Consider the following 115,343-nt stretch of genomic DNA (forward strand, 5'->3'; position numbering starts at 1 on the left):
CGACATCGCCGCTGAACTGGGAGAGCTGATGAGCGACGTCTCTGACGACAATGATACGAACGACCTGATCGGTGAGGGAGAGGAGCGATAAATGACGACGGAATTCGACGTTAACAACTTCGACGCCCTGCGTATCTCGCTCGCTTCCGCCGAGGACGTGCGCAGCTGGTCGCGCGGCGAGGTGAAGAAGCCCGAGACCATCAACTACCGCACGCTCAAGCCCGAGAAGGACGGCCTGTTCTGCGAAAAGATTTTCGGCCCCACCAAGGACTGGGAGTGCGCCTGCGGCAAGTACAAGCGTGTGCGCTTCAAGGGCATTGTCTGCGAGCGCTGCGGCGTTGAAGTGACGCGTTCCAAGGTGCGCCGCGAGCGCATGGGTCACATCGAGTTGGCCGCGCCCGTGTCCCACATTTGGTACTTCAAGGGCTCGCCGAGCCGCCTGGGCTACCTGCTTGACATTCCGCCGAAAGAGCTGGAGAAGGTGCTGTACTTCGCCAGCTCCATCGTGACCTCGGTGGACAAAGAGGCCCGCGAGGAAGACGCGGAGGAGCTGCGTGACGAGCTGGCCGCCGACCTTGAGGAGCTGGACGCCGAGCGCGACCGCCTCATCGAGGCCACGCGCAAGCTGTCCACCGGCTACGTGCCCGAGGACGACGACTTCGTCGACGACGTGGACGAGGACGAGCGTCTGTCCCCTGAAGAGGTCGAAGAGGAAATCGCCGACATCTACGAGGAATTCAACGAGCGCAAGGCACTTCGCCAGGAGGCCTTCGACGCCTTCATGAAGATTGAGCCGAAGCAGCTCGTGCCTGATGAGGCGCTGTATCGCGAGATGCGCCTGAACTACCGTGACTACTTCACGGGTGGCATGGGCGCCGAAAGCGTGCGCGATCTGTTGGAGGCCATGGACCTGGGTGCCGTGGCTGACGAGCTGCGCGAGACCATCGCCAACGGCAAGGGTCAGAAGCGCGCCAAGGCCATCAAGCGCCTGAAGGTGGTTGACGCGTTCCTGAAGTCTGACAACCGCCCGACGGACATGATCCTGGACGTGATCCCGGTCATCCCGCCCGATCTGCGCCCCATGGTGCAGCTCGACGGCGGCCGCTTCGCCACGTCTGACTTGAACGACTTGTACCGCCGCGTGATCAACCGCAACAACCGCTTGAAGCGCCTGCTCGACCTCGGTGCTCCCGAGATCATCGTGAACAACGAGAAGCGCATGCTGCAGGAGGCCGTGGACTCCCTGTTCGACAACGGCCGCCGCGGCCGTCCCGTCACGGGTCCGGGCAACCGTCCGCTGAAGTCGCTCTCTGACATGCTGAAAGGCAAGCAGGGCCGCTTCCGCCAGAACCTGCTGGGGAAGCGCGTGGACTACTCCGGCCGTTCGGTTATCGTTGTGGGCCCGCAGCTGAAGCTGCACCAGTGCGGCCTGCCGAGCCAGATGGCGCTGGAGCTGTTCAAGCCCTTCGTCATGAAGCGCCTGGTGGAGCTTGAGTACGCCGCCAACATCAAGGCCGCAAAGCGCGCCGTCGATCGTGGCGCCAGCTACGTGTGGGACGTGCTGGAAGAGGTCATTACCGAACATCCGGTGCTGCTGAACCGCGCACCTACGCTGCACCGCCTGGGCATTCAGGCCTTCGAGCCGGTGCTGGTTGAAGGTAAGGCCATCAAGCTGCATCCGCTGGTCTGCACCGCCTTCAACGCCGACTTCGACGGCGACCAGATGGCTGTGCACGTGCCGCTGGGTGCCGAGGCGCAGGCGGAAGCCCGCGTGCTCATGCTGTCGTCCAACAACATCAAGTCGCCGGCCCACGGCCGTCCGCTCACCGTGCCCACGCAGGACATGATTATCGGCCTGTACTACCTCACCGCAGCCCGCGAGGGCTTCGAGGGCGAAGGCCGCGCGTTCATCGACTTTGCGGACGCCATGAACGCCTACGACGCGCGTGCCGAGCTTGACCTCCAGGCCAAGATTTGGGTGCGCCTGTCCAAGGACACCCAGGTGGCCACGGCGTACAACACGTTCGAAGAGCACAAGGCGGGCGAGCGCATCGAGACCACCATCGGCCGCATCACGTTCAACAACGTGCTGCCCGCAGACTACCCGTACCTGAACTATGAAATGAACAAGAAGGAGATCAGCCGCCTGGTGGAGGACGTGTGCAACCGCTACGAACTCTCCAAGGTGCCTGCCATCCTCGACGGCTTGAAGGACGCGGGCTTCCACTACGCCACACGCGCTGGCGTTACCGTGTCGGTGTACGACGCCACCGTGCCGCCGAACAAGGGTGAGATTCTGGCGAAGGCCGACGCAAAGGTTGCGGCCATCGACGAGGACTACGAGATGGGCCTCATGAGCCAGGAAGAGCGCCACAAGCAGGTCGTTGACATCTGGAACGACGCCAACGAAGAGGTCGGCGACGCCATGGCCGAGAACTTCGACAAGTTCAACCCCATCTACATGATGGCGTTCTCCGGTGCTCGAGGCAACATCAAGCAGATTCGCCAGTTGGCGGGTATGCGTGGCCTGATGTCCGACCCGAAGGGTGAAATTATCGACCGTCCGATTAAGGCGAACTTCCGCGAGGGCCTGTCGGTGTTGGAGTACTTCATCTCTACGCACGGCGCTCGTAAGGGTCTTGCCGACACGGCGCTGCGTACCGCCGACTCGGGTTATCTGACCCGCCGTCTGGTGGACGTGGCCCAGGACGTTATCATTCGCGAGATCGACTGCGGTACCGTGGACGGCGTGCCCTACCCGCTGCACAACGAGAAGTGCGAGCTGGACGAGAACCTCATCGGTCGTTGCGTGCTGAACGATGTGAAGGGCACGGACGGCACCGTGGTGTTGGCCGGTGGCTCCTACATCGAGCGCATGGATCAGCTGGCGGCCATGGAGGCGGCCGGTATTGAGGAGCTGGTCATCCGCACGGTTATGACCTGCCATGCCGAAAACGGTGTGTGCCAGAAGTGCTACGGTTGGGACTTGGCCACGTCGCGTCCCGTCAACATTGGCACGGCAGTGGGTATTATCGCTGCTCAGTCCATTGGCGAGCCGGGCACGCAGCTTACCATGCGTACGTTCCACACCGGCGGCGTCGCGGGTGAGGACATCACGCACGGTCTTCCCCGTGTCCAAGAGCTGTTCGAGGCGCGCAAGCCGAAGGGTCTCGCCGTGCTGGCGGAGATCTCCGGTACGCTGCAAATCGCCGGCGACAAGCAGTCGAAGACCATCACCATCCACGACCAGCAGGGCAACTTCCGCGAGTATGTGGTGAGTGCCCGCGCTCAGATGCTGCCGGGTGTGGTGGATGGCTGCGAGGTGCACGTGGGCCAGCAGCTGACGAAGGGTTCTGTGAACCCGCACGACCTGCTGCGCCTTACCGACCCGAACACGACGCTGCGCTACATTGTGAGCCAGGTCCAGGGCGTGTACGTGAGCCAGGGCGTGGATATTAACGACAAGCACATTGAGGTTATCGCGCGCCAGATGCTGCGCAAGGTGGCCGTGACGGATGCCGGCGATTCCGACTACCTGCCGGGCCGCCAGGTGAACCGCTTCGAATTCGAAGATGCCGCCAACGCGCTCATCGCCGAGGGCAAAGAGCCGCCGATTGGCCAGCCTTTGCTGCTGGGTATTACGAAGGCGTCGCTCGCAACGGATTCGTTCCTGTCGGCCGCTTCGTTCCAGGAGACCACCAAGGTGCTCACCGACGCCGCCATCGAGGGCAAGATCGACCACTTGGCCGGCCTCAAGGAGAACGTTATCATCGGCAAGCCTATCCCGGCGGGCACGGGCCTTCCGCGCTACCGCGAGGTGGGGCTTACCTACAAGGGTCGTCCGGTGGCTGGCGTGCAGGGCGATTCGCTGCCCGACTTCGCGCCGGATGCGCTGCGCGACATCGAGGAGCTGCTGCCGCAGCCGCAGGATTGGTCGCTCGACGGCGATGGCTACCTCAACATGGGTACGAACTACGGCAGCTACTACAGTGGCCTGTCGCTGGGTCATCGCGGCCCGCAGCTGTCCGACGAGGACGCGCGCCTGTACATCTACGATGATCTGGGCGTGTCGCAGCGTTGGGCGAACAAGTTCTCCGAGGCGGGCATCGAAACGGTGGCCGACCTCGTGGGTCACACCGAGGAGGACCTGCTGCGCATTGAGGGCATTGGTGTGAAGGCCATCGAAGAGCTGAAGGAAGGCTTGGCCGAGCGCGGGCTGTCGCACGTGATTGAGGACGACCTTGCGGCTACGAGCGACGACATGTCGCAGCTGCTTGACATGGTGTTCTCGCCTGATGACACCATCCTTATCGGCGGCGATGAGCCCCCCACCTTCAACACCGAGGGTGAGGACATGCTGGGCGAGGCCCTGCCGCCCCGCTCCTACCAGCGCAACCTGGAAGAGCTGGACGCGCTGCTGGGCTCCGTAGGCTCACTCGGCTTCGGCCTGACCACCAAGGAATCCGAAGAAGCCTCAAACGATATCGACGAATAGCCTGTTGGAGGGGCGCGCTTTCTTGGGCGCGCCCCTTTTGTTGTTGGGCGTTGTGTGGCGGAGGTGGTGCGGCAGCGCCCAGTCGCTCGGACAGTCCTGAGCTCGCACGAACAGCCCACTGGGCTGTTCGGCTCGTGCGGCGACGCGAAGCTAGTCCCTTTAGGGAAACTCGCTTGGTGGGCACCGCCGCACCACCTCCTTCACACGATGTCCGTTGTTGAGGGGGAGCGCGCTCTGGCGCGCGGCTCCGTGGGACTCTTGGTTGAGGATGTTGCTGCGGCTTTGACTGGGATGGTGGTCAGGCGCGCGCCTCGCTCGGGAGTATTCAACCTGTGCGAGGGAGGGCTGCTGTACGTCTCGCTCGGGTGGGCAGCGCTACGGGCTTTTCTTCCTTTGATATGTTGCCTCCTATGTTGTATTTACCTTTCCTCACACCAAGAACTCGTTCGAGGGCCTTTCGTCTCGCACGGCCAGTAGGCACTTGGCAGCTATGATTGATCTGGGACTTTTGCGTAAAGTCGAACGAGGTCCTGCGACGCGCTATGAGCCTTGTCTCTAACTTATCTCGCCATTTTTGCCATCAAGATGACGAGATGGGTGATAATGCTTATATATCTCGCCACTTATCGTGCCATAGTGGCGAGATATATGGCGAGAAGGTGCGCAAGTGATTTTGAAGAAGCTAAAAAACGGAGCGCGTGACAGCAAGCGATATACTTAACGAGTTCTTTTGTTGGAAGGTTGTCTACATGATGAGCAAGGTTTATATCTCAGACGGCGAAACGGCTCCCTCTTCGCAGATTGGGGCTTCTTTGGAGGCTTTAGCTTCTACTATTGCTGCTCGGCGTGGGGCGGGGGAGGGGAGTTATACCTATCGGTTGCTCACTGACTCGCCTGATGTGGTGTTGAAGAAGGTTATGGAAGAGTCTGGCGAGGTGGCGCTGGCGGCTAAGGATGTGGAGTCGTGGGCGACCTCGTCGCTTGCTTCGGCGCTTGCGTTTGAGGTGGGCAGGGGCAACGACGCCGACGAAGGTTCGCTGAATGTGGAGTTGCCGGCAGAGTATTTCGAAGCGGTGGATCATCTACGCTATGAGGCTGCTGATGTGGTATATCACTTGCTGGTGGTGCTTGAGCGCTACGGCATTTCGCTCGACGAATTCGCCGCTGAACTCAACACGAGAATGACCGAGGAAGAACGCCCCACAGGTGGCGTTCGACTGTATGATGAGTACGTTAAAAGGGGTAAATAATGGCGCGTTTGTTTGGAACCGATGGCGTGCGAGGTGTGGCGAACACGCAGTTGACGTGCGATTTGGCGTTTAAGCTGGGGCAGGCGGCCGTGGCGTTTCAGGGGCGGACGATCCTGGTGGGCAAGGATACGCGCCTGTCGGGCGACATGCTGGAGTCGGCCGTGGCGGCGGGCATCATGTCCATGGGCGGCACGGCGCTGCTTGCGGGCATCATTCCCACGCCAGCCATTGCGCTGCTCGTGCGCGAGCTTGCCTGTGACGGCGGTATTGTTATCTCGGCGTCGCACAATCCGCCGGAGTACAACGGCATCAAGCTGTTCGACGCGCAGGGCTTCAAGCTACCCGATGCAGTGGAGGACGAGATTGAGGCCTTCGTCGCGGCTGGTGGAGCGTCTGGCGACGATCTGCCGGCGGGGGATGCTGTAGGTGTGGCGCTGCCGGTGGAAGACGCGAGCGAACTCTACATCGCGCATGCCGTGGCCACTGTGGCCGACGAAGGCATCGACTTCACGGGCCTAAAGGTGGCGCTTGACGTGGGTCATGGGGCCTCGTGTCTCACAAGCCCGGAGGCGCTGCGTCGCTTGGGCGCCGACGTCACGGTTATCAACGAGGAATTCGACGGTACTGACATCAACGTGCAGTGCGGCTCCACGCACCTTGAACCGCTGCGTCAGCAGGTGGCGGAGATTGGCGCTGACGTGGGTATTGCGCACGACGGCGACGCCGATCGCGTCATGCTGGTGGATGCCGCAGGCAACGAGATTGACGGCGACGTGGTGGAAGCCGTGTGCGCCATCGACCTCAAAGAGCGCGGCCTTCTGACCGGCAATACCGCCGTGTCCACGGTCATGTGCAACCTGGGGCTCACGCACGCCATGCGCGATGCGGGTATCGACCTCATCCAGACGAAGGTGGGCGACCGCTACGTGCTGGAGGCCATGCGCGAGGGTGGATTCATCGTAGGTGGCGAACAGTCCGGCCACATGATCTTCCTGGAGCACAACTCCACCGGAGATGGCCTAGTCACCGCGTTGCAGTTCTTGGCCGCGTGCAAGCGCGCCGGCAAGTCGGTTCAGGAGGCCACGTTGGTTATGACGCGCTTTCCGCAAACGCTCATCAACGTGAAGGTGGCCGACAAGCACGCCCTCGAAGGTAACGCCGCCGTGGCCGAAGCCGTGGCAACTGCCGAGGCTGAGTTGGGCGAAAATGGCCGCGTGCTCATCCGCCCGAGCGGCACCGAGCCCGTCGTGCGCGTCATGGTAGAAGCCGCCAGCGCCGACGAAGCCAACCGCCACGCCACCGCCATAGCCAAGGTCGTCGAACGCGAGGTGTAGCTTCTCCCCGTACGCGAAAAGTCTGACGCGCTATGCGCTGCCAAACACTCCAAAAGCCCTCGTCATCCCACCTATGATGACGAGGGCTTTACATATGCAATAAACCTAACTGCACTCTCGCGCTCAAAAGTGTGACGCGCTTCGCGCTACTGATGACGCCAGGATGTTATGTCCTCCCTACCACCATGACGAGGGCATGTTCTCCCATGGTTAACGTGCTTGTTTGGTAACCTGCGTAGGGATGCTCTCCAGAGCATCCGCTCCGTCGTAGGCGGAGAACTCCTGTTGACCTGCGCTTTCGCTCAAAAGGTCACGCGCAACCCCTCCCTCATTCATGCACATTCACCAGCGAATACAACTGTACGCGGTTGTTTACGCGCATCTTTTTGTACGCGTTGTAGATGTGCTTCTTCAGCGTGCCCATGGAGATGCACAGTGTGTCGGCTATCTCGCGGTCGTCAACATCTGAGGCTATCATCAGCACAATTTCGCGCTCGCGGCCGGTCAGGCCGAAGCCGTCAATCGCCTTTTCCTGTTGGGCGGTTCGCAGCGAGCGTTGCGGGTCTTCCAAAGCCAGCAGCGTTCCCAGTTTCAGGGCAATGTGCGGCGCCAGCGTCGTTTGAATGAACACATCCTTCGAGCTAAACTCTCCGGCTTCCTTCGAGTTGAACAGCGAAATGTTCCCCACCATGCGCGCGTTGTGTACCAGGTAGGATCGCAGCGCGTAGTGGATGCCCTGCTTCGCGTAAATCTCGCGATAGAGCCTGGTCTGAACCCGGTACTCCTCGGGCAAGAGGTCGCCGTCCCGGAACGTTTCCGTCTGGCATGGAATGTTGGTGCCGGTGAAGATGGGGTCTGAGTTGTAATCGCCGTTCAGGAATTCGTCGAAGAACAGCGCTTCCATGCCTACCGCGTAGGGGCGCCCGTAGTGTGGAATGGTTCCGCCGCTCTCTTCCGCCACAAAGATGGTGCCTTGCGTACAGGGAATCAGCAGGCACAGGCACTCCAGCGCTTCCTTTTCCAGCAGCTCAACGCTTTCGACGGAATTGATGCGCAACACCGCATCCAGCATGAAACGCCAGTCCCGCTCGAACACCTTTTCCTCCATGGATGCCCCTCCCTTTGTGCGCGGAAATCCAAGCGCGCCAGCGCGTCTTGGCCGTGTCCGGCAGGGCTTCCCCATGTCCCCGCACCCTTCACCGGACCTCGCACCTACCGCTTGCGCGGTATACCCCGAAGATGCGCCCGGTGTCTGGCTGTGTGGTGCGCTTAGCATACGCTTTCAGGTTGTCCCACGTCAAACGCGCCCATGCGGGAGAACGCCCCGCGCGCCGCCTTGCGCACGCGCCCAGCGCGCCCCAACCACGCCTCAACACGTCTTCCCTAAAAACGGTAGGCAACGCGCATATAAATGCACCCAACGCTCCATTGTTTTCGGTAGTTCACTCTCTCTAGACTAGCGGCAAGGTGTTACCCAACACGGGAGCCCAACACGGGACCGAGAGCAAAGGAGCATCCACCATGGTAAAGATCGCAACCGTTTGCATGGCCGCCGACCCGCGGGATAAGGTGGTGAACCGCAACAACATGATTGCCTACATTGAGAAGGCCGCCGAGCAGGGCGTCGACCTCATCGTGTTCCCGGAATCGATTCTTACCGGCGTAGGCACGGTGGGCATGCAGCAGTTCAATAGCGAAGACAAGCTGGCTATTCAGAAGATGGCGGAACTGGTGCCTGAGGGCGAGTCCACGCAAATCTTTGTTGAGTTGGCGAAGAAGTACGACATGTACATTTGCTGGGGTATGGCCGAGCGCAACCCGGAACGCTTCGATGCCACACACAACGTGTCGGTGCTGGTGGGCCCCGAAGGCTACCTGGGTAAATACCGCAAGGTGCACCTACCTCTGTGCGAGCGCTTGTATCACTATCCCGGCTTCGGCGACTATCCGGTGTTCGACACGCGCATCGGCAAAATTGGCTTGGAAATTTGCTACGACAAGTGCTTCCCCGAGGTGTCGCGCACGCTGGCGCTGAAGGGCGCGCAGATCATCCTTGGTCCCATCTGCTGGCCGAATATGACCGGCTCGTTGGATGACCCCGATCACCTGGTGCATGTCACGTTCAGTCATGCGCGCGCCATGGAGAACATGATCTTCTACGTCGATGCTAACCACTGCGGCCCGCACATGGGTGGGCACAGCCAAATTGTTGGCCCGAATCCGGGACAGCTGCTGGCCACGACGGGCTTCGACGAGGGTATGGCCGTGGCTGAGGTGGACATTGAGGGGGAGATGAATCGAGCGCGCATTTTCTCGATGGGTGGCTCTGACTTGCTGCGCGACCGTAAGGCGGGCACGTACGGCGAAGTGACGAAGTTCAACGAGTTTAACCCCGTATGGGGCGGCCGGGTCGGCGAAGAGTAAGGACGCACGCGCGGTAGGGGCGTGGTGCGAACGCGGATGGTGAAGGCGCAGGCCCTCTCGCCACGGCAGGATGTCGGAGGTGCGGGAGGGATTGCGAAGGGAAAGCGAGGTTGTGATGGCGTGGACGGCAAGCGGAACGGCGAAGGTGATTGGGTCCCTCGCGGCGTTTTTCGCGGGAGCGTCGTTCGGATTGGGAGGCGCGGCCAGCCAGATTGTGGGGGCGCAGGGCTTCTCCATCATGCACATCACCGCCATTCAGTACGTGTGCGCGGCGGTGATTCTGGGCGTGTTGGTGCTGGTGAAGTACCGCCCGCATATGAACGCGAAGGAAGTGGCCAGCCTGTGCGGCGTCGGTGCGCTGAGCGTGCTTTCCAACCTATCGTATTACCTGGCCATTGACCTGTTGAGCGTGGGCCAGGCGGTGGCTATCCAGTTCCAGTACGTGTGGATTGTGGTGGCCATTCAAAGCGTTGTGGAGCGGAAGCGGCCGAGCGCGTGGATTATTGCCGCTACCGTGCTGGTGCTGTTTGGCACGCTGTTTGGAAGCGGGCTGGTGGATGAGGTGATGACGGGCGCGGGGTCGCTGTCCTTCGACCCGCTGGGCATTGTGTTTGCGGTGCTGTGCGCGTGCTGCTATGCCGGGTTCATTTACCTGAACGGCCGCGTGGCGACGGAGCACCAGCCGGTGACGCGCACGTTTTTCATGATGGTGGCGGGTTCGGTGATTATGGCGTTTGTGGCGCCGGACTTTTATACTGGCGGGTGCGATGTGGTGGGGCTGCTGCCGGGCGGCATCGTGATGGGTCTGGTTATGGGTGTGATTCCGTGCGTAGGCCTGGCGATGGCGACGAAGCGTCTGCCGGGAGGCATCGTGGCCATTTTGTCGGCCTCCGAGCTACCGGTGGCCGTGCTGGCAGGCTGTCTACTCCTGGGCGAGCAAGCGACACCGCTGACGATTTTCGGCGTAGTAGTGATTTGCGTGAGCATAGTACTGTCCCAAATGGAGGAACTAAAAGCCACACGAGCAGGAGCAGTCGGGGATGCGAGCGGGGGAGCGCTAGCCGATGCAGCAACGTCCCCAAAAGCGTGACACCTTGCCGCGGGAAAAAGTGTGACGCACAAGCCACCGTCTGCGCCCCTAAAAGCGTGACGCACAAGCCACCGACTGCGCCCCTAAAAGTGTGACGCGCTTCGCGCTACTGAATACGCCAAGAGATGACCGCTTTCCCTACCACTACAACGAGGGCTCTTTCATATACGATAAATCTAACTAAAAAGGTAACCTTCGTAGGGGTGCTTCATGAAACTCCCTCTCCGCCGAAGGTGGAGAATCCGAGCATGATCTGCATTTTCGCGCTTCGAGCGAATGGCGCTCTGGAGAACGCCGCTACGGAGATTATCTCTACTGTCAATCAATGCCTACAGGCCAGTCTGCCCGCGTCATAAAGTTGGGGTAGGTGGTGGGACATTGGCTTATTAGACACCGCGTAAGCGCGTCACTCTAGTGGAGCCATGTAGGCTGGGGGGGGGGGTGGGGTGGGTTCTTGGCGCTTCTGAACACTGTCTTCTTCGCGCCCGAAGGGCGCATGCTAAAGCATGTAGGAGCGCAGTGCACGAAAATGTCCTTCCGCGCGATGCGTGAAAGGACATTTGAGCAGCGGAGCGGCGCGCCAAGAACCCTCCCAAACCCCCCAGCCGGACAGGTTGAATCCTCTCATCAATTTTTCTCGCCTATCAGTGGCTTTAGTCTAGTATATGATCATGTCTAGTATTATACTGAGGCGCAGAACGAGAAAAAGGAGGGCTTTATGAGCATATCGCGTCGTTCATTTTGTGCACTTTCTGGGGTTGCGGCGGCCACGGCTTGTTTGGGGCTGGTGGGGTGCGGCGACGGAAAGGCACCTCAGGCTGAACCAGCCAACCAGGATAACCAAACTGCGCCAGATGCCATCGCCGCAGACTTCCGTGAGCAAGGCAAAGGCCAGCACTTGGTGGTTGGCCGTCGCGGCAAGCTGTTCAAGATTGCACCGTCCGTCATTGCCGACAAGCTGGGCTACTTCGCGGAAGAGGGGTGCGATGTCGAGTTCCAGCAGGTAGAACTCGCGGAAGCGTTCGCCTCGCTGGCTACGGGCAACCTGGATGTCATGCTGATGGGCGTGGTGCAAACCTGCGAGTACATCGCAAAGGGCACGCCGATGTACATGTTTGGCGGCACGGTGCTCAACGGCACGGAGATTCTTGCCACGGACGCTTTCGACACGCCGCTCAACGCGCCCGAAGATTTCAAGGGCCTGCGCATTGGTTTCCAGCGGTCGGAAACGGGTCAGATCCACTTCCGCGCGTGGCTCAAGCAAGCGGGCCTCGACATTGAAGGCGGCGACGTCACGTTCATTCCGCTTGACAATGAGCAGGCAAACGTGGAGGCCACGCTCAAGGGCGAGGTTGACTTGTGCCTGGTCAACAACGCGTTCGGCTATATCAACAGCGAGCGCGGCATCAAGGTGGTGGGCGCGGTGCCCAACTTCACGGGCGATTACCCCTGCTGCCGCCAGAATGCCTCCGAGAAGGCGTACAAGCAAAAGTTCCGCTCGCTTGTGGATTTCGAAATTGCTATTCTGCGCGGTTACCAGGTGTTCAAGAACGATCCGGATACGGCAATTCCCCTGATGGTGGAATACTCCGAACAGAGCGAGGATTACGTGCGCGCCGCCCTGTACGGCTCCGACACCTACGAGGCGGTCATGAACCTGTCGCCCGACCCGTGCCGCAACGCGGTCATCGATTTCTACGAGTCGCTGAAAACGGTGGGCACCATCGACACGGCCGCTCCGCCCGTGGACGACTTCGTGGTCACCGACGTGTACCGCGCGGCGCTCGACACGCTGATGGAGCGCGAACCCAACGAACAGGTTTGGAAAGACCTCGACGCACTCTACCGCCAGAACGACGAATAGGTATCATAGGGAATGCCCGCCAGATGCGGGCATTCCTGCAAGTTGGCGAGAGGGCGAGGTGGCATGGGGGCGATACGCATCGAGTACGTCTCGTTTTCGTACGACGATGCCCTGGGGGCGCGACCTGCGGAAACGGCGGAGCTCACTCTGGACGATATCAGCTTGGAAATTCCCGACGGGCAGTTTTTGTGCCTGATTGGGCATTCCGGCAGCGGCAAAACCACGCTGTTGCGGCTGCTTGCGGGCCTGAACCGGCCGCGCGAGGGGCGCATTCTCATCGATGGTGTGCCTGTGAAGGGGCCGGGACTCGATCGCGCGGTGGTGTTTCAGAACTACGCGCTGTTCCCCTGGATGACCGCGCGCGGAAACGTGGAGTTCGGCATTCAGCAGGCGAACAAGGAGTTCGGGCGCGGTTTGTCGAAAGCGCAGGTGAAAGAGCTTGCTACGGAGTATCTTCAGCGGGTGGACATGCTGGAGGCCGCAACAAAGTACCCGTATCAGCTGTCGGGCGGCATGCGCCAGCGCGTGGCCATTGCCCGAGCGCTGGCCATCGACGCCGACATTTTGCTGTTCGACGAGCCCTTCGGCGCGCTGGACGTGAAGACGCGCTGCTCGCTGCAAAAGCTTATCGACCGCTTGTGGCGCTCCGGCGAGCACCGCAAAACGGTGGTGTTTGTGACCCACGACATTGACGAGGCCATTCTGCTGTCCGACCGCGTGGTGTTCATGCGGCGCGGCGAGCTGGTGGCCGACCGCAGGGTGGACGTGGCGCGTCCGCGCTCGTCGGCCATACTGGTGAACGATGAGCGGGCCCGCACGCTCAAGGAGGAACTGACGGAACTCTTCTACCTGGATGGCCCCGAGGAAGAGCCGCCCGCCGAGCTGGATGCGCTGCCGCGCGGGGAAGTGGTGCTGCCATGAAGGGCCTCGTGAACAAGCAGTTTGTTGCCGCCCACGCGTTGCTTGCGGTGCTGGTGCTGGTTGTGGTGGCCCTGCCCAACCAGAAAATGGTGGACGTCACCTATTACCCGCTGCTGGTGGCCCTGGCCGTGATGGAAGTGCTGTATTTGGTGGTGTTGCTGAACAAGCGCCGCCGTGGCATTCGCACGAAGGGGCCCACTGACATCATTATGCTGGTATGGGCGCTCATGTTGGCGTGGGAGCTGGCCTCCACGAAGTTTGCGCTCACGCCGAACGTTTTGGTGCCCACGCCCGAAGAGGTGTTTAACGTCTTCGCCACCAGCTACAATACGCTGCTGGCGAACGTGGTGTCCTCCACCACGTTGTTGCTGGCGGGGTACTTCGCGGGCATGGCGCTGGGTGTGGTGTTGGGTATTGTGTGCGGCTGGATTCCCCGGCTGCGCGAGATGTTCTTCCCCATCGCGAACGTGATGGCGCCCATTCCGCCTACGGTGTTCGCGCCGTATTTGGTGGTGCTCATGCCCACGTTTCGTGCGGCGTCGGTGTGCATCATTTTGCTGGGCGTGTTCTGGCCGCAGTTTCTCAACATGGTGTTGCGCGTGTCGTCGCTCGACCCGCAGTTGCTGGACAACGCCCGCGCGCTCGGCGTGCGGAACCTTACCATGATCACGCGCATTATCTTCCCGTATGTGCTGCCGGGCGTGCTGCAAAGCCTGCGCGTGTCGCTGACCACGGCGTTTCTCATGCTGACGTTTGCCGAGATGATAGGCGCGACGGCGGGCATCGGTTTCTATATTACAAACTCGAACATTTACGCCAACTACGCGGCGGTGATCGCGGGCATCATTGTGTGCGGCATCGTGGTGACCATCCTGAGCATGCTGACGGCCTGGATACAACGCCGCTTCACCACCTGGCGGTAGGGAAGCGTTCGGCTGCGGGTTGCGAGGTGTGGGTACGCGGGCGCAGGCTCCGGGTTGCTGCGCGGGAGCTCGCACCCTGCGGGTTACTGCGCGGAATAGGCCGGGTAGAACTGCGACGGGCCCTCGTGCACCTTCCAGTCGGTGTCAAAGTAGATCTCGCGTACCTGGTCAACCGACAGGCCTCGCGTGGTTTCGGTTTCCGTGTCGCGGGGCGACGTGCCGCGTTCGGCCCACATGATGTTGGCACCGGCCTGGCCGCACAGCTGGCTGGGTTCGTGCGTGCAGTTGCCCCGGATGTTCGGGCCCGTGGCAAGTGCCGTTGCTCCGGCATAGGTGGCCAAGCGCCCGTAGCTGATGTTGCCGAACTCTTCGAACAGCGTGCCGGGTACGGTGTTGCGTCGCATGGCGCCGCTGAAGCCCACCTCGAAGTCGCGCGCCAACAGGATGAGATCGGCGATCTCTTCGGGCGTGTGTTCAGGGCCGATGGGGTCAATGCAGTTGCCCAGTACCAGGCCCGCGCTCTTGGCGGCTTCCATGGTTTTGAGGCGGGTTTCCACCTTGCAGCGCGTGTGCACGCCCTCGCCGAGGCGCACCACGTGGTACACGCCCGCGATACCGATGCGCACCAGTTCACGCGCGTAATCTTCGTCGAAGTCGGGCACGTTTGCGATCAGCGGCACGTTCGTCTTGAGCGCGGCGCGCACGGCCTGCGCCGTTTCGAGGAACGTTTCTTCGCCGTAGTGCACGGTGGTTACCAGGTAAAGCGCGTTCGCGCCAGCCGCCTCAATGGCGAGCGCCTCTTCGATAACCTTTTCCAGCGGAATAACTTCATGGGTGCGGAAGATCTTGTTCGACGCTGCGAACGAGCAGAACTTGCAGTCGTTCGGGCACGGCGCCGCATCAAGGCCAATGTGCGCGTGAATTTCAGCCTCGCCGCCGCAGAGCTGCGAGGTAAACGCGCGTCCGGCCTGCTGAATGGCAAAGGCCTCGGGCGAGAGGTTTTTCACCGATAAAAGGGTCATGATCTCCTGCTTGTTCAGCAAGTTGCCGTCGAGTGCCTTGTTGATGATGTGGATGATTTCGGTATCCATATGCTTCGCGTCCCCTCGCTTGTGTTTGCGGGCGGCGCTCTCCGGTGGGGGAGGTGCCGCTAACAGCCGTTGTTCTTTGCCACTACTAGACGATATCCATTATAGCGCTCTTCGGGTGTCCACGAAGGCGTTATGCCGGGTTGTGTGACATCTTGGCTGACATGTGGCAACAAGGTATCCACGCTCATTGCGGGAGCGCTGCCGAAATGAGATCGTGTCTCTCGCGGTGAGGAGCACGGCCACGAAGGCCCGGCCGGTCGACCGCCTTGTCATCGGACCGCGCTCCCGCCGCACCACATCGTCATGATAGCCAAGGTTGTTCCCATTGTGGTGTTCATCCTGTTCGCGATAGTGTTGTTCAACATGGGCGTGTCTACGGCCGACTTCTGGGGCCAGGTGGCGAACAACGCGGCGGCCCTGGCGGGCGCGGGTGCGAATGCAGTTGAGATCGGCGGCGTGGGCGAGCAGATAGTGAATCCAGCCAATGAAAGTCGTTTTTATGACTTTTGTTACAACTCCTCAGCTTTCGCTTGCGAATATATCCCGTCCTGCGCGGGCGCTGTCTAGCGGACGAACTTGCTCAGTACGCGCACGAGCAGGCTGGGCTTGTGTGGCTGGGGCCGCGTGGCCACGGTGGCGCGCGCCAAGGTGGTGGTCGGTTGCGGGCGCATCGGGGCGGAGGGGCGGCTGGGCGTGGAAGTCGGTGCGGGCTGCGTCCCCTCCACGCTCGCACCCTGTGGGGCTGCCGCCGTTGTCGTAGGCACCGCCACCGCGCTCGGCACGGCCGCCTCCGCCGTAGCAACGGCCATCTGAGCAGCGGTTTCGCTTGCCTTCGCCGCTGCTACCGCCACGGCAGCCTGTGCCCTGATCTCCTGAGCAGCCCGTTCGCTTGCATCCATCTCGTTGGTGGCCAGCAGCTGTTCCTCGCGGCGACGGTTCGCTGAGCGTGCCGCCTCTTCCTCGGCGGCCACCAGACGGCGCTCCTGGGCCCGCCGGATGAAGAACTCCTGCGAGTCGAACAGTATGGTGTCGCCCGCGTCGTCCTTTTCTGCAAACATGCCAAGTGGCGTGTAGCTCTTGTCGGGCAAGAGTTCACGCAGTTTTGCCGTGTCGCTCAGGCTCACGTCCAGGTAACCGAGAATCTGTTCGCGCAGGTCATCATTTAGAACGGGCCAGGCTATCTCGATGCGCTTGTCCATGTTGCGCGTCATGAGGTCGGCGCTCGACAGGTACAGCTTCATGCTGTCGCGCGGCCCGAACCCGTAAATGCGGCTGTGCTCCAGCAGCCGGCCGACGATGGACACCACGCGCACGTTTTCGGTCCAGCCTGGCAGCCCTGGCACAATGCACGAGATGCCGCGCACAAATAGCGTCACGGGCACGCCGGCCTGCGACGCTTCTACAATCTTTTCGATGACATCCTTGTCGGTGACGGAGTTCGTTTTGAAGAACAGCCCGCACGGCTCGCCGGCGCGTGCGTGCGCAATCTGCGTGTCGATGCCCGCCAGAATCATGGGCTTGATCTGCAGCGGAGCCACCCACATGATGTCGTAGTTGTCCGAGGTGTTCTCCAACCCCATGTTGCGGAAGAATTCCACGGCGTCGCGCCCAAAGGTGGCATCGGTGGTGATGAACGACAGGTCGGTGTAGAGTTTCGCCGTCTTCTCGTTGTAGTTGCCGGTGCCCAGCTGCGTGATGTGTTGCAGCCCGTGTTCGGTTTGGCGTGTGATGCAGCAGATTTTCGAGTGTACCTTGAAGTCGCGGAAGCCGTAAATTACCTTGCATCCGGCCTGTTCAAAACGCTGCGACCACTCGATGTTGTTGCTTTCGTCGAAGCGGGCTCGCAACTCGAACAGCGCCGTGACTTCCTTGCCGTTTTCAGCTGCAGCGATGAGGGCCTCGGCAAGGTGTGACTGGCTGGCCAGGCGATACAGCGTAATCTTGATGGAGATGACGCTGGGGTCGTTCGCCGCTTCGCGCAGCAGTTGCACGAACGGATCCATGCTTTCGTAGGGGTAGGAGAGTAGCGTTTCGCGTTCCGTGACCTGCTCGATGACGGAGCGGTTGCGGTCGAGGCACGCTGGCCACTGCGGCGAGAACGGCGGGTTCGTGAGCGCCGCGCGGTCCTTTTCCGGCAGGCGCGATGCCAGCCCAAATGTGAAGCTCAAGTCGAGCGGCACCGCCGTGGCGTACATCTGGTGGGGTTTCAGGCTAAGGCGCGCGAGCAGCAGTTTCTCCAGCGTGGCCGATAGCGGGCGTTCGCTTTCCAGCCGCACGGGAGCCAGGCGCGAGCGCTTCTTCAGGATGCGCTTCATGTGCTCGCGGTAGTCCTCGTCGGCTTCGTCCGAGCCCTCGGTGGCGTCGAGGTCGGCGTTGCGCGTGACGCACACCACGTTCGTATGCTTCACGGCGTACATGCTGAAAATTTCGGCCGCCACCATTTCAATGGCGTGTTCCAGCAGGATAAACGGGAAGCCGGTGCCTGGCAGCTCAATCACGCGGTCGCACTGACGGGGCATCGGCACCAGGCCGAGCGTCACCCCTTCGGCGCCGAGGTTCTTCGCCTTCTTCGCTTCCTTGACGGCGGCTTTGTCTGGCTTATCAGCCTTTTCGGCCTTCGCGTCCTTGTCCGCCTTCGCCGGTTTCGCGTCCTTTTTCTTGGGGCCGAGGTCCTCGTTTAGGCGCACGACCACATACAAAGCGCCGTTTTCCAGGTGGGGGAAGGGGTGGCGCGAGTTGATGATCTGCGGCGAGAGGAACGGCATGACGTTGTCGTGCACGTAGGTTGACAGGAAGGCGCGCTGCTCGTCGTCCAGTTCGTCGGGGCGCAGGTGGCGCACGCCGCGCTCGCCCAGCAGGCGGCGCACTTCCTCGTAGGTGCGCTCCTGGATGGGGTAGAGCTCGCGGCAGCGCGCGTAGATGGCGTCGAGCTGTTCGGAGGGCGTCATGCCGGATTTCGAGTCCACGATGTGCTTCTTCACCAGGGACAAGTCGGTCAGGCTGCCCACGCGCACCATGAAGAATTCCTGTAAGTTGCTCCAGAAGATGGAGATGAAGTTCAGGCGCTCAAGCAGCGGCACCGTTTCGTCGGCGCCTTGGTCGAGCACGCGCTCGTTGAACGTGAGCCACGAAAGTTCGCGATTCTGCAGGTAGGGGGCTGCTTTGGTGGGCGCTTGCGCCGCAGGTGTTGGTGCAGCCTGCGTCGTCTCGGTGGCCATGGGTTCTGTCTGGGCGTTCATAGCTCCCCCTTCGTCCGGGTTCTTTCGCGCGTTGTGTGATTAACGCCTGCGTGCTGCCCTGTAGTGTGCGCCGCTGGCCGGTGGTAGTGCGGGCGGGCGGCGGGCGGTGGCCAGGGCGTGAACGCTTTGTTAGCCGAGCATGCGTTCCACCAGGTACCCTTCGCGCACGCCGTACTTGCATATATCCAGCCGTTCGGCACCGAGGTGCTCCATAAGGGTGGCGAGGATGAGACACCCCGGCACCAGCGTGTGGATGCGCTCGGCCGACGCTTTCAGCGCGCAGTGCGCGAACGGGTTGGGATCGGTGCGGCACCATTCCAGTATCGCACGAATTTCGGCCGCCGTCATGGATTTAGGCCGGGTGAGCATGCCTTCGGCCTGTGCGCGCATCTTTGCGGCGGCGCGCACGCTGCCGCCGATGCCGTAGAGCACGGGCGCGCGGTAGGCTTCGGGGTTGGGTAGCGCGGTTAGGAGGTCGCAGGCGGCTGTGGCGATGGCGTCCATTTCGTCCGGCGTGGGTAGGATGGCGCTCACGTGCGCGGCGTAAGCCGAAAGCGACCCCAAGGGAAGGCTTATGTTCTGGAATTCGTGGCCGTTGAGCGCCCGCGTGAGTTCGGTGGAGCCGCCGCCGATGTCCACGAGCGTGCCGTCTTTAAGCGTGCGGTCAAGCGAGGCGCCCACAAACCCCAGGTGCGCCTCGTCGCGCGCCGAGAGCAAGGTGAGGGGCAGCCCCGAGGCTTCCTCGATGGCGGCTACTACGTCGGTGCAGTTCGACGCGTTGCGCACCACCGCCGTGGCGAACACATCCACCCGCACGCAGTTAAAGTACCGCGCCCGCTTGGCGTGGCCCTTCAGCACGCTTGCCGCCCGCTGCACGCCCACTTCGGTAAACGTTCCATCAGGCGTTACGAACGCCGAGAGCCCCGCCATCACCTTGTCATTGATGAGGCTCTTGAAGTCCTTCCCGGTATAACAAGCGCGCCGATCATCCTTCACCTCATACACCACCAGGCGAATAGTATTCGACCCCAAATCAATAACACCATAATTAGGCATACCTACACCCTTCATCCGGTAGTTTCATTCTAAGCAAACCACCGAATTCCGCAAAGCGTTCCTACCTATCTGGTGTCAAGATTTTACGTTGCCGCTGTGAGTCATACTTATGGTGTCCCAAAAGGGGGATAGGTGTTTATACTGGGGTGGTGGCGGTTGGGTGCGGTGCGAGGAGGACCTTATGACGGTGAATCGGCAGAAGCTTAAGATGTTGTATCTCATGCAGATGCTTGTGGAGGAAACCGACTCTGAGCAGGGGCTCACGATGGGGGATATTCTTGAGCGGCTTGAGGAGCAGGGCATCTCTGCCGAGCGGAAATCCATCTATCGCGACATTGAGGCGCTGCGTGAATTCGGTCTTGACGTGCGCACCTATCAGCGCGCACCGGTAGAGTACGCCGTCGAGAACCGCGATTTTGCTTTCCCTGAGTTGGTGCTTTTGGTTGACGCGGTGCAAAGCTCGCGCTTTTTGACGCAGCGCAAGAGCGACGCGCTGGTGGCGGGCGTGAAGCAGCTGGCGTCGACGCGCCAGCGCGCGCTGCTCGACAAGCGCGTGCACGTGGAAGGCCGTATCAAGATGCAGAACGAGTCGGTGTTTTACAGCGTCGACCGCATCCAGGACGCGCTCGCGCGGAAGCGCAAAATCTCGTTCACTTACTTCAAATACGACGCGGCGAAGAACAAGGTGCCCCAGCATGACGGCAAGCGCTACGTCGAAACGCCGGTGCAGCTGGTGTACGCCGACGGGTATTACTACCTGGTGGCATTCAACGAAAAGCACGACGGGTTCGCCACGTACCGCGTCGATCGCATGGATCGCATTCGCGTGCTTGACGAGGCGGCGGTGCGCAACGAGCGCATTGCCACGTTTGACGCGCAGGAGTTGGAGGCGCGCGCGTTTGGCATGTACCGCGGGGAACAAGTTGCGGTAACGCTGCTGGTGAGCGACGAAGCCATGGGCGCGGTCATCGACCGGTTCGGCCGCGACGTGAAGTCGTCGCCGGCAGGCGAGGGGCAGGCGCACGTGTATGTCACTGTCATGAAGAGCCCGGCGTTTTTCGGTTGGCTTGTGCAGTTTGGCGACCGCGTACGCGTGGAAAAGCCGCAATCGCTTGCGGAGGAATACCGCGACTATCTGGCCGCCATTGTTGCGTCGTATCAAGGGGAGCCGCGTGCCTAGCCCGCACATGGTAGCTCCCAGGTAGCAGGGTTGCCCAAAGCGAGACGGCCACCATCGTCAAGCACGGCTTCTATGCCGGTGAGCAGGCTGTTCTCGTCCATGGTGAACACGAGATCGCTCACCGTGCGGCCGATGGCGTACGAACACGGACGGAAACTTTCCCACCGCAGCGACGGCCCGAACGCGGCCGCAGGCGAGTCGGTGTCTATGCTGCCGAAGAAGAGCGCAAGGTGTGGCGCACGCATGGTAAACACGGCGAGGTCGCACGTTTCAAGCCTGAGTATGGTGGGCGCTCCGGGAAGCCAGGCTCTCGCATCCATGTCCCAAAGCGTGAGCACGTCGGCCACGAAAGACCCCTTGAGGGTGCGTGCCTCGCGCGCATTCTCCGCAATCAGTTCGGCCGCGTCGTCGAACCACCGATGATACAACCGCGCAAACGCCGTAGCCGCATCAACACCCCACGTCATCGCGCATCCCTCACATACAGATCAACATAAGAATAGTAATAGGTAACAAACTGTCGCGCTGGTTCATACATGATGCCTCCCTTGGGTTTGTGGGTGTGGCGAGCATCATACGTAAAAGTTTCTTTGCGCCTGTCCCATCTGTGGGACGTGTGGAAGATTTTCCGCGTGTAGACTTTTCCTCACTTGAAAGCTTGGGGAAAGGTAAAGATATGAGTAAAAAGATAATCTGTCCTGTTCAACTCATTGTATTAGTAGGTAATGCACGTACTTATACGGTTGGTTAGGGGCAGACATGGATGCGAAAGATCGGTCATGTGGGCTTAATGCTCATGTGGAGTGTTATCGCTGTGGTGCTGTCGTTTCTCCGTCCGAGTTGCGTAAAGAGAAGCGACCGCATCGGTGCGCCGAGTGTGGTGCTCGACTTGATGAAGACGGTTTTGATGAGCAGGCCCGCAAGCTGTTGGTTCACAAAGAATACCTCAAAGCTCGCGCATCGCTGTGGGGGCTTTGTGCCGAAGCAGCAATAAGTCCACTCGTGAGCAAAGGGCCGTTATCGCGAGTACACTCTTTAGAGACATACTTGGTTTCACGCGCTCGGCATCGGCGCACATCCCTTTTGGCGAAGGTAGATCGTCTTGAAAAAGAGATACAGGCCCTCGCCTATTCGCGCTATTTCTCGGGGAAATGGTTTTTGGAAGGTAATGTGCCACTCCAACGAGGACAGAATCAAGGTATTACCCCCTTTTACACCTTGCAAAAGGGGTATGAACTTCGACCGCCAGCGAAGAATACGTGCGAAAGAGGGGTTATTGGCGAGTTTGAGGTGATTGAGCGGTTTCGCCGCGAAGCGATCTCCCCACAATCATTTCTGTTCGGATCCCGAATTTTGCATAACCTTTATGTTCCGTGTCTCAACATGGGTCAAGATGATTGTTTTCACGAAGCGGACATCATCGTGGTAACTACGCGGTGTTTGTTTGTGATTGAGGTCAAACACAAAAGAACAAAAGTAAACTGTACATTTCCAAAAACGACCAGAACATATGGAGCAGATGCTGTCGTTGGGAAGGTGGTTTCGGCGGCATTAAGGCAGGCTGACCAGAGCGCCGAAGCCCTCACGGCTTGGTGTAAAGAGTATCCTCCTGAGAACGTGTTGCGTATGGCAGTGTTCGTTAACCCAACTAAATTCACGACAAATGCTTCCTCGTTCAGAAATCGCCGATTTGTCGGGAGTTGTCCTTGCGATTGGAAGAAAACACTCACTGCAATGGAGCAGGAGTTTAGATTGCATGATGAGTGTCTCTCACCGGAAAAGGTTAACGTGCTAGCCGATAGCTTGCAGACTAAGCTCGGCTCAATGAGGGACGTGCGTATGGCGCTGACCGCCCGACGCGAGCGGGAAGGCGCTCGCCCTGTCTTTATCTGTCGAAAGTGCGGAACGCGGCTTGGATGGGATGACTTGCAAGGTGAGGAAGAGGCGGGTGCTTCCTGTATTTGTGGCGCGCCATTGAACGATGCTGCACTCGATGGGTTTGCCCGTCAGATCACCCAGGAGATCAAACATCTTGATCACATTGCTCAAGGGTGTGCGGCTAAAGTGGCTAAAGAGGAGTCGGCGCTCCTCCCCTCACTTCCCTGGCGCCGGCATGTGGAAGCTTTGAGGCGCCATGAGCAGGTGCGGCAGTTACGGAAAGAGGAACAGCATGCACGCGCAAACGCTGCTGAGCTTCAGTGCGGCCTTCGTAGGCTTGCTCAACTTCGCTATTACGGTAGTGCGTGGTTTGCTCGGACGGGTATTACACTGGAACGAGCGGAAGATGAGTACAAGTATCATATTACCCCCTTCTACGGGGAACGAGGAACCTTTCACCTCGACTATCAATGGGGTGATGTGCAGGCGGAAAGCATTGCGGCAGAGTTTCGGGTATTCGAGGTTCTGTGTCAGGCACTTGCTACATCTGGCTCGCCGCTTCGGGGGAGCGTGTTGCTTCCGAATCTGTACCTTCCCCGAGTAGAGCGGGGGTTTCCCGGTACGAACGTGCGAGAGCAGGTTGACTGCGTGCTGCTCACGCCGAGTTGCGCTTTCGTCATTGAGGTCATGCGGAGACCGGCTAACATTCTGGCTGATGCGTTAACACGGACGGTGCTTGCAGATGGTGGCGAAGGGAAGGGTTTGTCGGATGTGCGGTTGCTGGGGTATCCGCTTGTTGCTGTTGCCCGCCATGCCGCGCAGTTTACCCTGGTTGATACGCCATATTCGGTCAACTCCACACACGAGGTGCTTGTGTTTGTTGACCCGTGTTCATTCGAGACAACAGGAGCAGGCTTTGTGGGAAATCTGTACATTGGGTGTGTGCCCCAGGGTGAGCAAGCGCTGGTAGAGGCCCTTGAGAAACGCTCGCGCATGAAGAAGAGCGTTCTGTCTCACGATGCGCTGTTTGCGCTGGGGAAACGGCTTCTTGCGACGTATGGAACGGCTCAAGGTGTAGAGGTGGGTGAGCACGTTAAGAAGATCACCGACGGTGACAGCGGTTTGCGGCTGACGGCTTGAGGGTTGCGTTAGAATGGCGGGGAGAGAAGTCGTTTGGGGCGGAGGAGATGTTGGGCGAGCTATCAATGGCGCGGCGAGCGCGGGATGATGCGAAGGTGGCTGTGATGGCGGAGCGCTTTGCGCGGCGTGTTCGTGCGGTGCCGCCGGGTATGTGCCCGCTCGCGTTTGAACTGGCGCTTTTGCAGGTGGCGGCTGCGCAGACCTGCGGCAAGTGCGTGCCGTGTCGCGACGGATTGCCGCAGTTGGTGACGTTGCTTGAGCACGTGGTGGCCTGCGAAGCCGATGAGACGGACGTTGCCTGTATGCGTGCGCTTGCGGAAATGGTGCGCGACACGTCGGACTGCGCAATTGGATATGAGGCTGCCACCGCACTTCTCGACGGCTTAGAGACGTTCGCGGATGAACATGCAAGCCACGTGACTGAGGGCTGCTGCCAGGAAGGCGTCGGCCAAACCGTGCCCTGTGAGACGCTTTGCCCTGCTCATGTGGATGTGCCTGGCTATATTGCGTGCGTAGCGGCGGGTGATTATGCCGGCGCGGTGAACGTGGTGCGCAAGGACAACCCGTTCCCCACGGCCTGTGCGTTTGTGTGTGAGCACCCGTGCGAGGCGCGTTGTCGCCGCACGCTTATCGATGCGCCGGTGAACATTCGTGGTATCAAGCGCTACGCCGTTGATCAGGCTCCTGCCGACACGGTGGCTCCGCCGCCGCGTAATATGGATACGGCGCGCACGGTGGCTATCATCGGCGGCGGGCCGAGTGGTCTCACCTGCGCATACTTCCTTGCACTTATGGGGCATCGCGTGACGGTGTTTGAGGCGCGCGAGCAGCTGGGCGGCATGTTGCGCTATGGCATTCCCGCTTACCGCTTCCCGCGCGAGCGCCTTGACGAAGACGTGCGCGGCATCATGGAGGCCGGTACCATCACGGTGCGCTGCGGGGTGGAAATTGACGCGCGCGAATTGCGCGACATCGCTGACACCTTCCATGCTGTGTACGTGGCGGTGGGTGCGCAGGCGGGAAAGGCGCTGCGTATCCCGGGCGTGGAGGCCGCGGGGGTTATGTCGGCGGTGGAGCTTTTGGGTGCCATCGGCGACGGCGCATATCCCGACTTCACGGGCAAACGTGTGGTTGTGGTGGGCGGCGGCAACGTGGCCATGGATTGTGCGCGCACTGCCGTGCGTGCCGGGGCTGACGAAGTGTCGGTGGCGTATCGGCGTCGCCGCGAGGATATGACGGCCCTGCCTGCCGAAGTGGAGAGCGCGGTTGCCGAAGGTGTGGAGTTGATTACGCTTGAGGCGCCGGTGCGCATTGAGGTGGACGAAGAAGGGCACTGCGCGGCGCTGGTCACGCAGCCGCAGATGATAGGGGCTGTTCGTGGTGGCCGGCCTGCACCGGTGGCTGCCGACAAGCCTGAGCGACGTATTCCGGCGGATGCGGTGCTGATCGCGGTGGGGCAGGATGTTGGTGCCGGGCCATTCGAAGAATTCGGCATGAAGACTACCTGGGGCCGTTTCGACGCTGACCAGCATTTGCGCGCCGAGGGCTTTGAGCATGTGTTCGTGGGTGGTGACTGTCAGACGGGGCCGTCGACGGTCATTCGCGCTATCGCGGCGGGGAAAGTGGCTGCGCGCAATATTGATGAGTACTTGGGTTATCATCACAAACTGGCTTATGAGGTAGAGGTGCCCGAGGCGCAGCCGAATGATCGCACACCCAAGGGGCGTGTGGAACTGGGAGACCGCCCGGCACGCGAGCGCAGGCGGGATTTCAAGGACGTTGAGGTGGGCATGAGCCGTGAGGAAGTTGAACAGGAGTGTGGGCGCTGCCTGCGCTGCGACCACTTCGGCTGCGGCGTGCTTGAGGGAGGCAGGGAGCAGTATGCCTAACATTATGATAAACGGGGCGGCGCTTGAGGCTGCCGAAGGCGCAACCATTTTGGAAGCGGCGCGCGCGGAAGGCATCCGCATTCCGACGCTTTGTCATTTTGCGGGACGCGAGGCGGTGGCGTCGTGCCGCGTGTGCGTGGTGGAGGTAGAAGGCCTCGACCAGCCGGTGTCCGCGTGTGCGACGTGCGTGCGTGAGGGCATGGTGGTGACCACGGATACGCCGCGTGTTGTGGCGTACCGCAAGATGGCGCTTGAGTTGATTTTGGCTGATCACGGGCTTGATTCCACAAGCTACTGCTTCTCGTGCGTGAAGAATGGTGCCTGTGAGTTGCAGGACCTCTGCCGCGAATACGGTGTGACGGGCTCCCCCTTCGAGGTGACGCACAAGCGCGAACCGGTGCGCGACAGCAACCCCTTCCTTACCTACGACCCGAACCTGTGCATTCGCTGTCAGCGTTGCGTGGGTGCCTGCAACGAGGCCGCGCGCAATCACACGCTTGTTGCCGCGAAGCGCGGCGTGCGTACCACTATTGAGGCACCGTTCGGCGAGGACTGGCGCGCAACAACCTGCGAGAGCTGCGGAAATTGTGCGCAGGCGTGCCCGACCGGCGCGCTCACCGAGAAGCGTCGCACAGCGTATCGCTCGTGGGAAACGGAGCGCGTGCGTACGACGTGTCCGCACTGCGGCGTAGGCTGTCAGTTGGACTTAGTGGTGAAAAACGGTCGCATTGTAGATGCCGAAGCGGCCGACGGCCCATCGAACAACGGCCTACTCTGCGTGAAGGGACGTTCGGCCAGCTTCGATTTCGTCGATGCGCCTGATAGGTTGACGACGCCCCTTGTGCGCAACGCTGCCACAGGTGAGTTGGAGCCCGCTGGTTGGGATGAGGCACTCGATGTGGTGGCGCGCCGGTTCACGGAGCTGCGCGACGAGTACGGTGGAGAATCGCTTGCCGCCTTCGCCTGTTCACGTGCTACTAATGAGGACATTTACCTGTTCCAGAAGATGGCCCGAACGGCGCTTCAAACGAACAATGTAGACTGTTGCGCGCGTGTTTGACACGCCCCCACGGTCGCCGGTCTGGCGACCATGCTTGGGTCCGGCGCGATGACGAACTCCATCGAGGATGTCACCCGCCACGCGGACGTCATTATGCTGGTGGGGTCGAACCCCGAAGAAGCGCACCCGGTCATTGGCATGCAACTGCGTGCCGCGGTCGAACGCGGCTGCCGACTTATTGTGGTTGACCCGCGCGACATTGGGCTGGCGGCGCAGGCTGATATCCACTTGAAGTTGCGCCCGGGCACGAACGTTGCGTTCGCGAACGGCATGGTGAACTATCTCATTCAGAACGAACTGTACGATGAGGGCTTCGTGCGCGAGCGCACTGAGGGTTTCGAGATTCTGGCCGCCACGGTGCGCGACTGCACGCCGTCGTGGGTGGAGGACGTGTGCGGCATCGACCGGCGCGATCTCGTGCAGGCGGCGAAGATGTATGCCGCGGCCGACGCGGCTGCCATTGTGTACTGCCTCGGCGTGACCGAGCACTCCACCGGCACCGATGGCGTTATGGCGCTGTCGAACATTGCAATGATCACCGGCAATTTGGGTAAACCTGGCGGCGGCGTGAATCCGCTACGCGGCCAGAACAACGTGCAGGGCGCGTGTGACATGGGTGCGGGACCGGATGACCTTCCCGGCTACCAGAAGGTGGCCGACCCCGAGACGCTGCGTCGCTTCGAGAAGGCATGGGGTGCTGAGTTGCCGCGGGAGCGCGGGCTTAAGGCGACCGAGTGTTTCCCGGCCATGCAAGAGGGTCGTATCAAAGGCTTGTTCCTGTTCGGCGAAGACCCGGTGCGTACCGACCCGGACACGGGACACGTTATCCGTGCGCTTGAGGCGCTTGAGTTTCTGGTGGTGGACGACCTCTTCCTCACTGAGACGGCGAAGTATGCCGATGTGGTGTTGCCTGGGCGCAGCTATGCCGAGAAGGAGGGCACGTTCACAAACACTGAGCGGCGCGTGCAACGTGTGCGCAAGGCCGTGGATGGGCCGGCAGGCGCGCGCCTCGATACGGAGCTGTTCACCGAGGTCATGAACCGCATGGGGTATGCGCAGCCGCAGCTGAGCGCCGTCGAGGTTATGGAAGAGATTGCCGCGGTCACGCCTTCGTACGGCGGCGTGAGTCATGCGCGGCTCGACGGCGCGGAGGTTGCCGGTCGCGGCCTGCAGTGGCCGTGCCCGACCGAGAGTCATCCTGGCACGCCTATCTTGCACATGGGAGAGTTCGCCCTGGGCCTCGGCGCGTTCTCGACGCCCGAGTATCAGCCTTCGGCGGAGCTGCCCGATGCGGAGTATCCGCTCATGCTGACCACGGGCCGCATTCTCTACCAGTACAACGCGCGTGCGATGACTGGCCGCACCGAGGGGTTGGATGAAATAGCCAACCGTTCATTCATCGAGATCAACGCGCATGACGCGGAAGCGCTTGGCGTTGCCGACGGCGACCGCGTACGCGTCTCGTCGCGCCGCGGCTCCATTGAGTCCACCGCGCGTGTGTCCGACAAGACTAACCCCGGCGAAACCTGGATGCCCTTCCACTTCCAAGACGGCAACAGCAACTGGCTCACCAACCCCGCCCTCGACCGCGTATCGAAAGCCCCCGAATACAAAGTCTGCGCGGTGCGTGTGGAGAAGGCGGAAGGCTAGGGTAGCACTGCACTTCGTTTCCAACGCGTTTCAGCCCGATGGGGCTTTCTTGGAGTTGGGGGGCTTGCGTTGACGGGGCGGGTGATGTTCATGGATGATCGGTGCGACAGAAACTGATCGAGCGGTGAGGAGCGAGACATGGCGAAAACGCGCATCGGCATCTTGGGATATGGCAACTTGGGAAGGGGCGTGGAGCTGTCCTGTCGTCAAAACGACGACATGGAGTTGGTTGCGCTGTTCACGCGGCGCGATCCGGCGAGCGTGAAGCCGCTCACCGAAGGCGTGGCTGTGTACTCCGCCGACGACCTTGCTGCGCATCGGGATGACATTGACGTGCTCGTGATCTGCGGCGGCAGTGCGAATGACTTGCCCGAGCAGACGCCGGCCTGCGCGCGCCTGTTCAACGTCGTGGATTCCTTCGATACCCACGCGAACATCCCCACGCACTTCGCGAATGTTGACGCGGCGGCGCAGGAAGCGGGCACGGTAGCCGTTATTTCCGCCGGCTGGGATCCGGGCATGTTCTCGCTTGCGCGCCTGTATGCGACCAGCATCCTGCCCGAGGGTGCGGATTACACGTTCTGGGGTCGTGGCGTTTCCCAAGGTCACAGCGATGCCATTCGCCGCATCGAGGGTGTGGCGGACGCTCGTCAGTACACGGTGCCGGTGCCTGAAGCGCTTGAGGCTGTGCGTGCCGGCGAAATGCCCGAACTGACGACGCGCCAAAAGCACACACGCGAGTGCTTTGTTGTGGCCAAGGAGGGGGCGGACAAAGCCGCCATCGAGAAGGCCATCGTGGAGATGCCCAACTACTTCGCCGACTACGACACCACGGTCACGTTCATCACACAGGAGGAACTCGATCGTGATCATGCTGGCATCCCGCACGGCGGCTCGGTTATCCGCTCCGGCGCCACCGGCGCGAACGGCGAACACACTCACGTGATTGAGTATTCACTCAAGCTGGATTCAAACCCCGAGTTCACTGGCAGTGTGCTGGTAGCCTGCGCCCGCGCCGCGCACCGCCTGAGCCAGGAAGGCCAGAAGGGTTGCAAAACCCTCTTCGACATCCCGCCCGCCTACCTATCCGCCGCAAGCGCCGAAGACCTCCGCGCGCATCTGCTGTAAGCAAAACCACAATATATGTACGAAAAGATAGCCCTTGCTGAAACGCTCCAGCGAGGGTTATCTTTTATATAATTATTTCACTTATATAACGAGTTGCGTTACACAAGTACGGCGGCTAGGGATATGAGGGTGAAGGCTATGCCGCTTGCGGTGGCTATGGCGCGTTCGCGGGATGAGAGGTGGTAGGGGGATCCTTGGAGGGTTCCGTGGACGCGTATCTTGACGTGGCGGGGACGTTCTTCCTGTGTGAGTAGGCCACCTGGGATAACGCGAACCTCAATAGTGGTGCTCGGGCGGGCGTGGGTGCCGCGGGGTTGTTGCGGCTGGCGAGGGGCTGGAGGGTTTGGTGCGTAGGCTGCGCTGCTCATGGGTATCTCCTTGCGTCGGTTTGTTATGCTGCACAGCATACCGAAATCGCAAGACGCAACTGTCCCACTAATGGGACAAAAGAAAAGCCCGACGGCGGGGGCCGTCGGGCGGTTAGCGAGCTATTCTACAGGCGAAGTACCTGCCAACAGGCGCACTACTCACGCCCCGTCCAGCAGTAGGTGCACACCTGCTCAGGGTCGATGCCGATAGCTTCCAGCATGCCATCGAGCGACTGATAGCCCAGCGAATCGAAGCCCATCTGCTCGCAAATGGTGCGCAGCATGCACTTTCCGCGCTCGGTAGAGCCGTTGGCGTACTCGTCGAGATGCTTCTGGCCCTCGTCGCCTTCCAGTTCCTGCACTACGCGACGCGCGATCAGCTCCATGTCGGAGCGGCTGCTGGAGAAACTCAGATACTTACAGCTAAACATGATGGGTGGGCAGGCCGAGCGCATGTGCACTTCCTCGGCGCCGCACTTGTAAAGGAAGTCCACCGTCTCGCGCAGCTGCGTGCCGCGCACGATGGAATCGTCCACGAACAAAAGTTTCTTGTCCTTGATGAGTTCCGGAATGTGAATTTGCTTCATCTTCGCCACGTGATTGCGTACTTCTTGGTTGCTCGGCATGAACGAGCGCGCCCACGTAGGGGTGTATTTGATGAACGGGCGCGCGAAGGGCGTTTTGCTCTCTGTCGCGTAGCCGATGGCGTGCGGCACGCCCGAATCGGGCACGCCGGCCGCGTAATCCAGCTCGGGCACGCCGCCGTCGGCCGCCTCGTTGCGAGCCATAATGGCGCCGTTGCGATAGCGCATGACCTCGACGTTTACGCCCTCATAGTTCGAGTTCGGGTACCCGTAATACACCCACAAAAACGCGCAGATTTTCATCTTGTCGCCGGCGGGGGAGATGGTGCGGTATTCGTTAGGGTTGACCAGCACAATTTCGCCCGGCCCCAACTCGTATTCGTCGCGGTAACCCAGCTTGTGGTACGCGAACGATTCGAACGAGATGCAGAATCCGTCGTCGCTCTTGCCGATGAGCACCGGCAGGCGGCCCACCTTGTCGCGCGCGGCGATGATCTGGCCGTCTTGGGTGATGATGAGCAGCGTGAGCGAGCCTTCAATGGCATCCTGTGCGTACTTGATGCCCGAGACGAAGTCGTCTTTCTGGTTGATGAGCGCAGCCACCAGTTCGGTAGTGTTCACCTTCCCCGAGCTCATGGCCATGAATTGGCGGCCGCCACTGGCAAAGTTTTCTTCTACCAGCGCTTCGGCGTTGTTGATGGCGCCAACGGTGGTAATGCCGAACGTGCCAAGGTGCGAGCGCACGAGCAAAGGCTGCGGATCGGTGTCGCTGATGCAGCCGATGCCGCTCATGCCGTGGAAGCCGGGCAGATCGTCCTCAAAGCGCGTGCGGAACGGGGTGTTCTCGATGGAGTGAATTTCGCGCTGGAAACCCGACTCCGCGTCATGAAACACCATGCCTGCGCACTTTGTGCCCAGGTGAGAGTGGTAGTCTACGCCGAAGAACACATCAAGCACCACGTCGTGATGCGCTGCCGCCCCAAAGAATCCGCCCATTGATTACCTTTCGTTGCGCCACTTTGCCGTCGGAAGGCTCTAGTATAAAGCTCGCCATGCGGCGGTGCTGGAAAATACTGAATATTTAAACGATCGGCAACAAAAGGAAGACAACAAGACGCCGCCTGCCGCGCGGGAAGGCGGCAGGCGGCGGAAGGTCGCGACTGCAATAAAAGTTTTACGTGCAGGTTGATCGTAGGGCAAGGGCAGAGCCCTTGCCCTACGATCAACCTGCTAGATAAAGGACTTTTGTTGCATCTCTTAGCGCTTCTTCTCCGGAATGAGGAAGATAAACACCAGCGAGCTAAGCAAAAGCAGGAACGGGTAGAACAAAAATGGGATGATCTGGAACGCGGATACAGCGAAGCCGAGTTCGGTTGCGGCTGAGATGGCTACAAGCATTTGCGCGCCGTAGGGCAGGATGCCCTGGAACACGCACGAGAAGGTGTCCAGCAGCGAGGCTGTTTTGCGTTTTGAAATGCCGTAGGTTTTTGCCATGTCAGCCGCGATGGGGTTTGAAATGACGATGGCTACCGTGTTGTTGGCGGTAGCGATGTCCATGGCGCCCACGAGCAGACCCATGCCCAGCTGGCCGCCTTTCTTACTTTTGAACAGGCTCTTAATGCCGTTCAGCAGCGCAACAAACCCGCCGTGTTCGCGGATGAGCGCGCAGATGGCGCTCACTAGCAGCGCCACCATAGTGGTTTCGAACATGCCCGCAGCGCCTGAGCCCATGTTGGCCAGCAGGTCGGTGGCTGCTGTGGCGCCGGTGGCCACCATGATGATGGAACCGGACAGGATGCCCAGCAGCAGCACCACAAATACGTTCACACCCACGATGCCGCCCATGAGTACGATGAGGTAGGGGATGAGCTGGATCAGGTCATACTCGTGCGTGACGGAGTCGCCAAGGTCGGCGCCGAACGACAGCACCAAAATGATGACAAGCGAAACCAGCGCGGCCGGCAGTGCGATTTTGAAGTTCTCACGGAACTTGTCTTTCATCTGACAACCTTGGCCCTGACAGGCCGCGATGGTGGTGTCGGAGATGAACGAGAGGTTATCGCCGAACATGGCGCCGCCCATGACGGAGGCCACGCAGAGCGGCAGATCGAAGCCCGACGCGGCTGACACAGCCACAGCAATAGGCGTGATGAGCGTGATGGTGCCCACCGACGTGCCCATGGAGAGCGACACAAAGCAGCTGACGACGAACAGAACCGCCACGGCAAACTGTACCGGCACGACGGAAAGTAGCAGGTAGGCCACGCTTTCTGCGCTATCGCGACCGACGGTGCCCACAAAGATGCCAGCCACCATGAAGATGAGCACCATGGTAACGATAGTCTTGTCGCCCATGCCGCGCCCCATGATGGTGAGCTTTTCGTCGAAGAGAAGCTTGCGATTCTGCACGCACGCCACGAGCAGCGCAACCAAAAAGATGACGACAACAGGAATGTTATAAAAGCCCATGGGGATACCCATGCCATACTCAAACAAAATGCCCAGCCCCAGGTAAAATACCAGAAACACCCCTATAGGCAGCAGGGCTGACACATTGCCCTTCTTGGCGGGTTCAGCAGTAGTGCGCGCGTTGTTCTCTTCCATGATCTCTTCCCCTTCATTTTTCGCGTGCGCCTATTGTAGCAAGAGAGGACCTGGAGAGGGACCTGAGTATGGCTGAGTTGGGTCGTAATGATTCGACTGAGGTAGGCAAAGCTGTTTGCTTATTCGCTTTCAAGCATTTTCATCAGCTCGGCGCAGAACTTGGTGTAATCTGTATGGCCTTCTATGAGCATGCATCGTTCGAGGTCGGCCATGCTTTCTAAGAACTGGCTTCGATATTTTTTCTTGAAGCGACAAAATATAATTACGTATGCAGAATCCCCGGAACTAAGTTCTTTTCTACGGAATCGAACAGGAATCTGGTTGCGTATGAATATCTGATCAGCGCGATGATTAGGCACGTCGACAAACAGGTATTCGCAGGTATTCGGAAGTTTCGTGGTTAGTTCGAAATTGTTGAACTTTCCATAGTCTTGTTGCATGGCTGTCTCATCCCTTTTGGTGTTGCGCTGTGCTGTTTATGAACTTGCTGGCACTATATACGGTTGAAGTTTGTCGGGTGGGACTATTGTGGGACAGCCGAGCCTTCTTGGGCAATTGCCATTATTTCAACTTGACGGTATGGAGCGGCTTGTAGAGTGCGCCGTCGTGGGTGAGGGTGCTTTTGAAGAGGGTGACGGTGTTGGCGCGTTCGCTGCGGGGGAAGGGAAGCGGCGGAAGGCCTGCTTTAGGGATGCGCGCGCGGCGGGCGAGGGTGATGTGGGGTTTGAACGGCTTGTCGTCGAAGGGGAGGTCGCAGGCGGCGAGTTCGTCGCGCACGCGGGTGGCGAGGTGCATGAGTTCGGGGGTAGGTGTGATGCCAAGCCAGAGCGTTGCGTCGCTTGCGCGGCCAAATTTCCCTAGGCCATCACTGCTGAGCGGGATGGGTGGTATGCCGGAGCAGGCAGCTTCGAGCGCGCTTGTGGTTGAAGCGATGTCAGCTTCCGGCAGTTCGCCCAGGAACGCAAGCGTCAGGTGGTAGGTATCCGGTGCCAGAAAGCGTCCTTCGATGGAAGCCTTCAGCTGGCGCGCCAACCCCGCCGTGTCCGCAACAAAGCGTTCGGTCAGTTCAAGAGCAATAAACGTACGCATGTCGCTTCCTTCCTTGGCGGGGTTGCCTCCTAAGTTCGCTCCCTGTTAGCTTTTAAGCAGCGGGGTGAGGGGGCCGTGGGCGAGGATGGTGAGGGTTCGGGTGGCGCGCGAGACGGTGGTGTAGAGGCGGCGGCGGGACAGCGGGTCGTCGGGGAAGACGCGCGCGGAGGCGTCCGGGATGATGACCTGGTCGAACTCGAGGCCTTTCGCCAGTTTGAGCGTAATGAACACGAGGCCCTCCGTGGGCAGGGTTGCCGTGTCGTCCACGAGTTCGGGTGCGTCGTCACCAAGGAGCTTCTGCAGGCGCTTCGCTTCGTGCTTCCACGGGACGATGAGGGCGGTGAGGCCCTCGTTGGTGCGCGCCTTCGCCACGGTTTCGCGCAGCGCGGCGGTATAGGCGTCTTCGTCGTGGTAGGCGGCGATGGCGGGTGGAGTGTCGGCGCGCTGGATGGACGAGATGTGGGCGCGTTCGGCCTTGTCAAGCAGGCTGGCGAAGATGTCGGTGATCTCGGGCGTTGAGCGGTAGCTCGTCATGAGGCGACATTCTTCCACGGGCCCGTGCGACGCTTCGAACACGGCGCGCACTTCGTCGAACGACACCGTGCCTGGCGTGATGGCCTGGTTCGGATCGCCGAGCAGCAGGAAGTGTGCGCGTCGGAAGTAGCGCGCAAGTACGGCCAGTTGGGCGGCGCTGTAGTCCTGTACCTCGTCGATCATCACGTACTTCGCGTCCGGGTTGCCAAGGCCTGTAAGCGCCATTTTCAGGTAGAGCCATTCAATAGGCGAGAGGCCGTCAATGCCGAGCAGGCGCATGCCGATGCGGTCGATGCGCAGCCACTCGTCGTTCTCGACGGCCTCGAAGGCGGCGGCGTAGCGGTCGTTCAGGAAGCGCAGCGCGAAGGCGCGTTCTTCCTGCTCGTCGGCTGGGGCGATGGCCTCGTGGAAGATGCGCAGCTGTTCGTCCAGGTCGAGGGCCGAAAGTTCGTCGAGCACAGCGTCGGTGGTTGCCATCTGCTTGAGGCGGCTTTCCAGGCGCGCGTGCAGTTCCTCACGCATGAGTGTGATGCGATGTGGGCCGGCGGGGATGCGATGCAGCTTGTCGGCGAGCTTGCGGATGGCGTCTGCCGAGATGAGACGCGTGTCGGCCACGCGGATGTCGCGGAAGTCGTTCGCGTCGAACTCGAAGGTTGCGACAGCTTTGTCAATGCGCGTAAGGGCATCAAGCGGCACGTTCACGTCGCCACTGCCACGGTCGGGCGGTAGGAGGCGGCGCGCGAACTCGTCCCAGGTGAGGCTTTCCGGATTGCGTTCACCCAGGTCAGGCAGCACGCCGGCGATGTAGTGTTGGAACACCGGGTTCGGCGTGATGAGGAATACCTCGCGCGCGTCGAGACTGCCGCGGTTCTGGTAGAACAGGTACGCGATGCGTTGCAGCAGCACGGACGTTTTGCCGCTGCCGGCGATGCCTTGCACGAGCAGCACGGGCACGTCCTCGTGGCGTACGACCAGGTTCTGTTCCTTCTGGATAGTGGCCGTGATGGCCTGCATCTGCGAGGTGCGCTGCTTCGAGAGCGACGCAAGCAAGAGCGAATCTTGGATGGCCACGGTGGTGTCGAAGTAGGCGAGCAGCTGGTCTTCGTGGATGTCGAACTGGCGGCGCAGTTTGAGGTCGACGTTGATGGTGCGCCCGTCGGCGACGTAAGATGTGGGGCCGTTGTCCTGGTTGTAGTACACCTCGGCAACGGGCGAGCGCCAGTCCACGACGAGGCGACGGTAGGACTCATCCGAAATGCCGGCGGTGCCGATGTAGAGCTCTTTGGGCTCCTGATCAGGCTTGAATTGGAGGGCGACTTTCGCGAAGTAGGGCTGCTTGAGTAAAAGTTCAATCTTGGCGAGTGCTTCGGCATCCGCGTCCTGCGCGAGGTTGTACCCGTCGATCACGCGGTTCATGGCCGCGAAGTCGGCGTACGTTTCCATCGCGTCGGCGTAGGTGGCGAAGTTAGGTGCCAGTTCTTCGGACATGGACCGCTTGTCCGCCGCGGCCGCCTCCCGCGTTTTCTCCATCTTGTGCACGAGGGCGCGCCCTAGCTCCTGGAGTTTCGCGTAGGTGGTCGCGAGGTGCTGTTGCTCCTGGTGGAAGACGGGGTCGTCGGATTGATCCGGCGCGGTAGCGTTGGCGTTGTGGCTGTCCTCGGTGTGCAAAAGTTCTCCTTATGCTGTCTGCTTTGTGTTTTGAGCGGTTGGTCTTGCGCGCTGCGCGCTGGCTATCCGCGCTTGGAGCCCTGACGACTGATGCCGCCTTTGTGTCCCGACGCTTTATTTGGCCCGATGCCCGCGCGAAAGGCGTTGACCTTCGGTTGTGGCAGGTGCCCTGAGCGACCTTTGGCAGCGAGGACATGCGACCACTGCTCGCGTTGGGAGCTGTTCTTGTTCGTGCTCATGAGTGTGCCTGCTTGGTGCGGCTAGACCAGCTTGCCCTTGCAGTGGTCGATCATATGCTGGATGAGTTGTGCCGTCCAGCCGGTAAAGTCTTTCTTGCGCGGCTGTAGCGCGCCGTCTACCAGTTCGTCATACGCCACCTTGATGCGGTCGTAACGCGTCACCTTGGAGTCGGCCTCCAGCGACAGGCACCCCTCAGTAGTTTTGAACGCGCCGAGCGCTAACTTGAGCGTCGGGTTGTACATAACGCGCGGCTGCTCGTTGTCGTCGAGGTATGCGACGACGCACTTCGTCACCCCAATCTGGTTTGCCGCAAGACACGCCGCATCCTCAAGCGAGCCAAGCGTGTCCAGCAAGTCCTGCGCCACCTCCGCGTCATCAGCAGTTGCAGGCTCACAAGGCTGCGAAAGAAGCGCCTCGTCTTTTATAAGTTCTTTGATCATAGTTTTCTCCATTCGATCAAACGCCGCGCATCCGCGACCCCACGTCCAAAAACAGTCCCAAGAATTCTATCACGAGGCGCAGACAAGGCCGTACCTCGGGCATGAGAAGTCTTTTGGTTACAAAATAAACGCGCCTACTCTGAAGGTGCGTTCGACGGCAGAAGGTCGTGCGCTACTTCGCTGCTTTCGAAGCGTAGGCTGCAGTCGTCGGTTTTTGGGAAGGCGAGTAGAGGGATGGTGCCGTACCAAACGATATGCTCGTCGATGATAGCAAGCGCTGAGGGACGCTCGTCGCAAACAGTGACCGTGCAGCCGATTTCACGAAGGGCAGCGACCTCTTCTTCGAAGGGGCGCACGTAGTCTGTTTTCGTGGGCTTGCTGACGACAATCGTCACGCTTATGCCGCGCTGCACAGCAGATTCAAGCAGGGGTTTCAGCTGGCTGAGTCGTTTCTTGTTGAGATACGGGGCTGAAAAGAAAAGGGATTTCGAGCCGTTTTCAAGGTCATTTGCAAGCAGCGGCTGGTAGTCGGTCGCATTGACGATGCAGCCAACGGGTTGGCTTGTGTTCTCCGGAATGGCCAGATCATAGCCGAGTTTCTGGTAGGTTCGCAAGCGCTTTTTGTACATGCGGTCGAGCATGGGAACGCTCGCGTCAATGTAGTCGTATACGATAACAGTGCTTTTGCCCTCGTGCTCACGATGGAGACGCCCCGAATACTGCGTGATTACGCCTTCCCATGATGCCGGAGCAGCAAGAATGAGCGTGTCAAGACGCGGCTTGCGCACAAGGTCTTTGAGCTGCTGCGCGTTTTCGACATCGCCCTTTTCGAAGAGCGATTGGAAGGTGGCAATGTCCACGATGCCGCTCGGGACGTTCTTTCCGCCTCCTATCTGGCCAACGAGCGAGCGCTTCTTGCGGCTTTTGCGACCAGTTTTCGTCAGCAGTTCAGGCAGTTCTTCATTAATGGTGAGAAAGGTTTCCAGCCGCTGCTGCCATTGGGTAAGGAGGGCGGTTCCCGGCGCGATGACAAGCGTGCGCATTTTGAGGTGGGCGATGCAGTAGGCGCCGATAACGGTTTTGCCGAAACCTGTGGGCGCGGACAGGATGCCGCACTCGTGCTCAAGGAGTGCGTCGACTGCTGTTTGCTGCAAGGGCCGCAAGGTGCCTTTGAAAGCGACGTCGATGGGTGCTCCAGTGTGGCGGGCATCAGTGATGTGATAGGAAATGCCGTAGTAATCGAGAAGTGCGACAAGCTTGCTTTCGCAACCGCGGGGAAGAGCGAGGTACTGCTCAAACTCCTCGCTGAGGTCGATCACGCGGTGCTTGCCGAATACGCTTTGATGCATTGCTTGTGCACGATAGAACTCAGGATTGCCGAACGCGGCGAGGCGCCTTATCCTGTTGGTGGCTGCGGGAGAGAGGCCGTCTTTTTCGACGAAGAGCATGTTCGCCTTTGTGAGGGAAACGGTCGCGGGGAAATCATCCCTGCTAAGTGATGTCTTAGTGCGCGGCGCCCAGGGTTTTTCGCGATGGGGTTTGTCTTCTGCGAACGCAAGCGGGCCGAGTGGCCCATCCTGAGTCTGCTCGACAACCTGTCGTGCGTGATCGGGTGTGACGGGTTGGATCGCAGAGAGATATTTCCATTGGTCGGAATATGCCTCGAAGTGTTCGTCGACAAAGACGCTGTTTCCCTGTTGTTGCGCGAGGCCTTGGAAGGGAAGCGCGATGAGGTTGCCGAAGCCTCCTGCTGCAACAGTTGTCTGAGCAGGGAAGAGACGGTCGTACGCTTTGAAGCTGAGCTTGCCGGTAGTGGTCATGGCGTGCGTTATAAGCGTGCAGCCAAGATTTCGAGCAAGCGCTGCGTCAAGGGGTTCGGAGAAAAATATCCATGCGTGACCACCATTGCCGGAGCGAGATCGTTCGACGGCCACCCCGATGCCGGTTTCTTCGCACGCGTGTCGATAGGCGGCGATTTCCGCCTTCCAACCGGTCTTGTCGAAGTCGGCGACCAGGACGGACGTTTTGCCTTCCTTGTTGAGCACATAGAGGCCGACAACATCTTTGAGGTCGGCGCGTGCGCCTTTGAAGTGCGCGATGAGTGCGGCATCGTCGAGAGGAGTGAACGCGCGGTGGGCGCAATCGGCACAAGGGGAACGCGGATTGATCTTCTTTGGGCACGTGCCTGGCTTCCATTCGTTTATGCAGGCCGGGGCGTAACCGATGCCGCCGTCTTTCCGACGGTACCCATGAGCGTAGACATCCTCGCGGCCCTTGAAGAGCTTACGGAAGAGCGTGAGCTTGTCCTTGGCTGGGCTGTCCGAGGTGATGATGCCTTGCGCGTGTGCTTGCTGTGCAAACTGGCGACTCCCGTCGAGCCACTCGTCTTCAGTCGCATAGAGGCGAGTCCCCGAGGGGTCGGTGTACACGACAATGGGCTTGCCATCCCCGCCGTGAGCGATGCACTCAACAAACGCCGCCTCGCAACCATGAAGAAGCACGTATTTCGAGTGTTTGCCCAGGAATTCACTCATGCGCTTGGGTCTGGGTATTCCGAGACTTCAGTCGGAATAGACTCGTCGTCCTCTCGTTCATATTCTTTCGGTATGATGAAAGTGGGCCGTGCATCGTTTTTCAGCAGGTCGTTAAGCCGGTATTCTTCCAGAAGCTTTTTTGCGCACGTAACGCCTTCCTCTGTGATGGTGACCGACTTAGCCTTGTTGGAGCACCAAATGAGATCCACATCGCGCAAGGCGTCAATCGCATCCCAATCAGCGCTTTTCCAAGCCTGATAAGAACCAGCGTCGTCCGGCGTTTCTTCATCCTGCTCCGTCCATGAAGTCAGGTAAAACAACACCTACGTAAGTTCCGCAACCAACTCATCATGCGTCATAGCGAATCCCTTTCACTCTCTCGTAATCTCATGTGCAACACTTAAGCTGTGAATGCCTTTTTGAAAAGCCAAGACTTTTTTACGAACCATGCATACGCATCTTCCCAAGTTGAAGGATTGGATACGTCAACTGTTCGGTGGATATAAACAATTCGTGATTTCTTTGGCGCATCGAGTTTATCCCAGAAAACCTCTTCATTTTGAGAAATGATAGATTCTATTTCGGTGCGGTGATTGAGAAAATCTTCATAGCAGTCTGCGGTATCGAACCACTCCTCAATACGTACGCCTTGAACTGTTTTGCGTGTATAAACTTGCAATGAAATGTGGCGATTGGGTGTGTTATGACTGAGCGAGACGGCATCGTTGATAAAACCGCCGACCATTCGCTCGCGCTTTTCGTTGAACAAACCATCGGAAAGCTCTGAGTTGTAGGCGGTCACGGTGAGATTTCCCAAATTATGTAGGAGTTCATCAAATGTTTGCTGAGCGCTATCTATGCCTCCCAACATAGTTATCCACTCTGGATGGGCAAGTGCGTTTTGGGGCATTACGTGCTCAATGGTGTATGTACCGGTAAGGAAATCTATTGGCGTTTTGGCGTGATACGAGTTTTCTAAGCGATTAAGTAGATAGAGCGCCTTCTTAAAGGCATACATGTTTTTATTGCTTAACTCAACCGCAAATTCGCTATCGTCGGGAAACCTTCGTGCAGTGCCGCGCTCCGCCTCAAGAAGTGCAACGAGAGCGTCATAAAGAGAATCATCTTCCTCGAGTGCGTCAAGGTGAGCGATGATCGAGGGGAAAAACTTATTGAGTGAGTTTGTTTGGCAAGCACAGACCGATCGTCGCAGAAGATAACTCTCTAGTAATTCGATGCACCGGTTGCAATCTTTTCCGTCAAGTCTTCCGTCGTCCATTGTTGAATAGAAAAACATGAGGAGCGGATTGACGACACTGATGCCAAGTTTTGCGAGGTTGTCCAGCAAGCGGTGACGACAGGGATTCTGCTCTGATCCTAAGGCGATGCATGCGTAATAACGCGAGAAGGTGAGCATTTCTCCGAGGAGTTCTTCGATCTCGCTGTTGTCGTCGATACTTTCGCTTACGCATATTCTTTTGAAGACAGGGTATACGTCCTTAAGGTTGATTGTTTCGGGCGCATTGCGAACTGTGAGGTAATCTTGTAGGAATTCATCAAAACACTCATCGTAGGTATCGTGACCAAGATTAAGCTCGATTTGTCGCCAGTAGTTTTGATAGAGGCGGTTCTGGTCTTGAACGGGAAGCCCCATAAGTACGAAGTTTCGTACGAGATCGGCAGCTGCAAGGTCTTTACCCGTGGAGTTCATGGACTCAAAAATGAGCTGGGGATTGTCTTCACCCGGGCTCAGAGAGACTGAGATTACTTGCAATTTACGAATGCCTCGCCAGATGAGATTTGGGTCTCCGAATGTGGCGAGCTGAGCTTTGAAGAACTCGTAGTTGTCGATGATGCGACGAGAGCTTTCAGTGCGGGGATGAGAGAGATCGAGAGCCACTTCGATCAGTGAATGAAAGGTTTCATTGTCTTCTTCTGATAAAGTAAGCTTGTAACGTGAGGCGTCTTGGGTTCGTTTATTGTGAAGCAAGAAGTCTTGGCAGATGTCTTCGCTGAAAAACTCAAGTTCCGATCCGTCGGGTGCTATTCCGTCGTGTGCTTTTGCGTAGTCGGCCAAAGCGAGTAAGAGTAGCGATAGTGTAGTCATCCGCTGTTGGCCGTCGATAAGGAGTGCGGTGACATCTCCGTCTCCGCCAATGCCACCGTTTTGAACCCACACAAGCGACCCGGTAAAATGGTGACCGCCGCCAGCTCGTCCAATGCTTACAATGTCATTCCATAGCTGTCGGCAGTGTTCTTCTCCCCAGGCATACATACGCTGGTAAACTGGAATTATGTAACGAATAGATCCTGCCGAAAGCCTGTCAAGAAATACTGCAGCCGAGGGGTCCATATGGTTCCTATCGAATGGGTTTCGGGTTGTTACATTGCAATAGGTATAGTACTAGGAATATCTGAAGGTGGGTAGTAATGCTTATTATCAAGAGAGGGATTCAGGGTGATCAGGAAGGATTGCGGTCTGCCGTTAAGGGAAGTTTGCATAATCAATTTATCAAGCTTCAAGGTGGGTGTCGAAAACAAACGATCTGGTAAAATCATATAAGCTTACTTCGATGCGCATAAGTGTGAAGGGTAGTGTTTCATGCCAACATTGGATTGGATGGGCAAGGATAAAGTTGTCAACCACCACCGCTACGTGCCATTCCGGGTGCTTGAGCGTATTACGGAAAAGGGAACACTTGATAAAGAGGGCTCTGATCATGGGAATATGATTATCCATGGAGATAACCTTGAGGCGCTGAAATCTCTACTCCCTCAATTTGAGGGGAGGGTTGACGTCATCTATATCGATCCGCCTTACAATACTGGCAACGAAGGTTGGGTTTATAACGACAATGTCAATGACCCGCGCATAAGGAAGTGGCTTGGCGAAGTTGTTGGAAAAGAGGGAGAAGATTTCTCCCGACATGACAAGTGGCTTTGCATGATGTACCCCCGGCTTCAACTGCTTCGCCGATTGCTTAGTGATAAAGGAGCAATTTTTATCAGTATTGATGATAATGAGTTTGCCAACCTTAAACTTGTCTGTGACGAAATATTTGGTTCGAGCTGCTTCGTAGCTGATATTTCATGGCAGCGCAACTATTCTACTCGAAATGACTCAAAGGGCATTCCTGCAGAAGTCGAACATATCCTAGTGTATGGAAAGTTGTCTGGTTGGCAGCCAAAAAAACTTCCTCGCACGGTGAAAATGGATGCCAAATACAAGAATCCCGACAACGATGTGATGCCATGGACGAGCGATAATCCATGTGCTCCTGGCGCTGCCACGCATCAGGGAATGGTTTATGCAATACAACATCCATTTACAGGCGAATTATTGTATCCTAGCCAGGGGGCATGCTGGAGATATGAACAAGGTCAGATGCTTGAGTACCTGAGAGGCTGGTGCGAGTACGAACTTAAAGATATTGATGATGCCGAACAGCGTGCTCGAATCTGCGGTGTGTCAACGGCTGATGTACGAACTGGTGTACCGTCAATTGTTCTTTCGAATTCATTGGTTGAATCTAAAAAAGCTGCAGAGGCGGTATATAAGCGGGGCCAGTGGCCGCGTTTCTATTTCACAAAAGGAGGAAAAGGCGGTATTCGTCGTAAGACTTATTTAGAGAATGTAGGCGGGCGTTTACCAACTAATTTTTGGTCTTATGAAGAGTGTGGTCATACTGATGAGGCAAAAAAAGAAATAAAGGCCATCTTTGACGGCGCCACGCCTTTTGACACCCCTAAACCGACAAGACTTGTTGAACGTGTACTTCAGGTTGCAGCAAGCGATGATGCTCTCGTACTTGATTCCTTTGCCGGTTCTGGCACAACTGCTCACGCAGTACTCAACCTGAATAAGCGTGATGGGGGCAATCGTCGGTTTATCCTCGTTGAAACAATGGATTATGCAGACAATATTACTGCCGAGCGCGTGCGGCGGGTTATTGCAGGATATGGAACAGGTGCGAAAGTTGTCGAAGGAACCAATGGGGGTTTCTCCTATTTTGAGCTAGGACTTAATCTTTTCAATGGAAAGGGCCTTAATCCGGCCGTTCCAATAAAAGAGACTATGCGCTATGTGTGGTACACAGAGACGAAGTGTGTTTATATGGATCGCACTGATGAGCACCCATACTTTATGGGCAAAGTAGGCGAGACGGCCTACTATCTCGCTTATGATCCTGCAAGTGAGACAACCCTAGGATATGATCTTTTGAGTGGCCTTCCTGTGCGAGGCAAACCAACAGTCATCTATGCGGATCGTTGTGTTCTTCCCCAAGAGACCCTTGATGCGCTCTCTATTCGGTTTAAACAAATTCCCCGTCAGATAGCCAGGATGTGAAGCATGGAACTTAAGAACTATCAAAAGCGAGTCATCCAGAACCTATGCGGATACTTACGCAAATATTCCGACTGTCTTGACGCCCGGAGGGCTTATGAGAATCATCTTGCCGAGGATGGTCTCGTTGCGGGACAGGGCGGTGTTGCTTCTTATTCTGACGTTTTGCATGGATCGCCAAAAGTATGCATTAAAGTCCCAACGGGCGGAGGTAAAACCTTCATAGCCGCGAATGCGCTCTTCCCCGTTTTTGAAGAGCTTCCAGAAACGCCAGCTGATGTTGTCGTCTGGCTTGTTCCTCGCAAGGAGATTCTACGCCAAACACTTCGTCAGCTTCGTGATTCTGCGAGTGCGTTGCGTATGACGATCGATCGGGACTTTGCACACTGTGTCGAAGTGCTCGATAAGGAGGACGGGCTTCGTGGACGTGGATTCACGCGGACAACCGTCGAGGATCAACTGACAATATTCGTTCTATCTTATGACTCCTTTAAGAATAAGGACGGAAGGCGTGCTTATGCTGAGAATGCTTCACTTTCTCAGTTAACGGAATATCAGAAAGAAACTGGGCAGTATGTGGACGTAGACGGCGCTGATGATACGGCTCTAATTTCGGCGCTAGCTGGTACGAATCCCGTTGTGATTGTTGATGAGTCGCACCATGCTGGTAGCAAGCTCTCTATTGATATGCTTCGTAATCTTAATCCACGTTTTGTATTGGAACTTACAGCCACTCCGGGTAAAGATGCAAATGTTATATCGAGGGTTAAGTCGACGGAGCTGAAAGCTGAAGAGATGGTAAAGCTTCCAGTTATCGTATATCGTCGCCAAGATAAGAAGTCGGTTATCCAGGATGCTTTTCTGTTGCAACAGCAACTCGAGAATATCGCAAAGCACAGCGAAAAGAAAAGTGGTCGTTACATTCGCCCGATCGTATTGTTTCAAGCCGAGCGCAGGGGTGACAATGAAGCTGAAACTTTCGAAAAACTAAAAAGCAGACTTATTGATGCAGGAATTCCTGAAGAGCAGATTGCCGTGCGTACAGGAAGCGTTGACGAACTTGGCGACACGGACTTAATGAGTCGTGCGTGTCCTATACGTTTTGTTATCACGGTTGAGGCGCTTGCTGAAGGGTGGGATTGTCCGTTTGCCTATATTCTTGCCACTGTGGCAAACAAAAGTTCTAAAGTGAGCGTCGAGCAGCTTGTTGGCCGTATCTTGAGGCAGCCATACGCTACTAGGTATCCCGAGCGGAGCCTCAATATCTCCTATGTTCTCACATCGTCAGCTGATTTTAATCAAACGGTAGATCAGGTTATTGAAGGACTCAACGGTGCCGGCTTTTCTAAGCATGACGTCGTTGAGGGAGAGGTTACGGTGCGTCCGATTCTTCGGCCAATTCAGCCTTCTTTGGAGCAAGCATATAGGGCTTTGGATGATGATTTTGAACTTACTTTATCTGAGTTTGATGGTGGGATGGCAGAGCAAATGGGGGGCTTAGCCGTGCCTAAGTCCATTTCGGCTATTGTTGTTAATGCTGAAAACCTCGAACGTGATTTCGAGAGTAAGGTTGTTGAAGAGCAAGCGCATACATCGAATAGTACTACCGGTGTAGGGGGAGAGAAGAATATGTATGCCATTCAAGCGTCTCTTGTGGATAGTGTTAACAGACTTCTACTACCCCAGTTTCGATACCACCAACGTGCAGGACTTTTTTCAGATGAAGAAACTCTCCCATTTGATCGCAAGATGCTTTTGCAAAACTTTAATCTTGCATCGTGTGGAACCGGATGCGTCAATATTGATTCATCGGGTTTTGAGGGCGCTCGAGAAGTTGATATTTACGATGATTCAGGTGAGTTAAGGGTTAAACAGCTTGGTGTTCAACAAAGTGCCGATCTCAGGTCGCTCTTTGCTCGTTACACGCAAACATCCAAGAGATCAGAAATGTGTAACGGGATTATCAATTGTATGTCTATACAATTCCAAAATACCTACGGTGATAAAGGACTGAAAAACTTTGTATCTCGAGTTGTTGATCAAATGGATGACTCACAAGTGGATGCTTATATTGATAACGCTTCGCGGTATGCGAAAGCTATTGTCGAAGCGATATCTCAGCTTTCTGCGAACCATTGTAGAGAGCAATTTGAAAAACAAATCGACTCCGGACTGATTACTTTGGAGTGTTGTTATCAATTCCCTTTGAGAATCTTGCAAACTAACCCGCTTACAATTTATGACCATTCCTTGTATGAGGCGGAGGATGCTAATCTTACGGAAATCGAGCGCAAAATGGCCGAAACCCTTGCTAATTGCGAAACTATTCGCTGGTGGCATCGTGTTGTGGAGAGAAAAGAGGGAGAGTTCTTTATCAATGGATTTATCAACCATTACCCCGATTTTCTTGCAATGACGCAAGGCGGGCTCATTTTAGCCATTGAGACCAAAGGGGAGCAACTTAAGAATGACGATAGCCGAGCTAAACTAGACCTTGGCACTCGTTGGGCTATGATGGCTGGCTCGAACTATCGCTACTTTATGGTTTTTGATCACGATGCAATTGATGCAAGTAGTTCTTATACGCTCGCAGAATTTAAGACGCAGATACTTGGGCTGATGAGATAGATTGATAATTTGCTCGAATCTGATTTCTTTACGGGCTTGTTTACATAGAGCTTTCAAGACAGTTGTTCGGTGCTTTAAATCATTTCAGTTTGGGTGTGCTCTTGGATGTGGGAAATGATTGTGCACGTGTTTGGTGGATGTGCTGTAAACCCTCGTGATGATTTGCTTTCTCGCTACAAGGGTTTACAGAATCTTCTCCGTAGTACTTCTATATACTTTGATGTTGTTAATTGGTCAAAGTCACCCCTTTTTAATGCTCACATATAAGTTAATATTTGTACTCCCTTTTGTTGACTAAGGAGTCGGCAAAAGCCCCTTTATAATAGAAGAGTACTTCCTGCTAAAAGCTTTTAACCTGCGACTGACGGTTTTGCGCGCATTGCCGTCTTCGTCGGTGGAACATAATAGATAAAGAAGTCCACGCCCCTCAAGCTCTTTATTGTTCGTCGCCTTTAATGCGTCAATGAATCTTGAAACTAACTTCTCTTTTTCTTCCTTATCAATAAGAGTTGCCGATCCAGCGAAAAGACACAACTTGGCTAAAATAGCGTCTTCTCGGTCAGGCATCTCTTCATGAAGGAGTTGTTCTATCTGAGGTTTCAAGAAGACACTACAATAGGATTCTGAGGCAATCGACAATAGCACTAGATCAGCGAAAATGGGAGGCATGTCCGGGTCTTCTTTGGATGCATACTCTAAAAAGGAATTCCTAATAGTTTGTTCATAGCTGCTTGATTGTAATAAGCCCTCAATTTTTACTGCTGTTCGCGAATGCCAACACGCTTGCAGAAGTCTTCCACTTCGCATTTTACAAACTAACGCGAATGGCTGATCGTCCTCATAATCAAATATTTGGTTAAGAAATGACAAAATCATGCTCTTCTTCAAGCCAAAAAAATAAAACGCAATATCAGTCCAGAAAGGGTTGAAATATAAATCTAACGCAGTGGATACATTTTCATGGTATTCATTTGGACTAATGTGCAGCTGATATGCTGCAAAGAACTCTAAAAAGGATCTGTGCCTAAAATGAAGAGACCCATCCTTTTCGTCAATGATAACCAGAGAGGATCGTTTAAGTTCATCGAGAAGGCTCTCCCAATTTTCCCAGGGCCAATCAAAATCCGAGAAGTATTTTTCTCCAAAATCATAAAATGCCTTCATTGATATCGAGTCGACATTTTGTTGAACAAAATACTCATATGCCAATTCTGCCAAAAATCTTTTTTTGAGTTCATATTCAAAATAAAACTTCGATTCCTTTTTCTTTGTCATGCTTTCCAAGTACAGTATCTGTATATCGCTCATAAAGTTCAGTCAAAGATGCTGGTACCTCCTGATGTTCTTCAATGATGTCGATAAGTAAGAATATAGCAAGCGGGGTTAACTCAAAGTTGTTACGCATCTGCGATATACCGGTTTTCAGCGATTGGGATAAAGCTTGATCAGAAATAACTCTCTCGCATAATGCCAAAGCTTGACCTGTATTCATGGGTCCGATCTCATAGCATGCCCAATTCACTGTCTCGAAATAATTTCCACGTCGTGACGATATAAGAACAGGGAGATTTTTAGTTAGAGAAAGTTCATTCAAAAGAGGAATTAATTTTGACCTGTCGGGTGGACTTAACTCGTCAAGGCCGTCTATGAAGACTGCATTAATTGACAAGGCTTCGGGTAAGTCACGATAGCGAGTCTCTGCAACTCCTAAACGCATCGATTGTTAGTTTTCTTAAAGTGGAAGATTTTCCGCATCCAGCTTCTCCCACCAAAGCTACCTGTTTTTCCTTTTCTAATACGCGCATAATGTCGGCTGTTTTAATTGCACTAGTCTTTGTAATTGGTTCGAGTCGGTTATTTACGCTAATACTGACTTAGTATTTCCAATATATGAATTTCATCAATGCCATTCGAGGTATAAGGGTGACATAGAGCCATCTCAATCTGACTCTTTATAGTGTCAATTGGGCCATTTGCCTTACCGGTAATATTTCCACATTTAACTATTACTGCGCGAGCGGTAGTACTGATTAAGTCTCTTCGAAGAAGAACTAAATCTTTTCCTAATTCATTAGGTCCATGAGTAATACTTCAAGATTCGAATCCATTGAAGAAAAAAGCACTTTAAGATGCTTGTGAAGAGTTGTTTCCGGTTGATCAGCAATGATGTTTTTTCGCTTATCGAAAGGCAACGATTGGGCTTCAGCAACGAGCCGAGATTGACTAATGGTATTTTTGCCTGGCGATTCCAAACCGTCCATTCATTCCTCTTAGCAATACTACAATTTATCTTACGGGATTGGTTCATGGTTGAGAGCTATTCCCATTCTACAAAAGAAAAGTGGTCTGTTTTTGCAATTCTGCTCTTGGTCTATCCGTGGTTACTTCCTGTTATCGATCGTATCCCGACGGCTCCTTCAAGAGAAAACTCATTTCAAACTCGACCGTTTCGTGCATTATCGTTGCATGAGTTTTTGACTTGAGTTTAGCGATAGACGATTATGTTGCGTGATCTGCCGAAACCTCTTATTTCTGATACGACGGCACTTCTCGTTTGGCCAGGGTTTACCCAAAGATGCATCGAGGAGGGTGTCTCGCTTGCCAGTGCCGACTGTCTAATTGTCATTCTTAAGGAAACTCAAAGGAGTGTTTCTGCTGTTCACGATGCCTTCTTCATTACTCCTGTGCAAACTCGCAATGCTTTTGGGGTTCGACTTGGATTGGACGTTACGGGCTGCCGAGCCTTTAATGGCCGGGATTGGGCGCGCAAGTTCGATAGCGTTTGCGCTCCATGCTACTCGCGCGACTGAAAGGCATTTGCTAAATGCGCGCTACCTGAGCTGTTTGCGGCTCGGTACCCTGAGGGCGATCGTCCGAAGGCTGCCGCGAAGGCGGCGGAGAACTTGCTCGGGTTGCGATATCCCACGGAGAGTGCAATGTCCGATATGCTTTTATCGGTTGCGCCAAGAAGCTGGGCGGCACGTTCCATGCGGCATTGGCGGCGGTATGCCATCGGCGTGATCCCGAACGTCTTCGTGAACTTTTCCTTGAAGGCGGATATGCCCATGCATGACGCCTCCGCCACATCTGCCACTGCGACGTTCTGCTCGAGATTCGATCCGAGAAGCCTCATGCCCCTTTCAAGAGAGTCGATAGTACTTCTTTGCAGATAGTCTTCTGTTCGCGGGGCAAGACGAGGGGTCGCGTTGACAAGAGAGATGAGTTCGAGCGCTTTGAGACGCAGCCGCATCAGCGGTTCCCGTTCGTCGATATCCCAAAACGATTCGAGAAGAGCCTTCATTGAGGGGTCGGGCGCATAGATCTTGCAGCCGCTCGACCCTGTGAGCCGCTGCGCAAGGGCATCGAAGTCGAGGGAGAGGAGGCGGGAGAGAACCTCCGCTCCCTCTGACTGGCTGATTCTGATGGTAAATCCTGTGTACAGCGGCGCGGGAAACCTCATGGAGCGCTTTCTCACCCGCTCGTCATGCACGGCAAGCTCACCGTCTCCGAGGCGGATGCCGTCGTCAAGTTGGAACCGACCGCGCAAGCACCAGTCAATCTGGAGCTCGAGCGGCTCGATGTCGTCCCATGACGCGGTGCCTTGGGGGATGCTGTTGAACGCCAGGGAAACGCCGTTGAAGAGCTCGAACGCATCAATGACGCCCGCCTCGCTGTTGTCCATGCGCAGATGGTATCGAATGGACGCCCCGTCCGCTCTGACGGCGCGCAGCTTGTCGGCGTTTCTCTTTGCGAGTATGTCGAACACTGTCATAGCTTCACTCCTTCTGCCGCGAAGAAGGAGTCTTGCGGATTGGCGGATCCTCTTCTCCTGTATGGTATTTCGACCAGAAGAAGGACGCTAGCCGGCTGATGCCGCTTTCTTCGAGCGGGTAAGTCTCCGTGATTCTCCCCCTGTCCATTACGGCGACGTGCGTGCAGCACGATAGCGCGAACTCCGGATCGTGCGTGATGACGACCTGCGTGATGCCCCGTTCACGCACGCGGCGGATGCCTTCGGCGACCTGTCGCATGTGGAAGAGGTCGAGACCGCTCGTCGGCTCGTCGTAGACGACGAGCGCCCGGTTGGTGGCAAGCGCTTGGGCGATTGCGACGCGCTGGCGTTGCCCGCCCGAAAGCGACAGTGGGTGATCTTCGGCGAACGGATCGAGGTCGAGGTCGCGCAGGATGTCGAGGCCGCGTTGTTGCCGGTCGGGTCCTTCCATGCCGAGCGTCACCTCGTCGAGCACGCTTTCCGAGAAGAGCTGGTGGCTCGCATCCTGCATGACCATGAAGCACGTGCGCCTGCGAGCGCGCTTTCCCAGACGAGTTCCGTCCAAAGTTACGGTTCCGTCGCATCGGTTGAGGCCGCATACGGCTTCGGCGAACGTCGACTTTCCAGCGCCGCATGCGCCGACAAGCGCCGTGATGCTTCCGGCGGGAAGCTCGAGGCTGGCGATCTCGAGGGTTTTCTCGAGGACTCCGTTTTTCCGGAAGCGTGCTGTCAGGTTCTCGAAGCGCACCACGTTTTTTCCGAGCGTTGCCTTTTGCGCATTGGACATCGCTGGGGTGCCACAGCAACCGCTGTTTCGGAAGATGTCGTCGATGCTTCGTGCGCGCAGACCGAGCTGTATGCGCTCGGCGTCGTCGAGCCGCGCGAACTCCTCAGCCGTCCATCGGTGCGCGAGGCGGCCGTTTTCGAGGTAAAGCACGTGATCCACAATTCCTTCGAGGTAGTGGAGCCGGTGCTCCGCCACGAGCACGGCGACCCCTTCGGTCTTCCAGCGCGCGATGGCCGATCGAAGCTGTACGATCGCCTCGAAGTCGAGGTTGGACGACGGTTCGTCCAGCACGATGAGCGCGGGAGACGTAGCCGCGGCGCTTGAACACGCCACGCGCTGCTTCTGACCGCCCGAGAGAGAAAAGAGGCTTTCGTCGATCAGGGGTGTTAGATTGAACTCCTTTGCCGCGGCGTCCACCCGCCGTTCGATGTCGGCAGGCTCGAATCCCAAGTTCTCGCACCCGAAGGCTATTTCTCCTCGGACACCCACGCTGTAGAACTGGGTTTTGGGATTCTGAAAGACGCTGCCGACGAATCGCGCGGTTTCCCAGAGCTGCGCGTGTGCGACATCGAGGCCGCACACGCGCACGGTGCCGGTTTCCGACCCTTCGTAGAAATGCGGGGCGAGGCCGTTCGCGAGCCGCGTGACGGTGGTCTTGCCGCAGCCGGAGCGTCCGCACAGCAGAGCCACCTCGCCCTTCCCGAGCGACAGGGAAATTCCCTCGACGCCCGATCCGGAGCGCCCTCCTGCATAGGAGAACGAAACGTCGTCCATGAAAAGAACGGGAGCCTCGGTCTTCGTTTCTTTTTTCATGCGATCGCCCCCGGGAAAGCAAGGCCCAAAGCGAGGATTGCCGTTGCGGCAAGCGACGCGGCGATAACCGCCGCATCGACCGGCGTGAACCCGATGCTAGCGATGTTCGTCCTCGGCCAGGGCGCGCCGAGACCCCTGGCCAGCGCGGCCGCGGATAAGTCTTCGCCGATGGAGACGGCGCAGCTCATGAGCGGAACCAGACAGTTCTCCGCATAGGCGAACCCGCGGGAGGTCGGGGTGATGTTTCGCATCCGCATGGCGGAGTTGATCGCCCGCGCTTCTTGGCCGAGCGTGGGGAAGAACCTGAACAGCACCGACAGCGGGATGGTAATCCAGTCGGGCATGCGCATGCGCGCCATGGCCGCCATGAACTCGGATACCGTCGTCGTGGCGAACACGAAGTACGCGAGCGCGAGCGTGGGCACGAAGCGGGAGACCACCGTCGCCGTTGCCACGATGACCGTGCTCGCCATGCCTTCAAGCGCGGGCGCGGCGAACGCAGCGAGCGCGTAGGTCCCAAGATACGCCGCGAGCATGAGCCCCGCTGCGCGTGTGCGCCCCGATATCGCGAGCAAACCGAAGGGGAACAGCAGCATCGCCGTGCGCACGGCGAACATCGCGCCCCCGTTTCCTCCGAGCAGGAGCACCGTCGAGACTGCGAACAGCATCACCATCTTCGTGCGCGGGTCGAGCCGCACTGTCCGCTCTCCCGCATTTGACCGAAGCAGCTCCATCGTCCAAGACCCTCTCGTGACGTTTCTACGCGATGCCTGCGCGCTTGAAGTGCTTCTTTAGGACGGCGCGTCCTATGAAGCCGCCGATGATTCCTGCGACGAAGCATGCTACGAGCAGGATCGGATAGAGCTCCGGTTGCAGGTAGGTCATGAGTTCGTTCACGTAGGCGTCGCCGTATTGAGCGCGCACGGTGGGCAGGTACGTGTCGGCGGTGAGGAGGAAGGGGAGGAAGTTGCCGATGATCCAGCAACTGAATATGCCGTGAGACAGGATGGCGCGCGATGCCGACGCATAGCCGCCTGATTTCCAGACGAGGTCGGCGATAAGCCCGAAAACGAGACCCGTCGCGATGGAGAAGTATCCCATACCGGTGATGAACATGATGATGCCGATGAGCAGGCCGAGTATCGTGATCATTCCGAACTTGCGGGCGCGCGTGAGGAAAAGCATGTACGGGATGCCCGCGACGAGCGGAACGATTCCGCAAATCGCCGCCATGAGGATGGGGATGAACCCCAGGCACGCCACGGCAAACACGACGACGAAGTAGATCGCCGTGAAGATGCCTATGTTGATGAGATCTTTTCCTACGAGTCTCCCTCCCGTTTTCGACGTGGAAGCGGATGCGTTCCCAGTGATTTTCATGTGCGAATCCTTTCCCGTGCGGCTCTTCGGCCGCCGCATCTTCTATGAAGTTAGCCATATGCAACAACAATCCATTTTGGCGAATACGCACAGAGCTGCAACTCCGAATAGCCGCGCGTGCTCTAAAAGGCCGCACGTCCTGTAGGGCGGGAGGGTTCGATTCGCGGGCGTTCGGGACGGCGCCGCCACTGCGTGGGGGAACAGCCGAACGTTCGGCGAAATGCCTCGTCGAACGCCGAGGTGCGCGCGTATCCCACCGCGCGCGCTATGCGCGCCACGTCCGCCTCCCCGGAGCCGAGCAGGCTGCAGGCGGCTCCCATACGCTCCGCCCGAAGGCGCTCTGCCACGCCCATCCCTCGCACGTTCCTGAAAGCGTCGTAGAGACGCGAGCGGCTCACGAAAAGCTCGTCTGCGATCGCCTTTACGGTGAGCCCCTCGGAAAACCGCGCCGAGATGATCTCCTCTGCCCGCTCCACGATCGCGCGGTCCGTCCGCCCCGCTTCGTCTTCGACCCAAGTGCGGGAACGGGCCAAGAGGGCGGTTGCCGTTTCGAGCGCTTTCGCGTGAAAATACGGCGCCGCTCCGGGCCGCGACGCCCGTTCGGGGGTGAACGACCTGAGAATGGAGAGCATCTCGGCGGGAGGGCCCGCAGGATCAAGTGCGCGCATCGTGTCCTCCGTGTTTCCGAAATCGTCGGGGAATCTCTTTTTCAAACCCTCAAAGTAACCGGGCGTGTAGGTGAGGCTCGTCGACTCGTAAAGGGCTCCCGCCTGCATCAGGCAGCGCGTGGTTCCTCCCGCCTGGGAGAACGAGACGACGTTCTCGCGCTCCGCGACCGCTTGGGCGGGCGCATTCGGCAGCGAGCGAAGCGTCGCCGACGATCCCGAGAAGACGCAGAAGAAGTCCGTCGGGCGCTCCTCGAGGATGAGCGGTTTCTTCAGGCGAATCGAATGCATACTGACGAGGCACTCCTCGCCGAGCGCCGCCGTCCAGAGAAACCCTTCGCCGAGCGATTCCGGAAGCGTTGCGTACAGACCGCAGCGAACGGATTCCATCCTGAGGGACAGTTGCTCTATCTGCGGTTCCACGAACGTCCGCAAATGCTGCGGGATAGCTGCTCGTAGTGCGCTCATACTCGATCTCCTGCGGTTTCGCGATTGTCCGAATTCGTTTCGAGAACGTCTCCGTTTCCAGGACGTGAAAACGGAGAACCCATGCGTGATGATATGTTAACTGCAACTAACTATCAAGTGCGTCGAAGACGACGGTTTCATCGGGGAGGCGCACGGGATCAAGATCGGAGGTTTCGTATGGACAAAAAGGAGGAGCCATCCCGCAGACGCAGCGCCGTGTCGCGGCTGCTCGATTTCGCCGGGCCGCGCAAAGCACTCACCTACCTGGGTTGCACGCTTTCCGCGATCTCCATGGTCGTGGGGTTCGGGCCCTACGTGTGCATCTGGCTGGTGGCGCGCGACCTTATCGCCGTGGCTCCCAACTGGAGCACGGCTACGAGTATCGCGGTGTACGGATGGTGGGCGCTCGGGCTTTCCGTCGCGTCTATCCTGCTGTACTTCGCAGGACTCATGTGCACGCATCTGGCGGCGTTTCGCTGCGCGGCGAACATGCGCAAGAGGGCGACCGAGCATCTGATGCACACGAGCCTGGGGTATTTCGACACGCATGCGAGTGGTGCGCTGCGGCGCGTGGTTGATGGCTGCGCGGCGGAGACAGAGGGAATGCTTGCCCACAAGCTGCCCGATACCGCTGGTTCGGTGGCGATGATCGTGGGCATGCTGGTACTGTTTTTCGTGTTCGACTGGCGGCTGGGTCTTGCATGCCTGGTGCCGGTGATCCTTTCGCTCATTTGCATGTTCTACATGATGGGCGGGCGCGGTATGGAATTCATGACGAAGTACATGGAATCTCTCGTCAAGATGAACAAGACGGGCACCGAGTACGTACGCGGCATCCCCGTGGTGAAGGTGTTCCAGCAGACGGTGCACTCATTCAAGGCGTTCCATGATGCCATTGAGGAGTTCACCCGTCTTGCGCAGGACTATGCGGTGAGATGGTGTCGCACGCCGCAGTCATTATCGCTGACCATCATCAACGGTGTGGCGCTGTTCTTGGTGCCGGTGGCCATTCTTCTGGCGCCGGGTGAAGGCGATTTTGGCGCGTTTCTGGCCAACTTCGCGTTCTACGCCATCTTTTCGGCGGTCATCCCCACTGCCATGACGCGCGTGATGTTCATGTCGGATGCGCTGCAGTCGGCCACCGATGCGGTGAACCGCGTGGAAGAGGTGCTGGCGGCTCCGATGATAAAGGCACCCGCCGCGCCGAAGGAGCCGGTCGATAACTCCATCGTGTTCGACGACGTTAGCTTCACTTACGAAGGAGTCAACGAGCGCGCGCTGTCCCATGTGAGCTTCAGCGTGCCGGCGGGGTCGACCGTGGCGCTGGTGGGGCCGTCCGGCGGAGGCAAAACCACGGCGACCAGCCTGGTGCCTCGTTTTTGGGACGTATGCGCGGGGCGCGTGCTGGTGGGCGGCGTGGATGTGCGGAGCATGGACCCGCACAGACTGATGGAGCACGTTGCGTTCGTGTTCCAGGCAAACCACCTGTTCAAGCAGAGCGTGCTTGAGAACGTGCGCGCGGCGCGGCCCGATGCTACGCGCGAAGAGGTCGCCCGCGCGCTTTCCGCCGCCCAATGCGACGACATTATAGAGAAGCTGCCTGACGGCGTAGATACCGTATACGGCGCGGCGGGCGCTCATTTCTCCGGCGGCGAGGTGCAGCGGCTCATGCTGGCGCGAGCCATTATGAAAGATGCGCCCATTGTGGTGCTGGACGAGGCCACGGCCTTCGCCGATCCGGAAAACGAGGCCAAGATACAAAAGGCTTTCTCCGAGCTGGCGAGTGGGCGCAGTGGCGAGAAGCGCACCGTGTTGATGGTGGCGCACCGACTTTCCACCGTACGCAAGGCCGACAAGATCGTGGTGCTGGATGCCGGACGTGTGGCGGAACAGGGGACCCACGACGAGCTGCTGGCGGCGGGTGGCCTGTACGCACGTATGTGGGCGGACTACGAGCGCGCTGTCAGCTGGAAAATCACGTCCGAGGAGGTGGCGTAGATGTCTATCAAAGAGAAATACGGCCTCACCGACGAGGGCGTGCGCAATGTCAAGCTGGGTGCCGCGTGGACGGCGATATCGAACATCGCGGTGTTTGCGGGCGTGGGAATCCTATTCCTCGCGATGGGGGCGTTTGTCGACCATGTGATAGGAGGCGCGCCGCTGCCCGATCTTCTGCCGTATCTGGCGGGGCTTGTCGTGTTCATAGTGGTGCTGTTCGTCACCGAGTACTTCGCCTACTACTACCAGTACGGCGTCATCTACAACGAGAGCGGCCGGCAGCGCATCGGGCTGGCTGAGCGTCTACGGAAGCTCCCGCTGTCGTTTTTCGGGCGGCGCGATCTGGCCGACCTCACCGAGACCATCATGGGTGACGTGAAAACCATCGAGCATGCCTACAGCCATGTGCTGCCCGAGCTGTACGGCGCCTACATCATGCTGGGCGTGGCGGCGGCGGGGTTGCTGGTGTTCGACTGGCGACTGGCCATCGCGGCGCTGTGGAGCGCGCCGGTAGCGCTGGGGCTGCTGTTCGGCGCGCGGGGCATCCTGGCGCCGCTCGTGCGCGAGACGCGTATGAGGAACATTGTCGTGTCCGACGACATCCAGGAAGCACTTGAATGCGTGCGCGAAGTGCGCGCCACCAACCAGGAGGAACGCTATCTTGAACATATCCGCGCCGACGTGGACGCTGCCGAAAAGCAGACCATCAAAGGCGAGCTTATGATGGGCGTCTTTGTAAACGGCGCGCAGATCGTGCTGCGCCTGGGGCTTGCCACCACAATCTTGGCGGGCGCTGCGTTCGTGCTCGACGGCACCTGCAGCTTCATGACGCTGTTCTGCTTCTTGCTGGTGGTGTCTCGCATCTACGCGCCGTTCGACCAGTGTCTCATGCTCATCGCCGAGCTGTTCGCGGCCAAAACAGCGAGCGCTCGTATGAAGAGTTTCTTCGAGGAACCCCTGGCTCAAGGAGGCAACGATTACGCACCGCAGGGTCACGACGTCGTGTTCGACGACGTGTCGTTTTCCTATGACGGCGGCGATCGGGTTCTCTCGCACGTGCAATTCACGGCGCGCGAGGGCGAGGTCACTGCTCTCGTAGGACCTAGCGGAAGCGGCAAGTCGACGTGCGCGAAGCTCGTGTGCCGCTTCTGGGACGCAACGTCCGGCCGCGTGACCGTAGGCGGCGTAGACGTGGCGACGGTCGACCCCGAGGTACTGCTGGGGGACTTTTCCATGGTGTTCCAGGACGTCGTGCTGTTCGACGACACCGTAATGGGCAATATTCGCCTGGGCAGACGCGGCGCATCCGACGAGGAAGTGCTCGCCGCGGCGCGGGCTGCCAACTGCGATGAGTTCGTCTCCCGCATGCCACAGGGCTACGCCACGATGATCGGCGAGAACGGGGCGCGCCTTTCCGGCGGCGAGCGCCAGCGGATCTCAATTGCGCGGGCGTTGCTCAAGGGCGCGCCTATCGTATTGCTCGACGAGGCGACCGCGTCGCTTGACGTGGAGAACGAGACGGAGGTGCAGCAGGCACTCTCGAGGCTGCTCGCCGGTAAGACTGTCATCGTGATCGCCCATCGCATGCGCACGGTGGCGAACGCCGACAAGGTGGTGGTGCTCGACTCCGGACGTGTTGTCGAGCAGGGCACCCCGATCGGGCTTATGGAGCGGGACGGCCTGTTCGCCCGCATGGTCCGTCTTCAGCAGGAAAGCGCCCAATGGGCCCTATAGGGAATCGTCGTGGTTCTGACGAGGGTTCTGCCCGTCTCCGCATCCGTGATTCCTCCGAGGACTACCTCGAGGCTATCCTCATCATCCACGCCGAGCGCGGGCACTGCCGAAACGTCGACATCGCGGAGCATATGGGCGTCACCAAGCCGAGCGTGACCAAGGCGCTCGTCAACCTGGCGCAAAAGGGCCTTGTTGACGTCGTCGACCGCGACGCGAGGCTCACTTCCGAAGGGCGCCGCCTCGCCGAGGAGACGCTCGCCAAGCACCGTTTCTTCAAGCGGCTGCTCTGCGACGCCGGGGTGGATGCGGAAGTCGCGTCAGAGGAGGCGTGCCGCATGGAGCACTGCATATCCGACCCTTCCTTCCGTCGCCTTGCGGACCATCTTGCGGACCTGCGGGAGCAGGGCAAGAACGGGTGACCGGTCGGGCGTCCGCGAGCCCAGGCAAAACTTATTGAATTCGGCGGCGCACGCAGCCAGTACGGCTGGCGGCATGCGCCGCTTTCGCCCGCCCGGCGGCCCTCGTGCGGGCGACGACACGATACCGAGCGGCGACGATGGCAACGGGCATCGCGCCATCGCCGCCGGACCCCGCGACTCTGAGATGCAGCGTCTGCCGCTCCGAAAGGAGCAGACGCATGACAGCCGAATCAGCGGGATACCCGTTCGCTAAGGTCCCCGTGCCGATCCAGGACACCTACTCGGTGGCGGAGATTGCGATACTACTGCGCGTGAGCAGGAACGCGGTCTACGAATGGAGCCTCCTCGAGGACGACCCCCTGCCGCTCAGGAGGATGATGGGAAGGAGAAGAGGGCGCTTCGCGTTCAGGGACGAGCTTTTCGAGTGGAGCAAGCGGCACGCGGAGTGAGCTTCGATGTCACAAATCTCCAATCGGAGCTGAAAGCGCTCTTCTCGTTTCGTGGTCGGGCTCTAACGTTGATTCCTGGACTGCGACAGCATGCAATCTTGTTCCTCCGAAACGTCTCCGTAGTTGCGCCTAGTTTAGTTTGGCTTAGCCTGCTTTTCCTCCGATTCTGACCGTTGCGGAATCGATCTCGATGAGAAGCCCTGAGTCGAGTTAGATTCACTCACGGTTGTTGAGCGCATACCGTCTGCATTGCCCTAGTGCAAGCACGCATCGAAAGCGAACCAAGCCCTCTGATACTGGTCTGCGCTATCTAACTTCGGAAGAACGGTAGCATCGGACGCGGTCTTGCCCGGGGTATGTCAGAAAGTGGTTAAAGTCTCCGTTGATGCCAAATGAGGGGAGCCGCCCGGGGCTGCGAACTCAAAGCTTGGTGTGGCCGCCATGGGCCTACCATTCTTTCTTGCTCCATCGAAATCCATCGGCGCCGAGATTGTGCTTAGCTCGTCAGTGCATTGTCTGTCCGAGAACCGAACGGGAGTCGAATCCGCCGCGAACATAGGACTTTCGGCTTTGCTCCTCGCTGTGGTGGATACTAACAGCTGACCTCATCACTGCTTTTATCGCTGCTGTCCATCTCTTCTGATTTCTGCTCTTCCAGAAGCTTGTTTATGCCATCCCTGATTCCCTCTAGCAAGGATACGAATTCGTCAAAGACCTTTTGCTTTACCTTGCCAGCATCCTGGACGTCAATTTCGTATTTGCTTCCAGGTTCGAAATCGAGAAGTTCGAACAGCGTCTTTGCGTTGGTCGAATTGTCCTTAATGACCACCTGCTTTCCCTCGCTATTGCTAAGAACGATTTCCTCCTGCTGGTTGCCTTCGACAGTGATTTTAATTTCGCGTGCCATACGCTTTCAACCTCCTTGCCAGAGCCTGCCGTCCGCCGTCCATGTTTTCCGCGATCCATTCAAGAGCTTCGCAGCCTTCGTCCTCAAGGCATCCAGACTTAAGCGAAAGCGAAAAGCGTCTTTTGTCGTCGCGCGAACCGGATGCGATGATCACGTTGTCTGCGTCTAGGTTGACGACGAGAAGAGGATTGTGGGTGACGAGTATAACTTGCGCCTTGTCCCTCAGTCCCTGGATTGCTGCAGATAGCTCTTTGGAAATCTTTAGGTTAGAGATGTTGTCTTCGGGCTGGTCGATGAGCAGCACATCCGCCTGGGTCACATTTTGATCGAGCAAGACTTCGTAATATATCAGCGCCTTTTCGCCGAAAGTGTTGCCGATAACTCGTTCTGAGGTGTTCTGGCGTTTAACCTCCTGCTCTGTTTTGCAAAGAGAATCCAGAAAAGACTCGAGGTTCTTTTTGACCGTTTCGTCGATCTTGTCGACCTGCCTAGTTCCCCTGACGGCGTTGCACAAGGATTCCTCTGCATCGATTGTTTCGATAGAGGCTTTGTCGAACCCGTCGTTGAACAGGGATTTGTAGAATTCCTCTTCGACCTCTTCGGCTGTTTTGGTCACGTATGGGGCGTAAGACCTGAAGACATATCCGCCAGCACGTTTATCCACGTAGCCGATACCCTGGTCGTAGTATTTCGACAGAGAAGGGAAGGAAGGGTACTCTTTTTTGATGTCCAGAGACGCCTGCGCTTGCTGAATGACTTTCGAGATGACCGCTTGCTTCAACGTGCTATAGCTTTCGGCTTGTCGATCGAGATTCGTAGAGGTCCTATTCGTGCTAGCCTTGTACTGTGTAATCGAGGTGAGGATGACGTTCTCGACGGAGCTGAACAGTCTTTCGGAGTCCAGTCTTTTCTCGACAGAAGACAAGGCATCATTTAATGAAGCCAGCGCCTCATTCAGACTCTTCAGTTCGTCAGGGGTGTATATGAGTTCGTTGTCTTCGATTTCGGTTTTTAGCTGCGTGATAATTGACCTCAATGCCGCAAAGCGATTTTCGAGTTGCGAGTAGTCTCTTGCCGCGAAGCCTTCGGTCGACACGGATACAAAGAACGTCTTGCGTAGGTATTCCTCCTTCACGGTCAAGGCGCTGCTCGCGGCTTCGCCAAGCGTTTGCTTTGCTCCTATGCGCCTGCGCACCCATTCCATTACTCGATTTGTGAACGTTGTAATTTGCGATCTGAAGTCTTGGCAGTTGACTTCAGAAAAAAGAGAGCGTCCATCAGGGTACAGGTCTTTATTGTTGTTGTAGTCGTTAAATAGCTCGCCTTGGAATACCGCCTTGCTCCTATTTGGCAGGGCGGGTATCTCGATTCGGTTATTCCTTTTTGCTGCTTTAACATGGCTCTCCGAATCGTTTCCTGAAATAAGTTTAAGAAGTGTTGATTTGCCTGATCCGTTTTCACCAATGATGACGTTCACCCCGGGGCTAAGTTGCGTATCAACGCCATTTACGCTTACTTTTTCCAAGAATGGATAAGAGACGCTGTCGATTCTTCCAAATCTGGTTTCGGGCGAAGTGATTGCGAGCAGCAAACCCCTAAACGAGGGAAGGGCCCTGATGGTGGTGAAGACCGGAGCGCCTTGTCTGACGTTCTTGGAGTCATGGTTGGGGTATACGGCCCATTCGTGACAGTCGATGCCGATAAGCAAGCCGATGGAGTTGCAGAACTCGCTCATGTCGACCAGATTGTTTTTTACAATGCCTTCCACATTAGGGCTCTGAATCTCAATTGCACTAATATAGCCAATTTCCAAATAGTCCAAAAAATCCGAGCAGGCATCGCTGAAAGAATTGGCGCCGCCCTTTTGCTTGGGGTCAAGGCTCTTCCTTTGATATGCAACCAAAATGACAGGAAGTTTAATTTCCTTAAGAATGGATTCAAAGTCATTTTTCGAATACTTGTGGTCTTTGTTCTCGGGAGCATGCCTGCTCATGACAAGTTCGATGGTCTCGTAGTCTTCTTTTGCCTTGCAGTCAAAATAGGCGAGGATGTGACACGGCTTTGCCGTATCAAGCAAAACATCAAATTCGATTCCGGCAATGATGCCTTTAACTGACGGGTATGATCCTAGCCGAATAAGCTTCTCGGCTTCTATATAAAGCTTTGAATCGAACGTATTGTGGTCGGTGAAGGAAATAAGATTGATCCCCTCCGTCTCTAATTTATTGAAGAGCACGGGCAGGTTTCCAATGGTCGACTGGTCAACCACCCCGACACTTTCTTTGTATTTGCTGGCAATCGAGTGGATATGCAAATCGATTTTTATGTTCTCATTCAGCATTGTGCAGCTCCAATCAAGCCAGGTCGAAGCGATGATCAGGCAAGTCTTTCGATGAAGCCTTTATTTTCTCTCAAAGCGATCTTGTCAATCATCGGTATATATCAAGCATAGCCGATTCATGGGAAACGAATCGGGCATCATGCCGATTATTCAACAGTTTGGATTAATAATTCTATCGTGGAGAGCTGACGACGTAAGACTCTATCCTTCTCATTACGGGACATAGATTGTGGTCTTAGCAGTGAATAAGCGCGAACCTCCTTGGCATCTTATGGGACAATCGACGCCGCTGCCTCTGATAGGAGGTTTGAGCTTGTTCCGCTTTGATAGCATACACGGTTCAAGATTCCTTGTCCTTACGTATCCCTCTCTCGAACCAAGGAATGCCCAGCATATCCTGCGCTGACGATGAGGCTGAGGCAATTGAACGTGCTTCTCGGGTGTGAGTTGGATTTCCATTTAGGCGGGATGCTCGCACGCCAAGGTACCCATGCCGATTCAGGACACGTACTCAGCGGCGGAGATGGCGATACTCCTGCGCGTAAGCAGGAGCGCGGTCTACGAATGGAGTCTCTTCAAGTGGAGTAAGCACCACGCGACTTGGTTAATCGTAGCTAAAGCAAAGGCTTTAGTGTATTTGGCTTTGCCGAGCAAAGGATGGCTTTCGTCCAGGTCGACTAGATGGTTTTAGAAATACTTCTATCCGCTAAGTCGAGGCTGCTCCATTAAGGTCCATCAGGTGTAAGAGTTGACACCATCTAACTTTGATGGCAAACTTTCCGCTGTGAAAGATATCTAAGTTATTTTTAAAGGGAGGTGGCTAGTGGGCAATGGCAACTACCAAGAGACGCACGAGCGCATCTTGAAAAGCGGTCTTGCGGCGTTTTTGGAAGAGGGATTCGAGAAGGCGAACCTGCGCAGGATTTGCAAAACAGCCGGTGTGACAACCGGGGCGTTCTACAAGCACTTCGAGGACAAAGAGGCGCTCTTCTCCGAACTGGTCGAGCCTCTGGCAAGCATGATTCGCGAAGCTTACGCCCAAGGTGAGCAGCGAGGCTTCGCCGGGTACGACGAAGGGGAGCCAGTGACTCCGGAGCAGGTGCGCGCCGCCCTCGAGACTAAAGCGGCAGGGACGCTCGCCACCACGGCGATGCTGTACTCCCATCGCGATATCTACGAGCTCCTTGTGTTCCGCTCTTACGGCACTCCGTACGAGCATTTTCTGGATTGGCTCGTCGACGAGGAAGATAGAACGACCCTCCGTGCTCTTGAGCTAATCCACGGCGCAGAAAAGGCTCGAACCGTTATCTCGAAAGAGTCTCTCCATATCGTCAACCACGCGTTCTACAGCGCCCTTTCCGAGAACATCGTCCATGCGAAGAGCCTTGAGGAACTTAACGCGACGACAAAGGTTATTTCAACGTTCTTCAATTCAGGCTGGGAGAAATATCGCATGCCCTGATGGCCCTTTCTTTTTTTGCCATCAAAGATAACTAAGTCATTTTCAATCGAACTCCTCTTCAGGATCGAAGAGGAGTTCGGGCTCAGGCCCGTCGGCGATGACAAGCTCGCCATCGCGCCCGGTGCAGAGAAGGCGCCGAAGCTCGCCGCCGCCATCAAGGCCTGGGAATCCCAGGTGGATGCGCTCGACCGCGGCGAGATAACCCCCGAGGAATACGAGTCCTGGAAGATGGGGATTGGTGGAAACCCGAGCCCTTCCGCATGAATGCGTCTCTGGTAAACACCAAACTTCTATGGACGTGATGGCTCCGGATGGATTTCGCTTGCCATTCGGGGCAATTGCCGTCTTTATACCCGATTCGAAACGAATGAACGCGAGGGGTCCGATTGACAATGCAACTGTCGTATCTCGTTCAAGGCGAGAAAACTAAGGAGAATATGATCGGGAAGGACCTGCCGAAAGGAACTGCCCTCGATTCGGTAGAGAAGTACGACGCCAAAGGGGGTTAGCTCTACTTCGTCACATTCTCTGCAGAGCCCGACACGCTTTCGAGTGCGAGGGCTTTGTCTCGTCTCAGAGATTCTCTGCCTGCCAAAAAGCACGTGCGAATTTTACGAGACGATGCCTCTTCTAGATTTGCGAAGGCTCTGTATCCCAAGTTGGCAGACTATGAGCGTGCTCTTCGGCGGGTGCTCACCCTCTCGATGTGCGCCGAACATGACAATTTCGAAGACAAGCTGGTAAAGAACCTAGAGGAGGCGACTCTCAGCGAGCTCGGTTTGAGGCTATTTTATAGCGACGCCTTCAAAGAAGAGGTTTCCAGGCTAGTGAACCAGAAGGGTCCCATCTCCAAATCCGATGTTTTGGAAAGGATAGAGGGGATTGAAGAGCGAACCGTCTGGACTGACCTGTTCGACGGCAGAGAGTTGAAAGGCGTGTGGGAGAATTTCAGGGCAATAAACAAGATAAGAAACAAAGTCATGCACCACAGGACGATCTTGGCCAAGGAGTATGACGAGGCGAAGGAGTTGCTGGCTGAATCGACTGACGAGCTCGAAGCCTACGCCAACCATATACACGAAGACCCCAGCTATCCGAAACGCCATTCCGCCAATGCCCTTAGCGCTGCGCGCCTCTTGGGGGGCAACTATGCGTCGGAGATTGCCGGTGCCCAGGTCTTCCTGGATAAAATCGCTCCTCTTCTATCTTCGCAGAGTTTTGCGGATTATTACGCTCTATCCGATTCGGCATCTGCCGCAGCTAAAGCCCTCTCGCAATCAGTCGCCACGATTGACCCGTCCAGGCTTTCCGCGGTCTCGAGCCTAGCCGAAACACTAAGCGAAAGCATCACGAAGATCCAAGGCCCAGCCCTACAGGCAGCGATTAGCCAATTGGCGCAGAATACCATTCCGTCCGGTTTGACGACGAGCCTGCCTGCTTCAGCTGCTTTAGCTCGCGAGCAATCCAATCCTCTCGAAGATGATGACGAGGAGAAAGGCCAAGGCGAATCGCATGATAGAGACTCTTCCGAAAGCGAAGAAAGCTCAGGAGAGGAACGAAAGGAAGGGTTTGATTAGCGCATAGATCTTGCGGCTGCGACCCTGCAGCGCATACGCTGTCTGCGCTATGGTTTTGCGAAACCGCTGAGGGCCGTTTCGGGTCGCAAGCCTCCTGCTGCTACTCGAGAGGAGTGGTTGCGAAACCAGCTCGTTTTCGTGAGTTTGCGAGAATGACGCTTCCAGGCTCTCCACCAGGGGCATCTGCCATTCTCGAGTTTCGTTTTTCCAGGTGAGTTTCGTTTGAGTTTCGCCGATTTTCGACGGCACCTGCAAGCGTCCCGCCATCATTGCCTTTCATCGGCTTGCAGGTTCTTCGGTTCGCGTCGGTTCTCTTCGGTTCCGTTCAAGTCGTTTCAGGCTTGTTTGACCCATGCCCGTTTGCCATGGGGTGGCATCCGATCATGCGTCTACCTGCGGAAACGGGAAGGCTCCTCGTTTTTCTCGAAGAGCCTTTTGAGTTTTTACCCGATTGCGAAACCATGTGGCTTGCAGGTGCGGCGGTTCCGAAACGTCCCCATCGGTTGCCATCGGAACCGTACGAAACCGTATGAAAAACAAGAACAAATGTTCTATTACTATTCCCACTCGGCAAATTCAGATATATGGGAGCGTATTTAGGGTGATTTTGCAGGCAAAACATTCGCAAATATATTAATGTTTTGCCTGCTTATTTGAGGCAGTACGCTTTCTTAGTATCAAAATAGTATCACAAAAACCGAGAAATTGCAAGGGTTTCAGGCCATAAACGGCCACAATCAAAACTTCCCTCAATTTGATGTAAGTTTCTGTCGAAATGGGTCTCAAATCGAGACCCATTTCGACCACCGCCTGGGAGCGTAAACGCTCCCAGGCAATAGGGGATTGATTTCCGCCCCGGCGGAAATCAATCCCACCATGGGACGCAATTCGACCTAAAATCAAAGGAGGCGGGCAAGCACTTCTGGTGCTTGCCCGCCTTGATAACCGCAGAGCAAGGCCGGGCGGGGCGGTCAATGGCGGCGCACTTGTGCGCCGTTCATCTCGACCATTGACAGCCCCGACTGGATTTGCTATCCATCTAAAGAAGTGCGTTGTGTTCTATTCGATTTCTTAGATTATCAATTTTTTCTTTGATAGACTGGATTATCTCCAAAAATGCTTTGTCTGATTTTCCTGTCGGATCGTCAAGCCCCCAATCCTCCCGGTGCTTGCAGGGTAGATAGGGGCAGGCCACATTGCACCCCATTGTTATTACAATGTCTACGGGCGGAAGTTCGTTCAGCAATTTGCTATATTGCGTCTGCTCCATGTCAATGCCATAGAGTTGTTTTATCAGCCGAACTGCGTCCTGGTTGATCTGCGGCACAGTCTCCGTGCCAGCGGAGTAACTTTCAAATACATCGGAGGCCAGATACTTTCCGAGTGCCTCGGCGATTTGGCTCCGGCAGGAATTGTGGACGCAGATAAACGCCACCTTGGGTTTTTGACCCATACGTCATCCCCTGACCTTTTGAATGAGGGCTTTTACCTCATCTTTTTTCAAAACCTTACCATAGGACATGACCTTGCCATCTACCACAAGGGCAGGGGTGGTCATCACGCCATAGGCGGCGATCTGCGAGAAGTCCGTTACATGGTCTATGGTCGTGTCCATATTCAGTTCCGCAAGCGCCGCTTTGGTGGCATCTTCCAACGCATGACACTTCGCGCAGCCAGCCCCCAGCACTTTGATCCCAGCAGTTGTTTTTGCGGCCTCTGCCTGGGCCATCTTTTCGGGTGTGCAGCCGCTCCCACAGCAGCAACTTTTTTCCTCTTTCTTCTTGTTAAACAGTCCCATAGCGAATTACCTCCTTAGATTAAATCAAAATGAATTGAAACGCATTGAACAGGTAGCCAACAATGATAATGCCAATCGTACAAATGCCAATAAAGAGTGCCAGTAGTTTGGGTTTCACAGCCTTGCGGAGCATGATAAGGGACGGCAGGGACAAGGTAGTAACAGCCATCATAAAGGAAAGAACGGTACCCAGTTGTGCCCCCTTAGAAAGTAGTGCCTCTGCAACAGGAATGGTGCCGAAAATATCTGCGTACATGGGGATACCAACGATTGTAGCGAGAATCACACCAAAAGGATTGTTGCTGCCAAGTACGGTTTCAATCCAACTTTCCGGTATCCAGTTGTGGATTAGCGCACCGATCCCGACACCAACCAGAATATAGGGGAACACTTTCTTGAAGGTGCCCAGCATTTGTTCCTTTGCGTAGGTGAGCCTTTCCCGGATCGTCAGGTCAGGAGACCCAATGTCGACGCTGCCAGCCGAAAGCACAAAACTTTCAACGTACTTTTCCATATGCAGTTTCTCAATCATGGTGCCGCCGACAACTGCGATAACAAGCCCAAGGATCACATAGACGATCGCCACTTTTGCACCGAAAATGCTCATTAACAAGACAAGACTTCCTAAATCGACCATCGGTGATGAAATCAAAAAGGAGAACGTCACACCCAAGGGAAGTCCCGCACTGGTAAAACCGATGAACAGCGGGATAGATGAACAGGAGCAAAAGGGGGTCACTGTTCCCAGCAGAGCGGAGATGATGTTCGCCCAGATCCCATGAAAACGACCTAAAATGCGCTTACTTCGCTCGGGTGGAAAATAACTTTGAATATAGGAGATTGCAAAAATCAATACGCAGAGCAGCACCGTGATTTTCAAGACATCGTAGATAAAAAACTGGACGCTGCCGCCAATGCGCCCATTTACATCCAAGCCCAGTGCCGACAGCCCAATGCCGAGAAGTTCGTTCAGCCATTTCATGCCAAGCATCTGATCTTGAATAAAGTCCCATACGCCCATACAAAAACCTCACTTTCCATTTCATGGACAACATATCAAAACTTTTTGATGTATTGTGCCGAAGGAAACGCCATCTAAATTAGATGGCGTTTCTATCCACAACGGGGACAGGTACTCTCTTGTTCTGCATCTGGAGTTGTCAATTTTTTCAGCAGTTCTATTGCATAGTCCCTACCTGAAGAACTCAGTCGGTAGTGCGTCCATTTGCCCTCTTGACGACTGACGACAATGCCGGAATCGCAGAGGATTTTCATATGGTAAGAGAGGCCGGACTGCGTTAAATCCAACGGCTCTTGCAGGACACAAGCACACTTTTCACCGCTCCTTAACTGTTCCAGGATTGCAAGCCGTTTCGGATCGCAGAGAGCCTTGAATACTTTTGCCTGTTCCTGATACGCTGTCCCCATGTTCTCACCTCGCATCAAATAATTTTGATATGACTAGTATATGCAGCAACGTCTCGTTTGTCAACAGTTCAATCAAAATTTTTTGAAGTCACCGCCCTCCCCGGTCAAGGGAGCGCCGGGGCCGTTTGCGGCCTTTCTCCGCCTGTTCCCTCTGCTTGTCGGCCTCCACAGCCGCCTGCACCTGTTCCGGGCCAAAGACCCGCTTGACACGTGTATAGTCGGCGGATATCTGCCGCAGTTTTTTATTCTCCATCTTCACCTCCATCAAGCGGTCAGACAGGCGGGCGTTGCCCTCCCGCACCCGGTCATAGTCCCCTTGCAGACGGTCAAACTTCCCTTTTAGATCGATGTACTTGCGGAACAGGGAGCGCAGCACCTTGACGATCTTCGCCAGCAGGGGCTTTGCCTTTTTCTCCCGGTAGGACTTGGCGCTCTCCAGTGTCCCGGCCTCCGGCAGAATTTCCTCCGGGTCGGTGGAGAAGTCTGCCGCCAGCCGCTCCATGTCCTTCACCGCCGGGGCCAGTTCTTTCAGCCGCCGCTCCTGGCTCTCCACCTGGCTCTCTTTCTCCGCCTTGACTGTCTCCAGGGCGGCGATCTCTTTCGCCCTCTGCCCCTTCTTGTAGTCCAGCACAGACAGGTGCTTGTCGTGGGTGCCCTTGTCCTCCCACTCTATCCCGTGGCGCTCCATCAGGTTGGAGAGTTGCTCTTTCTCCGAGCGCACCCACTGGCTCCACTCCGTGTCCCCTCTGGTGCCGCCCTTGAAACCCTGGGCCGCCAATGCCTGTTTCAGAGATACCCGTGTGTCCAGCCCCCGCTTGCTCCCGGTAGTGAACGGCACAAAGTCGATGTGCAGATGGGGCGTGGCCTCGTCCATGTGGAGGTGGGCCGAGAACACCCGGAGATTGGGATTGCGCTCTTGAAACGCTTTCATATACTCGTCCAGCACCACCGCCGCCAGCCGCCCTTCGTTGCTGTCGGCGCTCATGTCGTCCTTGTTGCCCACTTGCAGGATAATTTCGTGAAACGGTTTTTCCTGTTTGCCGGAGCGGATTTTTTCATAGTAGTTTTCTATCCGCCTGTCTGCCCTGGTCTGTTTGGCGTTGTAGCGTTCCAGGGCCTCGTCAAAGAGTTCATGGTACACCGCCTTGATATTCTCCTGGCAGTATGTTACATTCAGATGGGAGCGTTCCGGGTCGGTATTCTTAGCGTGAAACTTCCTGCTGTTGTGGTTCACCGACCCATGCCCCACCATGGCGCTAATCGTCCTTTTCAATCAATCCCTCCTTTTCCGCCGCGCCAGCGGCGGGCCTTTGTTACTTTCTGCGAAAGTAACGCAAAAGCACTTTTGACAGCCTATCGGCCATCAAAAGCGCATTTGCGCCCTACGGGGTGGTGTGGGGGCTTTGCCCCCGCCGTCTGCGGACGGCTCCCCCAGCAGGGCCGCCCTTTGAAAAGGGCACCCTGCACCCCGCCTAAACTTTTTCACTCGCCGTGGGGCAGGGAGGAAAGGCCAGCGGCCTTTCCTCCCACCCGGCAAGTGTTTTCCGTGGGGTGAAAGTCAAGGGGTTCGGGTTGTATTGCCTTGCGGCAATCTCCACCCGCAGGTATGCCCCCTTGACTTTCACCCCCGCTCCCCGTGACAGCCGTGACGACCGTGACGGCTTTTTTGATATCGGGGCGGTGGTGCAGAGGTTGTCACGGCTGTCACGGTCGTCACGCCTGGGGAGTTTCCAGCGTCAGCCGAATACTTCTCCCGGCGTGGGTACGGGTGCTTTCGTAGCGGATATGGTACTCATAGGACAGCCGCCACGCCCGAACATTCAACCGCATCGCCAGGGCATTGGCTTTCATATCCACCCCCAAGGCGGCGGTAAGGTCGGTGGCCGTTCCGCTCCACTCTGGCCGCTCCGCCGTCACCAGGGCGGCAACGGCCTCCAAAACCGGGTCAGGCGGTTCCCTATACGGTTCTGTTTCCCGCCGCTCCAACTCCCACGCCAGCCGTTCTTCGTCCCGTTTCAGATAGAGGCGCTGGTCTTGCAGGTCACGCCCGGATATGTCCAGTGTGGCGGCGCTGTCCGTCCTCCGCTCCTTTTGGAGCAGAAAGGCCCCGTCCGCCGCACCCATCAGGCCATTGGTGCCGGAGATCATATCAAACTTGTCGTCGGCCTGCTGCTTGCGGGTATGGTGTACCAGCAGGAGGCAGACCCCCTTTTCATCGGCAAGGTGTTTCAGACTTGTTATCACCTTATAGTCGTCTGCATAACTGTACTTCTCTGCCCCGGCCTCCCGGATTTTTTGCAGGGTGTCGATGATGATAAGCCGGGTGTCCGGGTGTTCCCGGACAAATCTCCTTAGTTGTTCCTCCAGGCCGCTGTTTAACTGCTTGGCATAAATGGAGAGGTGGAGGTCTGCGGCGCTGTCCTCTCCGAACATCCGGTACAATCGTCCCTGCAAGCGGGGATAGTCGTCCTCCAGGGCCATATAGAGGACGGCCCCCTGGCGGACTTCGTACCCCCACAGGGGGAGGCCCTTGCTCACATGATAGGCCAGTTGCGCCATGAGAAAGGACTTGCCGACCTTGGGAGCGCCCACAAAGAGGTACACCCCCGGATAGAGTAGGCCCTCCACCACGGGGGGCTTGCCGGGGTACACCTTTTCGTAGAGTTCGTTCATGGAGAGGGAGGGCAGATAGGCCGGGTCGTTGACCCGGTCTATCTGTCGCAGGATTTCCCTAAAATCCCGTTCTTGGGGCTTGTGTTCGGCCTGTTCCTCTGCTATACTTTGGTTAAGTTTTTGTGAGAGCGACTGTCCCCCGTCTGCGCCAACAGGCGGATATGGGACGGTCGTTTTCTCTTGTGATCTATCCATCTATCAATCCTCCCTCATGCCGTCCATGATGGCGGCGATTAGTTCAATGTTGTCCATCAGTTCTTCGTCCACCCCATCCCCGGCCTCTATCCGTTGCAGTTCGGCCAGCACAGCGGCCAGTTCATTCCGCAGGGCCTTATAGACCCTTGGATTGCCCTGCACCACCACTTCCCGGTACAGGAGCCGCCGGGTGATGTAGTCCTGTTTCGTCAGCCCGGAGAGCCGCACAGCGGTTTCAATTTGTGCGTCCTCCTCCGGGGACACCCGAAACGCCACAGTCTTGTTTCTCCATCGGTTCTTGTTGTCCCTGTTCTTCAGCGACATGATTTAGGCCCCCTTTCGCTCCATGTCCAGCCTGTCCGCCATCTCCGTCTGCCGGGTGGGGAACAGGTGGGCGTAACGGTAAGTAATGTCGATACTCTCATGCCCCACCCGGTCAGCGATTGCCAGGGCCGTAAAGCCCATGTCAATCAGCAGGGAGATGTGGCTATGCCGCAGATCGTGTATTCTGATCCGCTTGACCCCGGCCTCTTTCGCTCCCCTGTCCATCTCACGATGGAGGTAGGATTTTGTTACCGTGAAGATACGGTCAGTCGGTTCTACGGCGTACAGGCTCTTGATGTAGTCCTGCATCTCGTCACAGAGGAAAGCGGGCATTTGAATGACCCGGTTGCTCTTGGGCGTCTTGGGGTCGGTGATAACATCCCGGCCCTTGATACGCTGGTATGACTTGGAGATAGTGACCGTCTGTTTCTCAAAGTCGAAGTCCGCCGGGGTGAGGGCCAGCAACTCCCCCTCCCGCACACCGCACCAGTAGAGCATTTCAAAGGCGTAGTAGGAGAGAGGCTTGTCCATCATGGCCTCCGCAAATTTCAGATATTCCGCCTTTGTCCAGAACAGCATTTCCCGGCTCTTTGGCTTGCCCATGTTCCCCACCTGGGCGGCGGGGTTGACTTTCAGATTGTAGTGCCGCACCGCATGATTGAACACGGCGCTCAACTGGTTATGGAGCGTTTTCAGATACACCGGGGAATAGGGCTTGCCGTTCTTGTCCTTATAGCCCAGCATTTCATTCTGCCACGCTATGACCTCTTTAGAGTGAATGTCGCACATCTTCCGCTTGCCGAAGTAGGGCACCAACTTCTTGTAGAGGATATGTTCTTTCGTGCCCCAGGTGTTTTCCTTGATACGGCCCTTCATGTCCGCCACATAGACGGCCACGAAGTTCTCAAAGGTCATTTCCAGATCGGCGGTCTGCTGTTGCAGGAATGTCCGCTCCCACTCCAGCGCCTCCCGCTTGGTGGGAAAGCCCCGTTTCATCTTCTTGACCTTTTTGCCCGTCCAGTCCTCGTAGTAAAAGGACGCATACCATGTGCCCTTCTCCTTGTCTTTGTACGCTGGCATTGTGTTTCCTCCTTACTGCTCGTCCCGCAGTCCGTAGAATTTTTCCTCGAAGTAGCGCCTGCTCACCCGTCCGGGAATGGTGATAAAGCCTTTCTGTTTCAGTTCCTCGTTCATCTCCCGCACCAGTTTGTAGGCGTAGGGCTTGGAGATACCCAGTTCCCTGGCTACTTCCTCTGCCTTTACAAACAGTTCCTTGCTCATGTGGTTCACCTCCTTATTTCTGTTTCGCAAATATGTTAATGTTACTATCCTCATTATACATTAACACAAGTGTTAATGTCAAGAATTTATTTCGCATTTTTGTTAAACTTTATCTTGCATATTTCGCTTTTTTGCGCTATACTATTGGCAAAGGCGGTGGGATATTATGACAGTCGGAGATAAGATAAAGAAAATCCGCACCTTTCGAGGCATGACACAAAAGGAATTGGGGCTTGCCGTCGGTTTTGAGGAAAAGGGAGCGGACAACCGTATCGCGCAGTATGAAACGAATTACCGTGTCCCCAAGCGGGAATTGCTGGACAAGATTGCCGAGGCGTTGCGGGTAGACCGCCAGAATTTCTACACCATCGCCCCCGGCTCCGCCGAGGACTTCATGCGGACATTCTTCTGGCTCGACGAGGACAGCCCCGGCTCTATCCGTCTGTTCCAACTTGTCCGCAATCCGGGCAGGGCGGGGGCCGCTGATGATACCGCTGTACGGTACAACGACGGCGACGACTGGCCCGCACACCCTCCCGTGGGTATGTACTTCCAGTACGGCCTTGTGGACGAGTTCATGCGGGAATGGCTTTTGCGCCAGCAGGAGTTACACGCTGGGGAGATCACCAGGGACGAATACTTTGAATGGAAATTGAATTGGCCGAGGACTTGCGACGATTGCGGAAAATGTGAACCGAGCATTCCGTGGCGCAAAAATGAATAAGACAAGCAAAACCGCCCTGCTGAATTTGTCGTTCAGCAGGGCGGTTTTGCTTGTCCTTTTGGGATTATTCTCTTGAGAGTACCGGGCGGACACGAATAGTATCAATCCAGTATCAAGAGCCACAGCGACGGGCAAAAAAGCCTGTATTCATGCGGGTTTGCGCCGTTTCGAGCGTCATTCCCACTCGATCGTTGCGGCTTCAATATGCATGGTGTCTCATCTCTCCTCGTGCCGTCTCGTCCGCCTGTTGTCCCATAATCCGAATCACTTTGTAATCACTGGAGTGATTACAAATCTGCCAAATCCAGCCCCCGCGACAGCTTTTCGCAACGACTCCCTGGCGACTACTTCCCGAAACACGAATAGGGATGATGGCAGGTGGTTTACAATGGCCTGATATCCAAGTCGGACGAGCCTACTCCCATGGCGTTATGACCACCTTGAGGCAGTCATCCTCGCGCGCTTCGAACGCGCGATAGGCTTCCAGGATGTCGTTGAGCGGGTAGCGCTTCGAGATGAGGCAGCTTGTGTCGATCTTGCCGGATTCGATGAGGGCCATCACCTCGTCCAAACCGCTCGCGTCGACGCCCCCGGTCTTGAAGACGAGGTTCTTGCCGTACATGCGGGGGAGCGGCAGCGCCTGATCATGCTCGTACATCGCCGAGATGACGACGACGGCGTTGGGGCGCGCGATGCGCCAAGCCATCTCGAACGTGGCGTCGCCGCCCGCGGCTTCGATGACGGAGTCCGCGCCGCGTCCCTCGGTGAGGTCCTGCACGGCGCGCTCGATCTCGTCGAGCGGGGCGCTGCCGTCGATGATACGGTCGGCAAGTCCGAGTCGCTTGGCCAGCTCGGCGCGATGGGGGTCGCATTCGATGGCGATGATGCTCCCGGGGTTCGCAAGCCGCGCGCACATCATGGTGGTGAGGCCGACCGGCCCCGCGCCGATGACGGCGACCGACGAGCCCTCTTCGATCTCGGCGAGGCGCGCGCCCCACCATCCGGTGGCGAGGATGTCGCCCAGGAACAGGGCGTCCTCGTCGGAGACGGAGTCGGGGATGCGCGTGAACGCGTTGTCCGCGAAGGGGACGCGCACGAACTCCGCCTGGCATCCGTCGATGCGGCAGCCGAGCTCCCAGCCTCCCTGCTCGCAGTTGTTGACCCAACCGCGCTGGCAGAAGAAACACGTGCCGCAGAACGTCTCGCAGTTCACCGCCACACGGTCGCCGGGCTTGAAGCGGGTGACGTCGGCGCTGACCTCCTCGACCACGCCCACGAACTCGTGCCCCAGCACCGTGTCGGGCACCGCGTGCGGCACCGCGCCGCGCATGATATGCAGGTCGCTCGTGCAGATGGTCGAGCGCGTCACGCGCACGATGGCGTCGGTGGGAAGCTGCAGCGTGGGTTGCGGGCGCTCCTGCAGCGCGATGTTGCCGTTGCCGTCGTGCACCAGTGCTTTCATGGGGGTCCTTTCGCGCGGGGGTTTCGTCCATGGTAGCACGGGGGAGCGCGGGGTGGGTTTCCGCAACGGGGCTCAGCCGATGCGTTGATCCTGCGGTTTGCGGGCGACGATCGCGAAGTTGAGCGGGATCTTCGGCATGCCCTCGGGCGTCGTCCAGCCTTGTTCCGTCTCTACGAGGAAGGGGAGCGCCTTCCACTCGGCATAAGGGCTTTCGCGGAGCGCCTCGATGGAGAGTCCGGCTGCGAGCAGGCTGTCGACGATCTCTTGGAAGTCGTGGCGCCAGTTGTGGTTCGCCGTGTGGGCGATCTTGCCCGCCGACCCTTCGACGTAGCTCTCGTCGCTTTCGTAGTCGATGCTGCCCGTGCCGCTGAGGTAGTCCTCGGTGATGGTGAGCGATTCGTAGCCGAGCGCGTCGAGGAGCGGGTGGTCGTCGCGCAGGAGGGACATGCCGCCCGGAACAAGCATCTCGGCGATCGAGTGCGCCCAATCGCCCAGGTCGGGAAGCCAGGTGATCGCGCCCGTTCCCGTCACCACGACGTCGAAGGTCCGTTCGATGACGTGCGAGGCGAACCGCGCGTCGCCCTCCACGAAGGTCGCGTTGGCGCCGGCACGCTGCGCGATGCGCCGTGCGTGCGCAAGCGAGGTGGGGGAGAAGTCGAGCCCCCATGCCTCGCGTGCGCCGAGGCGCAACCACGAGATCGTGTCGGTGCCGATGTGGCACTGCAGGTGGAGGACGGAAAGCCCGGCGAGGCTTGCCTGCGGGAGGTGGGGCAAGAGCGCCTCGAAGTCGCGCCGCGCGACGCCGGAGACGTAGCTCGGATCGGAGACGAGCCTTTCGACCTCGTAAAACGCCGATTCCGCGTGAACGGCGGCGCGGTCGTCCCAGTTGTCGCGGTTCTCCGCGAGCTTGCGGTCGAGCACGTTGTCGGCTGCTATTGCGCTGTCGGTTGCAGCGGCGTGCGTGCTTGCATCGGTGGTGGTATGGGCGAAGTTCATGGCGGGAGACGAGAACACTTTGCTGATGGTCTGCAGGCGCGCGTCGAAGCACTCGTCGCACGGCAGGCCTTCCTGATCTCCGAGGATGCCGACGATGCCGGATGCCATGAACGAAGCGACCGCCCGCACGTCCTCCCGCGCGAGGTCGAGGCCGAACTTGCTCGCCCACGTCTCCGCGAGAGCCCGTTTGAAACGTTCGGTGAGGCGGGTCGATCCGTTCGGTCCCGTCAACAGGCAGACGCGCTCCGCGGCGCTTCTTTGATTGCCATCAAGGTGGAATGACGTGCCGCTTTTCGAAAGGAACTTTTCGGCGAGGTCGGCGATGCCGGTGGGGACGGCAGCATCGACCGCCTGCTCGGCGAGATCTTCGATCGAGTCGAAATAGTAGTAGAAGGTTGCGCGGTTGCATTCTGCTTGGCGTGCGATCGATGCGGCGGTCACCTCGCGGTACGGCATACGGGAGAGCTGATCCCAGAACGCCTCGATCATGCGTGCCTCGGCGCCTCTCTCTTCCGAATCCTTGCGGGGGCGTGCCATGGCAGCATCCTTTCTCTGCTCATTGAGCCATCGGGCGGTTGGAACCGTGACCCGCGACTGTTGGAAACCCGACGTTTCCGCGCGAATCGCTGGTTTTATTCCCCGTCTGACTTTGGGATAATCTGATTATACAACGCATGTTGGGTTTATGGGGAAGCGAAGGAGGCCGTCATGGGGAGCGAAAGCGTCATCGTCCTCGATAGCGTGACGAAGGTGCTCGGGAAGAAACCGCGCATCGATGGCCTTTCGTTCGACTGCGAGCCGGGGAGGGTCTACGGGCTTTTGGGGCCGAACGGCGCGGGCAAGACAACCCTGATGAACCTCATCACCGGGCTCTACCGTCCCACGTCGGGCACGGTGCGCGTGCTGGGGCTCGACCCGGTGCGCGATGCGCGGAAGGTGCGCCGCGAGATCGGGCTCGTGCCGCAGGAGACATCGCTGTACCCGGAGCTCTCGGCGTTGGAGAACCTGCGGTTCCACGCCGCGCTCTACCTGGACGACCAGCGCATGGCGGAGCGACGCATCGATGAGGTGCTCGAGCTCGTCGATCTTGCCGATCGGGCGAAAGACGCCGTGGGTTCCTATTCGGGCGGCATGAAACGGCGCCTCGCGCTCGGGCGTGCGATGCTCGCCGACCCGCGCATCCTGCTGCTTGACGAGCCGACGCTCGGCGTGGACGTGCAGGGCACGCACCGCATCTGGGATTACGTAAGGCGGTTCAAGGGCGAGGGGCGTACCGTCCTCGTCTCCACCAACGTGATGGCGGAGGCCGATGCGCTCGCCGATGAGATATTGCTGCTCGACCACGGCAGGAAGGTGCGCTTCGGCACGCCGGACGCGCTCAAGGCGGAGGCGGGATCGACCGTGGTGCGGATAACGTCCGTGTCCGGCTCCCGTGTCGACGAGGCGGCTCTGCGCGGGCGCCTGGACGGCTTCTCCTTCGATGGTGAGTCGATCGTAGTCGACGCGCCCGGGGGAGAGGCCGATCTGGCGCGTATCCTCGGTCTCGTCGAGGGTGCGGTCGAGATCGCGGGCGTCGAGCTGCACCGACCGACGCTTGACGACGCCTTCCTCGCGCTCACGGGCAGATCGTTGCGGGATTAGGCTTCCGCCGTTCTCCCGAACGGCGGAACAGGCCGACGCTGCAAAGTGCCTGCGCACAACGCCTTCGCGCGATCTCGCAGGCTCGCGTACGGAGTACGCGTCGCCCGCGAGACCCCGCGAATTCGGCGTACTCATGCGCTTCTCGCTGATCTGGCTAACTATGCAATCGTTACGTTATCGAAGGGGGACGAAGCATGGGAACCTTGAGGATAATCGGCAAGGAGTTGGCGAGCGTCAAGGAGAACATCCCGTTCAACCTGGCGACCGTCGTATCACCGCTGCTTTTCCTGTTCGCGTTCGCCGTGATGGTGTCGGGTGGCATCACCATTCCCGTCGAGACGCAGCCCGCCTCTTCCGAATCGGCGTTTCTCCAGGCGACCGCCGAGTACCGGGCACCGGATGGGACGCCCTATCTCGAGTTGGAGGCCGCGCCTGCCGAAGGCGCTCCCGACGGGCGCAGCGCCGACCGTTACATCGTTGAGGACGAGCCCGCTGTGGGCGAGGAAGGCGCGACCGGGGAGATCGTTCACCTCGTCAACGACGTGAACTCTAACATGACCAAGAACTACGCCAACCGCTTGGCCGGCGCGCTCGTGAACTACGTCGATGCGGGCAGGAGCTCCGGCACCGTCGAGGTGGTCGAGCAGACGCGTTACGAGGAGGATATCCCCTGGGACGAGAGCTTCGCCGTGAGCACGCTCGTGTTCGGTGCGATGCTTGCGGGGCTTCTGTTCGGACAGCTCTCGATGACGAGCGAGTGGGAGAACGCGACGGCGAAGCTGCTCGTGCTCTCGCCGCGCCCTGCCTCGTCGGTCGCTGCGGGCAAAGTCGTCGCAGCGTTTCTCAAGGCGCTCGTTGCGGGCGCGGTGCTTGTCGGGGTGGTGGCGCTGATGTACGGCCGTGCGCTCGCGAGCGCCCCATGGCTTGTGGCGGCGCTCTGCCTGATGTACATCGTGTTCGCGAGCCTCGGGCTCGCCTTGGGCATCACGGTGCGCTCGACCATGACGGCGTTCCTCGTGTCGCTTGTGGCGGCGCTGTGCCTTTGGGTCGCGGGAGGCGGGTTCGGCGACCTGTCGTACTTCGGCGAAGCGGCGCAGGCGGTGGGGGCGGTGAACCCGGCAACCTACGCGCTCGATGCGGTGCGCTACGCGTACTTCGGTGGCGTGGCGGATCCGACGCCGCTTATCGTGCTCGCGGTGGGCGCGGCAGCGACTCTTGCGGCAGTGTGCGCGGTCTACGCGCGATGGACGCGAAGCGAAAGGGCGGCATCATGAACCTCTTCATCCGGGAACTGAGGAAACTGCTTGCGCTCACGAAGGCCGACCCGAAGTCGCTCGCGGCGGGCATCATCGCACCGACCATCATCTTGGTGATCTTCGCGCTCACGTTCGGCAATTTCGTCGCGCTCAAACTCGCGGTCGTGAACGACGACGCTGGCGCGCTCGGTACGGCGTTTGAGGAGACGGTGTTCTCCCAGACCTCCCCGCTGTCGGGCGAGCCCTATTTTGAAGCCATTGAGGCGGACGCCGAAGAGGCGCAGATGCTCTACGAGCAGGGGCGCGTGAACGGCATCCTGACGATCCCCGAGGACTTTTCGGCGCGGCTTGGGTCCGGCGAGCCCGCGCAGGTGCTCTACGCGTTCGACAACTACAACACCGACATGGCGAAGAACCTGCGCCTGTACCTCGACGAGGGCATCTTCGCGTTCTACCAGGAGCACATGCCCGGCATGGAGATCGAGGTTCGGCGCGAGTTTGCCGTGGGCACACAGCTCGACTGGTTCGCCATTATCGCGGTGGGCGTGTTCATGCTGGCGTTCCTCATGGGATCGATGTTCAACTTCCTCTACCTGCTCAACAAGGAGCGGGTGCACGCGACGCTGTCCGAGTACCGCCTCGCGCCGACATCGCTTCTGCCCACGTTCGCGGCGCGCGTCGCGGTGGCGCTGCTTGCCGGGGCGGTCGGAGCGGCGGTGAACGCGCTGCTCATCTGGCTGCTTACGGGTGTGAATCTGGCATGCGGCCTGTTGGCGATCCTGCCTATTCTCTTGGTGTTGGGGATCGCGTTCGTATCGTTCGCGGCGATCGTGTCGCTCACAGTGCGCAAGTTCAGCGGCGCCGCGATGCTGTCGATGGTGACCGCCGTGGTGGCGTGGTTCCTCTCCGGTGCCACGACCTCGGTGAAGTACGCCACGGGTGCCTTGCTCGACGTGGCGCTTGCCTTGCCCTCAAGCTACGGCCTCTCCCAGATTCGCGCAGCCGTGTTCAACGTCGATCAGAGCGTTGGTGGCCTGCTCGCGGTGGATAAGGGGTGGCTCGTGATGGGGGCGTATGCTGTCGTGCTGGCGGTTGCCGCATGGGCGGTCTATCGGAAGCGGCTTGGCGGCGGCGGACGGTAGAAGGATTATCTTTGAAGAACGGATCGCGGCGTTGAATGAATGCCTTTGAGCCTGAGTCCTTCATAGAACTACGGCCTTGTTTTGCGCAAATTGGCGAAAACAAGGCCGTAAAAAAGCCAAAATTGGAGAAAATCAGGCGATGAGGGTTACTCCCACTCAAAAGTTGATTCGTTTGCTGTAATGCACTGTAATTGTTCGCGTTGGTTCGGGTAATCTGCCATTGTTTTATGTGCTTATGATGGTACCGTCAAGAATCTTGCGCACTTTTCCGACAGCCTCATAAGCCCGCCGTCCGGTGCGGCTACCCCTCCAGCAGAGTCACGTCCAGATAGCGCCTCGAGCCCACTCGCTCTCGGCCACGTACTTGAGCCTCGCGGTCACGAGCATGAGGGCGCTCTTCCCGTCGGGGAACGTCCCGACCACGCGCGTGCGCCTGCGGATCTCGCGGTTCAGGCGCTCGATGGCGTTGTTGGTGCGTATGCGCCGCCAGTGCTCGCGCGGGAAGCGCGTGTACGTCAGGGTCTCGGCGTATCCGTCGCGGACGACCTTCGCGGCCTCCTTCAGCCTCATTGAGTCGAGCTCGTCGGCCACCTCGAGGGCCTTGGCCTCGGAGGCCTCGCGCGACTCCATGGCGTGTATGGCCTTGAGCATCGCGGCCGCCTTGGGCCTCTTGGACTTGGGCACCTTCGCCAGCGCGTTGCGGTAGAAATGGACCGTGCAGCGCTGGTAGGCGGCGTTCGGGAAGACCTCGGCGATCGAGCCGACCATGCCGGCGGCCTTGTCGCCGGTGAACATCCTGACCCCGCGCAGCCCGCGCGACTTCAGCCACGAGAGGAACTCCCGCCAGCACTCGGCCGACTCGGTGAAGCCCTCGGCGGCGCCTATCACCTCGCGGTAGCCGTCGTCGTTGACGCCTATCGCCACCATCACCGCCACGTTCTCGTAGCTCCCGCCCCAGCTGCGCTTCAGGTAGATGCCGTCGACGTAGACGTAGGGGTAGGCGCGAACGAGCGGGCGGTTTCGCCACTCCTCGACCGCGGCGAACGCCTTCTCGTTCAGGTTCGAGACGGTCGCCGCCGACACGCTCGACCCCCACAGGATCTCGGAGACGTCCTCGATCCTGCGCGTCGAGACGCCGGCCAGGTACATCTCGATCATCGCCTCCTCGACGCTGGTCTCGCGGCGCCGGTAGCGCTCGATGATCGCCGTGGTGAACCTCATCCCCTTGAGCTTGGGCATGCGCAGCGTGACCTCGCCGGACGTCGTTGCCAGGCTCCTGTCGTAGTGGCCGGCCCGATAGGCCTCGCGCCCCGCGGCGCGCTCGTAGCGCTCCGCGCCGACGAGGTCGCCCGCCTCCTCATCCAGAAGGCCGTTCAGGGTGTCCTCGACCGTCTTTCTCACCAGCTCGCGCAGATCGGACTTCAGGCTCTCCTCGTTCAGTGTTACGATTGGCTCGGGCATGGCTCTCCTCCAATATGCTTCTTGTCTCGACAACTCGAATCATACCGGGGCGGGCCGTGCCCTCCTTCCTATCTGGACGCTATCCTGCTGTCAAAGTGCGCAAAAAATTGTACGTTACCGATGCAGCCATAATATCGGCTTAATATTTATTTATTCTCGTTTCATCCCTGTAATTTCTGATTCCTCTGCATCAAGCTGCGATCGGGGAATCTTCGCTCCCAAGTCTTGAAGCATGTTAGCAAGTACCTCTATTTTCTCAGTAAGGGCTTCGCTCATGTCGCCTGCACGCCTGATGCGCGAAAGTTCCACGTAGACCTTTGCTATTGCATCCTTGAGAGCCTTGAAAGTGCGTGTGCTGGGTTGAACGACGATGGTGGTATCTGTAAGTTTGGACATGATATATTCCTGCTTGGTCATGTTTGCCGTTTTGGCAAGCAAGTTCACCAGATCGTTCTCCTCGGGTGTGACCCTGAAAGCGATGGTCATGTTCCTCTTTCGTCTCTCGTTGGGGCAGGGCATCAGAAAACATCTCCCTTCGACACTTCTAGCGCGTTCGCCATTTCTTCTTGCACGTTAGGGAAGAGGTGTGCGTATCGGAACGTGATGTCCGTTGCCTCGTGGCCTAACCTCTCGGCAATCGCGAGGGCCGAGAATCCCATGTCGATGAGCAGGCTTACATGGCTATGCCTTAAATCATGGATTCTGATTCGTTTCACACCGGTCTGGGCGCACCCTCGCTTCATCTCATGGGCGAGGTAGTGCTTGGTCGTCTTGAACATGCGTTCGTCTTTCTCGATGTTCGGGATGCCCTCCAGGTACTCTTCGACCTCCTCTTTGAGGAATTCGGGAATCTTTATCGTCCGCACTGACTTGGGGGTCTTAGGATCGGTTATGACATCCCTGCCGTGCAGGCGCTGGTACGAGGAGTCGATGCGCATCTCTAGTCGCGATAAATCAAACGAGCTCGGTGTGAGTGCGAGCAGCTCTCCTTCGCGCACGCCCGTCCAATATAGAATCTCGAACATGATGTAAGACATTGGCTTTTCCAGCATCGCCTCGGAGAATCTGAGGTACTCGTCCTTCGTCCAGAACAGCATCTCTCCGGCTTCCTTCGCTCCGATCTTCATAGTCTTGATTGCCGGGTTGGGGTAGAGGCCGTAGTATCTGGCCGCGTGGTTGAAGATCGCGGTCACCTGATTGTTGATGGTGCGCAGGTAGGTGGGAGAGTACGCCTCGCCGTTCGCGCGCTTTGCATCCATGAGCCTGTTCTGCCAATGGATGATGTCGATGCTGCGGATGTCTTCCATCCTCATGCGACCGAAGAACGGCTCTATCTTCGTCCGGATAATGTGTCTCTTAGTCGCCCACGTTGTCTCGCGGATGCGGGGCTTCATGTCGTCCTCGTAGATAGTAAGGAAATCCGAGAACTTCATGGCCATCGACTGCCCGCGCGTCGCCTTGTAATCGTTCTCCCAGTCCTCTGCCTCGGACTTGCTCGCGAAACCTCGCTTGAACTTGTGGACGTCTCGTCCTTCCTTGTCCTTGCAGCGGAACTGCACGGTGAACGTGCCGTTTGGCATTCTCCTAACGGACATCGGTGACCTCACCTTCTTTGCTTCTATCGCCGAAGTACACAGCTTCGAAATACTCGTTGCTCACGCGGCCGGGGATCACCTTGCAACCGCGATGTGCCATTTCTTCGTTGAGCTCCCGGATAACGGTGTAGGCAGTCGTCCGAGAAACCCCGAGACGGTCCGCCACCTCTTTGGCGGTGAGCATCCTTCGCAATGCTTCCATTCTGTCCTCCTAAACAGTTCAAAAACGAACGGTATAAGAAGATACTATACGTTCAATAACGAACGGTCAATACGTACCGTTCGTTTTCGTGCTATTCTTTCCAGATAAGCTTACAACCCGGCGTTGCAGAAGAGGCGTTCATGAAAACAGGCGAACTGATACGCAGATACCGCAAGATGCGCAAAATGACTCAGGCGGACCTCGCCGAGGCCTGCGGGCTTTCTGATTCCGCCATCAGGAACTACGAGCTGGGCAATAGAAAGCCAAGCGAGGCGCACGTGAAAAGCATCGCCCAGGCCCTGGAAGTAGCTCAGGAGGCGCTTTTGGATGTCGACGTTGACTCGGTCCGCAAGGCCCTCGAATACCTTTTCAGAATCGACGAGGGGACCGGGTTGAAACCAGCAAGGGGTGCGGAGGGCGATGTCTTCCTGACAGTCGATCGCAACTCCCCGAAGGCGCCCAAGCTATCCACTGCGTTGGAGGCATGGATGCGGCAGCGTGAGCGACTAGATGCTGGGGAAATCTCCCAGGAGGAATACGACGCTTGGAAGGCCAGCTTCGGAATGTCCGATTTGTAATCACCTCGGCATGTTTCGCCTTTTCCGGAAAAGCCTTGTAATCACCCCTCAGATATCTCTATTTGCAAGCCCCTCCGGGAGTAATCGGAGGCCGTTTTCGGCGTCTCAAGCCATCTAAACCGACCTTAGAATGCATCGATCCTCCGATTTTTCGCGAAAAAATATCCCCCTATTTTGACCTGGGATTCTTGTCTTTCAAGTTCTCGAAAGGGCGGGGTGATTACAAAGTGATTACAAATCGTTGTTTCGCGGCGGGAATGCCTGAAAGAATAAAATCAGGTGGTTTGCAAGCGTGCCTTTAGGTGTACATGGTTGAACATGGCTGTCAAGCAGTACCTAACAGCGTCCACCTTTTTGGGATAATTTGAATCATTCGAGCAGATGAAAGGCTAAAAATTTACCCCTAGAAAAGACTATTTTCCAGGGGCAGTAGAGTTGGATTATTCTCGAGATTCGCTGGTGGTTATATTGATTCTTGCGTACCGTGGTGTACTAATGTTCACTGGAATAACTCCAGGTGGATTGCACTTTTTAGGGCTCAGGCCTACTCCCACTCGATCGTTGCAGGTGGTTTGCTGGTTATGTCGTAGGCTACTCGGTTTACTCCGGGGACTTCGGAGACTATGCGACCTGAAATGCGTCCCAGAACTTCGTACGGCAACTTTGCCCAGTCGGCGGTCATGGCATCGCTGCTCTCGACGGCTCGTAGGATGATGGGGTAGCCGTAGGTGCGTTCGTCGCCCATGACGCCCACGCTTTTGATATCCGGCAGCACGGCGAAGTATTGCCAGACGGGGCGCTCGACCTCGGGGCCGCCGGGTGTTGTGCGCACCAGCTCGCCACCGCGTTCGCCGACCGCCTCGTTCACGCCGATGTTGTACGCATCCAGCTCCTCGCGGACGATAGCATCAGCCTCCTTCAGCACGTGCAGCTTGTCGCGGGTCACGGTGCCGATGATGCGAATGGCCAGGCCAGGGCCGGGGAAGGGCTGACGGTGCACGATGTGGTCGGGCAGCCCCAGTGCCGTGCCCAGCGCGCGCACCTCGTCCTTGAAGAAGTGATCCAGCGGCTCAATCAGGTCAAAGTGCACACCCTCAGGAAACGGAATCAGGTTGTGGTGGCTCTTGATGGTGGACGCCTTGCCGCCGGTCTTGCGCGCGCCGCTCTCGATGATGTCGGGGTAAATGGTGCCCTGCGCCAGGAACTTCACGGGACGACCTCCCTCGGCCAGATCCTGCGCCACGGTGAAGAATTCCTCCCAGAACTGCGAGCCAATGATGCGGCGCTTTTCCTCGGGTTCGGTCACGTCAGCAAGCAGCGCAGCGTAGCGGTCCTCGGCATGCACGTGCACGAAATCGACGTCGAACTGCTTCGTGAACACGGCTTCCACTTCCTCGGGCTCATTCTTGCGCAGCAGCCCGTGGTTCACAAACACGCAGGTCAGCTGCTTGCCGATGGCCTTCGCGCACAGCGCAGCCACCACCGACGAATCCACGCCGCCCGACAGGCCCAAAATCACGCGCGCGTCGCCCACCTGCGCGCGAATGGCTTCCACGGCGTCGTCAATGATCGAGTCCATCTTCCACGTGGGCTCCAGCCCACAAATGCCGAACAGGAAGTTTTGCAGCAGCTCGTCGCCGCAGGCCGTGTGGCGCACCTCAGGGTGGAACTGTGTCGCGTACAGCCGGCGCTCGGCGCACTCCATCGACGCCACCGGGCACACGTCAGTCGAGGCCGTTACCACAAAGCCCTCCGGCACCTCGGCCACGGCGTCGCGGTGACTCATCCACACGGTCTGCTCCGTCAGTGTCTCGCCATACAGCGCCGACGCACCCGAATCGCACCGGCGCAGCGTTGCCGCCCCGTACTCGCCGGCTTCCGTGTGGCCAACCGTGCCACCCAGCGTCACGGCCATGATCTGCTGTCCATAGCAAAAGCCCAGTACGGGAATGCCCAACTCGAAAATCTCCGGATCAATCGAGGGTGCATCCTCGGCGTACACGCTTGCCGGGCCACCCGACAAAATGATGGCTGACGGCGCCATAGCGCGTACCTCATCAGCGGAAACATCGCACGGCACAATTTCGGAATACACCTGCAAATCGCGCACGCGGCGCGCAATGAGCTGCCCGTACTGGGCCCCAAAATCGACAACGATAACCAACTGGCTGGCAGGTGCGGTGGTCATAGTGAGTCTCCTTTTCGCGCAACGCGGCGCGTCCCTCTCGCGTTTTCCGCACCCATCTTACCCGAAACCGCCGCAGCGCCAAGTCACGCCACCCAGCCTGCACGCGTTTTGCACGATCGGGCGGCCGAGGTTAGCGAACAGCAGGGCGAACAGCACGCAGAACAGCAGGGTGAACAACACGCAGAACGGCATGCCGAAAAGCACGCAAAAACAAGGTGCACCCTCCGCGACGAAACGCTACAATAAGCGGCTTGCGACTAGTACCCAACCGAACAGAAGCGAACGCCTCCGTGTCCCAACCGAAGCAGCGACAAATCGACCTGGTGAACGAGCCTATTGGCTCTGCGCTTGTGCGCCTTGCGGTGCCCATTATGGCGTCGGCGTTTTTGGCGACGGCGTATAACATCACCGACATGGCGTGGATTGGCCTTCTGGGTGCAAACGCGGTGGCGGCGGTGGGTGTTGCGGGCATGTTCACGTGGCTGGCCTCGGCCATTGTGGTTATGGCGCGCATGGGCGGACAGGTGAATATGGCGCAGGCGCTGGGCAACCGACACCCCGAGCAGGCCGAGACCTTCGCGCGCGGCGCCCTGCAGCTGGCCACTGTGCTCGCGATGGTGTACGCGGCCGTGTGTCTGATCTGCGCCGACGCCCTCGTGTCTATCCTCGTCCCCGACGACCCCAGCGTCGCGCGGGAAGCGGCGCTCTACCTGCGCCTGTGCGGCGGCCTTATCCTGTTCCTCTACATCTCGCAAACGCTCACGGGGTTGCTCACGGCCCAAGGCGACTCCAAAACGCCCTTCAAGGCCAACGCCGCCGGCCTCATCATCAACATGGTGCTCGACCCGCTGCTCATCCTCGGTCTTGGTCCCGTGCCACAACTCGGCGTGCTGGGCGCGGCCATCGCCACGGTGTTTGCGCAGTTCATTGTTGCAACACTCATGATTGTAGGCATTGTGCGCGACAAAGGAGAGGCGAACGTGTTGCGCCGCGTGCGCTTGCGGCAGCCCGCGGGGAGGGCCTGCTTCTCGCGCATTGTGAAAATAGGCTTGCCCGCCGCCATCCAAAGTGCGCTCTATGCCATCATCTCGATGGTGCTCACGCGCATGGTGGCTGCGTGGGGAAGCGGTGCGGTGGCCGTGCAGCGCGTGGGCGGGCAAATTGAATCGCTCACCTGGTGCACCGCCGAAGGTGTGGGCTCGGCGCTCAACGCGTTCACAGCGCAAAACTTCGGCGCGCGTCGCCCGGAGCGCATCCGGCGCGGGTACCGCCTGGCGTTCATCGCCGTGGCGGTGTGGGCGCTTGCTGTGTCTGCGCTGTTCATCGTATTCCCCGAGCCCATTTCATCGGTGTTCTTCCATGAAGCAAGCGTGGTGGATATCTCGTCGTCGTACCTGGTGGTCATCGGTATTGGCGAGGCGTTCATGTGCATTGAACTCATGACCGTGGGCGCGCTCTCAGGTCTCGGCCGCACGAAACTGTGCAGCGCCATCAGCGTTGTCCTTACCGGCTCGCGCATTCCGCTCGCGCTGCTGCTGAGCGCCACGCCGCTTGGCCTTGATGGCGTGTGGTGGGCACTCACGCTTACGTCCATTGTAAAGGGCGTCGTGTTCTGGTTGGTGTTTCGCCACATCGCGCGCCGGCTTCCTGAAGCACCTGCGCCCGCACCTGCAAGCACAGGCGCAGTTGCAGGCTCCAGCACCACTCCCGACGCCGAAAGCGCCCCTACCGCAGCGTAACGCCCTCGGGCAACTCAATGCTTGCCAGGTCGAACTCGTCCTCGTCCTCTTCGGCAACAACGGGCGCTACCTCTTCAACCTTCGGCTTCCCGAACGCCGCGTCGAAGGCATCGAAGCGGGCGCGCGGCACGGCGAATACGAGGTGTCCAATAACTCCCGGATGCGCCTCAATCCACGCCTGGAACAGGCCGATGACCTGCTGCTCGTCATACCCCTCGCGCCCGCAGCCGAATGCTCCACACACCAGGGTCTCGCAGCCGTTGGCAGCCGCAATGCGCAGCAGCGTCTCAATGCGCTTCGCCAGCGCCTGGTCGCATTCACGCTCCGACCGATGGTTTGCCAGCGCGCGTGCGCGGTTCGGCTCGGGCAGGGCGATGACATCCGCCTTGCGAAGGGTGCCCTCATGCGAGAAGGCCACGTCAGGCAGATAAAGGGCGCGGTCGGTGAACAGCTGCCCCCGCTGAAAGCCGCGGTTGGCATCGTGGTAGGTTTCCTTGAGCCCGCACAGGATGGGGTAGAGGTTACTCTCGGCGCACAGCACCTGCTCAGGGCCGAATGCGCCATCCTCGTAGCCGCCGCCAGGTCGTGTGAACGACGCCGGATCCACCACAGCCGTCTTGCCGTGCGCCTCGCGCAACGCCGCAGGAGCAAAAGCCGTGGTGACGGAGGTCTCGGTGGCCTCAAAAGCGGGCTCCGGAAGCGGCAGTTCGCGACCTTCGCCATCTTCATAGACAGTTGCTGCGGCAATGGTGGCCGCCGTGTCGCTCGCAAGCGCCCCCCGCATGAGGGCAAGATGCTTCGCGGCCAGGGCTTTTCGTTCGTCTCTGTCAGGCATGGTTCCTCCTTCGTTCGCTTACGGGTATTGTAACGGAAATGCGGCCGCACGCGACGAATGCGCCCCGTGTGTCCACGCGCTCGTCGTATACTATGCCCATTGAGTCGAAGGGGGAAGCGTGCGCAGGCATCGCGTGAAAGCGTCACTGGTTGGTCTGTTTCTGGCGTTATCGTTGCTCGCGTTGGGATGCACCACCCCCATGGCAGAAGCGCCAGCGCCGCCAGCCCCACCGGCCGCGCAAGCCCCTCCCACCAGCACACCCGCGCCCCAGCCCGACGTGTCCCCAAAGCCTCAGCCCTCCGTCGACCTCGCCTCCATCCCGCCCTATGCCGGCTTGCCGTATGTCGAAATCAACAGCGGCACCCCTTCCTTCTCCGCCGAAGACCTCGCTCGCGCGCCCTTCGAAGAGTACGCGCCCCTCGACAACCTCGGTCGCTGTGGCGCGGCGTTCGCGCTCGTCGGCCCCGAGACAATGCCCACCGAGAAGCGTGGCAGCGTCGGCGCGGTCAAGCCCTCGGGATGGCACCTCGTCAAGTACGACATCGTGGACGGGAAGTACCTCTTCAACCGCTGTCACCTCATTGCCTATCGCCTGACCGGCGAAAACGCCAACGAGCGCAACCTTATCACGGGCACGCGCTACCTCAACACCGAAGGCATGTCGCCGCACGAAACCGCGGTGGCCGACTACGTCGAAGCCACCGGGAACCACGTGCTCATGCGCGTAACGCCCCTGTTCGAGGGCGAGGAACTGGTCGCGCGCGGAGTGCAGCTGGAGGCGCGCTCGGTCGAAGACGGCGGCGCGGGCATCAGTTACAACGTGTACGCCTACAACGTGCAGCCGGGCATCACCATCAATTACGCCACGGGGGAGAGCGCCCTCGACGGCACGGTGGAAGCCGATCGCCCGCTCGACGCCACGCAGTACGCCTACGTCCTCAACACGAGCACCAAGCGCTTTCACCTGCCCGCATGCCCCTCGGTCGACGACATGAACGAGAAAAACAAGCAGGGTTTCAACGGCACCCGCGACGAGGCGCTCGCACAAGGCTACCAACCCTGCGGCCGCTGCAAGCCGTAAGCACGCGGCGCGGACGCCGCGCAGCGTGCGGCGATGTTCCTCCTGTGGTTTCTTGGGGCCGCCAACTCATCCTCGTGTACAATTCCGGCACGCAGTAATCGCATCGATACGCCCAAGGATACGCACGTATGATCATCGAAGCATTAAAAGCTTTCCTCATTGGCATTGTGGAAGGCATCACCGAATGGCTGCCCATTTCATCCACCGGCCACATGATTCTCGTGGACGAATTCGTGAAGCTGCAAGTGTCTGACGACTTCCTCAAGCTCTTCCTCGTGGTAATTCAACTGGGCGCCATCATGGCGGTGCTCATTTTGTACTTCCACAAGCTGAACCCCTTCTCGCCGCGCAAAACGACGGCCGAGAAAAAGGGCACGTGGCGGCTGTGGGGCATGGTGGTTATCGGCTGCATCCCGGCCGCCATTTTTGGGTTTGCGCTGGACGATTGGGTGAACGACCACTTCTATAATAAGGTAACGGTTGCTGCGATGCTCATCGTATACGGCATCGTGTTCATTGTGCTGGAGCGCCGCAACCGCCGCCGTCTGCGCGAGGCTGAGGCCGCCGTCGCCCGCCCGCGCGGTCGCCACGCGCGCCTCGCGGATGGCGACATTGCCGACGAGGCCGAAGCGCACCTGTTCAAAATCACAGACGTGGACGACATCGACTGGAAAACGGCGCTCAAAATCGGCTTCTTCCAGGTGCTCGCCATCATTCCGGGCACGAGTCGCTCCGGCGCCACCATCATCGGCGGCATGCTGACCGGCTGCTCGCGCACAGCGGCGGCCGAGTTCACCTTTTTCCTGGCCATCCCCGTCATGTTTGGCTGGGGCGTGGTGAAGTGCATCAAGTTCATCGCCGCCGGTCTCGCCATGACCACGACCGAGATTGTGGTGCTGGTGGTGGGCATTGTCACAGCGTTTGTCATGTCGGTGGTGGCCATTAAATTCCTCATGGGCTACATCAAGAAAAACGACTTCACCGCCTTCGGCTGGTACCGCATCATCATTGGCGTACTGGTCCTCGCCTACTTCGCCTTCGAATCAATGGGCATGCTGCCGTAGGGGAGCGTCTCCAAACCACGATTCACCCGCGGCTTCTGCGGGAATTTGGGCGGCGCGTCTGATTGGCGCGTCGCTTTTGATATTATGGTGGGCACACGAGGGTCGGATCGTCTGGCGGGCGATTCAGCCATGCTCGTTACCGCATTTTGAGGTATGAGAGGACAAGTCGATGTCTGAGAAAGACAACTCCCTTGCGGAGATTCAAGAACATCGCGCCAAGATCGACGAGATCGACCGGCAAATTGTCGCGCTGCTGAACAAGCGCGCCGGCCATTCGCTGGTTATCCGCGGTCTCAAGCCCGGAGCCCATCTGGGCCTGTACGATGCCAAGCGCGAAGAGGAAATCTTCGCCAAGGTGGGCAGCTATAACGAGGGTCCCCTGTACAACGAGAACCTGCGCGAAATTTACGCCACCATTCTCAAGATCATGAAGGAGACCCCGTCCGTATGAGCGAAGTGACCATAGCACCCATCCCCGACCTGGGCGCACGCTCCGACGAGATCACCATTTTCGCCGGTCCGTGTTCCGTAGAGTCGGTCGAACAGTTCGAAGAAGTGGCGGAATGCGTAGCGGGCCTCGGCCTGAAGTGGATTCGCGGCGGCGCGTTCAAGCCCCGCACGAATCCGCACTCGTTCCAGGGCCTCGGCGAAGAGGCGCTCAAAATCATGCAGGACGCGGGGCGGAAGTACAACCTGCTCACGCTGACGGAGGTCATGGACTCGGCCCACTGTGAGCTGGTTCACTCCTACGTCGACGGCCTGCAAGTGGGAGCCCGCAACTTCCAGAACTTCAGCTTGCTGAAAAAGATTGGACAGGTGACCGCCGAATCGCACAAGATGGTGCTGTACAAGCGCGGCTTCGCGGGCACCATTGCTGAGTGGCTGGCTGCCACCGATTACCTCACCGCCGAGGGCAACGAAAACGTGGTGCTGTGCGAACGCGGCATCCGCACGTTCGAGACGGCCACGCGCTTCACGCTGGACATTGCGGCCATCCCGGTCATCCACAAGCAGTCGCTCTACCCGGTGTGTATCGATGTGTCGCACCCCGCCGGTCAGCGCGATCTGGTGCCGTCGCTCGCCTACGCCGCCGTGGCAGCCGGCGCGGACTCCCTCATGATTGAGGTGCACCCCAACCCGCCCGCGGCTCTATCCGACGGCCCCCAGCAGCTCACCCCCACCCAGTTCGAAAAACTTGTAGGCGAACTGCGCGAGATCGCGGCCGTGTTCGGCAAACGCATCATGTAGAACGCGAAGTTTCCTGCATACGCAAGCTCACCAGCCTTCCGCACGCCACAGCGCGCGGAAGGCTTTTTCATGCTCCCACTCCCACCTCGCCCGCATTCTGCGCACGCGCGATGTGGGAATGCGTTGCACAGCGCGCCCGACGCCAACAAAAGGGGTAGAATACAGGGCCGCACGAAAACGAGAGACTTTGAGACAACACAGAGGGACCACCACATGCCAATCGATATTGAAACGCTGAATGGGCCGCAGCGCGAGGCGGTTGTTACGACTGAGGGGCCGCTGCTGGTGCTTGCGGGCGCGGGCTCGGGCAAGACGCGCGTGCTCACGTACCGCATCGCGAACCTCATCGAGAACCACGGCGTGGCGCCGTGGCAAATTCTCGCCATCACGTTCACGAACAAAGCGGCCGCTGAAATGCGCGAACGTCTGGGGGCGCTCGTGGGCCCACAGAGCCGCGGCATGTGGGTGTCCACCTTCCACAGCATGTGCGTGCGCATTCTGCGCGCCGACGCCGAGCGCCTCGGCTTCACGCGCAACTTCACCATCTACGACACCGACGACCAAAAGCGCCTCTACAAAGAAATCATGGCCGAGCTTGACGTCGATCCGAAGCGCTTTCCGGTAAACGCCCTCATGAACCGCATCTCCACGGCGAAAAACGAACTGGTGGTGCCCGGCGAATTCGAAAAGCAGGCCTCCGACCCGGTGGGGAAGGTGGCTGCGCGCGTGTACACGCGCCTGCAGGAGCGCCTCAAGGCCGCGAACGCGTTCGACTTCGACGACCTGCTGCTCTATTCGTACCTGCTGCTGAAGAACCATCCCGAGGTGCTCGACGCCTATCAGGATCGCTTCCGCTACCTCATGGTGGACGAGTATCAGGACACGAACCACGCCCAGTACGCCATCACGGGCCTGTTGGCCGCGAAGCACCAGAACATCATGGTGGTGGGCGACGACGACCAGTCCATTTACAGCTGGCGCGGCGCCGATCTGCGCAACATCCTGGAATTCGAACAAGACTACCCGAACGCGCACGTGGTGAAGCTGGAGCAGAACTACCGCAGCGTAGGTAACGTGCTGGCCGCCGCGAACGCCGTCATCGCGAACAATCAGCACCGCAAGCAGAAAAAGCTGTTCACGGCCGCCGAGGACGGCGAGAAAATCAAAGTGTTCATGGCCTCCGACGAGCGCGACGAGGGCCGCTGGATTGCTGGCGAGATAGAGAAGCGCCGCGCTGCGGGCCTCTCGTATAACCAGATGGCCGTGTTCTACCGCACGAACGCGCAGAGCCGCATGCTGGAAGATATGCTCTTGCGTGCCGGCGTGCCGTACCGCATCGTCGGCGGCACACGCTTCTTCGACCGCGCCGAGATTCGCGACGTCATGGCCTACCTCACGCTCATCGTGAATCCGGCCGACGACATCGCAGCCAAGCGCGTCATCAACGTGCCGCGCCGCGGCATTGGCAAAACCACCATCGAGCGCATCGAGCAGTTTGGGCGCGAAATGGACATGCCGTTCATGGAAGCCGCTGAGTTGGCCATCGTCGACCCGGAGCTGCGCGCTTCCACGCGCCAGTCGGTCGCCTCGTTCGTAGGCCTGGTGAACGAAGCGCGCACCTACGGCGGTGAACTGCGCAAAGTTATCGAGATGATCATCGACAAAAGTGGCCTCATAAGCGCTTTGCAGGCCGAGAACACCGACGAAGCGCGCGGCCGCATTGAGAACATCCAAGAATTCCTCGGCGTCGTGGACGAGTTCGTCGAAACCCACGACGACGAGGACGCCGATTATGCGGCACCCACTGCGGGCGAAGGCGCTGAGGAAGCCGCGCCCGTGCGCGTGCTCCGGGGCGACTCGCTGGCGGACTTCATCGAGTGGGTGCGGCTGCGTACCGACCTCGATACGGTGGCGGAAGACGGACACGCGGTCACGCTCATGACCGTGCACTCTTCCAAGGGTCTCGAATTCGACTGCGTGTTCGTGGCGGGCATGGAAGAAACGCTGTTCCCGCACATGAACAGCGTGGCCGATGCGGCGGGCATCGAGGAAGAGCGTCGCCTGGCCTACGTGGCCATCACGCGCGCTCGCAAGCGCCTTTACCTCACGTGCGCCTCGCAGCGCCAGATCTTCGGGCAGACGTCGGCGAACCCGGTGTCGCGCTTCATTCAGGAAATTCCCAGCGAGCTGCGCGAGACATCCGGCGTGGGATCGGCCGGGTTCTCGGGCACCGGATGGGAAAAGCGTGGCAGCCGCCGCGGCATCGCAGGCAGTGGCACCGAGGCGGGGGAGGGCCGCGTATTCGGCCGCTCAAGCGCTTCCGGCTCTGCGTCGCGCTCAAGCACACGTACCGGCGAGTCTTACAGCCGCCCCGAGGCAGGCAAGAAGGCGGCTGCAAAGATGACGTTTGCCACCGGCGACACCGTCGACCACAAGACGTTCGGTCGCGGCAAGGTAACAAAGGTGGACGGCGACACCCTGTTCGTCAAGTTCGCCAAGACCGGCCAAACGAAGAAACTCCTAAAGGACTACGCCCCCATCGTAAAGATCAACAGCTAAACAACCTGTTCGGCGCTCCGCAAGTCCAGCGTCCCGCCCGGCTGCTTCTCTGCAGGGCGGGACGCTGTCGTTTCCGACTAATCCTCCCGGGCTTCTTCCACCATGGACAGGAGTTCTTGTTGGTTGTGGATATCCAGCTTGCGGTAGATGTGGCTGATGTGGGTCTTTGCGGTGCTCTTTGAGATGCACAGTTTGTCCTGAATGTAGGCGGCGTTGTGGCCTTTGGCCAGCAGGAACATGACCTCGGTCTCGCGGCGGGACAGCAGGTAGCGGTCGGCGATGGTCTCGCACTGGGACCGGAAACGTCCACTCTTGCGCGACCGCTCAGCATCCGAAAGGTTGGAGTCGGCCGCCATGTCGCGGCGCATCGAAAGTCCCGCGCCCGCCGTCTCGGCAGCAGCCGACGTGCCCGGAGCAACGCGCGCCAGTTCCGCAGCGGAAAGCCCGCCGCCCTCTGCGCTACCGCGCCCAGCGGCCGCGGCCTGTCCGCCTCCACCCATGCCCACGCTCGCGTTCGTACCCCCAGCACTCACGCCCGTGTTCAAGTGATTAACCGGTACGCCGCCATAAAGCGTTCCCGGCGTGGGAACAGGTGTGGGAAGCGTCCCCAGCATATCTTCCACATCGTCAGCATCATACCCGGACGCGTCGTCCGCTCCTTCGCGGCGCGCAGACCAGGCCACCTGCTCGGCGCGGCGGTTGAAGTATGCGATGACACCGGTTTCGCGGTCGCCCGCCGGCACGATGATGCGCTTGATGTCACGCACGCGCGGCAGCAGTGCATAGGCCACCACCATGGCGAACATGATGAGCACCGCGCCACCCGCTTCGCCAAACGGCGTGAGCGAATCCAAGAAGGAGGGGTCCACCACTGAAAGCGACCCCGCTAGCGACCCCAGCGCCAAGCACCCGCGCCCGATGCCGAACACAAAGATGGGGGACAGGCGGAACTTCTGCGCCATCTCACCAAAGAACACCCACATGAGGGCCTCGAAGCACATATAGCCCGTCAGCAGCACCAACGGCGCCACCATGGAGTTCTCCAGCGCCAGCGACGGCAGGAAGAACAGCGTGATGGCAATAAAGGGCACCAGTGGGCGGAACAGAAAGTCCCAGTGGCTGCGTTTGTCGATGGAAAACGTCGTGATAAGCAAGAGTACTGTGGCTGCACCGCCGGCGAACAGCGCTAGAAGCTGGGTGGTCAAGTCAGACGAGGGCAGAATGAACTGCGTCGAAATGGAGCGCAGCGCGCCCAGTGCAAAGCCAAACAGCAGCACCGGCAAAGCCAATCGCACAGAAAACGGCCCCTTCTTTACGGGGAGCGGGGTGAAAATGGGAATGGCATGGCGCACGGCGTAGCTCACCGGCGTTAGGTGCCACAGAAGGGGCAACTCCAAAAGCGGCAGGCACGCGGTCAGCACGCCCGAAAACGGTGCCGGCAGCACATGCAACGCCAGCGAGTAAATGGCTACGGCAATAACAATGGCCACGGCCGTATTGACAACGATGGTCGCTGCACCGTGACGCGAATACGCAACGCCCCAGAACAGCAGCAGTAATCCCGACCCGATGCCGGTCGACACGCCCGCAAACACGGTGGCTATGAGTCCCACCGTCCCCGGTATGGCGGCGGCAAACACCGCAAACGTACCAATGGCGGTCAGCAGCGCCGCGCCCACCAGCACGCGCTTGGCGGTATAAAACTTCAACAGTTTCTGGTCGGTGATGGCCGCAAACAAAAGCGACAACCCAAACACTACGATAGAAATTAGGAACACCAGCGACACATGGGATTCTGCACCGCCCGGAACGAAGGGCGAACCCGGGGCTTGAAAGATGGACGTGGTGCCAAACATGGCACTATAAATCCATGCTTGATGAATGCCGAAGCCCAGCGATAGCGTGCTTAACTCTCCCTGTGTCCCCATTCCTCGATTGTCGTCTACCGTGATGCTGATACGCGGAAAGGTGACAGCCATTAAGTACAACCTCGCATTCCCCTGTCGATGCGAACTTCAAAAGTGGTTGCTCGGGTTGTATGCCAGTGCGCCGGTATGAGGCGCGTCTGCACAGCCGCGAGCAACGTGCCCATCATATACGTTTATTGCCCGGGGTTCAAACCCTCAAACTAGGTGGGTTCTATCACTTCATCAGGTATTTTTCATTTCAGGCTTCAAAAATCAACCTCTGGGGACGATGAGGAAAACCCCGCCTTTCGTCCCGTTTTGCCGCCCGTATGCCTATTTCTTGCCCTGATCGCTCCCGAAGTTGCTCTACGCGCGATGCGCGCGGTAGAGACGCGCGCGGCCTCCTTCCAAAGGCGTAGTGCCCCCTCTGCACCCCGCGACACACGCGTGGGCGAGGAAACGCCGTCGAGGTAAATCGGCCTCAGAAGTCGATGCCTCACCCCTAAAGCGTCCCTGGGAGACGATTCAGGTTGTTGGAAGAATCGGTAATCTTCAACCCGTCTGTTTCTTATGCGGTGCGAATTCAGGCGTAGAGGGTTCCAATGCATGAGAAATAACACGGCAACGGATAAGAATCGTGGAAGGAGGAATCGCGCAGTCGTTTCTTCTGGTGATGCGCGGGTCTTGAAAGCAGGTTGCGAAAGCCGTTGAGGGACGGCGGTCGAAACTACGGAAGCGTCAGTTGCCCTACCACTACTGGAGCGTCCGTAATTTACCTGTAGACACGTTGCTCTTCCAGTCTTGCTACTGCGCCCAGGGGATAAGCGTATGCACGTGATTAGTCACAAGTCCTCGTTCGTAAGCGAGGCGTCTAATCAACCTAGTAACTCTCTAAGGAGGGACTGATGGATAAAAAAGAGTTCACGGTCTCAGAAGTCATCGACTCCATCGGGATCAGCTCGCACACGTGGATCGTCTTTGCAATCCTCGCGTTTGCTATGATCTTCGACGGCTATGACTTCATGATCGTCAATTCGACGAACTTGTATGTGGCCCACACGTTCTGGCCGAACGACCCGAACCCGGGTGCACTTATGGGCTCGCTCACCACGTGGGGTCTGCTCGGCATGGTGCTCGGTGGCGCCGTCGGCGGCATCCTGTCCGACAAACTGGGCCGCAAGAAGACCCTCATCATGGCTGTTATGTTCTACGGCCTGTTCACGTTGCCGCAGGCGTTCGCGAATGACCTCGTGTTCTTCGCGGCCTTCCGCCTGATCGCCGGCTTCGGCGTGGGCTCCTGCATCCCCATCGTGACGACGGTGTTCTCCGAAAGCATGCCCTCCAAGCAGCGCGGCGTGTTCGTGACGTTCGGCATGGCCTTCATGGTTGTGGGCTGGGTGCTCGCAGGCCTTATCGCGAACCCCATCTGCAATGCAACCACGCCGCTGTTGGGCGACTTCACGAACCAGGTCACCTACACGCTGCTCGAAGGCGGTACCGCAACGATGTACGCCAACTGGCGTCTGTGCTACCTCATTGGTGCACTGCCTCTGGCATATGGCGTGCTGCTCATCTTCGTGATGCATGAGACGCCGCACTGGTACGCCAACTCCGGTCGTAAGAAGGAGGCGTGCGAGCGCCTGACCCAGATCGAGCAGGCTACGCGTCACACGACGCACGAGTACGACCCCAACCTGCTCATCGTTCCGCCGAAGCCTGCCAAGACCGGCCCGGCCGTGCTGTTCTCCAGCAAGTTCATCGTGGCCACCTGCGCCATCTGGGCTGCATACTTCGTGGGTCAGTTCTGCGTGTACGGCATGAACGCCTGGATTCCTACGTGGTTCGTGGGTCTGGGTTACTCGCAGGCCGACTCCGTGGCTCTTCAGACGTGGAACAACGTGGCGGCTATCGCCTCGAACATCGCCGTGGGCTTCGTGTCCGACAAGGTGGGCCGCAAGCGCAACCTGGCGTTCTCGTGGCTGTTCTGCATCGTGGCCATCATCCTGTGCTCCATCTTTGTGGCTCCGAACAATATGGCCATCTGCATCGTCCTCATGCTGCTCTTCGGCTTCGCGCTGAACTACGCCATCACGGCTGTCCAGCCCCTCATGCCCGAAAGCTATCCTACCGCTATCCGCAACACCGGTACGTCTTGGTGTCAGGCGTTCGCCCGCTTCGGCGGCTCCGCCTCCTCCATCGTACTCGGCGGTATTGCTGGCATGGCATTCTTCCAGACTGCTACCGGCGCCACCAACTGGTCGACCGTCGTACTCGTCCTCATCGTTCCGTTCGCGCTGGGCTTCATCTGCACGGTGCTGTTCGTGAAGGAAACGGCTGGCAAGACCATGGATCAGCTGGCTGCGGAAGAAGAGCGTCGCGGCGCTTCCGAGAGCGACGGCAATACGCGCTTCATCATCATGCTGGTGATCGTCGCCATCCTGGCGGTCCTCTGCATCGTGTGCCCGCTCGTGGTGCCCAATTGGTCGAAGCAGTCCTACGCGCTGCCGCTCATGGCCATCGGTCTGCTGCTCCCGTTCGCTTACTTCTTTATCTTTGGTGGCAAGCAGGTCGCTATCAACAAGAAGGCAGAGGCTGCAATGGACGACGACAAAGTGAAGGCGTAAGCTTCTCACCGATAAGTCTCACAACAAGCTTCTAGCGACAAAGAGCCGGAACCCCAGGGTTCCGGCTCTTTTTAGTACCTACAGCACTCCCGCTTCACAAAAGTGTGACGCGCTTCGCGCTGGCTAGTATGCCAGAAGTTTTCTCGTGTCCCTAACCTTACGACGCGGGCTGACTGACTGGCAGGCGTTAACTTACAAGAGGCGTAACCCCCGTAGGGATGCTCTCCAGAGCATCCGTTCGCGCGAAGCGCGAAAACGCAGGTCATGGTTGTATTCTCCGCCTGCGGCGGAGCGGATGCTCTGGAGAGCATCCCTACGGGGGTAGCCAAACAAGTATGGTTAACTAAAGAAGAACATGCCCTCGTCATGGCGATAGGGATGCGCATAACATCTTGGCGTAATCAGTAGCGCGATAGCGCGTCACACTTTATTGCAGCCATGCGCCTTCTACCAGCCGCGTTCTTTCTTCAGTTCCTCGTACGTGATGCCCTTCTCGGGCTTCAGCCATTGCGCTACCTTTTGCAGGCGCGTGGCGTTAGGGTTGCGCAGACCTTCGCTTTTGCCCTTGAACTCTTCCTTAATGGCCATGGACACCACCGACATGGCGGCAATGCGCAGATCAACCACGTTTTTCACCATGATCTCATAGCAGGGGCCCTTGTCGCGGAAGTCGGTCAGGCGCACGCGCCCTCCCTTTTGCCCCGTTTCCTCGTTCACAAACTCAAAGGGCGCCTGCTCCAGCGAGCCAAAGACATCCCATTTCATGCCTTCCACGTAGTATTGCTCAAACAGCCTGATGGTGTGGAAGGCATACTCGTAGCGCTCAAGGCGCAAATAGTAGGCCAGCGTCTTGCTGTCGGGCTTGATGTGGCCGTTTTCGCCCCCCAAACGCCCGAACATGGCCACCTTGTCGCTCTCGGCCGACCAGGCACCCTTGAAAGAGAGGGCGTGGGAGCCGTCCTCGTACCACAGATCGAAGTCCTCGCGGCGCTTGAGCGCGTCTGCGGGCATGTACAACTTATTGTTCTTCAACGGGTTCTCCTTGCCAGCTCTCGGTGCCGTTTCCTTGCTTGAAAGTATAGCCCATCTGACGCGCCCGACTTGCCTCCGCAGGGTTGAAGATGCGCTGAGTTTTGCCTCGCCCACTCTTACAAAGCGCGCGCGATACCCTTCCGCAAAGCTGTCTCAAAAACTGGCATTTATCAGGCATTATACAAACCAACAACCTCGCAGTTTGACGAAAATCAACCCATGAGGCCGATAGGATGATCGCCAAAAACGTCCTTGTGATTCGATGCCGCGCCCGCCCGAGCACCTATGCTGAACCCCGTCAGAATCCTTCGGATGCACCGCACGGTCGCAACCGGGGGAGGGAGGGCAAAGTGAGGTCATCGGCGTCTCGCGGAACTTTTCAAAGTTCCCGAAGCGCATGACATAAGTAGAGGGGGTCGGAAACGTTGGCGCCATCGCGCGCTTCCGCGGCCGACCGAAACATCGAAACGGAGGATCCCCTATGTGTTTCAGACCTGCTGACGCGTCCGCCGGCTCCGGCATGAACAAGTGCCCCGAGTGTGGCAAGACCATCCAGATGATGGGCGGCGTCACCCTGAAGAACTGCCCGTTCTGCAAGTGCGACTTCACGCCGTACATCGACGGCACGAAGCCGCTGCCGAACGCAGCTCCCGGCGCTCCTGCGGCTCCTGCCGCTCCTGGTGCTCCTGCTGCACCGAAGGCGCCCGGCGCGCCCAAGCCTCCTACCGCATAGAACGGTTCTGAAACGCGCGGCGCCTGCAAGGGGACGGGCGCCTCAAGCGGAAGGAGGTGGTCCCCGGCTCGAGGTATCACGCGAGAACGAGCGCCGATTACCAAGTAAGGCGCAGAGATGTTTCTACCAAACACGAGTGAATGTGTAGAAAGAAGGAGAACATGGCATACGGCAAGCAATGGCAAACCGTCATGGAAGACGGGACTGTCGTCACCCGCAGCAACACCTGGTCCCCTCCGGGAAGCCACCCGGTTGGATACGGCGTTAAGGTTGTGACGAAGGATGGCGAGCTCATCCGCATCGAGGGCGACGACGACAACCCGATTACCACCGGTCGTGTCAATGCGATGAACCTTGCGCTGCGTGAGTACACCTACGCGCCGGAGCGCATCATCTACCCGATGAAGCGCGCCCCCGAGGATCGCGGCAAGGATAAGTGGGAGCGCACGACGTGGGACGAGGCGCTGGACACGATTTGCGAGAAAGTCCGCTATTTCCAGAACACCTACGGCCCCGAGTCCATCGTTTGCTTCGGTGGCACCGGCCGTGAGGCTTGCATCTTCTACTACGCGCTGACGTTCTCCGTTCTGCAGTCGCCCAACTGCTGCTACACGCAGTCCGGTTGGTCCTGCTACGGTCCGCGCTGCTCCATCGCCGACTACGTGCTGGGCGCTGGCTATCCCGAGCTTGACTACGCTGGTCACCTGCCGGGTAGCTACCAGGATCCGCGCTACACGCTGCCGAAGTGGATTGTGGTCTGGGGCAAAGAGCCTCTGCCCTCCAACGGCGACGGCTTTTTCGGCCACTGCCTCGTCGACCTGATGAAGCTTGGCACGAAGATCATTTCCATCGACCCCCGTATCACCTGGGTCGGCGCGCACAACGGCAACATCAACCTGCAGGTTCGCCCGCAGACTGACACTGCCCTTGCCCTCGGCATCATGAACCTCATGTTCGAGAACGAGGAATACGACAAGGAATTCGCCGAGAAGTGGATCTACGGTCTCGACGAGATGAAGGCCCGCGCTGCTGAGTACCCGGTCGAGAAGGTCGCTGAGATCACGACCGTGTCCGTTGAGGACATCAAGCGCGTTGCGCACATCATTGGCACCGAGCGCCCGATCGGTTGGGCATGGGGCCTCGCCTTCGACCAGAACAAGAACGGCGTGCAGCTGTCCCAGGCGTTCATCGTGCTGGCTGCTCTCGCTGGCTCGATCGACCGTCCCGGCGGCCTGACCCTTGGTCCTCCGTCTGCTCTGCTCGGCAAGTGGCGTATGGAGCAGCGTGGCGCTATGGACGACGAAGTGTGGTCCAAGCGTATCGGTGCTGCGGCCTGGCCGGGTCTGTCCACGGGTATGGCGACGACGCAGCCCGATGAGACCCTGAACACCATGGAGACGGACGAGCCCTACGCTCTGAAGATGGGTTGGTTCAACAGCTCCAACTTCCTGACCCCGACGTGCTCCGCGCAGCCGAAGCGTTGGCACAAGGCTCTGCAGAAGCTCGAGTTCGTGGTTGTGCAGGACCTGACCATGACCCCGACGGCCATGGCTGTGGGCGACTACTTCCTGCCGATGGCCACCTGGGCCGAGCACAACGGCATCGTGCTCACCCACTACGGCCGCAACACCGTGTTCATGGGCCCCATGAACAAGGCTCTGCAGGTCGGCGAGTGCAAGTCCGACGTGGAAATCTGCCTCATGTTCGGTCAGCGCCTCAACCCGTCCTGGTGGCCGTGGTACAAGCCGGCTGACGGCAAGTCCCTCGACCTCGACGCCCTGGCTGTTGCTGTTGAGGACTTCTACAGCGACCAGCTCAAGGAGCTCGGTATGGACTGGAAGACCTTCCAGGAAGAAGGCCTCTACCAGCCCGGCGCTCACGGCTTCGAGTACGAGAAGTACGAGAAGGGTCTGCTCCGCTTCGACGGCGAGCCCGGCTTCAACACCATCACGGGCCAGATCGAAGCCTACTCGATTCTGTACGAATCCTGGGGCGAGGATCCGCTGCCGTACTACGAGGAGCCGAACTACAGCCCCATCAGCAAGCCTGATTTCGCTGCTCAGTACCCGCTGATCTCCACCTCTGGTTCGCGTCGCTACAGCTCGTTCCACTCTGAGCATCGTCACGTGCCGTCGCTGCGCCAGATCGATCCGTGGCCGTGGGTCCAGATCAACCCGGAGACCGCTGCTGAGTACGGCATCACCGACGGCGATTGGTGCGAGGTGTACAACATGTTCGGTGAGGCTCGCTTCAAGGCCGAGATCACCCCGGTCATGAAGCCTGGCATCCTGAACTGCGCTCATGGTTGGTGGTTCCCCGAGCAGGACGGCGAAGAGCCCAACCTGTTCGGCGTGTGGAAGTCCAACTTCAACAGCCTGGTGCCGCACTTCAACGTTGGCAAGCTGGGCTTTGGCGCCCCGTACAAGGGTGTTATGTGCAACGTCCGCCGCGTCCGTAGCCTTGACCAAGACTAACTCGAAAGGAAGTGGCGTAAATGGCTGATCAGAAATACGCTCTGCTCGTTGACTACACGTACTTCTCCGGCAACCATGCCGCCGAGATCGCCTGCAAGGAAGAGCTGGGTCTGCCCATCGACCAGTTCGGCATCAAGGAGGTCGAGGTCGGCCCCTTCAAGAAGGGCGAAGGCAACGACGGCGACGCGTGGGAGTGGTTCTACATTCCCTGCCCGACGTCCATCTTCTCCGATCACTGGGGAACGAACGGCGACAAGGCCGGTCAGCGTCCGCTGGCTGTGCAGGTTGAAGAGTCTGCTTCCATGTACTACGGTACGCTGGAAGAGATGCAGGCCAAGATGGCTGAATTCGACCGCCCGATGGTTTTGTTCCAGCTGTAAGGTAATGCTATGATGGCTGCGGTCACCGACCCACACGGTCGATGACCGCAGTACCGTGACGACGATTTGACAAGGAGGGCATCATGACACACGATGAGTTCATGGATCTCGATGCTCAGACGGCGGCTGATAAGCTGAACGCTCTCATCGACGAGGGCAAGAGCAAGGATGAGGCCGAGGCCGCGTTCGAGCTCACCAAGCCGGACCTTCTGAAGCTCAACGTCTTTTTCGTGAAGGGTAAGTATATCGCTCGCGCTTGGGGCGGTTACACCTCCACGAAGGCCACCGGCAACGAGGGTGCTGGCGAATTGGGTCTCGGCGGCAGCTTTAAGGACATCAAGCCGGTGAGCTAAGCTTACACTCTAAGCTTTGTGCAGAGGCAAATAAGAGGACTCGCTTTACGATGTAAGTGGGTCCTCTTTTGGAATAGTGAGCACTACTGTGCCTGGAATGCTTTCGTGGCGAAAAGCCTTACGGGCACCGTATTGGGAGCTAGGGAAATTAGTAGTGGACACCGAACCGCACAAGGAGACGAATGCTAATGGGAGCTGAGGAAGCCATCAAGGCTGAGATCGAAGAATTGGGCCGTTTGAACCCGCAGCAGGAAGACATCCTGTATAACATTTCCCTCAAGCAGGACGAACTGGGCCGCGAGTCCACGAACCTGCTGCTGGAGAAAGTGAAGGATAGTCCCCTCTACCAGCCGATGATTGACCGCGAACTGCTGACCTACGAGGTGTTCAACCACGGCAGCAAGCACGAAATTGCCAGCCTCTATGTCACGCTGAAGGGCCTGCGCTACTGCATCATGTTCGCCGACGAACTTTCACAGCGCCGCAAGCTGAACCCCGCTGGTGCACCTTGGCAGCAGACCGCCTAGCCCAGCTGGACGTCTGCTTCGGAGGGTTTACTCCCGTGGCGCTGAGCGATGGAACTGCGTCGCGTGATCAGGTGCAGGAAGCGCAGCGGCGGGCGCAGGCGCGGCGCACCTCGCTTGAACGCGCGGCTGTCGTGGAGGCGGCGCGCGCAAGTGAGGTGCGTCTTTGGGACGATGGCGCGCAGGCGACGTGGCACTACGTGGTGCTTGACGACGCCGAGGTGCGCATCGAGTGCTGCGTGGCGCGCTGCGGCTGTGTGCATATTCCCGCTGAGATTGAGGGCAAGCCGGTGGTGGCGCTGGCTGCCGAGGCTTGCGCACGCCTGCCAGGGGTTGAAAAGATTGTTTGCCCCGATTCCCTTATGTCGGTGGGCCTGTGCGCTTTTCGGGATAACCGCGCGCTGCGCTCGGTGGTGCTTCCGGCGGAGTTGGCCTCATTTGATTCTGACTGGTTCCGGGGAAGCCCGGCCGTTACTCATCTGGTGCTTCCGGGGCGCCTTGCCCGATTGGACGCGCGTATATTCGACTTGCCACAGCTCTCGGTGCTGGTGGTGGGTGCGGAAACGGCGGAGGTTGAGCCGGGCGCGTTTGCGAAGAGCGCGCTCACGGCTATCGAAGTAGACGCGGCGAACCCCTTTTTGACCACCGACGGCATTGCCCTGTATCGCCGCGAAGGTGGCGTACTGCTGGCGCTTGCCGTGCCGGTGGAGGAATACGCCATCCATCCGGGGTGCACGGCGGTTGCGGAAAAGGGCTTGAGCACGTGCGCACGGGTGCGCCGTATCGAGGTGCCCGAGGGCCTAAAGGAACTGGGAAGCTTCGCCCTTGCGCGCACGGGTATTCGCTCGTTTGAGGCCCCGGCCTCGCTCAAACGCATCGGGGAGAAGGCGTTTTTCAACTGCGCCGACCTTGAGGAGGTGCGCCTGCGCGAGGGCCTGGTTTCGGTGGGGGCCAACGCGTTTACCGGCACGCGTCTGTGCGAACTGCGCCTGCCTGCTTCTGTTGAGGAACTGGGAAACCCGCTGGCGGCAAAGACGGGGCTCACGTTTGCAGGCCCGGACGCGACGTGCACGCTTGCGGCGGGCTCGCGCCATTTGATCTTGGACGCGGCGGGTGGGTTGTACCGCGTGCTTGACCAGGGCGTGTGCCTCGTGCGCATGATGGATCCTGAGGCGCGCAGCTACGAGGTGCGGCCGGACACGGTGGCGGTGGGCGACGAGGCGTTTGCGAACCACGCGTGCATCGCGGATGTGGTGCTTCCCGAGGGTGTGGAAGAGCTGGGTCGCGCGGCGTTTAAGGCGTGCCGCCATTTGGTGCGCGTGAACATCCCCAGCAGCATGCGGCGCATCGGTGACGAGGCGTTTCTTGACACGAATCTGACGAGCATGCGCATACCGGCGGCGCTTGAGCACCTTGGGCACAACGCGCTGGTCACGCAGGGCGCGCACCACGGCGACGGGGAACCGTCGCTTGTTGACGTGCGCGTTGATGCGGGGAACGTCCGGTTCTACACTGCACCCGGCCTACTGCTGGAGCGCAAGGACGAGGGGCACGCGCGGGTGGTGCTGTGCATGGGCGGCGTGGACGTGGTGCGCATTCCGGCTGAGGTGGATGAGATTGCCCCCTACGCGCTGAACGACGTGCGCGGGATTCGCGAGCTGTATCTGTCGGACCGCATTACGAAGGTGGGCATGCGCGGGTTGGGTATTGATGGCCTGGCAGAACTCATTCATGTTGACCTGGAGAGGCCGATTGAGGGCCACACGAGCTTCGACCTTCGTTTCCCGGTGACTGATCGCGGCGCGCAGCAGATGATGCTGGCGCTGTCGGTGCCTGACCGCGTGGATGTGGCGGCGCTGTTCGAGCACTATGACAACGCCATCATCAATGCGAGCAGTTTTGACCCGAGACATGAGCGGGGGCTTGACCCCTACGAGCAGCTGGTGCGCCTGGTGGCGCGGCTGCAAGACCCGGTGTTTATGACGGCCGTGAATCGCAGTATGAGCGAGAAGGTGCTGCGGGAAGGCGTGGCCGACTTTTGTGTGGCCGCCGCCCGCCACGACGACCGGCGCGTGGTAGACGCGTTGCTTGACCTGGGATTTCTGAATGCCGATAACCTGAATGCGGTCATCGACCGCGTGGGTGCGCTCAAAGATGCCGCCATGACGGCGTATCTGCTTGAGGCGAAGCGTGTGCGCTTCCAGTGCGCCGCGCTCGATTTCGAGTTGTAGGGGGTGCGCTGATGACTGAAGCTGCTCCGCCGGATGCCAAGCTTGCGCGCCGTGCCCAAGAGGATCGCCTTGCTGCCGACATTGTTGATGAGTGCCGCGTGCAGCTCATGTTGAAGTTCCGCTTCTTGGATGCGGCGCTTTGGCGTATGGAGGTGCGGCCGCTGCGCGCGGGCGCGCGCTACCCGCTGGCGACCGATGCCACGCAGGTGGTGTGCGACCCGCCACGCGTGATTGCGCGGTTCCAGGAGTCGTTCGAGGAATCGGTGCGCGACTATCTGCACCTGGTGCTGCACTGCATCTTTCGGCATCCGTTCGACCGCGATCACAGCAATCGTGAGGCGTGGGATTTGACATGCGATATTGTGACGGAGGGGGCGGCGCTCGACTTGTGCGGTGAGCGCTTTGCGAGCGCGGATGATGCTGCGCGGCGCGAGGTGTTGGGGACGATAGCCATGCTGGTGGGCAACCTGCGGCCTAATAAGGTATATGGCCTGGTAAAGGGCCTCGTGCAGACACCCGATGGCCAGCAGTACCGCGGGTTGGGGCGCAGTACGCTCAGTGAGTGGCATGCGCTGTTTGAGCGCGACGACCACGGCGCGTGGCCGTCCCACAACGCGGGAAAAAGTGACGAGGTTGATCAGAACGCCTCCGAGGACGTGACGGAGGACGACGAAAACCCCGAGGCGCAGGCCGACCCCCTGCGTACCGATTCGTCCGACACGGCGGCGGCGGACGCCCAAGGCAGTGAGGCGGATGAGTCTCAGTCCGAAGATGAAACGGCAGCCGAGGAAGAGGCGGATGGTGTCGCGGGTGAGCCCGACGAAGGTGCTGATGAGGCCACTGACGCAGACACCGACACCGAGCGCCAGGAGCGTGAGTGGGAAGACCTCGCGAAGCAGATTGAGATGAACCTGGAAACCTTCTCCCAAGAGTGGGGGAAGGAAGCCGCGAGCCTGGTAGCGAATCTCGCCTTTGCCAATCGCCCACTGTGTAGCTACACCGACTTCCTGCGGCGGTTCATGACGCTCTCCGAAGAGATGCGCCTCAACATGGACGAGTTCGACTACGTGTATTACACGTTTGGCCTGGACTTATACGGCGATATGCCGCTCGTCGAGCCGCTTGAGTACAAGGAAACCGAGCGCGTGCGCGACTTCGTCATTGTGATTGATACCTCGGAGTCAGTGCGCGGAGACCTCGTGAAACGGTTTGTGGGTCACACGTTCGACATCCTCAAAAGTTCCGAGGACTTTGCGAGCGAGGTGAACATTCACCTGATCCAGTGCGACGCGAAGGTGCAATCCGACACGGTGATCACCTTGCTGGCGGACGTTGACAAGCTGACGGAGGGCCTTCAGATACGCGGCTTTGGTGGCACGGATTTCCGCCCCGCGTTCGACTACGTGGATATGCTGCGCAAACGCGGCGAGCTGGCCAACATGAAAGGCCTCATCTACTTTACCGACGGCCTGGGCACCTTCCCGGAGAAGCCGCCCGCCTTTGAGGCGGCGTTCGTGTTCCTGGACGAAGAGGGCGTGAAGCATCCGCCGGTGCCACCGTGGGCCTGCAAGATACTGATTGACGAAGCTGGCATCGGCCGGCTGCGGACGGGGTCGCGCGCCAGCGAGCGGCCGTTGAAAGGGGATCGTGCGCTATGAACATTGCATCGGCGAAGCAGCAGATAAAAGATGCCGTGGAGGCGTATTTGGAGCGGGACGACGCGGGTTTGCCCCTCATTGCGCCCGTGAACCAGCGCCCGCTGTTCTTGCTGGGTGCGCCCGGCATTGGCAAGACGGCCATCATGGAGCAGGTGGCCCGTGAGCTGGGCATTGGCATTGTGTCGTACTCGATGACGCACCACACCCGCCAAAGCGCCCTCGGTCTGCCGCGCATCGTTTCGCGCGAATTCGAAGGGTTCGCATACGAGGCCTCCGAGTACACGATGTCGGAGATTGTGGCTGCGCTCTACGACTACATGGAGCGCACGGGGCTGCGCCAGGGCATTCTGTTTTTGGACGAAATCAACTGTGTGTCCGAGACGCTGTACCCGTCCATGTTGCAGTTTCTCCAGTTCAAGACCTTCGGCAAGCATCGGGTGCCCGACGGCTGGGTGGTGGTGTGTGCCGGCAATCCGCCGGAATATAACCGCTCGGTGCACGAGTTCGACATTGTGACGCTTGACCGTCTGCGCGAAATTGACGTGGAACCCGACTACGCTTCCTGGAAAAGTTACGCGACGGAGTGCGGGCTGCACCCGGCCGTCACCACGTTTTTGGAGACGAAGCGCGAGTGCTTTTATAAGGTAGAGGCGAAGCCCGGCGGCGGTAAGGCGTTCGTGACGGCGCGCGGTTGGGAGGACTTGGCGCACATCATTGCCGTGCACGAGGAACGGGGCAAGCCGGTGAATCGGGAACTGGTGGCCCAGTTTGTGCGCGACGACGAAATTGCCGACCAGTTTGCCGTGTACTATGCGCTGTTCGAGAAGTATCGTTCGGACTATCAAGTGGATGCCATTCTCGCCGGTGAGGTGGGCGAGGCGGTGAAGAACCGCGCGCGGCAGGCGCCGTTTGACGAGCGCATTGCGCTGGTGAGTTTGGTGCTGGATGTGCTCGCGCGGGAGTGCGCGCAGGTGCTCGACCGCGAAGCGGTGGTGCTGGCCGTGCGCGATGAGTTGCGCGCGTGCAAGGCTGACCTTGTGGGTGGCGCGTCGGTGCAGGACGTGCTGGTTCCACGCATTGCCGAGCGTGAGGCGGCTCTCGCGCGCAAGGTGGCTTCGGGTACGGCGGCTGAATCGGTCGTGCGCACGGAGCGGCTGGTGGTGGCGCTGCTGAAAGAGTTCGCGTCTGCGTGCACGCTTGCGCGTACCGAGGCGGGTGCGGCGGCGTTCGACACCATTCAGCAGGCGTACAAGACTGAGGTGGCAGGGCTTGAGCCGGCGGCCGCGGCAGCCAGCGCAAAGATGGACAACGCCTTCACCTTTGTTGACGAGTGTTTTGGCGACCGCGAGATGCTGGTGTTCATGGCCGAGCTGGCCACGCGCCGCCCGACCACCCAGTTTGTCGCGCACTACGGCAACGAGTCGTACTACGCGCACAACCAGGAGTTACAGGTGGACTCGGCGCGCATGGGGCTGGCCGAGCGCGCCAGCATGCTGGAAGATTTGAACGAGAACATCAAGCTGGCCGAGGGCCGCACGAGTGAGGCGCGGGCCGCCGTAGGGCTGTCGGTGGGCATGCGCGCGACGGCCGAGCGCGCGAACGGGGCTGACGAAACGGCCCTACGCGAGCACTACCAGGGCAAACAGTTCGAATACGGCTTCACCAGTGTGTGCAAGATGCTGCTGCCGGTGTCTGAGCTCAAGGGTAAGACGGTGCTCGACGTATGTTGTCGGCGCGGCCGCGGCGTGTACAAGCTGGGTGCCATGGTGGGCAATGACGGCACGGCCTGGGGCATCGACTGGAACGCCGCCTACATTGAAGAGGCGAAAGACGGGATGGAGCGTGCGTGGCGCGAGAGCGGGCTTGCGCGCAACAACATGGAGTTTCGCGTGGCCTGCCCCGAGGACCTCATTGCCGCCGGTATTGGCTCGGGTACCATGGATGTAGTGTACGTGAACAACGTCATCACGCTGTTCTACGACCAGGAACGTGCCCTTGCGGAATGCGCACGTGTGCTGAAGCCAGGCGGGCTGCTCATCCTGGAGACTATTTTCGCCGATCAACCGCGCAATGAAGACGTGGTCACGCGTGCCCGAGCGCTCGGCAACAGTATCCAAGCCGCCCGCACCAAGGAAGAAAACTACGCCTGGCTGACTGCCGCCGGTTTTGACGAACCATCGGTCGAAGATGAATATGAGGTAGAGGCAAGCCGCGGCTACAAAGCCGACCATGCGGTAGCCATCGTAGAAGGCGACGAGGACGTGCACTACCGCGCCGTATCCCTCTACATCCGCAAGCCGCAGCAGGGAGGAAGGGCGTGAGCCACCCCGTTGTCATACATAGTGCGCAAATGTGTTCTACAACCGGTGAGCAGGGGCTTTCGGGGAGCGATTGCACCCGCTGTACAGGCAGTTTGTTTTTTATACTCGTAAGCGATAGTGAAACCAGATAATCGCTTGGAGGCTTGCCTATGCAGACACAACGACACTCACTCATTGAGATACTGGGAACACCCGACGTTCGCTTCGTGGTTCCCGCGTACCAGCGCCGCTATTCGTGGGGGCTTCGCCAGTGCCGGGAGCTGTGGCTTGATGTGCAGCGCGCCGCGCGGGCGCAGGCGCCGCACTTTGTAGGCACGTTGCTGTATGCGCGGGAAGCGAGCGACACGGACGGCCTGGAGCGACGCTCCATCATCGACGGTCAGCAGCGGCTGACCACGCTCACGCTTCTTATGGTGGCGCTCGTGCGTTACCTGGAAGCGCGGGGGAGCGCGCTTGCTGATGGGGATGCGCATGCGCTGCGCGACTGCTACTTGCGCGTGGGTGCGGGGAAGCGGGCGGCAGGCAAACTAGTGTTGTCGCGCAACGACCGCGACACCCTGTTTGCGGTTGTTGCGGGCGCGGCGCTGCCGGAGAATCCCGCGGAAAACATCATGCAGAACCTGGCGTTTTTTCAGGAGCAGATGGAGGCCGAGGGCTTTGACGCCACCTATGCGTGGAGTGGTGTGAAGCAGCTCTTCGTCATTGGGGCTGAGACAGGTGGGGCTGACAACGCCCAGCTCATCTTCGAAAGCTTGAACTCGAAGGGCGTGCCGCTGACCACGGCCGACCTCGTGCGGAACTATCTACTGCTTGCGGAAAGCCACGAAGAACAGGCGCGACTCTACGACGAATACTGGGGCCCCATTGAGGGCATGTTCCAGCCCGACCCCGGCTCGTTGCGGTTGGACAATGCCATTCAGGGATGGCTCAGCGTGCGCTTCCGCAAGGTGCGCGCCAAAGGGCCTGATGAGGTGTACAGCGTATTCAAGCAGTACGTGGAGGATGAGTTTGATGGCACAACGGAGGGGCTTTTGCGCGAGTTGCGCAACTTCTGCCTCGTGTGGGCCGAGAACTACCGCTATCACGCCGTGAAGAAGTACAAGTCGGCCTTCAGCTGGGCAACGAATGGGGCCGCAACGTTGGTGTCGGGTCGTCCGCTGAAGAAAAGCGACGACGAAGCCTATGCCGAGAAGGTCCGCGCGGATCTTCAGGCTGTCGACGAGTCACTGTGAGGTGAGAAGCTATGATTATTAAACAACAGATGCTTCTCGATTTTTTGGGGACACCTGACGTGCAGTTGATTATTCCCGTGTATCAGCGTGTGTATGCGTGGGGCGCGCGCCAGTGTGACGGCTTATTTGATGACATCATGCGCGCCGGGCGCGCTGAGCGCACGCACTTTGTGGGCACCGTGTTGTACGTGCCCGAGCTCGGGGCTGCTGGCGTGGGAACGCGCTTTGATGTGATTGACGGGCAGCAGCGCCTGGCCACGCTCACGCTGTTGCTTGCGGCGTTGCGCGACTACGTGCGTGATGCGGGGTATGCGCTTGAGGGTGTTGATGCTGCAGGCATTGACCAGCGCTTTCTTCATGTCGATGGGGTGGAAGGCGTGGGCAAGCTGGTGTTGTCGCGTGCCGATCGCGCCACGTTGGAGGCAGTTATTGCGGGTGCGGAACTTCCCGGCGAAGATGACGTGTCGGCGAATGTGGTGGCGAACTACGAGCACTTCCGCGCACGGATGCGCGAGGGCTTTGCGGCTGATGAGGCGCAGGTGCTCTGGCGTGGCATGCAGCAGCTGCTGGTGATAACCGCCGAGCTTGATGGCGAGGATCGCCCGCAGGTGGTGTTCGAGAGCCTGAACTCCAAGGGCATGCCGCTGACCACGGCCGACCTCGTGCGCAATCTTATGCTGGTGAGCGTGGGTTACGACGAGCAAACGCGCCTCTACGAGCGCTACTGGGCACCCATCGAGCGGCTGTTCGGCGACGACCCGGGTGGCGTGCGGTTGAACGCCGCGCTGCACGGATGGCTCGCGGTGACGGCGCCGCGGCTGCATGTGGGTAGCGCTGATGAGGTGTACGGCGCCTTCAAAACCTACTTGGAGGACCTGCACACGGGCACGCTTGAAGAGTTGCTGATTGGCTTGAAGGGCTTTTGCGAGACCTTCGCCGCCAAGTCGCAGGACTCCGGTGCGGCGCGCGCCACGGCGCATGCGACATGGGGAAACGGCAAGGTGGAAGGCATCATCTCAGAAAGGAAGCTCTTCGGCGACTAGGGGCGGAAGAGGGAGAAGATAGATGACGACGAACGGAGCAGGAATGGGTAACGAGGCAGTGGAGCGAGCGCTGGCGGAGTACGCGGCGGTGGGGGAGCGCTACGTGCGGGAACTTGAGCGCAAGGGGCTTGTGTTCGCCGAGGCGAATGCGGGGGCGTCACGCTGCGCTGAGTTGCGGGCCGAGTTGGCGGCGCGCGGCGTTCAGGTGCGCAACGCCGGGGCCAGCCTGAGTGTGGGGCACCTGTCGCCGGCGTGCGTGGAGTGCACGGGCAACCGCGGGTCGGAGACGTTTTCCACCACGTTCAAGTGCCACCGCGATTGCTACTTCTGCTTCAACCACAACCAGCCCGACTACGAGAAGTTCTTCCGCGAGGGTTGCCCCTGGGAGGAAACGCTGGCGCGCTCGGCGGCTGAAAACGAGTCGCTTGCCTGTGTGGGCTTGACCGGCGGCGAGCCGCTGCTTGACCTGGAGAACGCCCTGCGGCTGCTGAAGCGCACGGATGAGGTGTGGCCCGACGCGCACACGCGCCTGTACACCTCGGGTGATTTGCTTACCGAAGAGAGCGCCACGCTGTTGCAGGCGGCGGGCCTCGACGAAATCCGCTTCAGCGTGAAGGACGATGACGCCCCTGATCAGCAGGATCGCGTGATTGCCGCGCTGCGCCTCGCGAAGCGCTTCATTCCCTCTGTCATGGTGGAGATGCCCGTCATCCCGGGCGCGAAGGAGCACATGCAAGACCTCTTCCGCCGCTTTCAAGAGGTGGGCATCGACGGCATTAACCTGCTGGAGTTCTGCTTCCCGTTTTGTAACTGGGACGAATTCGCGCGCCGCGGTTTCGTGCTGAAGAACCCGCCGTTTGAGGTGATGTATGACTACGGCTACTCGGGCGGATTGGCGGTGGACGGCAGCGAGGAACTTATTCTGGAGCTGATGCAGTGGGCGCTCGACGAAGGGCTCACGTTTGGCATGCACTACTGCTCGCTTGAGAACAAGCACCGCAGCGAGATTCGCCAGAAAAACGAGCCGGCCGCCCATGCGCACCCGTGCCTTACGTTTGATGAGAGCGACTTCTTCCTGAAAACGGCGAAGGTGTTCGGGCCGGACATTCCGGTGGCGCGTCCCGTGCTTGAGGCGGCGGGCTGCACCGACTTCATGGAGGATACTGACGAAGATTCGCTCGCCTTTCCGCTGCGCTTCCTGGACGTGCTGCGCGACCTTACGCGCCCCGATGACACGCCCCTCACGCCCATGACCTGCTTCTTCGTACACGAGCACGACGAAGGCGGCAGCTACCTGATAGACGTCGCACTGCGCCCGGCACCCGAGCATGCAGGTTAGATGAGGGGATGCGGATGAAGCGGTTTTCGCCTGACTGAGGGGCGCTTATGACGAGGGGTTTCGATGCTGGTATGGTACAATGATCATCCCCCTTTTTACCAGGAACTATCGCTTGCGCTTGCGCGCGAGCGTTTCAGTAATCACGCAGGACATCGAAGGAGAATCCACATGCAACTTGGTTCCACGGTCACACTTATTTACACGGGCACGCTTGAAGACGGCACGGTGTTTGGTCACGCCACCAAAGAGGAACCCATGAAGTTCCAAACCGGCATGGACATGACCATCGACGGCTTTGAGGCCGCCATCCTTGAGATGAACGAGGTGGGCGAAAAGAAGACGTTCGTGGTTGATCAGTACGCCGGATATGGCGAGTACCTGGACGACTACACTACGAAGATTCCGCTGGAGCAAATTCCCGTGGATAACATCAAGGTAGGCAGGCGCATTTGGCTGTCGAGCAGCGAGGACGGCGCGCCCATGCCGGCCACCGTGTTGGCCGTGGAAGGCGGCGTGGCCACGTTCGATTTGAACCACCCCCTCGCGGGCAAAGACCTCACGTTTGAGGTGGAACTGCTGGAGATTGAGGACGCTCCCGAGGACT

92 protein-coding genes and 1 pseudogene (2 of these 93 running past the window's edge) are annotated in these 115,343 nt (G+C 58.6%); 49 read left to right on the forward strand and 44 right to left on the reverse strand.

Going from position 1 to position 115,343, the window contains the following annotated elements; all coding sequences use genetic code 11:
* The 4 genes from rpoB to glmM all read left to right on the forward strand — a co-directional run.
* On the forward strand, nucleotides 1-91 hold the 3' portion of the coding sequence (gene rpoB, locus QNJ86_RS06775; protein ID WP_283831848.1) for a DNA-directed RNA polymerase subunit beta. The gene continues 3,449 nt to the left of window position 1, outside the view; the window shows 91 of its 3,540 coding nt (coding positions 3,450-3,540); the start codon falls outside the window, past its left edge; the stop codon is at nucleotides 89-91.
* Nucleotides 92-4,495: a DNA-directed RNA polymerase subunit beta' gene (locus tag QNJ86_RS06780; protein ID WP_283831849.1), complete on the forward strand. Its 4,404-nt coding sequence runs from the start codon at nucleotides 92-94 to the stop codon at nucleotides 4,493-4,495.
* 749 nt (nucleotides 4,496-5,244) lie between these two features.
* A complete protein-coding gene (locus QNJ86_RS06785; protein ID WP_283831850.1) occupies nucleotides 5,245-5,745 on the forward strand; it encodes a phosphoribosyl-ATP pyrophosphatase in 501 nt (166 codons plus the stop codon).
* Nucleotides 5,745-7,079, forward strand: coding sequence for a phosphoglucosamine mutase (gene glmM, locus QNJ86_RS06790; protein WP_283831851.1), 1,335 nt, complete (start codon nucleotides 5,745-5,747; stop codon nucleotides 7,077-7,079). Before QNJ86_RS06785 ends, glmM begins: the two co-directional genes overlap by 1 nt.
* 328 nt (nucleotides 7,080-7,407) lie before the next feature.
* On the opposite strand, the gene QNJ86_RS06795 is transcribed toward glmM, so the two are convergent.
* Nucleotides 7,408-8,187, reverse strand: coding sequence for a helix-turn-helix transcriptional regulator (locus QNJ86_RS06795; protein ID WP_283831852.1), 780 nt, complete (start codon nucleotides 8,185-8,187; stop codon nucleotides 7,408-7,410).
* Between the two features lie 413 nt (nucleotides 8,188-8,600).
* On the opposite strand from QNJ86_RS06795, the gene QNJ86_RS06800 reads away from it, so the two are divergent.
* The 5 genes from QNJ86_RS06800 (at nucleotide 8,601) to QNJ86_RS06820 (ending at nucleotide 14,301) form a co-directional block, all read left to right on the forward strand.
* The gene (locus QNJ86_RS06800; protein ID WP_283831853.1) at nucleotides 8,601-9,503 is read left to right on the forward strand and encodes a carbon-nitrogen hydrolase family protein; all 903 of its coding nucleotides are present in this window, start codon (nucleotides 8,601-8,603) and stop codon (nucleotides 9,501-9,503) included.
* Nucleotides 9,504-9,618: 115 nt separating this feature from the next.
* Nucleotides 9,619-10,593, forward strand: a complete 975-nt coding sequence (locus tag QNJ86_RS06805; RefSeq protein ID WP_283832043.1) for an EamA family transporter — start codon at nucleotides 9,619-9,621, stop codon at nucleotides 10,591-10,593.
* Nucleotides 10,594-11,311: 718 nt separating this feature from the next.
* Nucleotides 11,312-12,457: an ABC transporter substrate-binding protein gene (locus QNJ86_RS06810; protein WP_283831854.1), complete on the forward strand. Its 1,146-nt coding sequence runs from the start codon at nucleotides 11,312-11,314 to the stop codon at nucleotides 12,455-12,457.
* 63 nt (nucleotides 12,458-12,520) lie between these two features.
* Nucleotides 12,521-13,378 carry an ABC transporter ATP-binding protein gene (locus tag QNJ86_RS06815; protein ID WP_283831855.1) on the forward strand — a complete coding sequence of 286 codons (858 nt, stop codon included), beginning with the start codon at nucleotides 12,521-12,523 and terminating at the stop codon, nucleotides 13,376-13,378.
* 8 nt (nucleotides 13,379-13,386) lie between these two features.
* Nucleotides 13,387-14,301: an ABC transporter permease gene (locus QNJ86_RS06820; protein ID WP_283831856.1), complete on the forward strand. Its 915-nt coding sequence runs from the start codon at nucleotides 13,387-13,389 to the stop codon at nucleotides 14,299-14,301.
* Nucleotides 14,302-14,384: 83 nt separating this feature from the next.
* On the opposite strand, the gene QNJ86_RS06825 is transcribed toward QNJ86_RS06820, so the two are convergent.
* The gene (locus QNJ86_RS06825) at nucleotides 14,385-15,392 is read right to left on the reverse strand and encodes a radical SAM protein (RefSeq protein WP_283831857.1); all 1,008 of its coding nucleotides are present in this window, start codon (nucleotides 15,390-15,392) and stop codon (nucleotides 14,385-14,387) included.
* A 303-nt stretch (nucleotides 15,393-15,695) separates the two neighbouring features.
* Between QNJ86_RS06825 and QNJ86_RS06830 the strand changes: the two genes are divergently transcribed.
* Nucleotides 15,696-15,959 (forward strand): hypothetical protein, encoded by a 264-nt coding sequence (locus QNJ86_RS06830; RefSeq protein ID WP_283831858.1) that lies wholly within the window; start codon nucleotides 15,696-15,698, stop codon nucleotides 15,957-15,959.
* On the opposite strand, the gene ppk1 is transcribed toward QNJ86_RS06830, so the two are convergent.
* On the reverse strand, nucleotides 15,956-18,631 hold the full coding sequence (gene ppk1, locus QNJ86_RS06835; protein ID WP_283831859.1) for a polyphosphate kinase 1: 2,676 nt from the start codon (nucleotides 18,629-18,631) through the stop codon (nucleotides 15,956-15,958). The genes QNJ86_RS06830 and ppk1 overlap by 4 nt on opposite strands.
* A 129-nt stretch (nucleotides 18,632-18,760) precedes the next feature.
* Nucleotides 18,761-19,687 (reverse strand): Ppx/GppA phosphatase family protein, encoded by a 927-nt coding sequence (locus tag QNJ86_RS06840; RefSeq protein ID WP_283831860.1) that lies wholly within the window; start codon nucleotides 19,685-19,687, stop codon nucleotides 18,761-18,763.
* A gap of 181 nt (nucleotides 19,688-19,868) precedes the next feature.
* On the opposite strand from QNJ86_RS06840, the gene QNJ86_RS06845 reads away from it, so the two are divergent.
* Nucleotides 19,869-20,867 (forward strand): helix-turn-helix transcriptional regulator, encoded by a 999-nt coding sequence (locus QNJ86_RS06845; RefSeq protein WP_283831861.1) that lies wholly within the window; start codon nucleotides 19,869-19,871, stop codon nucleotides 20,865-20,867.
* Here QNJ86_RS06845 and QNJ86_RS06850 read toward each other — a convergent pair.
* A complete protein-coding gene (locus tag QNJ86_RS06850; protein WP_283831862.1) occupies nucleotides 20,864-21,334 on the reverse strand; it encodes a hypothetical protein in 471 nt (156 codons plus the stop codon). The genes QNJ86_RS06845 and QNJ86_RS06850 overlap by 4 nt on opposite strands.
* A 292-nt stretch (nucleotides 21,335-21,626) precedes the next feature.
* Here QNJ86_RS06850 and QNJ86_RS06855 point away from each other — a divergent pair, with 292 nt between their 5' ends.
* The 4 genes from QNJ86_RS06855 to QNJ86_RS06870 all read left to right on the forward strand — a co-directional run bounded on the left by QNJ86_RS06855 (nucleotide 21,627) and on the right by QNJ86_RS06870 (nucleotide 29,612).
* Nucleotides 21,627-23,885 (forward strand): nuclease-related domain-containing protein, encoded by a 2,259-nt coding sequence (locus QNJ86_RS06855; protein ID WP_283831863.1) that lies wholly within the window; start codon nucleotides 21,627-21,629, stop codon nucleotides 23,883-23,885.
* 104 nt (nucleotides 23,886-23,989) lie between these two features.
* Nucleotides 23,990-25,774: an NAD(P)-binding protein gene (locus tag QNJ86_RS06860; RefSeq protein ID WP_283831864.1), complete on the forward strand. Its 1,785-nt coding sequence runs from the start codon at nucleotides 23,990-23,992 to the stop codon at nucleotides 25,772-25,774.
* Nucleotides 25,767-28,484 (forward strand): formate dehydrogenase subunit alpha, encoded by a 2,718-nt coding sequence (gene fdhF, locus QNJ86_RS06865; protein WP_283831865.1) that lies wholly within the window; start codon nucleotides 25,767-25,769, stop codon nucleotides 28,482-28,484. Before QNJ86_RS06860 ends, fdhF begins: the two co-directional genes overlap by 8 nt.
* Nucleotides 28,485-28,622: 138 nt before the next feature.
* Nucleotides 28,623-29,612 carry a diaminopimelate dehydrogenase gene (locus QNJ86_RS06870; RefSeq protein WP_283831866.1) on the forward strand — a complete coding sequence of 330 codons (990 nt, stop codon included), beginning with the start codon at nucleotides 28,623-28,625 and terminating at the stop codon, nucleotides 29,610-29,612.
* Nucleotides 29,613-30,135: 523 nt separating this feature from the next.
* On the opposite strand, the gene QNJ86_RS06875 is transcribed toward QNJ86_RS06870, so the two are convergent.
* Both QNJ86_RS06875 and QNJ86_RS06880 read right to left on the reverse strand, forming a co-directional pair.
* Nucleotides 30,136-31,560 carry an amidophosphoribosyltransferase gene (locus tag QNJ86_RS06875; RefSeq protein WP_283831867.1) on the reverse strand — a complete coding sequence of 475 codons (1,425 nt, stop codon included), beginning with the start codon at nucleotides 31,558-31,560 and terminating at the stop codon, nucleotides 30,136-30,138.
* 261 nt (nucleotides 31,561-31,821) lie between these two features.
* A complete protein-coding gene (locus QNJ86_RS06880) occupies nucleotides 31,822-33,168 on the reverse strand; it encodes a Na+/H+ antiporter NhaC family protein (RefSeq protein ID WP_283831868.1) in 1,347 nt (448 codons plus the stop codon).
* Nucleotides 33,169-33,236: 68 nt separating this feature from the next.
* Here QNJ86_RS06880 and QNJ86_RS06885 point away from each other — a divergent pair, with 68 nt between their 5' ends.
* Nucleotides 33,237-33,389, forward strand: a complete 153-nt coding sequence (locus QNJ86_RS06885; protein WP_283831869.1) for a hypothetical protein — start codon at nucleotides 33,237-33,239, stop codon at nucleotides 33,387-33,389.
* Between the two features lie 340 nt (nucleotides 33,390-33,729).
* On the opposite strand, the gene thpR is transcribed toward QNJ86_RS06885, so the two are convergent.
* From thpR to QNJ86_RS06920, 7 genes are all read right to left on the reverse strand, one after another.
* Nucleotides 33,730-34,257 (reverse strand): RNA 2',3'-cyclic phosphodiesterase, encoded by a 528-nt coding sequence (gene thpR / locus QNJ86_RS06890; RefSeq protein ID WP_283831870.1) that lies wholly within the window; start codon nucleotides 34,255-34,257, stop codon nucleotides 33,730-33,732.
* Nucleotides 34,258-34,302: 45 nt separating this feature from the next.
* Nucleotides 34,303-36,459, reverse strand: coding sequence for a HelD family protein (locus QNJ86_RS06895; protein WP_283831871.1), 2,157 nt, complete (start codon nucleotides 36,457-36,459; stop codon nucleotides 34,303-34,305).
* A 62-nt stretch (nucleotides 36,460-36,521) separates the two neighbouring features.
* Complete coding sequence (locus QNJ86_RS06900; RefSeq protein ID WP_283831872.1) at nucleotides 36,522-36,698, reverse strand: hypothetical protein; 177 nt, start codon at nucleotides 36,696-36,698, stop codon at nucleotides 36,522-36,524.
* 21 nt (nucleotides 36,699-36,719) lie between these two features.
* Nucleotides 36,720-37,139, reverse strand: coding sequence for a peptide deformylase (locus tag QNJ86_RS06905; protein ID WP_283831873.1), 420 nt, complete (start codon nucleotides 37,137-37,139; stop codon nucleotides 36,720-36,722).
* A 134-nt stretch (nucleotides 37,140-37,273) separates the two neighbouring features.
* Complete coding sequence (locus QNJ86_RS06910) at nucleotides 37,274-39,673, reverse strand: TOTE conflict system archaeo-eukaryotic primase domain-containing protein (RefSeq protein ID WP_283831874.1); 2,400 nt, start codon at nucleotides 39,671-39,673, stop codon at nucleotides 37,274-37,276.
* The gene (locus tag QNJ86_RS06915) at nucleotides 39,670-39,996 is read right to left on the reverse strand and encodes a DUF6429 family protein (protein WP_283831875.1); all 327 of its coding nucleotides are present in this window, start codon (nucleotides 39,994-39,996) and stop codon (nucleotides 39,670-39,672) included. Before QNJ86_RS06915 ends, QNJ86_RS06910 begins: the two co-directional genes overlap by 4 nt.
* A 77-nt stretch (nucleotides 39,997-40,073) precedes the next feature.
* Complete coding sequence (locus QNJ86_RS06920; protein ID WP_283831876.1) at nucleotides 40,074-42,026, reverse strand: DUF4268 domain-containing protein; 1,953 nt, start codon at nucleotides 42,024-42,026, stop codon at nucleotides 40,074-40,076.
* Nucleotides 42,027-42,275: 249 nt separating this feature from the next.
* On the opposite strand from QNJ86_RS06920, the gene QNJ86_RS06925 reads away from it, so the two are divergent.
* Both QNJ86_RS06925 and QNJ86_RS06930 read left to right on the forward strand, forming a co-directional pair.
* Complete coding sequence (locus tag QNJ86_RS06925; protein WP_283831877.1) at nucleotides 42,276-44,021, forward strand: site-specific DNA-methyltransferase; 1,746 nt, start codon at nucleotides 42,276-42,278, stop codon at nucleotides 44,019-44,021.
* 3 nt (nucleotides 44,022-44,024) lie between these two features.
* Nucleotides 44,025-46,646, forward strand: a complete 2,622-nt coding sequence (locus tag QNJ86_RS06930; RefSeq protein WP_283831878.1) for a DEAD/DEAH box helicase — start codon at nucleotides 44,025-44,027, stop codon at nucleotides 46,644-46,646.
* Nucleotides 46,647-46,940: 294 nt separating this feature from the next.
* Here the strand turns inward: QNJ86_RS06930 and QNJ86_RS06935 are convergent, their stop codons facing one another.
* The 8 genes from QNJ86_RS06935 to QNJ86_RS06970 all read right to left on the reverse strand — a co-directional run bounded on the left by QNJ86_RS06935 (nucleotide 46,941) and on the right by QNJ86_RS06970 (nucleotide 54,531).
* Nucleotides 46,941-47,921 carry a hypothetical protein gene (locus QNJ86_RS06935; RefSeq protein ID WP_283831879.1) on the reverse strand — a complete coding sequence of 327 codons (981 nt, stop codon included), beginning with the start codon at nucleotides 47,919-47,921 and terminating at the stop codon, nucleotides 46,941-46,943.
* Nucleotides 47,887-48,363 carry a hypothetical protein gene (locus QNJ86_RS06940; RefSeq protein WP_283831880.1) on the reverse strand — a complete coding sequence of 159 codons (477 nt, stop codon included), beginning with the start codon at nucleotides 48,361-48,363 and terminating at the stop codon, nucleotides 47,887-47,889. The genes QNJ86_RS06935 and QNJ86_RS06940 overlap by 35 nt, the downstream gene beginning before the upstream one ends.
* A gap of 346 nt (nucleotides 48,364-48,709) precedes the next feature.
* Nucleotides 48,710-48,907 (reverse strand): hypothetical protein, encoded by a 198-nt coding sequence (locus tag QNJ86_RS06945; protein ID WP_283831881.1) that lies wholly within the window; start codon nucleotides 48,905-48,907, stop codon nucleotides 48,710-48,712.
* Nucleotides 48,908-49,440: 533 nt separating this feature from the next.
* A complete protein-coding gene (locus QNJ86_RS06950) occupies nucleotides 49,441-50,418 on the reverse strand; it encodes a helix-turn-helix transcriptional regulator (RefSeq protein ID WP_283831882.1) in 978 nt (325 codons plus the stop codon).
* A gap of 4 nt (nucleotides 50,419-50,422) precedes the next feature.
* Complete coding sequence (locus QNJ86_RS06955) at nucleotides 50,423-52,018, reverse strand: ABC transporter ATP-binding protein (RefSeq protein WP_283831883.1); 1,596 nt, start codon at nucleotides 52,016-52,018, stop codon at nucleotides 50,423-50,425.
* Nucleotides 52,015-52,752: an energy-coupling factor transporter transmembrane component T gene (locus QNJ86_RS06960; protein ID WP_283831884.1), complete on the reverse strand. Its 738-nt coding sequence runs from the start codon at nucleotides 52,750-52,752 to the stop codon at nucleotides 52,015-52,017. Before QNJ86_RS06960 ends, QNJ86_RS06955 begins: the two co-directional genes overlap by 4 nt.
* 25 nt (nucleotides 52,753-52,777) lie before the next feature.
* Complete coding sequence (locus QNJ86_RS06965) at nucleotides 52,778-53,398, reverse strand: MptD family putative ECF transporter S component (protein ID WP_283831885.1); 621 nt, start codon at nucleotides 53,396-53,398, stop codon at nucleotides 52,778-52,780.
* 122 nt (nucleotides 53,399-53,520) lie between these two features.
* Nucleotides 53,521-54,531, reverse strand: a complete 1,011-nt coding sequence (locus QNJ86_RS06970) for an AraC family transcriptional regulator (RefSeq protein ID WP_283831886.1) — start codon at nucleotides 54,529-54,531, stop codon at nucleotides 53,521-53,523.
* Between the two features lie 177 nt (nucleotides 54,532-54,708).
* Here QNJ86_RS06970 and QNJ86_RS06975 point away from each other — a divergent pair, with 177 nt between their 5' ends.
* The 4 genes from QNJ86_RS06975 (at nucleotide 54,709) to QNJ86_RS06990 (ending at nucleotide 59,131) form a co-directional block, all read left to right on the forward strand.
* Complete coding sequence (locus QNJ86_RS06975; RefSeq protein WP_283831887.1) at nucleotides 54,709-56,529, forward strand: ABC transporter ATP-binding protein; 1,821 nt, start codon at nucleotides 54,709-54,711, stop codon at nucleotides 56,527-56,529.
* A complete protein-coding gene (locus tag QNJ86_RS06980) occupies nucleotides 56,530-58,263 on the forward strand; it encodes an ABC transporter ATP-binding protein (protein ID WP_283831888.1) in 1,734 nt (577 codons plus the stop codon). It begins immediately after the preceding gene.
* Complete coding sequence (locus QNJ86_RS06985) at nucleotides 58,251-58,682, forward strand: metal-dependent transcriptional regulator (RefSeq protein ID WP_283831889.1); 432 nt, start codon at nucleotides 58,251-58,253, stop codon at nucleotides 58,680-58,682. Before QNJ86_RS06980 ends, QNJ86_RS06985 begins: the two co-directional genes overlap by 13 nt.
* A gap of 218 nt (nucleotides 58,683-58,900) precedes the next feature.
* Nucleotides 58,901-59,131, forward strand: a complete 231-nt coding sequence (locus QNJ86_RS06990; RefSeq protein ID WP_283831890.1) for a helix-turn-helix domain-containing protein — start codon at nucleotides 58,901-58,903, stop codon at nucleotides 59,129-59,131.
* 592 nt (nucleotides 59,132-59,723) lie between these two features.
* Here QNJ86_RS06990 and QNJ86_RS06995 read toward each other — a convergent pair.
* On the reverse strand, nucleotides 59,724-60,038 hold the full coding sequence (locus tag QNJ86_RS06995; RefSeq protein ID WP_283831891.1) for a hypothetical protein: 315 nt from the start codon (nucleotides 60,036-60,038) through the stop codon (nucleotides 59,724-59,726).
* The gene (locus QNJ86_RS07000; RefSeq protein ID WP_283831892.1) at nucleotides 60,022-62,379 is read right to left on the reverse strand and encodes an ATP-binding cassette domain-containing protein; all 2,358 of its coding nucleotides are present in this window, start codon (nucleotides 62,377-62,379) and stop codon (nucleotides 60,022-60,024) included. The genes QNJ86_RS06995 and QNJ86_RS07000 overlap by 17 nt, the downstream gene beginning before the upstream one ends.
* An 823-nt stretch (nucleotides 62,380-63,202) precedes the next feature.
* Here QNJ86_RS07000 and QNJ86_RS07005 point away from each other — a divergent pair.
* From QNJ86_RS07005 to QNJ86_RS07015, 3 genes are all read left to right on the forward strand, one after another.
* Complete coding sequence (locus QNJ86_RS07005) at nucleotides 63,203-63,841, forward strand: TetR/AcrR family transcriptional regulator (RefSeq protein WP_283831893.1); 639 nt, start codon at nucleotides 63,203-63,205, stop codon at nucleotides 63,839-63,841.
* A gap of 15 nt (nucleotides 63,842-63,856) precedes the next feature.
* Nucleotides 63,857-64,105: a hypothetical protein gene (locus QNJ86_RS07010; RefSeq protein ID WP_283831894.1), complete on the forward strand. Its 249-nt coding sequence runs from the start codon at nucleotides 63,857-63,859 to the stop codon at nucleotides 64,103-64,105.
* 395 nt (nucleotides 64,106-64,500) lie between these two features.
* A complete protein-coding gene (locus QNJ86_RS07015; protein WP_283831895.1) occupies nucleotides 64,501-65,418 on the forward strand; it encodes a hypothetical protein in 918 nt (305 codons plus the stop codon).
* A 1,039-nt stretch (nucleotides 65,419-66,457) separates the two neighbouring features.
* On the opposite strand, the gene QNJ86_RS07020 is transcribed toward QNJ86_RS07015, so the two are convergent.
* From QNJ86_RS07020 to QNJ86_RS07060, 9 genes are all read right to left on the reverse strand, one after another.
* A complete protein-coding gene (locus QNJ86_RS07020) occupies nucleotides 66,458-66,871 on the reverse strand; it encodes an arsenate reductase ArsC (RefSeq protein ID WP_087225167.1) in 414 nt (137 codons plus the stop codon).
* Nucleotides 66,872-66,874: 3 nt separating this feature from the next.
* Complete coding sequence (locus tag QNJ86_RS07025) at nucleotides 66,875-67,216, reverse strand: thioredoxin family protein (RefSeq protein WP_283831896.1); 342 nt, start codon at nucleotides 67,214-67,216, stop codon at nucleotides 66,875-66,877.
* Between the two features lie 19 nt (nucleotides 67,217-67,235).
* On the reverse strand, nucleotides 67,236-68,237 hold the full coding sequence (locus tag QNJ86_RS07030; RefSeq protein WP_283831897.1) for a permease: 1,002 nt from the start codon (nucleotides 68,235-68,237) through the stop codon (nucleotides 67,236-67,238).
* A 92-nt stretch (nucleotides 68,238-68,329) separates the two neighbouring features.
* Complete coding sequence (locus QNJ86_RS07035; RefSeq protein ID WP_087225159.1) at nucleotides 68,330-68,644, reverse strand: ArsR/SmtB family transcription factor; 315 nt, start codon at nucleotides 68,642-68,644, stop codon at nucleotides 68,330-68,332.
* A gap of 88 nt (nucleotides 68,645-68,732) precedes the next feature.
* Nucleotides 68,733-69,917 (reverse strand): plasmid recombination protein, encoded by a 1,185-nt coding sequence (locus QNJ86_RS07040; RefSeq protein WP_283831898.1) that lies wholly within the window; start codon nucleotides 69,915-69,917, stop codon nucleotides 68,733-68,735.
* 440 nt (nucleotides 69,918-70,357) lie between these two features.
* On the reverse strand, nucleotides 70,358-71,512 hold the full coding sequence (locus QNJ86_RS07045; protein ID WP_283831899.1) for a helicase RepA family protein: 1,155 nt from the start codon (nucleotides 71,510-71,512) through the stop codon (nucleotides 70,358-70,360).
* A gap of 3 nt (nucleotides 71,513-71,515) precedes the next feature.
* The gene (locus tag QNJ86_RS07050) at nucleotides 71,516-71,836 is read right to left on the reverse strand and encodes a plasmid mobilization protein (protein ID WP_283831900.1); all 321 of its coding nucleotides are present in this window, start codon (nucleotides 71,834-71,836) and stop codon (nucleotides 71,516-71,518) included.
* A gap of 3 nt (nucleotides 71,837-71,839) precedes the next feature.
* Nucleotides 71,840-72,916, reverse strand: coding sequence for a site-specific integrase (locus QNJ86_RS07055; protein WP_283831901.1), 1,077 nt, complete (start codon nucleotides 72,914-72,916; stop codon nucleotides 71,840-71,842).
* A 12-nt stretch (nucleotides 72,917-72,928) separates the two neighbouring features.
* The gene (locus QNJ86_RS07060; protein ID WP_087225147.1) at nucleotides 72,929-73,117 is read right to left on the reverse strand and encodes a helix-turn-helix domain-containing protein; all 189 of its coding nucleotides are present in this window, start codon (nucleotides 73,115-73,117) and stop codon (nucleotides 72,929-72,931) included.
* Between the two features lie 166 nt (nucleotides 73,118-73,283).
* On the opposite strand from QNJ86_RS07060, the gene QNJ86_RS07065 reads away from it, so the two are divergent.
* Nucleotides 73,284-73,841 (forward strand): helix-turn-helix domain-containing protein, encoded by a 558-nt coding sequence (locus tag QNJ86_RS07065; RefSeq protein ID WP_283831902.1) that lies wholly within the window; start codon nucleotides 73,284-73,286, stop codon nucleotides 73,839-73,841.
* A gap of 415 nt (nucleotides 73,842-74,256) precedes the next feature.
* On the opposite strand, the gene QNJ86_RS07070 is transcribed toward QNJ86_RS07065, so the two are convergent.
* Nucleotides 74,257-75,369, reverse strand: a complete 1,113-nt coding sequence (locus QNJ86_RS07070; protein ID WP_283831903.1) for an alcohol dehydrogenase — start codon at nucleotides 75,367-75,369, stop codon at nucleotides 74,257-74,259.
* A 6-nt stretch (nucleotides 75,370-75,375) separates the two neighbouring features.
* A complete protein-coding gene (locus QNJ86_RS07075; RefSeq protein WP_283831904.1) occupies nucleotides 75,376-76,836 on the reverse strand; it encodes a methyltransferase domain-containing protein in 1,461 nt (486 codons plus the stop codon).
* Between the two features lie 171 nt (nucleotides 76,837-77,007).
* Between QNJ86_RS07075 and QNJ86_RS07080 the strand changes: the two genes are divergently transcribed.
* The 3 genes from QNJ86_RS07080 to QNJ86_RS07090 all read left to right on the forward strand — a co-directional run bounded on the left by QNJ86_RS07080 (nucleotide 77,008) and on the right by QNJ86_RS07090 (nucleotide 80,338).
* Nucleotides 77,008-77,940 carry an ABC transporter ATP-binding protein gene (locus QNJ86_RS07080; RefSeq protein ID WP_283831905.1) on the forward strand — a complete coding sequence of 311 codons (933 nt, stop codon included), beginning with the start codon at nucleotides 77,008-77,010 and terminating at the stop codon, nucleotides 77,938-77,940.
* Between the two features lie 194 nt (nucleotides 77,941-78,134).
* Nucleotides 78,135-79,214, forward strand: coding sequence for an ABC transporter permease (locus QNJ86_RS07085; RefSeq protein WP_283831906.1), 1,080 nt, complete (start codon nucleotides 78,135-78,137; stop codon nucleotides 79,212-79,214).
* Nucleotides 79,211-80,338 (forward strand): ABC transporter permease, encoded by a 1,128-nt coding sequence (locus QNJ86_RS07090; protein ID WP_283831907.1) that lies wholly within the window; start codon nucleotides 79,211-79,213, stop codon nucleotides 80,336-80,338. The genes QNJ86_RS07085 and QNJ86_RS07090 overlap by 4 nt, the downstream gene beginning before the upstream one ends.
* A gap of 301 nt (nucleotides 80,339-80,639) precedes the next feature.
* On the opposite strand, the pseudogene QNJ86_RS07095 reads toward QNJ86_RS07090, so the two are convergent.
* From QNJ86_RS07095 to QNJ86_RS07110, 4 genes and pseudogenes are all read right to left on the reverse strand, one after another.
* A pseudogene (locus QNJ86_RS07095) lies at nucleotides 80,640-81,799 on the reverse strand (IS256 family transposase).
* Between the two features lie 150 nt (nucleotides 81,800-81,949).
* Nucleotides 81,950-82,285, reverse strand: coding sequence for a plasmid mobilization protein (locus QNJ86_RS07100; RefSeq protein WP_103265615.1), 336 nt, complete (start codon nucleotides 82,283-82,285; stop codon nucleotides 81,950-81,952).
* Between the two features lie 32 nt (nucleotides 82,286-82,317).
* Complete coding sequence (locus QNJ86_RS07105) at nucleotides 82,318-83,394, reverse strand: site-specific integrase (protein WP_103265614.1); 1,077 nt, start codon at nucleotides 83,392-83,394, stop codon at nucleotides 82,318-82,320.
* Nucleotides 83,384-83,596 carry an HTH domain-containing protein gene (locus QNJ86_RS07110; RefSeq protein ID WP_103265613.1) on the reverse strand — a complete coding sequence of 71 codons (213 nt, stop codon included), beginning with the start codon at nucleotides 83,594-83,596 and terminating at the stop codon, nucleotides 83,384-83,386. Before QNJ86_RS07110 ends, QNJ86_RS07105 begins: the two co-directional genes overlap by 11 nt.
* Before the next feature lie 140 nt (nucleotides 83,597-83,736).
* On the opposite strand from QNJ86_RS07110, the gene QNJ86_RS07115 reads away from it, so the two are divergent.
* Entirely contained in the window at nucleotides 83,737-84,174 is a 438-nt protein-coding gene (locus tag QNJ86_RS07115) for a helix-turn-helix domain-containing protein (RefSeq protein ID WP_103265612.1), read from the forward strand.
* A gap of 544 nt (nucleotides 84,175-84,718) precedes the next feature.
* Here the strand turns inward: QNJ86_RS07115 and guaA are convergent.
* Both guaA and QNJ86_RS07125 read right to left on the reverse strand, forming a co-directional pair.
* On the reverse strand, nucleotides 84,719-86,362 hold the full coding sequence (guaA, locus tag QNJ86_RS07120) for a glutamine-hydrolyzing GMP synthase (RefSeq protein ID WP_283831908.1): 1,644 nt from the start codon (nucleotides 86,360-86,362) through the stop codon (nucleotides 84,719-84,721).
* A gap of 57 nt (nucleotides 86,363-86,419) precedes the next feature.
* Nucleotides 86,420-86,566, reverse strand: coding sequence for a hypothetical protein (locus QNJ86_RS07125; protein ID WP_283831909.1), 147 nt, complete (start codon nucleotides 86,564-86,566; stop codon nucleotides 86,420-86,422).
* An 86-nt stretch (nucleotides 86,567-86,652) separates the two neighbouring features.
* Between QNJ86_RS07125 and QNJ86_RS07130 the strand changes: the two genes are divergently transcribed.
* Nucleotides 86,653-88,101 (forward strand): MATE family efflux transporter, encoded by a 1,449-nt coding sequence (locus QNJ86_RS07130; RefSeq protein WP_283831910.1) that lies wholly within the window; start codon nucleotides 86,653-86,655, stop codon nucleotides 88,099-88,101.
* On the opposite strand, the gene QNJ86_RS07135 is transcribed toward QNJ86_RS07130, so the two are convergent.
* Entirely contained in the window at nucleotides 88,088-88,936 is an 849-nt protein-coding gene (locus QNJ86_RS07135) for a TIGR02452 family protein (RefSeq protein ID WP_283831911.1), read from the reverse strand. The genes QNJ86_RS07130 and QNJ86_RS07135 overlap by 14 nt on opposite strands.
* A gap of 118 nt (nucleotides 88,937-89,054) precedes the next feature.
* Here QNJ86_RS07135 and QNJ86_RS07140 point away from each other — a divergent pair, with 118 nt between their 5' ends.
* From QNJ86_RS07140 to QNJ86_RS07160, 5 genes are all read left to right on the forward strand, one after another.
* Nucleotides 89,055-90,017, forward strand: a complete 963-nt coding sequence (locus tag QNJ86_RS07140; protein WP_283831912.1) for a DNA/RNA non-specific endonuclease — start codon at nucleotides 89,055-89,057, stop codon at nucleotides 90,015-90,017.
* A 128-nt stretch (nucleotides 90,018-90,145) separates the two neighbouring features.
* Nucleotides 90,146-91,081 (forward strand): undecaprenyl-diphosphate phosphatase, encoded by a 936-nt coding sequence (locus QNJ86_RS07145; RefSeq protein ID WP_283831913.1) that lies wholly within the window; start codon nucleotides 90,146-90,148, stop codon nucleotides 91,079-91,081.
* A gap of 169 nt (nucleotides 91,082-91,250) precedes the next feature.
* Nucleotides 91,251-91,532 (forward strand): chorismate mutase, encoded by a 282-nt coding sequence (locus QNJ86_RS07150; protein WP_283831914.1) that lies wholly within the window; start codon nucleotides 91,251-91,253, stop codon nucleotides 91,530-91,532.
* Entirely contained in the window at nucleotides 91,529-92,329 is an 801-nt protein-coding gene (gene aroF, locus QNJ86_RS07155; RefSeq protein ID WP_283831915.1) for a 3-deoxy-7-phosphoheptulonate synthase, read from the forward strand. The genes QNJ86_RS07150 and aroF overlap by 4 nt, the downstream gene beginning before the upstream one ends.
* 213 nt (nucleotides 92,330-92,542) lie before the next feature.
* A complete protein-coding gene (locus QNJ86_RS07160) occupies nucleotides 92,543-94,888 on the forward strand; it encodes an ATP-dependent helicase (protein ID WP_283831916.1) in 2,346 nt (781 codons plus the stop codon).
* A 77-nt stretch (nucleotides 94,889-94,965) separates the two neighbouring features.
* On the opposite strand, the gene QNJ86_RS07165 is transcribed toward QNJ86_RS07160, so the two are convergent.
* On the reverse strand, nucleotides 94,966-96,867 hold the full coding sequence (locus QNJ86_RS07165) for a response regulator transcription factor (RefSeq protein ID WP_283831917.1): 1,902 nt from the start codon (nucleotides 96,865-96,867) through the stop codon (nucleotides 94,966-94,968).
* Between the two features lie 833 nt (nucleotides 96,868-97,700).
* Between QNJ86_RS07165 and QNJ86_RS07170 the strand changes: the two genes are divergently transcribed.
* Nucleotides 97,701-99,419 (forward strand): MFS transporter, encoded by a 1,719-nt coding sequence (locus QNJ86_RS07170; protein ID WP_283831918.1) that lies wholly within the window; start codon nucleotides 97,701-97,703, stop codon nucleotides 99,417-99,419.
* A 447-nt stretch (nucleotides 99,420-99,866) separates the two neighbouring features.
* On the opposite strand, the gene QNJ86_RS07175 is transcribed toward QNJ86_RS07170, so the two are convergent.
* On the reverse strand, nucleotides 99,867-100,451 hold the full coding sequence (locus QNJ86_RS07175) for a hypothetical protein (RefSeq protein ID WP_283831919.1): 585 nt from the start codon (nucleotides 100,449-100,451) through the stop codon (nucleotides 99,867-99,869).
* A gap of 481 nt (nucleotides 100,452-100,932) precedes the next feature.
* Between QNJ86_RS07175 and QNJ86_RS07180 the strand changes: the two genes are divergently transcribed.
* The 12 genes from QNJ86_RS07180 to QNJ86_RS07235 all read left to right on the forward strand — a co-directional run.
* The gene (locus QNJ86_RS07180) at nucleotides 100,933-101,184 is read left to right on the forward strand and encodes a hypothetical protein (RefSeq protein ID WP_283831920.1); all 252 of its coding nucleotides are present in this window, start codon (nucleotides 100,933-100,935) and stop codon (nucleotides 101,182-101,184) included.
* A 161-nt stretch (nucleotides 101,185-101,345) separates the two neighbouring features.
* On the forward strand, nucleotides 101,346-103,658 hold the full coding sequence (locus tag QNJ86_RS07185; protein WP_283831921.1) for a molybdopterin-dependent oxidoreductase: 2,313 nt from the start codon (nucleotides 101,346-101,348) through the stop codon (nucleotides 103,656-103,658).
* Nucleotides 103,659-103,678: 20 nt separating this feature from the next.
* A complete protein-coding gene (locus QNJ86_RS07190) occupies nucleotides 103,679-104,038 on the forward strand; it encodes an oxidoreductase (RefSeq protein ID WP_283831922.1) in 360 nt (119 codons plus the stop codon).
* A gap of 83 nt (nucleotides 104,039-104,121) precedes the next feature.
* Entirely contained in the window at nucleotides 104,122-104,391 is a 270-nt protein-coding gene (locus QNJ86_RS07195) for a hypothetical protein (RefSeq protein WP_283831923.1), read from the forward strand.
* 188 nt (nucleotides 104,392-104,579) lie between these two features.
* Nucleotides 104,580-104,918, forward strand: coding sequence for a hypothetical protein (locus tag QNJ86_RS07200; RefSeq protein ID WP_283831924.1), 339 nt, complete (start codon nucleotides 104,580-104,582; stop codon nucleotides 104,916-104,918).
* A 35-nt stretch (nucleotides 104,919-104,953) separates the two neighbouring features.
* Nucleotides 104,954-107,146, forward strand: coding sequence for a leucine-rich repeat domain-containing protein (locus tag QNJ86_RS07205; protein WP_283831925.1), 2,193 nt, complete (start codon nucleotides 104,954-104,956; stop codon nucleotides 107,144-107,146).
* An 11-nt stretch (nucleotides 107,147-107,157) separates the two neighbouring features.
* Nucleotides 107,158-108,804 (forward strand): vWA domain-containing protein, encoded by a 1,647-nt coding sequence (locus QNJ86_RS07210; protein ID WP_283831926.1) that lies wholly within the window; start codon nucleotides 107,158-107,160, stop codon nucleotides 108,802-108,804.
* Complete coding sequence (locus tag QNJ86_RS07215; RefSeq protein ID WP_283831927.1) at nucleotides 108,801-111,125, forward strand: methyltransferase domain-containing protein; 2,325 nt, start codon at nucleotides 108,801-108,803, stop codon at nucleotides 111,123-111,125. Before QNJ86_RS07210 ends, QNJ86_RS07215 begins: the two co-directional genes overlap by 4 nt.
* A gap of 149 nt (nucleotides 111,126-111,274) precedes the next feature.
* A complete protein-coding gene (locus QNJ86_RS07220; RefSeq protein ID WP_283831928.1) occupies nucleotides 111,275-112,357 on the forward strand; it encodes a DUF262 domain-containing protein in 1,083 nt (360 codons plus the stop codon).
* Between the two features lie 11 nt (nucleotides 112,358-112,368).
* Nucleotides 112,369-113,400, forward strand: coding sequence for a DUF262 domain-containing protein (locus tag QNJ86_RS07225; protein ID WP_283831929.1), 1,032 nt, complete (start codon nucleotides 112,369-112,371; stop codon nucleotides 113,398-113,400).
* A 22-nt stretch (nucleotides 113,401-113,422) separates the two neighbouring features.
* A complete protein-coding gene (locus tag QNJ86_RS07230) occupies nucleotides 113,423-114,739 on the forward strand; it encodes a radical SAM protein (protein WP_283831930.1) in 1,317 nt (438 codons plus the stop codon).
* A 168-nt stretch (nucleotides 114,740-114,907) separates the two neighbouring features.
* Nucleotides 114,908-115,343: the 5' portion of an FKBP-type peptidyl-prolyl cis-trans isomerase gene (locus QNJ86_RS07235; RefSeq protein WP_283831931.1), read on the forward strand. Its footprint extends 83 nt past the window's final position; only the first 436 of its 519 coding nucleotides appear in the window; the start codon lies at nucleotides 114,908-114,910; the stop codon falls past the right edge of the window.

This window comes from Gordonibacter faecis, assembly GCF_030077735.1.
Taxonomy (GTDB): Bacteria; Actinomycetota; Coriobacteriia; order Coriobacteriales; family Eggerthellaceae; genus Gordonibacter; species Gordonibacter faecis.

Bases quoted from the DNA above. Each gene is read 5' to 3' on its own strand.
- QNJ86_RS06780 (WP_283831849.1), top strand. From the start codon at position 92: ATGACGACGGAATTCGACGTTAACAACTTCGACGCCCTGCGTATCTCG.
- QNJ86_RS06785 (WP_283831850.1), top strand. From the start codon at position 5,245: ATGATGAGCAAGGTTTATATCTCAGACGGCGAAACGGCTCCCTCTTCG.
- glmM (WP_283831851.1), top strand. From the start codon at position 5,745: ATGGCGCGTTTGTTTGGAACCGATGGCGTGCGAGGTGTGGCGAACACG.
- QNJ86_RS06795 (WP_283831852.1), bottom strand. From the start codon at position 8,187: ATGGAGGAAAAGGTGTTCGAGCGGGACTGGCGTTTCATGCTGGATGCG.
- QNJ86_RS06800 (WP_283831853.1), top strand. From the start codon at position 8,601: ATGGTAAAGATCGCAACCGTTTGCATGGCCGCCGACCCGCGGGATAAG.
- QNJ86_RS06805 (WP_283832043.1), top strand. From the start codon at position 9,619: ATGGCGTGGACGGCAAGCGGAACGGCGAAGGTGATTGGGTCCCTCGCG.
- QNJ86_RS06810 (WP_283831854.1), top strand. From the start codon at position 11,312: ATGAGCATATCGCGTCGTTCATTTTGTGCACTTTCTGGGGTTGCGGCG.
- QNJ86_RS06815 (WP_283831855.1), top strand. From the start codon at position 12,521: ATGGGGGCGATACGCATCGAGTACGTCTCGTTTTCGTACGACGATGCC.
- QNJ86_RS06825 (WP_283831857.1), bottom strand. From the start codon at position 15,392: ATGGATACCGAAATCATCCACATCATCAACAAGGCACTCGACGGCAAC.
- QNJ86_RS06830 (WP_283831858.1), top strand. From the start codon at position 15,696: ATGATAGCCAAGGTTGTTCCCATTGTGGTGTTCATCCTGTTCGCGATA.
- ppk1 (WP_283831859.1), bottom strand. From the start codon at position 18,631: ATGAACGCCCAGACAGAACCCATGGCCACCGAGACGACGCAGGCTGCA.
- QNJ86_RS06840 (WP_283831860.1), bottom strand. From the start codon at position 19,687: ATGCCTAATTATGGTGTTATTGATTTGGGGTCGAATACTATTCGCCTG.
- QNJ86_RS06845 (WP_283831861.1), top strand. From the start codon at position 19,869: ATGACGGTGAATCGGCAGAAGCTTAAGATGTTGTATCTCATGCAGATG.
- QNJ86_RS06850 (WP_283831862.1), bottom strand. From the start codon at position 21,334: ATGACGTGGGGTGTTGATGCGGCTACGGCGTTTGCGCGGTTGTATCAT.
- QNJ86_RS06855 (WP_283831863.1), top strand. From the start codon at position 21,627: ATGGATGCGAAAGATCGGTCATGTGGGCTTAATGCTCATGTGGAGTGT.
- QNJ86_RS06860 (WP_283831864.1), top strand. From the start codon at position 23,990: ATGGCGGAGCGCTTTGCGCGGCGTGTTCGTGCGGTGCCGCCGGGTATG.
- QNJ86_RS06870 (WP_283831866.1), top strand. From the start codon at position 28,623: ATGGCGAAAACGCGCATCGGCATCTTGGGATATGGCAACTTGGGAAGG.
- QNJ86_RS06875 (WP_283831867.1), bottom strand. From the start codon at position 31,560: ATGGGCGGATTCTTTGGGGCGGCAGCGCATCACGACGTGGTGCTTGAT.
- QNJ86_RS06880 (WP_283831868.1), bottom strand. From the start codon at position 33,168: ATGGAAGAGAACAACGCGCGCACTACTGCTGAACCCGCCAAGAAGGGC.
- QNJ86_RS06885 (WP_283831869.1), top strand. From the start codon at position 33,237: ATGGCTGAGTTGGGTCGTAATGATTCGACTGAGGTAGGCAAAGCTGTT.
- thpR (WP_283831870.1), bottom strand. From the start codon at position 34,257: ATGCGTACGTTTATTGCTCTTGAACTGACCGAACGCTTTGTTGCGGAC.
- QNJ86_RS06900 (WP_283831872.1), bottom strand. From the start codon at position 36,698: ATGAGCACGAACAAGAACAGCTCCCAACGCGAGCAGTGGTCGCATGTC.
- QNJ86_RS06905 (WP_283831873.1), bottom strand. From the start codon at position 37,139: ATGATCAAAGAACTTATAAAAGACGAGGCGCTTCTTTCGCAGCCTTGT.
- QNJ86_RS06910 (WP_283831874.1), bottom strand. From the start codon at position 39,673: ATGAGTGAATTCCTGGGCAAACACTCGAAATACGTGCTTCTTCATGGT.
- QNJ86_RS06920 (WP_283831876.1), bottom strand. From the start codon at position 42,026: ATGGACCCCTCGGCTGCAGTATTTCTTGACAGGCTTTCGGCAGGATCT.
- QNJ86_RS06925 (WP_283831877.1), top strand. From the start codon at position 42,276: ATGCCAACATTGGATTGGATGGGCAAGGATAAAGTTGTCAACCACCAC.
- QNJ86_RS06930 (WP_283831878.1), top strand. From the start codon at position 44,025: ATGGAACTTAAGAACTATCAAAAGCGAGTCATCCAGAACCTATGCGGA.
- QNJ86_RS06935 (WP_283831879.1), bottom strand. From the start codon at position 47,921: ATGACAAAGAAAAAGGAATCGAAGTTTTATTTTGAATATGAACTCAAA.
- QNJ86_RS06940 (WP_283831880.1), bottom strand. From the start codon at position 48,363: ATGCGTTTAGGAGTTGCAGAGACTCGCTATCGTGACTTACCCGAAGCC.
- QNJ86_RS06945 (WP_283831881.1), bottom strand. From the start codon at position 48,907: ATGGACGGTTTGGAATCGCCAGGCAAAAATACCATTAGTCAATCTCGG.
- QNJ86_RS06950 (WP_283831882.1), bottom strand. From the start codon at position 50,418: ATGACAGTGTTCGACATACTCGCAAAGAGAAACGCCGACAAGCTGCGC.
- QNJ86_RS06955 (WP_283831883.1), bottom strand. From the start codon at position 52,018: ATGAAAAAAGAAACGAAGACCGAGGCTCCCGTTCTTTTCATGGACGAC.
- QNJ86_RS06960 (WP_283831884.1), bottom strand. From the start codon at position 52,752: ATGGAGCTGCTTCGGTCAAATGCGGGAGAGCGGACAGTGCGGCTCGAC.
- QNJ86_RS06965 (WP_283831885.1), bottom strand. From the start codon at position 53,398: ATGAAAATCACTGGGAACGCATCCGCTTCCACGTCGAAAACGGGAGGG.
- QNJ86_RS06970 (WP_283831886.1), bottom strand. From the start codon at position 54,531: ATGAGCGCACTACGAGCAGCTATCCCGCAGCATTTGCGGACGTTCGTG.
- QNJ86_RS06975 (WP_283831887.1), top strand. From the start codon at position 54,709: ATGGACAAAAAGGAGGAGCCATCCCGCAGACGCAGCGCCGTGTCGCGG.
- QNJ86_RS06980 (WP_283831888.1), top strand. From the start codon at position 56,530: ATGTCTATCAAAGAGAAATACGGCCTCACCGACGAGGGCGTGCGCAAT.
- QNJ86_RS06985 (WP_283831889.1), top strand. From the start codon at position 58,251: ATGGGCCCTATAGGGAATCGTCGTGGTTCTGACGAGGGTTCTGCCCGT.
- QNJ86_RS06990 (WP_283831890.1), top strand. From the start codon at position 58,901: ATGACAGCCGAATCAGCGGGATACCCGTTCGCTAAGGTCCCCGTGCCG.
- QNJ86_RS06995 (WP_283831891.1), bottom strand. From the start codon at position 60,038: ATGGCACGCGAAATTAAAATCACTGTCGAAGGCAACCAGCAGGAGGAA.
- QNJ86_RS07000 (WP_283831892.1), bottom strand. From the start codon at position 62,379: ATGCTGAATGAGAACATAAAAATCGATTTGCATATCCACTCGATTGCC.
- QNJ86_RS07020 (WP_087225167.1), bottom strand. From the start codon at position 66,871: ATGGGTCAAAAACCCAAGGTGGCGTTTATCTGCGTCCACAATTCCTGC.
- QNJ86_RS07025 (WP_283831896.1), bottom strand. From the start codon at position 67,216: ATGGGACTGTTTAACAAGAAGAAAGAGGAAAAAAGTTGCTGCTGTGGG.
- QNJ86_RS07030 (WP_283831897.1), bottom strand. From the start codon at position 68,237: ATGGGCGTATGGGACTTTATTCAAGATCAGATGCTTGGCATGAAATGG.
- QNJ86_RS07035 (WP_087225159.1), bottom strand. From the start codon at position 68,644: ATGGGGACAGCGTATCAGGAACAGGCAAAAGTATTCAAGGCTCTCTGC.
- QNJ86_RS07045 (WP_283831899.1), bottom strand. From the start codon at position 71,512: ATGGATAGATCACAAGAGAAAACGACCGTCCCATATCCGCCTGTTGGC.
- QNJ86_RS07050 (WP_283831900.1), bottom strand. From the start codon at position 71,836: ATGTCGCTGAAGAACAGGGACAACAAGAACCGATGGAGAAACAAGACT.
- QNJ86_RS07055 (WP_283831901.1), bottom strand. From the start codon at position 72,916: ATGCCAGCGTACAAAGACAAGGAGAAGGGCACATGGTATGCGTCCTTT.
- QNJ86_RS07060 (WP_087225147.1), bottom strand. From the start codon at position 73,117: ATGAGCAAGGAACTGTTTGTAAAGGCAGAGGAAGTAGCCAGGGAACTG.
- QNJ86_RS07065 (WP_283831902.1), top strand. From the start codon at position 73,284: ATGACAGTCGGAGATAAGATAAAGAAAATCCGCACCTTTCGAGGCATG.
- QNJ86_RS07075 (WP_283831904.1), bottom strand. From the start codon at position 76,836: ATGGCACGCCCCCGCAAGGATTCGGAAGAGAGAGGCGCCGAGGCACGC.
- QNJ86_RS07080 (WP_283831905.1), top strand. From the start codon at position 77,008: ATGGGGAGCGAAAGCGTCATCGTCCTCGATAGCGTGACGAAGGTGCTC.
- QNJ86_RS07085 (WP_283831906.1), top strand. From the start codon at position 78,135: ATGGGAACCTTGAGGATAATCGGCAAGGAGTTGGCGAGCGTCAAGGAG.
- QNJ86_RS07090 (WP_283831907.1), top strand. From the start codon at position 79,211: ATGAACCTCTTCATCCGGGAACTGAGGAAACTGCTTGCGCTCACGAAG.
- QNJ86_RS07100 (WP_103265615.1), bottom strand. From the start codon at position 82,285: ATGACCATCGCTTTCAGGGTCACACCCGAGGAGAACGATCTGGTGAAC.
- QNJ86_RS07105 (WP_103265614.1), bottom strand. From the start codon at position 83,394: ATGTCCGTTAGGAGAATGCCAAACGGCACGTTCACCGTGCAGTTCCGC.
- QNJ86_RS07110 (WP_103265613.1), bottom strand. From the start codon at position 83,596: ATGGAAGCATTGCGAAGGATGCTCACCGCCAAAGAGGTGGCGGACCGT.
- QNJ86_RS07115 (WP_103265612.1), top strand. From the start codon at position 83,737: ATGAAAACAGGCGAACTGATACGCAGATACCGCAAGATGCGCAAAATG.
- guaA (WP_283831908.1), bottom strand. From the start codon at position 86,362: ATGACCACCGCACCTGCCAGCCAGTTGGTTATCGTTGTCGATTTTGGG.
- QNJ86_RS07135 (WP_283831911.1), bottom strand. From the start codon at position 88,936: ATGCCTGACAGAGACGAACGAAAAGCCCTGGCCGCGAAGCATCTTGCC.
- QNJ86_RS07145 (WP_283831913.1), top strand. From the start codon at position 90,146: ATGATCATCGAAGCATTAAAAGCTTTCCTCATTGGCATTGTGGAAGGC.
- QNJ86_RS07150 (WP_283831914.1), top strand. From the start codon at position 91,251: ATGTCTGAGAAAGACAACTCCCTTGCGGAGATTCAAGAACATCGCGCC.
- aroF (WP_283831915.1), top strand. From the start codon at position 91,529: ATGAGCGAAGTGACCATAGCACCCATCCCCGACCTGGGCGCACGCTCC.
- QNJ86_RS07160 (WP_283831916.1), top strand. From the start codon at position 92,543: ATGCCAATCGATATTGAAACGCTGAATGGGCCGCAGCGCGAGGCGGTT.
- QNJ86_RS07165 (WP_283831917.1), bottom strand. From the start codon at position 96,867: ATGGCTGTCACCTTTCCGCGTATCAGCATCACGGTAGACGACAATCGA.
- QNJ86_RS07170 (WP_283831918.1), top strand. From the start codon at position 97,701: ATGGATAAAAAAGAGTTCACGGTCTCAGAAGTCATCGACTCCATCGGG.
- QNJ86_RS07180 (WP_283831920.1), top strand. From the start codon at position 100,933: ATGTGTTTCAGACCTGCTGACGCGTCCGCCGGCTCCGGCATGAACAAG.
- QNJ86_RS07185 (WP_283831921.1), top strand. From the start codon at position 101,346: ATGGCATACGGCAAGCAATGGCAAACCGTCATGGAAGACGGGACTGTC.
- QNJ86_RS07190 (WP_283831922.1), top strand. From the start codon at position 103,679: ATGGCTGATCAGAAATACGCTCTGCTCGTTGACTACACGTACTTCTCC.
- QNJ86_RS07195 (WP_283831923.1), top strand. From the start codon at position 104,122: ATGACACACGATGAGTTCATGGATCTCGATGCTCAGACGGCGGCTGAT.
- QNJ86_RS07200 (WP_283831924.1), top strand. From the start codon at position 104,580: ATGGGAGCTGAGGAAGCCATCAAGGCTGAGATCGAAGAATTGGGCCGT.
- QNJ86_RS07210 (WP_283831926.1), top strand. From the start codon at position 107,158: ATGACTGAAGCTGCTCCGCCGGATGCCAAGCTTGCGCGCCGTGCCCAA.
- QNJ86_RS07215 (WP_283831927.1), top strand. From the start codon at position 108,801: ATGAACATTGCATCGGCGAAGCAGCAGATAAAAGATGCCGTGGAGGCG.
- QNJ86_RS07220 (WP_283831928.1), top strand. From the start codon at position 111,275: ATGCAGACACAACGACACTCACTCATTGAGATACTGGGAACACCCGAC.
- QNJ86_RS07225 (WP_283831929.1), top strand. From the start codon at position 112,369: ATGATTATTAAACAACAGATGCTTCTCGATTTTTTGGGGACACCTGAC.
- QNJ86_RS07230 (WP_283831930.1), top strand. From the start codon at position 113,423: ATGACGACGAACGGAGCAGGAATGGGTAACGAGGCAGTGGAGCGAGCG.